This window comes from Duganella sp. CF517, from assembly GCF_900110275.1.
Taxonomy (GTDB): domain Bacteria; phylum Pseudomonadota; class Gammaproteobacteria; order Burkholderiales; family Burkholderiaceae_D; genus Rugamonas.
The window spans coordinates 746,945-858,601 of record NZ_FODC01000002.1 but is presented as its reverse complement, the minus strand read 5'-3'; the positions used below and the strand labels follow the sequence as shown (position 1 = coordinate 858,601).

Sequence of the window (111,657 nt, the reverse complement as noted above, 5' to 3'; positions counted from 1 at the left end):
GGAATTCGCGCACCGCGTCCAGGTGCGTCTTCAGGTCCGGGGCGTTCAGATCGCGGTAAACCTCGGGATGGGCGACGATCTGCTCCGGCTTGAGTTCGATCACGCCGTCGACGTAAACCGCGCCGGCGATCGCGCCGTCCCCGTACGCCGAAAGATAGTTCGAGATGACCGCGCCGCCCAGCGACCAGCCGACCAGCACCGGCCTGGCCGCCCGCGACGCGGTGATGACGGCGCGCAGATCGGCGGCCCAGCGTCGCCCGTCGCTGTACGCTTCGGCGCCGGCGGGCTTGCCGGACAGGCCGTGTCCGCGCATGTCGTAGCTGATCAGGCGGTAGCGCTGCAGCCGTGGATCGGCGACCTGCGCTTCCCAGTTGAGGGTGCTGCCCAGCAGGCCGTGGATGAAGATGAGCGGGGCGCCGTGCGGATCGCCCGCTTCCCGCACCGCCAGCGTGACGCCGTCCGGCGCGGTGACGGTGTAGGTTTTGCTGTCGGCCATGGCGGCCGGGGCGGCCAGCGCGCAGGCGAGCAGCATGGCGCGCAGCATGTGAAATATGGCCGGGAAGTGGGTCGATGGTGACATGGTGCGGCTCCAAAAGTTGATCGGGAGCGTGTAGTGTCAACCCTCACACCGGTGTCAGGGTCAAGCGAAAAGATGCTATGCTTTTCCGCATGACCAACGCAAACCATTCCGAGCCGCTGAGCATTGGCAAGCTGGCCAGCTCCACCGGCGCCAGCGTGCGCTCGATTCGCCACTACGACGAACAGGGGCTGCTCAAATCGCTGCGAGCCAGCAACGGCTATCGGGTTTTCCCGCCGGCGGCCGTCACGCAGGTCAAGCAGATCCAGCGCATGATCGCAAGCGGATTCAGCCTGGCTGAGATCCGTTCGTTTCCCGATTGTATGTTGATGATAGAAGGCGCCGCCGCGTGCAGCGAGACCACCGACGCCCAGCGCAAGCGGCTGGCGTCGATTGAAGAACAGATCGCGGAGCTGGAGCGGCGCCGCGCGCGCCTGCTTAAAACCTTGGCCGAGGGCACCATCCCGCCGGTCGATTAACCGGCGGGGCGGCTGGACGGCCCAGCCCGTGTCCGAATGACAGACTTGACCCCGGGGGGTCAGGACAGGTTGGGGGCCAGCCAGCGCTCCAGCTCGGCCTTGTCGACGTTGCGGCGCGCCGCCATGTCGGCCAGCTGGTCGTCGCCGATTTTGCCGACCACGAAGTACTTCGATTCGGGATGCGCGAAGTAGAAGCCGGAGACCGCCGCGCCGGGATACATGGCGAACGATTCGGTCAGCTCCATGCCGATTTCCTCAGCCTGCATGGTCTTGAACATGTCGCGCTTGACCGTGTGCTCAGGACAGGCCGGGTAGCCCGGCGCCGGACGGATGCCGGCGTACTTCTCGGCGATCATGTCGTCGTTGGTCAGCGCTTCGGCGGCCGCGTAGCCCCACAGGTCCTTGCGCACGCGCTCGTGCAGGTATTCGGCGAACGCTTCGGCCAGGCGGTCGGCCAGCGATTTGAGCATGATCGACGAGTAGTCGTCGTGCGCGTCCTCGAAGCGCTTCTCGTACTTTTCGATCCCCAGGCCGGCGGTGACGGCGAACATGCCGATGTAGTCCTTCACGCCCGACTCTTTGGTGGCGATGAAGTCGGACAGGCACTGGTTCGGCCGCTGCACGCCGTCGACCACCGGCTTGACGCCCTGCTGGCGCAGGCCGTAATACGTGAAGTCGACGGTGCCGCGGGTGTCGTCGGTGTAGATCTCGATGTCGTCGTCGTTGACGGTGTTCGCCGGCAGCAGCGAGATGACACCGTTGGCGGTCAGCCAGCGTCCGTCGATGACTTTCTTGAGCAGCGCCTGGCCTTCCTCGAACACCTTGGTGGCCGCTTCGCCCACCACTTCGTCGGTCAGGATGGCGGGGTACGGGCCGGCCAGGTCCCAGGTCTGGAAGAACGGGCCCCAGTCGATGTAGCGCGCGATGGTGGCCAGGTCGACGTTCTTGAACTCGCGGCGGCCGATGAACTTCGGCTTGACCGGCGCGCTCGCGCCGTCGAAGGCGAGCTTCATCTTGTTGGCGCGCGCGTCCTTGAGCGACAGCATCGGCAGCGCCTTCTTGTTGGCGTGCTGCTCGCGGATGCGCACGTAGTCCGAGGCGATGTCGTCGATGTACTGCTGGCGGCTTTCTGGCGTCAGCAGCGACTGCGCCACCGACACCGAACGCGATGCGTCCGGCACGTACACCACCGGGCCTTCGTAGTTGTGGGCGATCTTGACGGCGGTGTGGGCGCGGCTGGTGGTGGCGCCGCCGATCAGCAGCGGGATCTTGAGCATGCGGAAATGCTCGTCGCGCTGCATCTCCTTGGCGACGTAGGCCATCTCCTCGAGCGACGGCGTGATCAGGCCGGACAGGCCGATGATGTCGGCGTTTTCCAGCTTGGCGCGCGCCAGGATCTCGGAGCACGGCACCATCACGCCCATGTTCACGACCTCGAAGTTATTACATTGCAGGACCACCGAGACGATGTTCTTGCCGATGTCGTGGACGTCGCCCTTGACGGTGGCGATGACGATCTTGCCCTTCGGTTTGGCGACGATGCCGGTGCGTTTTTCCTCGGCCAGCTTTTCCTCTTCGATGTACGGGATCAGGTGGGCCACGGCCTGCTTCATCACGCGCGCCGATTTGACCACCTGCGGCAGGAACATCTTGCCCTGTCCGAACAGGTCGCCGACGATGTTCATGCCGTCCATCAGCGGGCCTTCGATCACGTGGATCGGACGGCCGTTGGCGGCCAATACCTGCTGGCGCATTTCCTCGGTGTCGTCGGTGATGAACTGGGTGATGCCGTGCACCAGCGCGTGCGCCAGGCGCTTCTCGACCGGGGCGTTGCGCCATTCGAGGTTCTGCGCGTCCTGCTTGCCGGCGCCGGCCTTCAGGGTGCCGGCGATGTCGATCATGCGTTCGGTGGCGTCGTCGCGGCGGTTCAGCACCACGTCCTCGACGCGCTCGCGCAGCTCGGCCGGCAGGTCGTCGTAGACGCCGACCATGCCGGCGTTGACGATACCCATCGTCATGCCGGCCTTGATGGCGTGGTACAGGAACACGGTGTGGATCGCTTCGCGCGCCGGGTCGTTGCCGCGGAACGAGAACGAGACGTTGGAGACGCCGCCCGAGATCTTTGCGTGCGGCAGGTTCTGCTTGATCCAGCGGGTGGCGTTGATGAAGTCCACCGCGTAGTTGTTGTGCTCTTCGATGCCGGTGGCGATGGCGAAGATGTTCGGGTCGAAGATGATGTCTTCCGGCGGGAAGCCGACGGTGTCGACCAGCAGCCGGTAGGCGCGTTCGCAGATTTCGGTCTTGCGCTCGAAGGTGTCGGCCTGGCCCTTTTCGTCGAAGGCCATGACGATGACGGCGGCGCCGTAGCTCAGGCACAGGCGCGCCTGGCGGATGAACTCCTCCTCGCCTTCCTTCATCGAGATCGAATTGACGATCGATTTGCCCTGCACGCATTTGAGGCCGGCCTCGATCACCGACCATTTCGACGAGTCGATCATGATCGGCACGCGCGAGATGTCCGGTTCCGACGCGATCAGGTTCAGGAAGCGCGTCATCGCCGCCTGCGAGTCGAGCATCGCCTCGTCCATGTTGATGTCGATGACCTGGGCGCCGTTTTCCACCTGCTGGCGGGCCACCGACAGCGCCTCGTCGTACTGCTCGTTGAGGATCATGCGCGCGAACGCCTTCGAGCCGGTGACGTTGGTGCGTTCGCCGACGTTGACGAACAGCGAGCTCTCGTCGATGGTGAACGGCTCGAGGCCCGACAGCCGCTGCGCCACCGGCACATCGGGCACCACGCGCGGCGCGGTTTTCGACAGCATCTCGCCGATGGCCTGGATGTGGTCCGGCGTGGTGCCGCAGCAGCCGCCGGCGATGTTGACGAAGCCGGCGTCGGCGAACTCGCGCAGCAGCGCCGAGGTGTCGGCCGGCAGTTCGTCGAAGCCGGTGTCGCTCATCGGGTTGGGCAGGCCGGCGTTCGGGTAGATGCAGACGAAGGTGTCGGCGATCTGCGACAGCTCCTGCGCGTAGGGGCGCATCAGCGCCGCGCCGAGCGCGCAATTGAGGCCGATCGTCAGCGGCTTGGCGTGGCGCACCGAGTTCCAGAAGGCCGGCACGGTCTGGCCGGACAGGATGCGGCCGGAGGCGTCGGTGACGGTGCCCGAGATCATCAGCGGCAGGCGCGGCAGGCCCGGGTTCCCGGCGTAGAATTTGTCGATCGCAAACAGCGCGGCCTTGCAGTTCAACGTGTCGAAGATGGTTTCGACCAGCAGCACATCGACGCCGCCTTCGACCAGCGCCGTGGTTTGCTGATGGTAGGCGTCGACCAGCTGGTCGAAGGTGATATTGCGCGCGGCCGGGTCGTTGACGTCCGGCGAGATCGACGCGGTTTTCGGCGTCGGCCCGAGCGCGCCGGCGACGAAGCGCGGCTTGTCGGCGCTGCTGTACTTGTCGCACGCCGCGCGCGCCAGTTTCGCCGCCTGCAGGTTCATCTCATAGGCCAGATGGGCCATGTGATAGTCGTCCTGCGCGATCGTGGTGGCGCCGAAGGTGTTGGTTTCGATCAGGTCGGCGCCGGCGGCCAGGTAGCGCTCGTGGATCTCCTGGATCACGTGCGGCTGCGTCAACGTCAGCAGCTCGTTGTTCCCTTTGACGAACAGCTCGCGCGCGCCGCTGTCGGCCGGGGCAGCGAAGTCGATGAAGCGTCCGGCCGGGCCGCCGCGGTAGGCCGTCTCGTCCAGTTTATATTGCTGGATGATCGTGCCCATCGCGCCATCGAGGATCATGATGCGGCGCGCCAGGATTTCGCGCAGCTGGGCATCGGTCTTGGACATGACGGTATGGGACACGGAGTTGTTCATTTAGCACTTTCTTTGAGCGGAGGGCGCGGCGGACGAGAGCGGTCGCCGGTCTAAAATTATACGGCATCCCTGAATAAGCTTCAGGCTACCGCTGCATCTCAGCAACAGAAATTCGGTTCGCCAGGCCGATCGGTCATCAAATACAGTACACAGCGGTTTGCCTTTGAAGATTTGGCTCTAAGCGTCGAAGGATGGATTTATACTTCCCGTTCGCAAAATAAAGGAATTCTGATGTCCATCTCCTTCGCATTTCGTTGCATCGCCGCCGCCGGCGCCTTGACCGTGGCGCTGGGCGCCAACGCCGAAAGCTTCGCCTCGTCGGCCTCCAGCGCCGGTTCGGCGTCGAGCGGCAGCGTGTCCGATTCGCTGTCCGGTTCCAGCGACAGCTCCAAGGGCGACCGCAAGGTGGCCGATGGCGACTACCGCATCATCCAGATCGCGCAGACGCCGGACCGCGCGGGCCGCACCCGCCTGACCCTGCAAGCCGACAATCCGGACGATCGCATCGTGCTGGATATGCCGCAGGCGACCTTCGAGCAGCAGCAACTGGCCGCCGGCGACAAGATGTACGCGCAAAACCGCGTCTACGGCATCGAGTTCGGTCGCGGCGACACGCGCCAGCCGTTCTATCTGGTGCTGGCCGACGAGTGGTACAGCGAACTGGCTTCGCGTCCGGTCACGCTTTAAATCGTTGTGAAGATTGTGCGGGCGCTGGCGCCGCTGCTGCTGGCGTGCGCCGTTTTAGGCGCGGCCTGCGCGCCCGGCGCGGCGCATGCCGGCGCTTCCGGCTCGTCGCGCTTTTGCGACCGCGCGCAGCCGCTGACGGCGGCCGAGCAGGATCGCCTGCTGCGCTTCGCCGGCGTGCTGCGCGAGGAACTGGCGGGCGGCGGCGACGGCGTGGCGCTGGTCAGCCGCTCCGGCCTGGACCTGTCGCGCTTCGGCATCCGCTACTCGCATGCCGCGCTGGCGTGGCGCTCGGAGGAGGGCATGTGGTCGGCGCGCCAGTTGTACTACGCCTGCGACGAAAGCCGGCCGCGTATTTTCGACCAGGGCCTGGCCGGTTTCGCGATGGGCACCGACGATCCCAAAGTGGGTTATCTGAGCATCGTGCGGCTGCCGCCGGAAGCGGTGCTGGCCTTGCGTCCCGCGTTGCTGGACCGGCCGCGCGTGCAGAATATGCTGGCCGCGCAGTACAGCGCCAATGCCTACGCTTACGGCACGCGCTATCAAAACTGTAACCAGTGGGTGATGGAGATGCTGGCCGCCGGCTGGGGCGATCTGCCCGACGGCGGCGATTTGCGCGAGCGTGCGCAGGATTGGCTGCGCGGTCAGGGGTATGCGCCGCGGCCGGTCGATGTCGATTCGCGGCTGCTGATGCTGGCGTCGTACTTCGTGCCGCTGGTGCATTTGAGCGATCATCCGCAGCAGGACGTGGCGCAGATGAAGCTGCGGGTCAGCCTGCCGTCGACGATAGAGACTTTTGTGCGGGCGCGCTTCCCTGCCAGCGAGCGCGTGGAGTTGTGCCATGACGCCCGGCGGATCGTGGTTCGGCGGGGCTGGACGCCGATCACCGATGGCTGCAAGCCGGAACAGGGCGATCGCGTGGTGCCGCTGGATTAGGCGGGCGCGTTGAATCGGGCGTGGGCGATGGCGTCGTCCAATCGGTCGTTGCCCCAGAACATCGCGTCGCCGACCATGAAGGTCGGGGCGCCGAAGATGTGCAGCGCCTTGGCCTGTTCGGTGCGCGCGCGCAGGAGGGCTTTGTTGCCGTCGGATTGGGCGTCGCGCACGAGGGCGTCGGCGTCCTGGCCGAGGGCCGACAGGATGCCGGCGATGCAGTCGGCGCTGGCGATGTCGCGGTCGTCGGCGAAGTTGGCCAGCATGACGCGTTCGCAAAAGTCCGTCATCCACGGCTGGTCTTCGCACAGGATGCCGACGCGGGCGGCGAGCAGCGAGTTGCGGGGGAATTCGGAGGGTTGGCGCCACGGCAGGCCGTATTTCGCGCATTGGCGCGGCATGTCCTGCCAGACGTAGGCGCCTTTGTCTTTTTGCAGGACGAAGGGGGAGTTGTTCCAGCCCGCTTGCTTGAATATCGGGCCGAGCAGGAAGGGGCGCCAGCGCACGCCGTTCGGCGCGAGCTGGCGCATGCGCATTACGCTCAGGTAGCTGTAATTGCTGGCGAAGTCGAACCAGAATTCGATCGGCATGCGATTTCTCCTTCTTGCTGCTGATGCGGCGACGCGTGCCTGGCGGATGACGGCGTTCCGCCTGATCCGCCATGAGCCAGCCGCCGGTGCCGCATGGATTTACAGCGTTGTCACCAGCTGCCCGCGCGGACGACGCACCTTCTTCAGGCCTTCCAGCCAGTCGCCTTCCGGTTCGCGGTGGCCGAGCGGCAGGATCACGACGCTGCGCAGGTTGCGCTCCTTGAGCGACAGGATGTTGTCGACGGCGGCCGGATCGAAGCCCTCCATCGGCGTGCTGTCGACACCCTCGAACGCGGCGGCGACCAGCGCCACGCCCAGCGCGATGTAGGCCTGGCGGGCGGCCGATTCGTAGTTGCCCTGCTGGCCGCGGGCGGCGACGATGGCTTTCAATTTCTGGCGGTAGGCTTCCCAGCCTTCGTTGACGGTGCCGCGCTGCTCGTTGGTCAGGTCGAACATCATGTCGATGCGCGCTTCGGTGATGTCGTCCCAGGCGGCGAACACCAGCAGGTGCGACGCTTCGGTCACCTGCGGCTGGCCCCAGGCCACTTCCCGGATCTTGGCGCGCAGTTCCGGATTTTCAACGACGAATACCTCGAACGGTTGCAGGCCGCTGGAGGTCGGCGCCAGGCGCACCGCTTCGAGGATGCGGTCGAGCTTCTCGGCATCCACTTTCTTGGCGGGATTGTATTTCTTGGTGGCGTAGCGCCAGTGCAGTTTGTCGATCAGATCGGTCATGTAGGGCTCCTGTCAAAAGTGCTTCCAGGCGATGCTGGAAGCGGGGAGCCATGATAACGTGCAATCCGGGAGCTTGCTTGAAGCCGCATGGAACTTACTCGAAAGTAAGATTCTCCAGCGGGAAACCCTTGATGAACTCGGCGGCCGGCAGGCGCTTGCCGCCTGGTTTTTGCAGTTCCGTCAGGCGCAGCGCGCCGCTGCCGCAGGCGACCACGATGCCGTGATGGGCGTCGGCCGCCAGCACCTGGCCGGCCGGGGAGTCGCTGCCGGCTTCCACCACGTCGGCGCCCCACAGCTTGACGTTGACGCCGTTGACGGTGGCGTGCGCGCCGGGGAAGGGATTGAAGGCGCGGATCTTGCGGCCGATCTCGACGGCGGATTGGCCGAAGTCCAGCGCCGCTTCTTCCTTGCTGATCTTGGCGGCGTAGGTAACGCCTTGCTCGGGCTGCGTGACCGCTTCGAGCTGGTTGTGCTCCATCTTGCGCAGCGCTTCGACGATCATCTTGCCGCCCAGCGCGGCCAGCTTGTCATGCAGCATGCCGGTGGTGTCGCGTTCGCCGATGGCGACGCGCTCGGTCAGCAGCATCGGGCCGGTGTCCAGGCCTTCCTCCATCTCCATGATGGTGATGCCGGTTTCGTCGTCGCCGGCCTCGATGGCGCGGTGGATCGGCGCGGCGCCGCGCCAGCGCGGCAGCAGCGAGCCGTGGATGTTGAGGCAGGGCTTGATGTCGAGCGTGCTGCGCGGCAGGATCAGGCCGTAGGCGGCCACCACCATGACATCGTACGGCGTCGACAGCAGGCGCGCGTGGGCGGCCAGCGCCTCCTCGGCGCGTTGCGGGTCCTTGCTGTCGGTGCGCAGCGACAGCGGCTGCAGCACCTCGATGCCGTGCGCGACCGCGTACTGCTTGACGGCCGACGGTTGCAGGTGCATGCCGCGGCCGGCGGGGCGGTCGGGCTGGGTCAGCACCAGCGGAATTTCAAAGCCGGCCTCGTGCAGGGCTTGCAATGCCACGGCGGCGAACTCCGGGGTGCCGGCGAAGATGACTTTCATGCTCAGTACCGGCGGCCCTGCGCGCGCAGTTGCGCTTCGCGCTCGAGGCCGCGTTCTTCCTTAATCATCTTGGTCTTGATGCGGTTGCGCTTGAGCGGCGACAGGTATTCGACGAAGACCTTGCCCAGCAGGTGGTCCATCTCGTGCTGGATGCAGACGGCCAGCAGGCCATCGGCTTCCACTTCGAACGGCTGGCCCTTGACGTCGAGCGCGCGCACCTTGATCTTGGCGTGGCGTTCGACGCCGTCGTAGACGCCGGGCACCGACAGGCAGCCTTCGTCGTAGACCTGCTTCTCGTCGCTGGCCCAGATGATTTCCGGGTTGATGTACGTGACCAGGTCGTCCTTGGTCTCGGTGATGTCGATGACCAGCAGTTGCTCGTGCACGTCGACCTGCGAGGCGGCCAGGCCGATGCCGGGCGCGTCGTACATGGTTTCGGCCATGTCGGCGACCAGTTTCTCCAGGCGCTCGTCGAAGACGGTGACTGGCTTGGCGACCTTGTGCAGGCGCGGATCGGGGTAACGCAGAATATTTAAGATGGCCATGTCTGTACTGTGTTGATAACTATGTGATTGCCGTGATAACGCGCGGCCCTCAACGAGGGTTGCCGCGGCGGTTTTCCCCACCAAAAATGCAACAGCCGCGCTGCTTGCCGTAGCGCGGTTTCGCTTGCTAGTTCAGGGTTTTATGGGCAGAATTTGATTCAAATTAGCAACCTTATCTCGGATAAGGGCACTGCTTGCTGTTGTGTGCCGGCGCTGGTTGCTAGCGCATCTACCGGACCTACTAATGAAAAATTTTAGCACAGTCGGCACCCGCTTAGTATGGACGGCGCTTTTTTGCGGCGTAGTGGGGGCGGTGCCGGCGGCCACGGCGGCGGCGCTCAAGTGCGAGTTCCGGGCCGACGCGCCCGACCAGCACACGGTGGTGCGGGGCGATACGCTATGGGATATCTCCGGGAAATTCCTGCAACAGCCGTGGTGCTGGCCCACCGTCTGGGGCATGAACCGCGATGAAATCGCCAATCCGCACTGGATCTATCCGGGCCAGATCATCTGGTTCGACCGCGCCGCCGGCCGCCTGCGCCTGGGCAACAGGATCGACGCCGACGGCGGCAACGATCCGGCCACCCAACGCCGCTCGCCCGGGGTCCGCGTCGAGGGCCTGGGCAAGGACGCGGTGCCGTCGATACCGGCCGGCGTCATCGAACCGTTCCTGAGCCAGCCGCTGATCATCGAAAACGACGAACTCGACGGCGCGCCGCGCATCGTCGCCACGCGGGACGACCATGTGTTCATCGGCAAGGACGACAAGGCCTACGTCCGTGGCGAGCTCAAGGGCAACACCTCGTTCCAGGTGTTTCGGCCGGGCAAACCGCTGCGCGACCCGGTCACCAAGGAGGTGATCGGCCACGAGGCCTTCTATTTAGGCACGCTCAAATTGCAGGCCGCCGCGCCGCCGGGCGGCGATGTGCACACCTTCGTCGTCGCCAGCGCCAAGGAAGAGATGGGCAAGGGCGACCAGCTGCGCGCGATTCCGCCGATGCCGATGCAGAACTACGTGCCGCATCCGCCCGGGCAAGACGTGCAATCGCGCGTGATGGCCATCTACGGCGGCGTCACGCACGCCGGCCAGAACCAGGTGGTCAGTATTAATCGCGGAAAGCTTGACGGACTCGATGTCGGCGCCGTGCTGCAGCTGTACCATGCCGGAAGAACTGTGAGCGATTCCACCGCGCCGAAAAGCTGGCTGGGGATGCGCGAGCAAAAGGTCAGGTTGCCGGACGAACAAGTGGGCAGCCTGTTTATCTTCCGCGTGTTCAAGCATATTTCCTACGGCTTGATCATGCAGGTGACGGCGCCGGTGGAAGTGGGCGACGTCGCCAAGTCGCCGGAGTGAACCCCGCCGTGCAAGCCACGGAAACCCCCACCCCTGCCACGGCGCCCGCGCTGATCGCCTGGCTGCGCCTGGAGCGCACCGAAGGCGTCGGCCTGCTGAGCGCGCACCGGTTGCTCGACAAGCTGGGCTCGCCGCAAGCGATCTTCGACGCCAGCCGCCAGCAACTGCTGGCGCTGGTCAAACCGGAACAGGCCGACGCCTTGCTGCGGCCGCCGTCGCCGGCCGAGGCCGACGCGCTGATCGCCCAGGCCGACGCCGTGCTGGCCTGGCGCGAACAGCCGGGCAACCTGTTTCTGACCCACGACCATCCCGGTTATCCGGCCCGGCTGCGCGAGATCGCCGCCGCCCCGCTGATGCTGTACGTCAAGGGCCGCGCCGAGCTGCTGGCGCGCCGGTCGGTGGCGGTGGTCGGCTCGCGCAACGCCAGCGTGCAGGGCATGCTCGACGCCGAGCGCATGGCGCACGCGCTGTCGGACGCCGGCTTGACCATCGTCTCCGGCCTGGCGCTGGGCATCGACGCGGCCGCGCACGCGGGCGGCCTGTGCGGCGCCGGCGGCACCCTGGCCGTGATCGGCACCGGCGCCGACCGCATCTACCCCGCCAGCAACGGCCATCTGGCGCGCCGGATCGCCGACGAGGGGTGTATCGTCAGCGAGTACGCGCTGGGCACACCGCCGCTGCGCGACAACTTTCCCCGCCGTAATCGCGTTATCAGCGGGCTGGTGTGCGGGGTGCTGGTGGTGGAGGCGGCCGCCAAGTCGGGCTCGCTGATCACGGCGCGGCTGGCCATCTCGCAGGGGCGAGACGTGTATGCGATGCCCGGTTCGGTCCACGCGGCGCTGGCCAAGGGGTGCCACCGCTTGATACGCGAGGGCGCCAAGCTGGTCGAGACCGCCGCCGACGTGCTGGAGGACCTGCAAATGGCCACCGATGGCATGGCCGGCGCCCGTCCCGCGGTCGACGACAGCTTCGTCGACCGGGTGCTCGACGCGATCGGCGAACATCCGGCCCGCGCCGACACCCTGGCGGTGATGCTGGGGCAATCGGCCGCCGAGCTGCAGGGGCAGTTGCTGGCGCTGGAATTGGCCGGTTTGCTGGAGCGTTTGCCGGGCGGAATGTTCCAACGGTTGCGTTCGTAATCGGACGGTGGCTGGCAAACCGCTAGGCAAGCTGTGCGGTACTTGTGCCCGATCTGTTTTAACTGATAGAGTAGAGCCATGTTCGACATCCTTGTTTATCTCTACGAGACTTATTACCGTCCCGACGCTTGCCCCGAACCGGCTGCGTTGGCCAAGAAGCTGTCGGCGGTCGGTTTTGACGATGTCGAGATTTCCGAGGCCTTGGTCTGGCTCAACGACCTGACCGCGATGGCCGGCGTCGAGCATTCGCTGACGGCCGCCTCGACCGGCACCCGCTTCTACGTCGAGGAAGAGCAGGACGTGCTGGGCACCGCCGCGATCGGCTTCATCCAGTTCCTCGAATCGGCCAAGGTCTTGTCTCCGCTGCAACGTGAAATCGTGATCGAGCGGGCGTTGGCGCTCGATGAGGCGCCGGTCACCCTGGGCAAGCTCAAGGTCATCGTGCTGATGTTGCTCTGGAGCCAAGGAAAAGAGCCGGACGCGCTGATGTTCGACGACCTGTTCGGCTCGGACGAAGACCAGGCGCCGCGCCTGCTGCACTAATAAGAACAGCCGGCGCGCCCGCCGGCGACCGTTCGCAGTTCCAAAAAGCAACAGCTTAGCCCTGTCTGGATGCGACGTTGGCGCGCGACGACATCGCGCCACCGCGCGGTTTGCTTGCAGTCCTGCCGACAACCCGCTTATCATTTGCGCTTTGACAAGACTGTCACACTCCGGCCTTGCCATCGGCGGCGCAAAAGTGCAGACTGCGGCGCGATCCATGTATGATGCGCATGCTGACCCCACCCCAAGTGTTAAAAACGAGATACGAAATATGACGAAAACCCTCATCATCGCCGAGAAGCCTTCTGTCGCGAACGACATCGCGAAGACGCTTGGCGGCTTCACCAAGCACGATGAGTACTTTGAATCCGACGAGTACGTGCTGTCCTCCGCCGTCGGCCACCTGCTGGAAATCGCCGTGCCCGAAGAGCACGACGTCAAACGCGGCAAATGGAGCTTCGCGCACCTGCCGATGATCCCGCCGTACTTCGCGCTCAATCCGATCGCCAAGACCGAGGCGCGCCTCAAGGTGCTCAACAAGCTGATCAAGCGTAAAGACGTCACCACCCTCATCAACGCATGCGACGCGGGCCGCGAAGGGGAGCTGATCTTCCGTTTGATCGCCCAGAACGCCAAGGCCAAGCAACCGGTCAAGCGCCTGTGGCTGCAATCGATGACGCCGGGCGCGATCCGCGAAGGCTTCACCCATCTGCGCACCGACGAGGAGATGCTGCCGCTGGCCGACGCCGCGCGCTGCCGCTCGGAAGCGGACTGGCTGATCGGCATCAACGGCACCCGCGCCATGACCGCGTTCAACTCGAAAGAGGGCGGCTTCTACCTGACCACCGTGGGCCGCGTGCAGACGCCGACCTTGTCGATCGTGGTCGAGCGCGAAGAAAAGATCAAGAAATTCGTCGCCCGCGACTTCTGGGAAGTGCGCGCCGAGTTCGTGTGCGCCGCCGGCGTCTACGAGGGCCGCTGGCTCGACACCAAGTTCAAGAAGGACGACACCGATCCGGAGAAGCGCGCCGAGCGCCTGTGGAGCAAGGCCGCCGCCGACTCGATCGCCACCGCGTGCCGCGGCAAGCAGGGCATCGTCACCGAGGAAGCCAAGCCGACCACGTCGATGGCGCCGGCGCTGTTCGACCTGACCAGCCTGCAGCGCGAAGCCAACTCGCGCTTCGGCTTCTCGGCCAAGAACACCTTGGGCCTGGCCCAGGCGCTGTACGAAAAGCACAAAGTGCTGACCTACCCGCGTACCGATTCGCGCCACCTGCCGGAAGACTACATGCCGACCGTGCAGCAGGCGCTGGAAACGGTCAAGGAGAACCCGAACTACCACCAGTTCGCCAAGCAGATCCTCGACAAGGGCTGGGTCAAGCCGAACAAGCGCATCTTCGACAACACCAAGATCTCGGATCACTTCGCGATCATCCCGACCACGATCGCGCCGAAGAACCTGTCCGAGCCGGAACAGAAGCTGTACGACCTGGTCACGCGCCGCTTCATGGCCGTGTTCTTCCCGCCGGCCGAGTTCCAGGTCACCACCCGCTACACGGAAGTGTCCGGCCATCAGTTCAAGACCGAAGGCAAGGTCATGACCAACCCCGGCTGGCTGGCGATCTACGGCAAGGAAGCGTCGACCGACGACGACAAGGAAGGCAACGCCAACGGCAATCTGGTGCCGGTCGCCAAGGGCGAGAAGGTGCTGACCGACAAGGTCAACGCCAACGGCCTGGTCACCAAGCCGCCGGCGCGCTACACCGAGGCGACGTTGCTGTCGGCCATGGAAGGCGCCGGCAAGCTGGTCGAGGACGACGAGTTGCGCGACGCCATGGCCGGCAAGGGCCTGGGCACGCCGGCGACGCGCGCCGCCACCATCGAAGGCTTGCTGACCGAGCGCTATCTGTTGCGCGAAGGCCGCGAGCTGATGCCGACCGCCAAGGCGTCGCAGCTGATGACGTTGCTGCGCGGCCTGGGCGTCAACGAACTGACCGCGCCGGAACTGACCGGCGAATGGGAATACAAGCTGTCGCAGATGGAAAAGGGCAAGATCTCGCGCGAGGAATTCATGCGCGAAATCGCCCAGATGACGCAGATCATCGTCAAGCGCGCCAAGGAATACAACAACGACACCATCCCCGGCGATTACGCGACGTTGACGACGCCGTGCCCGAACTGCGGCAGCGTGGTCAAAGAGAACTATCGCCGCTTCGCCTGCACCAAGTGCGATTTCTCGATGAGCAAAACGCCGGGCAGCCGCCAGTTCGAGATCGAGGAAGTGGAACAGTTGCTCAGGGAACGCACCATCGGTCCGCTGCAAGGTTTCCGCTCGAAGATGGGACGTCCGTTCGCGGCCATCCTGCGCATCGTGCGCGACGAGGAGATCAAGAACTTCAAGCTGGAGTTCGACTTCGGCCAGAACGACGATTCGGAAGACGCGGAAGCGGTCGACTTCACCGGCCAGACGCCGCTGGGGCCTTGTCCGAAGTGCGCCGCCGGCGTGTACGAAATGGGTCTGGCGTATGTGTGCGAAAACAGCGTCGCCAAGCCGAAGACGTGCGACTTCCGCAGCGGCCGCATCATCTTGCAGCAAGAGATCTTGCCCGAGCAGATGGCCAAGCTGATCAACGAAGGCAAGACCGATCTGTTGCCGGGCTTCGTTTCGCAGCGCACGCGCCGTCCGTTCAAGGCCTTCCTGGTCAAGGGCAAGGACAACAAGATCAGCTTCGAGTTCGAAGAGCGCAAGGCCAAGGCGCCCGCCAAGGGCAAGGCCGCGGCCGACAAAGCAGCGCTAGCGGACGAGGGCGCCGACGGCGCCGCCACGGAAACCGCACCGGCCAAGAAGGCGCCGGCCAAGAAGGCCGCCGCCGCCAAGGCCGCGCCAGCCAAGAAAGCTGCCGCGAAAAAGGCGCCGGCCAAAAAGGCCGCGCCGAAGAAAGCCGCCGCGACCGCCGAGTAAGCGCCGGTAGCCAGTGGTAAAAAGGACCGTTGAAGGCAACTTCGCGGTCCTTTTTTTATCGCGCGGTCGCGCGGTTCAATCGACGATAAACAGCCTGGCGCCGGATCTGGTCGATGAGCGGTGCGGTTCGGCGTAGTCGGCCACTTGGTAGCTCATGCCGGCGGTGAGCGTGAAGGTGCGGCCGTCTTCCAGTTCGGTGTGCAGCTCGCCTTCGATGCACAGCAGGATGTGGCCTTTGACGCACCAGTGGTCGGCCAGATAACCGGGGCCGTACTCCACCATGCGGACGCGGAGCGCGCCGAACTGCTGCGTGCGCCAGTAGGCGGTGCCCGTTTCGCCGGGATGCGTCGTCGCTTCAATCCGCTGCCAGTCGGTGGTGCCGAAGGCGATGTCCGAGATGTTCATATGTCTCCGTGGTGGGTTTTCAGCAAATCATAGCAGTTTGCTCACGTCGAATCGTCAGGGCCGGCTGCGCCGCTAGCGCGAGTGAAATTACTTTTCTGACACATTTGGCGACCTGTTATCACAATTCATTATTGCAGCGGAGAATTACTTGCTGTGCTAAACTATTGATTCTTTGGGGCAATTCTCTTCTTCTGCCCGATTCGCGGGTCTCAGACGTCGCACCGCTTACTAATTCCAGATACTGCCCTGACCGGCAATTTTTATCATGAAAAATTTGAAAATCGGCACGCGCCTCGCTGCGGGCTTTGGCTTGGTCCTCGCGATGATGACTTTGATGACGGTGATCGGCATCACGCACATGCAAGACGTGGCCGAGGCCACCCGCGACATGATGCAACAGCCTCTGGCCAAGGAACGCATGATCAGCGACTGGTATCGATTGATCCATACCAGCGTGCGCCGGACGTCGGCGATTTCGAAGAGTTCCGACCCTTCGCTCGGGCCGTTCTTCGCCGAGGAAACGGTGGCTTCCACCGCCGAGGTCAACAGCTTGCAAAAGAAGGTCGAGCCGCTGCTGGAAACCGAACAGGAAAAAGCCCTGTTCGAGCAGATGATGGCCAACCGCAAACGCTACCTGGCGTCGCGCGACGCTATCGTCAAGCTGAAGAAGGAAGGCCAGATCGAGCAGGCCGGCGAGGTGCTCGACCAGCGCTTCACGCCGGACGGCAAGGCCTACCTGGCTTCGCTGAGCGGCCTGCTGGACATGCAGCGTAAAAGCATCGATGCCAACGCCGCCGGGATCGAGGCGATCTATCAGAACAGCCGCCGTTTCATGATCGTCTTCGGTCTGGCGGTGCTGGCGCTGGGCGTCGTCTGCGCCTGGCGTTTGACGCGTGGCATCACCGTGCCGCTGAACCAGGCGGTCGATATCGCCGTGGCCGTGGCCAACAAGGATTTGACGTCGACCATCGTGGTCGGCAGCACCGACGAGACCGGCCGTCTGCTGCAAGCGCTGCGCTCGATGAACGACGGCTTGATCGGCATCGTCAACGACGTGCGGCATGGCACGGAGAGCATTTCGACGGCGTCGAGCGAGATCGCCGCCGGCAACATGGACTTGTCGGCCCGCACCGAGGAGCAGGCGTCCAGCCTGGAGGAGACGGCCGCGTCGATGGAAGAGTTGACCTCGACGGTCAAGCAGAACTCGGACAATGCGCGCCAGGCCAACCAGTTGGCGGTCAAGGCGTCGGAAGTGGCGCGTCGCGGCGGCACCGAGGTGGCCGACGTGGTCGACACGATGGAAGCGATCAACGGCTCGGCGCGCAAGATTGTCGACATCATCAGCGTAATCGACGGCATCGCCTTCCAGACCAACATCCTGGCCTTGAACGCGGCGGTGGAAGCGGCGCGCGCGGGCGAGCAGGGGCGGGGCTTCGCGGTGGTCGCCAGCGAAGTGCGCAGCCTGGCGCAGCGCAGCGCCACGGCCGCCAAGGAAATCAAGGCGCTGATCGACGACTCGTTAGAGAAGGTCGACGCCGGCAGCACGCTGGTCACGCAAGCGGGCATGACGATGAGCGACGTGGTCGACAGCATCCAGCGCGTCACCGACATCATGGGCGAGATCAGCTCGGCCAGCCACGAGCAAAGCGCCGGCATCGAGCAGGTCAACCAGGCGGTGATCCAGATGGACCAGGTCACGCAGCAGAACGCCGCGCTGGTGGAACAGGCCGCCGCCGCCGCCGCCTCGCTGAACGACCAAGCCGATGACTTGCGGGCCATCGTCAGCATCTTCAAAGTCGCCTAAACCCCGGGGGTCAAGTCTGTCATTCGGACACGACCTGAAGCGTATAAACCCCGGGGTCAAGTCTGTCATTCAGACACGACCTGAAGCGTAGATGCGATGTACGGACGGGCCCGTGTCCGAATGACAGACTTGACCCCCGCAGGGTTTATTGCGCTTGCAGTTCGACGTTGACCATGTTGTCGTCGGGCTTGCGGTCGATGAGCTTGTTGTCGGGGTCGATGCCGGCCCGGGCCGGACGGCCGCTGACGATGACCGTGTAGCGGTTGTCCTTGCGGTCGATGAGCTTGCGCTCGCGCAGCAGGCTGTTGCCGTCCTTATCGTCGACACCAATGTCGATGTAGTCCTTCAACGCCACGTCCCGCTCCTCGCCCTGGTCGTTGGCGCGCACCTTGGCCGCGCTGACGACGAAGCTGACCTCGTATTTGCCGTCGTTGAGCCTGCGCGCCGTCGCCGCGACGCCATGGTTTTCGTACAGCACGATGTAATTGAACAGGTCGTCGATCAGGTAGGCCTGCTCCGGCGGCGTGATGCCGCGCAGCGCCTCCACCAGCACCGATACGCTCGGATACGGCCCGCCGCTGCGGCCGTGCTTCACCAGCAGCTCCTTGAGCGCGCCGTTGATCCTTGCCTCGCCCAACATATCCTGCAACTGGTACATCGCCAGGCTGCCCTTGCGGTACTGGATGTAGTTCTGGTTTTCGTTGTCGGCCAGCGGCAATTCCTTCTTGCGCTCCAGCGCGCGCCCCAGCAGGTATTGGTCCAGGTCGTAGTGCAGGAAGCGGCGCATTTTGTTGGCGCCGAAATTCTTCTTCATCACCATCAGCGCCGAGTACTCGGCCAGCGTTTCGCTCAGCACGCTGCCGCCGCGCGTGTTGCCGGCGACCAGTTGATGGCCCCACCACTGGTGCGCCATTTCGTGCGCGGTGACGTAGAACGGGTAGTCGACGTCCTTCGGATTGCCGTCGTCGACCTTGGCGATGAAGCCCAGCGACTCCGCGTACGGGATGGTGTTCGGGAACGATTGCGCGAACGTGGCGTAGCGCGGGAATTCGACGATGCGCACCAGCTTGTGCTGGTACGGTCCGAAGTTGCGCGTGTAGTAGTCGAGCGATTCCTTGATGCCCTTGTTCATCCGCTCGAGGTTGTACTCGTGGCCCGGATGGTAGTAGATCTCGATGCCGACGTCCTGCCACCAGTCGCGCTTGACCAGGTAGCGCGCCGATTGCACGGCGTAGAAGTTCAGGATCGGCTGGTCCATCTTGTAGTGGTAGTAGTGCCGGCCCTTGCTGCTCCAGTCCTTGACCAGCGTGCCGGGCGCGATGGCGATCTGGTCGGCGCTGGTGCTGACGATGGCGTCGAAGGTGATCCAGTCGGCGTCGTTGCCGCTGAAGTTGTTGGCCAGGCCGCGCGCGTCGTCGCGCGGCAACATGCGTTCGCGCGCGGCCAGCCGGTGCTTCTTGCGGTCGCGCGCGTCGCTCAGTTCGTTCTCTTGCTGGTAGCCGACGTGCGGCAGCACGCCGTTGTTGAAGAAGGTGCCGTTGTGCACCACCGGCGTGTCCTGGCCCATGCCGAGGATGCCCTTCGGCACGTAATCGACTTCGAACTCGAACGCCATCCGCGCGCCCGGCGCCAGCGGCTGCACCAGCTTGTAGGTGTAGAAGCCGAGGCCGGTGTCGCGCAGGCCCGCGCGCACTTGCTGGCTGAAGCGCGCCTTGTAGCCGGTGGCGTCGGCGTCCTGCTGCACGATGATGTCGCTGACCGGTTGCGTCGTCTTGTTTTGCAGCACGTAGCGGCCCTTGACCTTGAGGCTGCGCTGCGCCGGCGTGATGGCGACGTCGAGCTTGACGTCGGTGATGCGCGGCTGCGGCAACGCGGCGTATTGCTTGTACTTGCGTTCGTAGGCGGCGCGCTCGGCGTCTTTTTCGTAGGTCGATGTGTAGTTGTTGACGATGTGCGTGTTGTAGAACAGTACCGCGCCGGCGCCGGCGAAGACCAGCGCGCCGGCCGCCATGGCCGTCAGCACCGGCCTGGTCAGCGCGTGGCGCGCCAGTTGCATGCGCTGGCGCCAGCCATCGTTGGTGCCGCGCGCCCAGAACAGCAGCGCGCCGACCACCAGCAGCAGCGCGGCGCCGCCCCAGTACGCTTCGAACCAGCGCTGGCGCGGCAGGAAGTGGCCGTAGCCGTTCATCGCGGAATAGATGAAGCGCGGCATGGTGCCGTAGGCCAGCAGCGGTTCCTCCACGCCCATCGAGCTCATGGTCAGCATCGCGGCGTAGTACATGATCATCGCGAAGTAGGCCAGGTAGCGCTGGTTGATCAGCACCTGCAGCGCGATGGCCAGCACCGCCGCCAGCGCGTAGCCGGGCAGCTCGATCAGGAACAAGTGATGCAGATACAGCCCCGGCTCCAGATTGAAATAGCCTTTGGAGATCTGGATCGCCATGCCGCACAGCATGACGATCAGCATCAGCAGGGCCTGCAGGCCGATCAGCGCGAACAGCTTGGCCAGCAGCGGCAGCCAGCTCGGGATCGGCAGCGCGTCGAGCATTTGCGCCATGCGCGCCTCGCGCTCGCGCCAGATCAGTTCGCCCGCGTAGAAGGTCGTGATCACCAGCATGAACAGCTCGAACGTTTCGGTGACCGAGTCCAGGATCAGGTAGGTGGCCGGGTAGGTGTTGGTGCCGAACATCGATCCCATGTCCAGTGCGCCGGCGAACATCATCAGCACGCCGGCCAGCACGATGACGACGAAATAAATATTCTTGGTCGTTTCGCGCAGGTTCAGCCAGCTCATCTTGACGAGCAGCGCGGCCAGGCTGCGTGACTTGAAGTCCGGCGTTTCCTCGGTGTTGGTCGAGACCGCCGACAGGTGCGGCGGCAGCTCGCCCTCGCCGCGGCTGGCGCTGCCGCTGGCGCCGCTGTCGACGGTGGCGATGAAGTGGAAGCGCCAGTAGCCCAGCAGCAGGCCGGCCAGCGCGAACGACGACCACAGCACGCGGTTGAGCAGGTACACGCCCTCCGGCCAGACCATGCGCGTGTTGCGCTCGATGATCGGCCAGTACTCGGTCAGGCGCAGCACGGCGGTGGTGCCGAACGGGTCGATCAGCGCGGCCAGGGTTTTGTAGTCGAGGTCGCGCGCCAGGCCGGGGGCGACGATGTAGCCGATCAACATGACCACGCTGCTGATGTAGACCGGCAGCATGCGCCGCGTCAGCGCGGCGAGGATGAAGAACACGGCGCCGAAGATGAAGATGTTGGGCAGGATGACGACGACATAGGGGATCAGGTAACCCAGCGGGCCCGGCAGGCCGAGCCGCTCCGGGTCGATGCCCGGCAGCATGCTGCCCAGCCAGGCGCCGAGGATGATGCTGGTGAAGATCACCGCCAGCGTGAAATAGGCGCCGAGGAAGCGGCCGAACATGTACTGGTGCTTCCTGATCGGCGCGCTGAAGAAGAAGTGCTGCATGTCGTATTCGAAATCCTGCTGCACCGAGCGCCCCATCATGGCCGCGATCACCACCACACCCAGCGAACCGAGCGCGCTGACGGTGAACATCAGCGAGCGCGGCGAATTGATCGCCAGGCTGCCGAAGGTGACCTGGGCCTCCTTGAAAAAGCCGCCGGCGGCGGCCATCCACAGCAGCGACAGCGCCAGGAACCCGGCGAAGTAGACCCAGGTCGACAGCAGCTTGAGGCGCTGGCGCGCTTCAAAAAAGGCGATGGCGAACATGCGGGCGCCCTAGTCGCAGGTGGCGGCGGCCTGGTGGCGGCCGGCGATGGTGGCGAAGTAGACATCCTCGAGGTCGCCGATGGCTTCCTCGAAGCCGTCGCCGGGGTCGTTTTCGCTGTAGACGTGGATCAGGGTGCGGCCCGACAGCAGGCGCGACGAAATGACCGGATGGCGCAGCTGGAACGATTGCAGGTCGCGCTTGTCGATGAAGCGGGCCCAGATCTTGTCGCTGACCTCGTGGATCAGTTCCTGGGTCGGGCCGCACAGCAGCAGGTGGCCCTTGTTGATGATCGCCATGTTGGCGCACAGGTCGGCGACGTCGCTGACGATGTGGGTCGACAGGATGACGGTCTTGTCCTCGCCGATGTCCGACAGCAGGTTGTGGAAGCGCACCCGCTCTTGCGGGTCGAGGCCGGCGGTGGGCTCGTCGACGATGATCAGCTTGGGGTCGCCCAGCAGCGCCTGGGCGATGCCGAAGCGCTGGCGCATGCCGCCGGAAAAGCCGCCCAGGCGCTGGTGGCGCACGTCGAACAGATTGGTTTGCTGCAGCAGGCCGTCGACCACCTCGCGCCGGCGGTTGCGGTTCGACAAGCCCTTGAGCTCGGCGAAATGGTCGAGCAGTTCGTAGGCCGTCACCTTCGGGTAGACGCCGAAGTCCTGCGGCAGATAGCCGAGCAGGCGCCGCACCTCGTCTTTTTCGTCGAGCACGTCGATGTCGTCGAGGAACACCGAACCGGAATCGCATTCCTGCAACGTCGCCAGCGTCCGCATCAAGGTCGACTTGCCGGCGCCGTTGGGGCCGAGCAAGCCGAACATCCCGGCAGGGATGGTGAGCGAAATATTGTCCAACGCCACGACGCCATTGCCGTAGGTCTTGGACAAGTTGCTGATGCGTAATTCCATGCTGACTCCTGAATGATTCTGCCGCTGCACAACCAGCATTTCTGCACGGCCATACACTTTTCACATGATGGCATTGTATTGAATTTGTTCTCTATATGGGGCCCCATTGCGATGGGCGGCGCAAACCGCGCGCCAGACTGCGCAAACCGCCTACCAGAACGCCGCTTCCGCACGGTCGGCTATGTGTTGCTTGAATAGACAACTTGCCCGATTCAATACCCTTATCGGCATCAATTCCTGAACAGCACCGCCTCGCGGTTGAACCACCAGCGGCACAGCGCCAGCAGGGCGCCGGCGGTCACCGTGGTCGACAACATGATCACCGACAGCATGCTGTAATCCATGGTGCCCTTGACCAGCTCCTTCATTGCCAGGGAGACATTGGTCAGCGGCACCATCGCCCACTTCCAGTTCATTTCCACGCCCGGCAGCAGTGCCGCCAGCGTCGGCAGGATGGTCACGATCATCAACGGCGAGATCAGGCCGGACGCTTCCTTGTAGCTTTTCGCGTACACCGAGATCGACAGCAGGATCGAGGCGAACATGGCCGCCGTCGGCACCAGCATCAGCGCCACCATGGCCAGGTCGAACGGCCCGATCGCGCGCGCCATCTGCGCCACGTCGCCGCTCATCAGCGATTCGCCGAACAGCAGCAGTGCGCCGAGGCTGGCGATCATCAGCAGCGCCGAGGTCAGGCCGACGGTGAACAGCATCAGGAACTTCGCCAGCACGATGCTGGTGCGCGAGACCGGCGCCAGCAGCAAGGTTTCCATGGTGCCGCGTTCCTTTTCGCCGGCGCCGGTGTCGATCGCCGGATACATCGCCGACACCAGGCACACCATCAACAAAATGTAGGGCACCAGGCCGCCGACCATGGCGCCGGTCTGCTCGCGCTTGTTGGCGGTGGAACGGTCCTCGAGCTTGATCGGATCGAGCGCGAAGCGCAGCTGGTCCTGGTTCAGGTTCAGCGTCGGCAGCGCCAGCGCGCGCACCGCGTTGTTGTGCGGGGCCAGCACCGCCGTCACGCGCTTGCGCGTCATGTCGACCGCCGCGGCGCTGTTGTAGTGCAGTTCGATGGCGCCTTGCCGGTGCTGCGCCAGGGTGCTTTCCAGGTCGGCCGGTATCACCAGCGCGAACTTGATGCGGTCGTCGCCGATGGCGCGCCTGATCTCGTCCGGACCGGAGAGCGCGACCTCGCGCATCCCTTTTTCCCGGGCGAAGCGGGCGGCCAGCTGCGGCGCATATTCTTTGCCGAAAATGGCGTAGGTCATCTGCGCCTGGCTGGCCTGCTTGAACATGTTGGTCGACAGCATGCCGAAGCCGATGAAAATGGCGGGCATCGCGATCACCGGCACGAAGATGGTGAAGAAGAACGTCTTGCGGTCGCGCACCAGTTCCAGCAATTCCTTCAGATAAATGGTCCACATGGCTCAGGCTTCCCGGTGGATGACGCCGACAAACGCGTCGTAGAGATCGGCGCTGCCGCCCAGCTGGCGCAAGGCGTCGACGGTGCCGTGGAAGGCGGTCTTGCCGTGGTTGATGATGCAGACCCGGTCGCACAGCTTTTCCACCTCGTGCAGATGGTGGGTGGAAAAGATCAGCGGCACCCGCAGCGCCTTGTAGCTGGCGATGAAGTCGAGCAGCACCTTGGCGGCCATCACGTCGAGGCCGGTGGTCGGCTCGTCGAGGATGACGATTTTCGGCTCGTGCACGACGGTGCGGGCGATCGCGCATTTCTGCTTCATGCCGGTGGAGAGCTGGTCGGCGCGCTTGTTGCCGTACTCGTGCATTTGCAGCAGGTCGAACAGCTCGTCGCAGCGGCGCTTCAAGTGCGCGGCGCGCATGCCGTGCAGGCGGCCGAAGTATTCGACGTTTTCGCGCGCGGTCAGGCGGCCGTACAGGCCGGTGCTGCCGGACAGGAAGCCGATGTGCTGGCGCGCCACGAGCGGATTGTGCAGCAGGTCGACGCCGTTGGCGCGGATGCTGCCGGCGTCGGGCTTGAGCGCGGTCGACAGCAGGCGCAAGGTGGTGGTCTTGCCGGCGCCGTTGGGACCGAGCAGGCCGAGCACCTCGCCGGGCGCGCAGCTGAAGCTGACGTCGCGCACCGCGTGGAACCAGCCGTCGCGGTCGCGCGGATCGAGCGCCGGCGCGGCCTTGCCGCCACGCGAGGGCAAGCGGAAGCGTTTGGCCAGGCCTGTTACCTCGATCATTTCGCTGTCCTTTGCTGTTCTTTTATTAAAGATTTCAAGAATAGCATGTAAAAATTCTGGCCTGCAAGCAAGAATGGCGGCCGATGTCTTGTTATAGTGATGATATGGAGACGCATATGAATGCTCAGCTGCAGCAAAAAATACTCGCGGTGGCGCAATGCGGCGTCGACCGCACCGAATGCACGGGCTTCTTCCGCGTGGCCCTGGGGCTATATTACCTGGCCGGTTTGATGACCAAGGAAACCCTCGATTTCAAGCTGCTGGACCGCGATTTCAACCGCTTCATCTACCACACGATCGGCAAGGGCCACAGCATCACCAGCATCCTGCAGTACATGAGCGGCGAGAAGGTGGTGCGGGTGGTCGAGTCCAAGCGCTTCCTCAAGGCCTTCGCCGAGCATTGTCCCGACGTGCCGGTCGAGAACATTCCCTTCCTGCTGGGGCTGAACCTGGGCGTGGCCAAGGATATCTCCAAGATCGACGTGCGCGGCCCCGTGGCCGACTACATCGAGCGCCAGCGCCAACTGCGCGAAGAGACGGACGCGAATTAAAGCGCGCCCCTATAATGGTGGTTTTGACGAACCAAGAACCGCCATGGCCGACTTCCACCACACCCCTCTGGACCGTTTTATCGCCGACGCCGACAAGGCGTTGCGCGTGATCGCCGGCGTCGCCTCGGCCTCGCGGCCGAATCCCGGCCTGCGCTCCGACGACGGCCAGCTGAGCGAGGCGGAACAGCGCCACAGCGCCGGCCTGATGCGGGTCAACCACGTGGGCGAGGTGTGCGCGCAGGCGCTGTACAACTCGCAGGGGCGCTTCGCCAAGACGGCGGCAATGCGCGCCCAGTTCGAGCAGGCCGGCAGGGAAGAGGAAGACCATCTGGCGTGGACCGCGCAGCGGTTGAACGAGCTGGGCTCGCACACCAGCGTGTTGAATCCGCTGTTCTACGCCGGCGCCTACGCGCTCGGCACGGTGGCGGCGGTGCTGGGCGACGCCCGCAGCCTCGGTTTCGTGGTCGAGACCGAGCGCCAGGTGGAGGCGCACCTGGCCAGCCATCTGGACAAGCTGCCGCCGCAGGACGCCAAGTCGCGCGCGATCGTCGAGCAGATGCGCATCGACGAGATCGAACACGGCGCCGCCGCGCAGGCGCTGGGCGCCGCGCAAACGCCGGCGCCGGTGCAAGCCGTGATGTCGGTGATGGGCAAGATCATGACCGGTACCGCGTATTATATTTAGGGGCGATTACGCGACGTCGACGATTTCGAACGAGTGCGTGATCTCGGCCATCTTGCCGAGCATGATGGACGCCGAGCAATACTTGTCATGCGACAGCGAAATCGCGCGCTCGACCGCCTCCGGCTTCAAGCCTTTGCCGGTGACGACGAAGTGGAAATTGATCTTGGTGAACACCTTCGGATCGACGTCGGCGCGGTCCGCCTTCAACGTGCATTCGCAGCCGCGGACATCGGCGCGGCCCTTCTTCAAAATCAGCACCACGTCATACGCCGTGCAACCGCCTGTGCCGAGCAACACCATTTCCATCGGGCGCGGCGCCAGGTTGTGGCCGCCACCCTCGGGCGCGCCGTCCATGTTGACCAGATGGCCGGAGCCGGTCTGGGCCAAAAAACTCATGCCCGACGGGCCGTTCCAGCTGACTTTGCATTCCATCATTCTCTCCGTTAAAGATCGTTGCCCATATTGTAAAGGAGTCCGGCGGCGAGTGGCTTGCATGAAGTTTTTTCGCTTGGACATCCACCGCACCCGCTTGATAATTTAATGCGCTTTGTTTGACTAAAATCAAGGAGCATTTAATGAGCCAAGCTATTGAGTACCTTTGTTCATATGGTGATCTGACCAAGCCGGGCAGTACGACGGTCGGCGAACTGGCCGACGATTTCACGCTCAATTCCCCGGTCGGCGTGCACGCCGACCGCTATGGCCGGCTGTGGGTGTGCGACACCGGCAACAGTCGCCTGCTGGTGTTCGCCCCCGATTTGTCCACCCTGTTGCACGTGATCGAAGGTCCCGGCGAGGCCACGCCGCAGGCGCCGCGCCTGCTGATGCCATTCCATGTCTGCCCCCATCCTTCCGACAAGCTCATGTACTGTACCGACATGGGCCATGGCAGGGTGGCCGCCTTCGGCTACGACGAGCACGAGGTGTGGTTCAGCTTTGCGTTCGGCGAGGGCCAGGGTGAGGGCGACTACCTGCCGCTGTCCGATCCCAACGGCATCACCACGGTGCGCGAACGCGACGGCGTCGACTACCTCTACATTTGCGACGAGTTCTTCCACACCGAGGACGATCTCGCCAGCCGCTGCGTCAAGTTCACGTTGGAAGGCAAGTTCGTCAGCCAGTTTCGTCGTGTCGGCGGCCCCGGCCCGGGGCATGAGTTGCTGTGGCCGCAAGGCATCGCCAGCGATGCCAAGGGCAATATTTACCTCGCCAACACCGGCCATTACGAAGTGCTCAAGATCAGCACCGACTGGCCCATCGTCGACGAATGCGTGCAGGCGCCGCACGAGACGGTGATGCTGCACCAGCACGGCAAGCCGACCGGCATCGGCAAGTTCAACGTGATGCGTTCGGTGTGCGTGGTCGGCGACCGCGTGTTCGTGCCGGGCCACATCGAAAACGCCATCGCCGTCTACAACCTCGAGGGCGAGCTGGTCACCATCGTCAACGGCCTGCAGCCGTTGTGGAACCACCGCATGGAGCCGGTCCATTCGCTGTCCGACCTGGTCTACGGCGTGCTCGAGGACGTGGTGTTCGTCGGCCCCTATCAGGTGTGCGCGGCGACCGAGCCGGACGTGTATTACGTCAGCGAACCGTTTGCGTCGAGCATTATCAAGGTGCGCATCCCGCGCATCAAGGGCGAGGAGGAGGCGCTGCTGATCGCATCGGTCGGCCACCGTCGCGACGACCAGGACCGCCTGCGCAAGACGTCGCAGTTCAACTGCATGACCGCCGTGCTCGGCATCGATCCGGACCGCCGCGCGCCGCCGCGGGAGCTCGCCGGCGGCAGCTGGATCGACCAGTGGGCCACCGCCACCACGCGCGTCTACCAGTATTGGTACGACCAGTTCCGCACCCATGCGGGCATCGATCCGCTGGCGCGCATCGGGCGCGGTTCGCTGAATATCGATTCCGGCAACTGGTGCATGAAAACCTTTAATACCGACAGCGACCCCTACCACCAGATGCAGGACATGATGCGCGGCTTCTTCGTGCCGGGCGACCTGGCGATGGATGTCTATTATCCGCACACGCCGCCGCTGGGACAGATTTGCCCGGGCACGCCGCTCATCTTCGTCACCAACTTCAACATGTGCACGGTGTCGATGTATCAGTTCAGTCCGTCGGGCTTCCTGATCAACTACGGCGTGCCGTTCGGCCGCGAGGGCATCGGCGGCGACGGCACCTTGAAGGCGCCGCAGGGCATCGCCGTCAACAGCCGGGGCGAGATCTATATCGCCGACTCGCTCAACAACCGTATTTCGATGTGGCAGATCCAGCCGACCGGCTACGTGGCGTTCCGCAAGAACTTCCGCTGGCACGCGGACGGCGACTTCACGCCGTGCGACATCGCCATCGACGCCAACGACCGCTTGTTCGTCTGCGACCAGTTCAACAACTGCCTGCGCGTGTTCGACCGCGAGGGCCGGAGCTTGTGGAGCTACGGCTACCTCGGCTACTGCGACGACGTCGATGTCGACTATGAGAAATTCATGCTGCCGGCCAGCGTCTGCATCGACGGCGACCGCTTGATGGTCAACGACCTGGTCAACCGCGCGCTGAAGGTGTTCCGCATCGGCGAGGACGGCCTGACCTACGAGACCGGCATTTCGGTGTTCAAGAAGTATCCGGACGCGGGCGGGGTGTGGATGCCGTACTTCATCCACGCCGCCAAGGGCCGCCTGTACGTGCCGGACACGACTTTCAATGTCGTCAATGTTTTCCGCTACGGCGAGCCGCAGCTGGCGGAAGACCAAATGGCGGCTTGACTCGGCTGGTGGTTGCCGCTTATACTTGTCGGCTTTCCGTTCGCTCAGGAAAGTAAATAAGAAGGCCGAGTCCGCTGAAGCAATGGCGGAACCACCATTTGAGCGTGTTTTATTATTTAGGAAGTCAACATGAAAACTTTTTCCGCTAAGGGCCATGAAGTCCAGCGCGATTGGTTCGTGATTGACGCGACGGACAAAGTCCTCGGACGTGTTGCCAGCGAAGTGGCACTCCGACTGCGCGGCAAACACAAGCCAGAATTTACTCCTCACGTCGATACCGGCGATTTCATCGTCATCATCAACGCAGGCAAACTGCGCGTGACCGGCACCAAAGCCACCGAGAAGACCTACTACCGTCACTCGGGCTACCCAGGCGGCATCTACGAGACCAACTTCCTGAAAATGCAACAGCGTTTCCCAGGCCGTGCTCTGGAAAAAGCCGTCAAGGGTATGTTGCCGAAGGGCCCACTGGGCTACGCAATGATCAAGAAGCTGAAAGTGTACGCTGAAGGTTCGCACCCGCACGCTGCCCAGCAACCTAAAGCACTCGAAATCTAAGGAACTGACATGATCGGTAACTACAATTACGGCACCGGCCGTCGCAAGAGTGCAGTAGCTCGTGTGTTTATCAAAGTTGGCACTGGCCAAATCATCGTTAACGGCAAGCCAGCGGCTGAGTACTTCTCCCGCGAAACCGGCCTGATGGTTATTCGTCAACCACTGGAACTGACCGGCAACGTCGAGCGTTTTGACATCAAAGTCAACGTGCACGGCGGCGGCGAGTCCGGCCAGGCAGGTGCTGTGCGTCACGGCATCACCCGCGCCCTGATCGACTACGATGCAGCGCTGAAGGGCGATCTGGCACGCGCCGGCTTCGTTACCCGCGATGCACGTGAAGTTGAACGTAAAAAAGTTGGTCTGCGCAAAGCACGTCGCGCAAAGCAATTCTCGAAGCGTTAATTTACGCTATGGCGCGCCGCTTGCGGCGTGCTGTCGAAAAAGCCGCCGGCCTCGTGTCGGGCGGCTTTTTTGCTTTTTTGCTATTCGGTACTGTCATGCGCTTGTCGCGCATGGCTGATAAAATGGCTGCCATTTCTCCACGCACTTATACCTCGAAGGAACGAACATGATCAAAGTTGGCATCGTCGGCGGCACCGGTTACACCGGAGTTGAATTGCTGCGACTGTTGGCCGTCCACCCTGATGTGCAGCTGACGGCCATCACGTCGCGCAAGGAAGATGGCTTGCCGGTTGCCGATATGTTCCCTTCGCTGCGCGGCCGCGTGGACATCGCGTTCTCGTCGCCGGACAAGGCCGACCTCAAGCAATGTGACGTGGTGTTTTTCGCCACCCCGCACGGCGTCGCCATGGCGCAGGCGCCGGAGTTGCTGGCGGCCGGCGTCAAGGTCATCGACCTGGCCGCCGATTTCCGCATCAAGGACCAGGCCGTCTTTGAAAAATGGTACAAGATCGAGCACACCTGCCCGGATCTGCTGGAAGAAGCCGCCTACGGCCTGGCCGAACTGAACCGCGACGCCATCAAGGGCGCGCGCCTGGTCGCCAATCCGGGCTGCTACCCGACCACGATGCAGCTGGGCTACTACCCGCTGCTCAAGGCCGGCGTGATCGACGCCGGCGCCCTGATCGCCGACTGCAAGTCCGGCGTCTCCGGCGCCGGCCGCAAGGCCGAGATCGGCACGTTGTTCTCCGAGTCGAGCGACAATTTCAAGGCGTATGGCGTGTCGGGTCACCGTCACACCCCGGAAACCGTCGCCCAACTGCAAAAGTTTGCTGGCGAAAAGGTCGGTCTGGTGTTCACGCCGCATCTGGTGCCGATGATCCGCGGCATGCACTCGACGTTGTACGGCCGCCTGACCAGGGAAGTGAGCAACGAGGAACTGCAAGCCTTGTTCGAAGAGCAATACAAGGACTCGCCGTTTGTCGACGTCATGCCGTTCGGCTCGCACCCCGAGACCCGCTCGACGCGCGGCGCCAACGTGCTGCGCCTGGCGCTGCACCGGCCCGACAATGGCAACACGGTCATCGTGCTGGTGGTGCAGGACAATCTGGTCAAAGGTGCGTCCGGCCAGGCCGTGCAGTGTATGAACCTGATGTTCGGCCTGGAAGAATCGACCGGCCTGACGCAAATCGCGTTGCTGCCGTAACGTTGCGCGCAGTCTGGCATTGATATTTGCCACACGATCCCCCATTTTCGAGGGGTCTGGAGCATAAACAACGCCAACGGTCTATAATGACCTAAATGTTTTCACGTAGGAGTCTGAAATGAATGCTGTCGCCGAATCACTAGTAGATGTAATCCCGTCGCCGATCATCTTCACCGATAGCGCGGCCGAAAAGGTCGCCCAACTGATCGAGGAAGAGGGTAATCCCGACCTGAAACTGCGTGTATTCGTGCAGGGTGGCGGCTGTTCCGGCTTCCAGTACGGCTTCACGTTCGACGAAATCGTCAACGAAGACGACACCACCATGGTCAAGAACGGCGTCCAGCTGTTGATCGACTCGATGAGCTACCAGTATCTGGTGGGCGCCGAAATCGACTACAAGGACGACCTGGAGGGCGCGCAATTCGTCATCAAGAACCCGACCGCGACGTCGACCTGCGGCTGCGGCTCCTCGTTCTCGGTATAAATCAGTTCTGGTTGCACAGCGCGGCGGACAACTTCGGTTGTCCGCCGTTGTCGTTTACACCCCCCCAAAAAAAACCGGGGGTCAGTGCCGACATTCGGACACGACCTCATGAAGCAAGCCGGGGTCAGTGCCGACATTCGGACACGACCTCATGCCAAAGGGCGGCGATAGGCTTGAGTTCGTGTCCGAATGTCGGCACTGACCCCCCCCGGGGGTTGGCTGCCCCCGGGGTTTGGGCCCCCGGGGTTAGCGGGGGTAGAGCGCGCCTAGCACGCGTTCGCCCTTGGCGCCCGTCACGCTCGGCAGATTGCCGGCCAGGCGTTCGCTGAAACGGTGGCCCAGCCAGGCGAACGCCAGCGCTTCGACCCCGTTCGGGGCCACGCCCAACGCTTGCGTCGATGCCACCAGGACGTGGTCGCCCAGCGCGGCGCCCAGTTCGCTCATCAGCACGCCGTTGTAGGCGCCGCCACCGCAGACATACACGGCGTCCGCGCCGCCGCCGTAGGCCTCGATGGCCCGCGCCAGCGAGACCGCCGTCAGCTTGGTCAGCGTGAACTGCACATCCTCGGGCGCGGCGTCGCCGTACACCGCCAGCCGCGCGTCGAGCCAGGCCAGGTGGAACAGGTCGCGGCCGGTGCTTTTCGGCGCCGGCAGCGCGAAATACGGTTCGTGCAGCAACTCCTGCAGCAATTCGGGAATTTCCTTGCCGGTCGCCGCCCAGGCGCCGTCGGCGTCGTATTCCTTGTCCAGCTGGCGGCCGATCCAGGCGTCCATCAGCACGTTGCCGGGGCCGGTGTCGAAGCCGATCACGCCGCCTTCGCCGTCCAGCACGCTGATATTGGCAATGCCGCCGATGTTGGCCACGATCCGGGCCTGGCCCGGCTTGCCGAACAGCGCCTGGTGGAAGGCCGGCACCAGCGGCGCGCCCTGGCCGCCGGCGGCGATGTCGCGGCCGCGGAAGTCGGCGATGACGTCGATGCCGCACAGCTCGGCCAGCAGGGCCGGGTTGTTGGTCTGGCGCGTGAAACCCAGCTCCGGGCGGTGGCGGATGGTCTGGCCGTGGACGGCGACGGCGCGCACCGTGTCGGCCGCGCGTCCGGCTTCGTCCAGCAGCTGTGTGACGCACTGCGCGTAACACTGCGCCAGCTGGTTGGCGGCCTGCGCCTCGCGTTCGATCTCGTTGTCGCCGGCCGCTTGCAGCGCCATCAGCTCGGCGCGCAGCGACGGTGGAAACGCGATGTAGGCCGCCGCCAGCGTGTCGATCGTGTCGCCGGAGAAATCGGCGAGCGCGCCGTCCACGCCGTCCAGGCTGGTGCCGGACATCAAACCGATGTAGTGGGTCATTGTTGTTTCCTCATGCTGAAAAAGCTATTTTGCCTGAGCTTGCGTGTGGTGTCGCACGGAACAAGCGTGCCGGCCGGCGCATTATGTGTGTAGGGCAAAACAAACAGACGAAAAAAAACAGGCCGGTGCGGCGGCCTGTTTCGGATGGAGCGGGAAAGCGTGGTGGCTTATTTCGCCGCGACGCGGGTGCCGGTCGAGCCGCCCGGTTGCAGCAGCGCGAAGCGGTGCGACATGTCGGCCGCGTAAAGCTTGAAGCGCGACAGTTCGGCCGCCGTCAACGGCGCCTGCGCCGTCACGTTGAGCTTGCTCGGGTCCTTGGCTTCGCCGCCGACGCGGAATTCGTAGTGCAGGTGGGCGCCGGTCGACCAGCCGGTGCTGCCGACATAGCCGATCACGTCGCCCTGGCTGACCTTCGTGCCTTTTTTGACGCCAGGCGCGAAGCGGCTCATGTGGGCGTAAGCGGTCGAGTAATTGTTCCAGTGCTTGATCGTGACGAAATTGCCGTAGCCGTTTTGCGTGCCGGCGAAATCGACGACGCCATCGCCCGAGGCGCGGATCGGCGTGCCGGTCGGCGCCGGGAAGTCGATGCCCTTGTGCGCTTTCCACTCGCCCGAGACCGGATGCACGCGCATCGAGAAGCCCGACGAAATCCGCGTGAATTCCACCGGCGACTTCAGGAAGGCCTTTTTCAGCGCCTTGCCGTCGAAGCTGTAATAACCGCCACCTTGCCGGGTTTGCGGATCTTCGAACCACACCGACTGATACGTCGTGCCGCGGTTGGTGAATTCGCCCGCCAGGATGCGGCCCGCGCGAACAAATTCCCCATCCTGCCAGAACGTCTCATACACCACGTTGAAATGGTCGCCGCGCTTCAGGTCGCCCCGGAAGTCGATGCTGGTCGAGAACATCTCGACGATTTGCTTGACGATCGTGTCCGGCAGTTTGGTGCCGTCCTCGTTCGAATCGGTGGCGGCGAACAAGGTCGAGTTGATGGTGCGGGCATGCATCTCGACCCGGCGTTCCAGCTTGGCCGGCTCTTCTTCCGCGACGAAGCGGTCGTTTTTGCGGGAAATCTTGATGTTCTTGACAGGGATGTCCTTGCCGTCGACCACGACCGCGCGCAGCCATTGCAGGTTGCCTTCGTCGTCGGTCTGCGCCTGCACGCGTTTGCCCGTCTTCAGCTGCATGACGCCTTTGGCGACCTTGTCTTTTTTGATGAAGGTTTCGGCGGCGTCGTCCTCCACACCCAGGCGGGTGAGCAGGGTGGCCAGGGTGTCGCCGGCGCGGATGCGTTCTTCGTGGACGAAGTGCTCGCTCGACGATTGCTGTTCCAGTGCGTCGATCTGCGGCGCAAGATCGGGCATCGTGACCGCTTCCTGCACGGATTTGACCGGCAGATCGGCAGGATCCGGAGCCAGCGGCGCGACGCCGGCGGCGCCGAACGCACAGACTGTGAGGAACAGTGCCGAGGCGCTGACAATGCGCGCTTTGCGCGTTGAAGCTATCAGACTGTACAAGCGTGAGCTCGTGAATTTATGTATTTGGTTCATGCAATCAGTTAAAATTTGCCGCTTGAACTATTCAGGAACCTTTTATTTCTTCTAATTATTGTCGGGTTTCGTTTTCGTACGGCAAGATTGATGGATCGAGGATTATAACAAACTCCTGAGGCTGACTACCTTTTTTTGAAAAAAACTCCCAAAATATATGACTACCCCTTCCTCCACAGCGCCGGCCCCCTCTAAGGTACTCCCCCTGACCGACCGTGTACAAGAGGCGCTCGCGATCACCAAACGGGGTGTCGACGAGTTGCTGATTGAAAGCGAGTTCGCGCAAAAGCTGGCGCGCTCCGAGCACAGCGGCGTGCCGCTGCGCATCAAGCTGGGCCTGGACCCGACCGCGCCGGATTTGCACCTGGGCCACACCGTCGTGCTCAACAAGATGCGTCAGTTGCAAGATCTGGGCCATCAAGTCATTTTCCTCATCGGCGACTTCACGTCGATGATCGGCGACCCGTCGGGCCGCAACATGACCCGTCCGCCGCTGACCAGGGAGCAGGTCGAGCAAAACGCCATGACCTACTTCAAGCAGGCGTCGCTGGTGCTGGACCCGTCCAAAACCGAAATCCGCTACAACTCCGAGTGGTGCGATCCGCTGGGCGCGCGCGGCCTGATCAAGCTGGCCTCGCATTACACCGTGGCGCGCATGATGGAGCGGGACGATTTTAGCAAGCGTTTCAAGGGTGGGACACCGATCGCGGTCCATGAGTTCCTCTATCCTTTGATGCAGGGCTATGATTCGGTCGCTTTGAAGTCCGATCTCGAGCTGGGCGGTACCGACCAGAAATTCAACCTGCTGGTCGGCCGCGAGCTGCAGAAGGACTACGACCAGGAACCGCAGTGCATTTTGACCATGCCGCTGCTGGAAGGGCTGGACGGCGTCGACAAGATGTCGAAGTCGAAGAACAACTATATCGGCATCACCGAGCCGGGCAACACCATGTTCGCCAAGATCATGAGCATTTCCGACGTGATGATGTGGAAATATTATGATTTGCTGTCGTTCCGCTCGATCGCCGACGTCGCCGCGCTCAAGGCCGCCATCGACGGCGGCGCCAACCCGCGCGACGCCAAGGTGGCGCTGGCGCAGGAAATCGTCGCCCGTTTCCATTCGCAGGCGGCGGCCGACGAGGCCCTCAACGACTTCGTCAACCGCTCCAAGGGCGGCATTCCGGACGACGTGCCGGAAGTGGCGCTGGCCGGCGCGCCGCTCGGCGTCCCGCAATTGCTGAAGATGGCCGGCCTGTGCCCGTCCACCTCGGAGGCGATGCGCATGATCGACCAGGGCGGCGTGCGCCTGGACGGCGCCGTCATCGGCGACAAGGCCGTCCAGATCGAGGCCGGCACCTTCGTGCTGCAAGTGGGCAAGCGCAAGTTCGCCCGCGTGACCCTGTCCGCATGATCGCGCTGCTGCAACGGGTCAGCGACGCCAGCGTGGTGGTCGACGGCGCCACCATCGGCGCCATCGGCGCCGGCCTGATGGTGCTGCTGTGCGCCGAGCGCCACGACACCGACAAGGACGCCGACACCTTGCTGACCAAAATGCTGGGCTACCGGGTGTTTTCGGACGACGCCGGCAAGATGAACCGCAGCGTGGCGGACGTGGCCGGCGGCTTGCTGCTGGTGCCGCAGTTCACCCTGGCGGCCGACACCAAGTCCGGCACCCGTCCGTCGTTCACGCCCGCCGCCGCGCCGGCCGACGGCTTGCGCCTGTTTAATTACTTCGTCGAGCAGGCGCGCTTGCGCCACCCGGTGGTGCAAACGGGCCAGTTTGGTGCGGACATGCAAGTCACCCTGACCAACGACGGACCCGTGACGTTTTGGCTGCAAACCGGCTCTAAATAAAAACAGCAGGGAGACCAGAGATGAAACTGTCGAGTGAGAGCTTTCGCGACGGCACGGCAATGCCGGCCGCCTGCGCCTTTGCCACCCTGGGCGCGGACGGCCAGGTGGCGCCGTCCGCCAACCGCCATCCGCAGCTGGGCTGGAGCGACGTGCCGGCCGGCACCGAATCGCTGGTGTTGCTGTGCATCGACGGCGACGTGCCGCGCGACGCCTGCGACGTCAACCGCGCCGGCGTCACCTTGCCGGCCAGCATGCCGCGCGACGATTTCTTCCACTGGAGCCTGATCGATATTCCGGTCGGCCTGCACCAGATCGCCGAGGGCGCGTTGTCCGACGGCGTCGTCGCGCGCGGCAAGCCGGGCCCGCAGGCCAGCCTGGACGGCGCCGCCGTGCGCCAGGGCGTCAACGACTACACCCGCTGGTTTTCCGGCGACCCGGCGATGGCCGGCGACTATTACGGGTATGATGGCCCCTGTCCGCCGTGGAACGATGAGCGCGTCCACCATTATATTTTTCGCCTGTATGCGCTCGATGTGCCGCGTCTGCCATTGGAAGGGCGCTTCACCTGCGTCGACGTGCTCAACGCCATCTACGGCCACATCGTCGATGAGGCGCAACTGATCGGCACCTACACCTTGAATCCGGCCCTGGCCGCCGAACCGGCCCGCAAGCCAAGAAAAAAGACCGCATGAACACTACCAATATTTTGCTGATCCGCCACGGCGAGACGGCCTGGAACGCCGTGCGCCGCCTGCAGGGCCATACCGACATCGCGCTCAACGCCGAAGGGGAACGCCAGGCCGGCGCGCTGGCCCGGGCGCTGGCGGCCGAATCGATCGACGTGATCGTCTCGAGCGACCTGCAACGCGCCCGCCAGACGGCGCAGGCCGTGGCCGACCAGTACGGCGGCGCCACCGTGCACACCGACGCCAACCTGCGCGAGCGCTGCTACGGCGTGTTCGAAGGCATGTTGTACGCGGACGTCGAGCGCCAATACCCGGCCGATTTCGCGCTGTGGCAGGCGCGCGATATCGACGCGGTGATGCCGCCCGGCGAGCGCGTGGCCGAGAGTTTCCGCCAGTTTTACGCCCGCGCCACGTCCGCCATCCGCGAGTGGGCCGAGCGTCATCCGGGCCAGACCATCGCCGTCGTCGCCCATGGCGGCGTGCTCGAATGCGCCTACCGCGAGGCGGTCGGCATGCAGCTCGACAGCCCGCGCGACTTCCAGGTCAAGAACGCCAGCATCAACCGGTTCACGTTCTCCGACGCGAAGTTAGCGCTAACTAGCTGGGGCGGGGTGGAGCACCTCGGTCTGGCCGCGATGGACGATGTGACCTGAGCGCTCATAACGTCCAGGCTGCACATTTGCCGATTTCATAAAAAATAGTGCTTATTATTTGAGCACCCCTTCGGTTAAAATAGAAGGTTCCTTCTTCCCCATCAGGTATCGCCAGTGCAAATCGGCCCTCATTTACTGCGCAACAACGTTTTCGTCGCTCCCATGGCAGGCGTGACGGATCGGCCTTTCCGCCAGCTGTGCAAACAGCTGGGGGCGGGCTACGCGGTGTCCGAGATGGCGGCGTCCAATCCGCGCCTGTGGGCGACGGAGAAGAGCTCGCGCCGCACCGACCACACCGGCGAAATGGAGCCGAAGGCGGTGCAGATCGCCGGCGCCGACCCCCGAGACCTGGCCGACTGCGCCCGCTTCAACGTCGAACGCGGCGCCCAGATCATCGATATCAATATGGGGTGCCCGGTCAAGAAGGTCTGCAACAGCTGGTGCGGCTCGGCCCTGTTGCAGAACGAGGCGCTGGTCAGGGACATCGTCGAGGCGGTCGTCGGCGCCGTCGACGTGCCGGTCACGTTGAAGTTCCGCACCGGCTGGAACCGCGACAACAAGAACGCGTTGAACATCGCGCGCATCGCCGAGGACGCCGGCATCGCCATGCTGACCTTGCATGGCCGCACGCGCGCCGACGGCTACACCGGCGACGCCGAATACGACACGATCGCGGCGGTCAAGCGGTCGGTGGCCATTCCGGTGGTGGCCAACGGCGACATCACGACGCCGGAAAAAGCCCGATTCGTGCTCGATTACACCGGCGCCGACGCCGTCATGATCGGCCGCGCGGCGCAGGGCCGGCCGTGGATCTTCCGCGAGATCGAGCATTTCCTGCGCACCGGCACCCATCTGCCGTCGCCGCACGTCGACGAGGTGCGCGCGCTGATGGACGAACACCTGCGCGCCCACTACGCGTTTTACGGCGAGTTCCTGGGCGTGCGCACCGCGCGCAAGCACATCGGCTGGTATGTGCGCGACCTCGAGGGCGGCGAGGCGTTCCGCCAGCAGATGAATCTGCTGGAGTCCACCGACGCGCAATTGATCGCCGTCGACCAGTTCTTCGAATCGCAGTGGAGGTTTGGCGAGCGGTTACAATACCGCCTCCCTGAAGTTTTGCAAGCCGCATGACACCAAGCTGGCCAGTACCAAAAAAGTCATATCAGAAGGGTAAGCACCGGGATCATGAGTCCCGCCGTGATTTACCAGCGTCAACAGATTATTGAGCGAACGACATCAAAATGAGCAAAGAAAGTATCCAGGAAGTAGTCCAGAAGAGCCTTGAAGATTACTTCAACGACCTGGGCGAGCAGCAGGCATCGAATATCTACGATATGGTCGTGCTGACCGTGGAAAAGCCGATACTGGAAGTGGTCATGACGCGCGCCGACGGCAACCAGTCGCACGCGGCGCAGATGCTGGGCATCAACCGCAACACCCTGCGCAAGAAACTGCAAGAACACGGCCTGCTGTAAACAGCGGCGTTTTTCCGGCATGGCGGCTGGGAACGGCCGCCGGCCGCAATCAGATATCAACCCACCTAGCCTTTCACAGCCATGATTAAACAAGCTCTCATCTCCGTCTCCGACAAAACCGGTGTGCTGGACTTCGCCCGCGCGTTGTCCACCCTGGGCGTCAAGATCCTGTCGACCGGCGGCACCGCCAAACTGCTGGCCGACAACGGCGTGGCCGTGACCGAGGTCGCCGACTACACCGGCTTCCCGGAGATGCTCGATGGCCGCGTCAAGACCCTGCATCCGAAAGTGCACGGCGGCATCCTGGCGCGCCGCGATTTCCCGGAGCACGTGGCCAAGCTGGAAGAGCACGCCATTCCGACCATCGACATGGTCGTCGTCAACCTGTATCCGTTCCAGGCCACCGTCGCCAAGGCCGATTGCTCGCTCGACGACGCCATCGAGAACATCGACATCGGCGGCCCGGCCATGCTGCGCTCGGCGGCCAAGAACCACAAGGACGTGGTCGTCATCTGCGACCCGGCCGACTACGGCGTGGTGCTGGCGGAAATGAAGACCACCGACAACGCCCCCGGCTACGTCAGCTACGACACCCGCTTCAAGCTGGCCAACAAGGTCTACGCGCACACCGCGCAGTACGACGGCGCCATCGCCAACTACCTGACCAGCCTGGGCGCGGACCGCCAGCACGCCGGCCGCAACGCCTACCCGAACACCTTGAACGTGGCGTTCGAAAAAGTGCAGGACATGCGCTACGGCGAGAACCCGCACCAGTCGGCCGCGTTCTACCGCGACGTCGCCGCCACCGCCGGCGCACTGGCCAACTATCGCCAGCTGCAGGGCAAGGAACTGTCGTTCAACAACATCGCCGACGCCGACGCCGCCTGGGAATGCGTCAAGAGCATGGGCAGCTTCCAGCAAAGCGCCGCCTGCGTCATCGTCAAGCACGCCAACCCGTGCGGCGTGGCGCTGGGCACCGACGCCGTCGACGCCTACAAGCGCGCGCTGCAGACCGATCCGACCTCGGCCTTCGGCGGCATCATCGCCTTCAACGTCGAGATCGACGCGGCCGCCGCCACCGAGCTGGCCAAGCTGTTCGTCGAGGTGCTGATCGCGCCGTCGTACTCGGCCGACGCCAAGCGGATCATGGCGGCCAAGCAGAATGTGCGGTTGCTGGAAATCCCGCTGGGCAACGGCGTCAACGCGATGGACTTCAAGCGCGTCGGCGGCGGCCTGCTGGTGCAGTCGGCCGACGCGAAAAACGTGCTGCTGACCGACTTGAAGGTGGTCAGCAAGCGGCAGCCGACGCCGCAGCAGTTGCAGGACATGATGTTCGCCTGGCGCGTGGCCAAGTATGTCAAGTCGAACGCCATCGTCTTCTGCGGCAATAACATGACCCTGGGCGTGGGCGCCGGCCAGATGAGCCGCATCGACTCGGCCCGCATCGCCTCGATCAAGGCGCAGAACGCCGGCCTGTCGCTGACCGGTTCGGTGGTGGCGTCGGACGCGTTCTTCCCGTTCCGCGACGGCCTGGACGTGGTGGTCGATGCCGGCGCGGCCTGCGTCATCCATCCGGGCGGCTCGATGCGCGACCAGGAAGTGATCGACGCGGCCAACGAGCGCGGCGTGGTCATGGTTTACACCGGTATCCGCCACTTCCGTCACTAAGCCGCCGCCGTGGGGCGGATGGCGGCGTCGCGCCGGATCCGCCCGCAACGGCCGGGGTCGTGTCCGAATGACAGACTTGACCCCGCGGAAAAGCGCCCGCTGCCTTGCGGGCGCTTTCTTTACTGCATACAATCCATCAATGATAATTCTCGGCATCGACCCCGGCTTGCGCACCACCGGCTTTGGCGTTATTCGCAAGCAGGGCGCGCAGCTGTACTATGTCGCCTCGGGCACCATCAAGAGCGGCGACGGCGGTTTGCCGGCGCGCTTGAAGGTGATCCTCGATGGCGTGGCCGAGGTCGCCCGCATCTACCAGCCCGAGTGCGCGGCCATCGAGCAGGTGTTTGTCAACGTCAATCCACAGTCGACTTTGCTGCTGGGCCAGGCGCGCGGCGCGGCCATCTGCGCGCTGGTGTCGGCCCAACTGAGCGTGGCCGAGTATTCGCCGACCCAGGTCAAGCAGGCCGTGGTCGGCACCGGCCGCGCCGTCAAGGCGCAGGTGCAGGACATGGTGGCGCGCTTGCTGTCCTTGCCCGGCCTGCCCGGCACCGACGCCGCCGACGCGCTCGGCATCGCCATCTGCCACGCCCACAGCCGCGAGACCTTGACCCTGATCGCCGGCGCCGGCAACGGCACCAGCGGCGCCCGCAGCGGCCCGCTGGCCGGCCTGCGCATGAAGAACGGCCGCCTGGTCGGCTAACTCCCCTTGATTAAAAAGGCTACACCACGATGATCGGTCGTCTCTCCGGTATTTTGCTTGAAAAAAATCCGCCGCAACTGCTGGTCGAGTGCGCCGGTGTCGGCTACGAGGTCGATGTGCCGATGAGCACGTTCTACAACCTGCCGCACGTCGGCGACAAGGTGGTGCTGTTTACGCACCAGGCGATCCGCGAGGACGCCCATTTGCTGTTCGGCTTCGGCAACGCCGAGGAGCGCGCCGTGTTCCGCCAGCTGATCAAGATCAGCGGCGTCGGCGCGCGCACCGCGCTGTCGATCTTGTCGGGCATGTCGATCCCCGACCTGGCGCAGGCGGTGACGTTGCAGGAGTCGGGGCGCCTGGTCAAGGTGCCGGGCATCGGCAAGAAGACCGCCGAGCGCCTGCTGCTGGAGTTGAAGGGCAAGCTGGGCGCGGACATCGGCGCCGGCGGCGCCCACGCGGTGCCCGATGCGCAGTCCGACATCCTCAACGCGCTGCTGGCGCTGGGCTACTCCGACAAGGAGGCGCTGCTGGCGCTCAAGACCGTGCCCGCCGGCAGCGGCGTGTCCGACGGCATCAAGCAAGCGTTGAAGGCGCTGTCGAAAGGCTGATGGCGACGGATCGACCCCGACGCCGCGCGCGTTCCAGCAGCGAGGCCGGAACTGGCCTACACTGTCGGCTGGGCGCATGTCAACGACGCCTGCCGACGCCACCTCCACCGAAGAACCAATGAGCATCCAGACCGACAGCTTCACCGAACAGCGCATCATCGACGCGGCGCCGTCGTCGCCCAACGAGGAGGCGATCGAGCGCGCCTTGCGCCCCAAGCATCTCGATGAGTATGTCGGGCAGGCCAAGATCCGCGACCAGCTGCAGATCTTCATCGCCGCCGCGCGCAACCGCAAGGAGGCGCTCGACCACACTTTGCTGTTCGGCCCGCCGGGCCTGGGTAAGACCACGCTGGCCAACATCATCGCGCGCGAGATGGGCGTGAACCTGCGCCAGACCTCCGGCCCGGTGCTCGAGCGTCCCGGCGACCTGGCCGCGATCCTGACCAACCTCGAGGCGAACGACGTGCTGTTCATCGACGAGATCCACCGCCTGTCGCCGGTGGTCGAGGAAATCCTGTATCCGGCGCTGGAAGACTACCAGATCGACATCATGATCGGCGAGGGCCCGGCCGCGCGCTCGGTCAAGCTCGACCTGCAACCGTTCACCTTGGTCGGCGCCACCACCCGCGCCGGCATGCTGACCAACCCGCTGCGCGACCGCTTCGGCATCGTCGCCCGCCTCGAGTTCTACAACACCGAGGAATTGACCAAGATCGTCACCCGCAGCGCCGCGCTGCTCAAGGCCACCATCGCGCCGGACGGCGCCGTCGAGATCGCCCGGCGCGCGCGCGGCACGCCGCGCATCGCCAACCGGCTGCTGCGCCGCGTGCGCGACTACGCCGAGGTCAAGGCCGACGGCGACATCACCAAGAGCGTGGCCGACGCCGCGCTGGTCATGCTCGACGTCGACACCGTCGGCTTCGACGTCATGGACCGCAAGCTGCTCGAGGCGGTGCTGTACAAATTCGGCGGCGGCCCGGTCGGCATCGGCAACCTGGCGGCGGCCATCGGCGAGGCCGCCGACACCATCGAGGACGTGCTCGAACCCTACCTGATCCAGCAGGGCTTCCTGCAGCGCACGCCGCGCGGGCGCGTGGCCACGCCGGCCGCGTACAAGCACTTCGGCGTGACGCCGCCGCGCACCAACCCCAACGGCGAATTGTGGGACCTGTGATGCGGATCTGGGTCGACGCCGACGCCTGTCCCGCCGTCATCAAGGACATCCTGTACCGCGTGGCCGAGCGCATGCAGATGCAGGTCACGCTGGTGGCCAACCAACTGCTGCGCGTGCCGCCGTCGCGCTTCGTGCGCGCGGTGCAGGTGCCGTCCGGCGCCGACGTGGCGGACCAGGAGATCGTGCGGCTGCTGGCGCCGGGCGACCTGGTCGTCACCGGCGACATCCCGCTGGCGTCGGACGTGTTGCAGAAGGGCGGCTATGCGCTCAACCCGCGCGGCGAGTTCTACACCAACGACAACATCGCGCAGATGCTCGGCATGCGCGCCTTCATGGACGAGCTGCGCGGCAGCGGCGTCGACACCGGCGGCCCGGCCGCCTTCAGCCAGGGTGACCGCCAAAGCTTCGCCAACAGCCTCGACCGTCACCTGCGCAAACACGCCGCCGCGCCGGGGGCCGCCCAGGGGCAGCAATAGCCGGGCGCGGCGCCGGCCCGCGCCGACGGCGGCTAGTCGGGTTGCCCGCCGGGCCGCGCGATCGGCATCGTCGGGACGAAGCGGGTCAGGTAGAGCGTGACGCAGCAGCCGATCAGCACGACCAGGACGCGCACGTACAGCAGGTCGGTGCGCCAGATCGAGTAGCCCATCGAGGCCCACATGAACAGCAGTATCCAGACCTTGCCGCGCAAGGGGATGCCTTTGCCGTTCTCGTAATCGCGCAAATATTTGCCGAACACGCGGTTGGTTTGCAGCCAGTGGTGCAGCCGCGACGAGCCGCGCGCGAAGCAGGCCGACGCCAGCAGCAGGAACGGCGTGGTCGGCAGCAAGGGCAGGAAGATGCCCAGCACGCCAAGCGCCACCGCCATGCAGCCGATCAGATTGAATACTGTTTTCATCGCGTTTCCGTCGCTTGCCGCGCTGCAAGCCTGACCAGCATCGTATCACCACCGGCGCGAATCCGTGTATAGTGGACGCGCCCCGATGATAGCGCTAACTTTGTGGAGACGTCGCATGAGAAAAATCCTATCGGCCTGCCTGGCCTTGGCTGCCTTGTTGCTGTGCGCGGCTGGCGCGCGCGCCGACGACCAATACAAAATCCTGGTGCTGGCCATGCCCGGCAAATACCACTACGAATATATCCCGATCGCCCGTGAAAGCCTGGAAAAGCAGGCCAAACTGCACGCCTTCGAGCTGGTGTACACGCACCGGCCGGAGGTGTTCGACGGCGACTTGAGCCAGTACGCGATGGTGATGTTCCTCAACACGCCGGGCGAGGAGCTCAGCGAGCCGCGCCGCAGAAAGTTCGAGCAATACATGCGCAATGGCGGCAACGCCATGCTGGTGCACCGGGCGCTGATCATTCCGCCCAATACCTGGCCGTGGTTCGAGAAGCTGATCGGGCGCCGGGTCGGCAACCATCCGATGCTGCAGACCGGCGTGGCCGAGGTGGTCGACAAGACCTTCCCGGCCACGTTCGGCCTGCCGGCGCGCTGGCTCTGGAGCGACGAGTGGTATGTGTTCGACAATCCGTACGACATCAAGATCACCCCGGTGCTCAACGTCGACGAAAGCACCTACGATCCGACCAAGATCTGGCCGGGCCAGGTGGCCAAGGGCATGGGCAAGGAGCACCCGGTGGCGTGGTACCACCAGGTGGAGAAGGGCCGCGTGTTCGTCACCGCGCTCGGGCACAACGGCGAAATGTACAAGGACCCGCAATACCTGTCGCACCTGATGGGCGGCATCTACTGGACCGCCACCGGCAGGGGCATCCAGCGATAAGCGGGGCTTATTCCTGGCGCACCCACACCTGCGAGCGGCCCAGCATCGGCATGCCGATGTAGCCGCGCACGTTGAGCTTCTTGCCGGCGTCGGTCATGTGCATCTTGGCCTTGTAGACCTTGCCGTTTTTCGGGTCGACGATCTCGCCGCCGTTGAACTCGTCGCCATCCTTCTTCAGGCCCGACAGGATGACCATGCCGACGATCGGCTGGTCCTTGCGCGCGCCCTCGCACTTGTCGCATTTTGGGTTCTGCTCTTCGTTCGGCTCGCGGTACAGCTTTTCGATCTGGCCCTGGAAGGCGCCGTCGTTTTCGGTGATGCGGATCAGCGCCTTCGGCTTGCCGGTCTCGTCGTCGATGTTCTTCCACAGGCCGACCGGGGTGTCGGCGGCGAAGGCGAAGGCGGGGGCGATGGACAGCAGCGCGGTGACGGCGAATGCGGCGAATTTCATGGTGGTCTCCAAGGGTGATTTTTGTCGGACGAGTGTAGCAAATAAATGACCGGTCGTACTATTTTCTATCGAATTACACAAATTATCTAAAACAAGATAATATATACAGATGGAAAAGACACCCGAACAACACAACCTGCTGGCGCAGATGCGGCAGGTCGCCGACGGCCTGGGGCAGACGCTGGCGCCGTTTTGCGAAGTCGTGCTGCACGACCTGCTCGACCCGGCGCACGCCATCGTCGCCATCCACAACAACCTGTCGGGCCGCGGCGTCGGCGCGCCGGCCACCGCGCTGGGACTGGCGCGCGCCGCCGACCCGGACTTCGCGCAGGTGATCGCCAACTACGCCAACACCTTCGCCGACGGCCGGCCGGCCAAGAGCACCTCGGTCGGCATCAAGGACAGCGAGGGGCGCTACATCGCCGCGCTGTGCCTGAACGTCGACCTGACCGTGTTCCGCAGCCTCAACAGCCTGCTGACCCAGTTCGGCAGCGTCGACAGCGCCGCCGGCGTCAGCGAGACCCTGGAGCCGGCCGGCGCCGACGCCATCCGCGCGCGCATCGACCGCTTCGCGGCGCGGCTGGCGACCACGCCGCGCGCGCTCAAGGCCGACGAGCGCAAGGCGCTGATGCGCGAACTGAAGGAGGCGGGGTTGGGCGATGTGCGGCGCGCGATGGAGATCGTCGCCGCGTATTTGAACGTCTCGCGCGCCACGGTGTACAACGATGCCCGCTGACGCCAGCCTGCTGCTGCTGGACCGCGACCAGGCCGGCGCGCTGCTGCGCCCCGATGACGTGCTGGCGGCCGTGCGCGACGCCTTCCTGCTGCACGCCAGCGGCGCCGGCAAGATCTTCCCGCTGGTGCGCGAGGGGCTGCCGGCCGGGGTGTTCGGCATCAAGTCCGGCGGCGTGGCGGAGCGGGAGCTGCTGGGCATGAAGGCGGCCGGTTTCTGGCCCGGCAACGGCGCGCGCGGCGCCGACGGCCACCAGGCGACGATCATGCTGTTCGATCCGGCCACGGGCAGGCCGCAGTGCGTGATCGACGGCAACGCCGTCACCACGGCGCGCACGGCGGCGGCGGGCGCGCTGGGCTTGCTGGCGCTGGCGCGGCCGGACAGCGAGGGCCTGTGCGTGTTCGGCACCGGCGTGCAGGGCGCGGCGCACACCGACTACGCGCTGCGCGTCATGCCCGGCCTGCGGCGCGTGCGTTACCTGACATCGGACGGCCGCCGCGATCCGCGCTTCGAGGCGCGGTTCGCCGCGCGCTGCGAGGTCGCCGCCGGCGCCGGCCCCGATGCCGCCGTCGCCGACAGCGACATCGTCATCACCGCCACGCGTGGCGCCGGGCCGTTGTTTTCCACGGCGGCGGTCAGGCCCGGCACGCACCTGAACTGCGTGGGCAGCGACACGCGCGGCAAGCGCGAGCTGCCGGAAGGGTTGCTGGCGCCGGCCGTCGTCTGGGCCGACGATCTGGCGCAGGCGCGCGCCGTCGGCGAGCTGCAATGGGCGGCGGGGAATATGGCGGGGAATATGGCGAGGGACGCGGCCGGGGAACTCGGCGCGCTGCTGGCCGCCGGGACGGCGGCGCGCGGCGGCATGGCCGCCGGCGCCATCACCATTTTCGACATGACGGGCATCGCCCTGCAGGATCTCACAGTGGCGCGCATGCTGTACCAGCGCGCTTTGGCAACCGGCACCGGGACCGGCATCGCCTGGCCCTGGTAATCACGAAGGAGCAAGATGAGCGAACAGACGATGACCCAACCACTTCCAACCTACGCCGACGTCGTCGCCGCGTCCGAGCGCATCGCCGGCCACGCGCACCGAACGCCGGTGCTGACCTCGCGCACGGCCGACGCCGAACTGGGCGCGCGGGTGTTTTTCAAGGCGGAGAATTTGCAGCGCATGGGCGCGTTCAAATTCCGCGGCAGCTACAACGCGCTGGCGAAGTTCGACGCGCAGCAGCGCCGCGCCGGCGTGGTGGCTTTCTCGTCGGGCAACCACGCGCAGGGGATCGCGCTGTCGGCGCAGTTGTTGGGCGTCCCGGCGACCATCGTCATGCCGCACGACGCGCCGCCGTCGAAGATCGCCGCCACGCGCGGCTACGGCGCGCAGGTGGTGCTGTACGACCGCTACACCGAGGACCGCGAGCAGATCGGCCGCGAGCTGGCGGCCAAACACGGCCTGACGTTGATCCCGCCCTACGACCACGCCGACGTGATCGCGGGGCAGGGCACGGCGGCCAAGGAATTGTTCGAGGAGGTCGGTGAGCTCGATTACCTGTTCGTCTGCCTGGGCGGCGGAGGTTTGCTCAGCGGCTCGGCGCTGGCGACGCGGGCGCTGTCGCCGGCGACCAAGCTGTATGGCGTCGAGCCGGAGGCCGGCAACGACGGCCAGCAATCGTTCCGCAGCGGCGCCATCGTGCACATCGACACGCCGAAGACGATCGCCGACGGCGCGCAGACGCAGCATCTGGGCAACCTGACGTTCCCGATTATCCAACGCGATGTGGACGATATTGTGACGGTGAGCGACGCGCAGCTGCGCGCCGAGATGCGTTTTTTCGCGGCGCGGATGAAGATCGTGGTGGAGCCGACCGGTTGCCTCGGCCTGGCGGCCGCGCGGGCGATGAAGGATCAGTTGCAGGGCAGGCGGGTGGGCGTGATCATCAGCGGCGGCAACGTCGATATCGAACGCTACGCGGCGCTGCTGGCGCAATAATTCAGGTGCTAACAGCGTTCATTCGCGGACTTGTTTTTTTTGGCGCGGCGCTTGCCGCGCCGTGCGCGTTTTCCCGCGACGTTCCCGCGCAGGGCCTGGTCGCCTTCGCCCGTCAGCAAGCGTGTGATGGACGCTTGCCGCGCGGTCCGGTACACATCGGCAAGCAGCCACGCATCGCTGCCCGGCAGGCGTAGCCAGACTGCTTTCCACGCGTTGCGGTTGCCGCTGCCGAACAGATTGGCAAAGCAGGACGGCGACAGGGCGCGCTCGCCGTACTTGATTTCCGCGCCCTGCACGATGGCGAAATAGGGCTCCTGGCCGAAATTGGCGCGCAGTTTGGTCCCGTCGGGCAGAAACACTTCTTTCCATTGGTAGCCCAGCTCGGATTGTGAGTCGGATTGTGAGTCGGATTGTGAGTCGGCTGGAGAGCAGGATGGGGAAACAGATGGGGAGACAGATGGGGAGGCAGATGGGGAGGCAGATGGCGCCGCCGGCTGCGGTTGGGTCGACCGTTTGGCAATATAGTTGCGGATCGCTTCGCAAATATGGGGTTCCAGCGCTAGCGAGTCCGACCAGAAATGACCCGTGAAAGCGCCCAATTCTTCGAGCAATTCGCTGGGCACGCGGATGGGGAAGTGGAGAGTCATGGTGGGGATCCCCCGAAAAGTCGGCTTTTACTAAACGCTACTAAGCGCAGCGGATTCGTTCTAAACGGCGCTAATGGTTACTAAAAATGCTGCGGTGAACGCTAAACGATACTATTTTTTAGTGTCTACCGACGATTAGAACCGGTTAGCACGGTTTAGTTTCAGATTAGTGCGGACTAGCGCGAACTAGCACGGAATATCGTGGATTAGTAAGGATTAGCGTGTTTTAGTAAAAAGCGAAAAAAACGAAGCATGCCGTCCCCGGGTACTGCCGGACAGTGCCGCTGGCACAATCCAAAGCGCATCCGCGGTCGGCAGCGTCTGGCAAGAAAAAAGCCGCGCGGCTTTGCACCGGGCGGCTTTCTTGATTGACGGCTTCGTTGAATAATCGTTTGATTTGCCAGGGTGGCCGGCCTGCCGCGGCAGCTACCCACGCTACCCGGCTACCCCGCTACCCCGCTAACCCGCTACCCCGCTACGCCGCCGGCAACTTGGCGAACTGCTCGCGCATCTTGTCCAAGGTGGCCGAGAAGTTGGCCACGCGTTCCTTCTCCTGCGCCACCACCTCGGCCGGCGCGCGGGCGACGAAGCTTTCGTTCGACAGCTTGCCGTTGGCTTTGTTGATCTCGCCTTCGACGCGCGCGATCTCCTTGGCCAGCCGCTCGCGCTCGGCCTTGACGTCGATCTCCACCTTCAGCATCAGCTTGGTGGTGCCGACGATCGACACGGCCGCCGGCGATTCCGGCAGCGCGTCGACGATCTGCACTTCCGACAGCTTGCCGAGCGACTGGATGTACGGCGCGAAGCCCTCCATCGCCGCCTTGTCGGCCGCATTGCCCGCTTCGACGATCAGCGGCACGCGCAGCGACGGCGCCAGCTGCATTTCGCCGCGCAGGTTGCGGGTGGCGTCGGTCAGCGTCTTGAGCTGCTGCATCCACGCCTCGGCCGCCTCGTCGATGTTGGCCGGGTTGGCGATCGGGTACGGCTGCGTCATGATGGACTGGTTGGCGTCGCCCGCGGTTTTGCCGGCCAGCGGCGCGACCGCCTGCCACAGCGCCTCGGTGACGAACGGAATCACCGGATGGGCCAGGCGCAGCACCACTTCGAGCACGCGCAGCAGGGTGTGGCGGGTGGCGCGCTGCTGGCCGTCGGTGCCGCTTTGCACCTGCACCTTGGCCACTTCCAGATACCAGTCGCAGTACTCGTCCCAGACGAACTTGTAGATCGTCGAGGCGATGTTGTCGAAGCGGTAGTCGGCGAAGCCCTTGGCCACGTCCTGCTCGGCCTTTTGCAGCAGCGAGATGATCCACTTGTCGGCGTTTGAGAGGTTCGATGCCAGGTCGGCCGGGCTGGCCGAGCAATCCTTCTCTTCCGTGTTCATCAGCACGAAGCGGGTGGCGTTCCACAGCTTGTTGCAGAAGTTGCGGTAGCCCTCGGCGCGGCCCAGGTCGAAGTTGATGTTGCGGCCCAGCGAGGCGTACGACGCCATCGTGAAGCGCACCGCGTCGGTGCCGTAGGCGGCGATGCCCTCCGGGAATTCCTTGCGCGTGGCCTTGGCGATCTTCTCGGCCGCCTTCGGATTCATCAGGCCGGTGGTGCGTTTTTCCACCAGCGCGTCGATGCCGATGCCGTCGATCAGGTCGATCGGGTCGAGCGTGTTGCCCTTCGATTTGGACATCTTCTGGCCCTGCGAGTCGCGCACCAGCCCGTGCACGTACACCGTCTCGAACGGCACCTTGCCGGTGAAGTGCAAGGTGAACATCACCATGCGCGCGACCCAGAAGAAGATGATGTCGAAGCCGGTCACCAGCACCGACGACGGCAGGAACGCCTTGATGTCCGGCGTCTCTGCGGGCCAGCCCAGGGTCGAGAACGGCACCAGCGCCGACGAGAACCACGTGTCGAGCACGTCGTTGTCGCGGCGCAGCGGACCGCTGCTGCCGGCCGCCCGCTGCTTGGCCTGCGCCTCGGCCTCGGTCTTGGCGACGAAGATGTTGCCGGCCTCGTCGTACCAGGCCGGGATCTGGTGGCCCCACCACAGCTGGCGCGAGATGCACCAGTCCTGGATGTTGTTGAGCCACTGGTTGTAGGTGGTGCTCCAGTTTTCCGGCACGAACTTGATGTCGCCGCTGGCGACCTTCTCCAGCGCGACCTCGGCGATCGATTTGCCCGGGAAGAAGGTGCCTTCCGGCGCCGGCTGGCTCATGGCGACGAACCACTGGTCGGTCAGCATCGGTTCGATGATGACGCCGGTGCGGTCGCCGCGCGGCACCATCAGCTTGTGCGGCTTGACTTGTTCGAGCAAGCCTTGCGCGTCGAGGTCGGCGACGATCTGCTTGCGGGCGACGAAGCGGTCCAGGCCGCGATACGCTTGCGGCGCCTCGTCGTTGATCTTCGCCTCCAGGGTCATGATCGACAGCAGCGGCAGCTTGTGGCGCTGGCCGACCGCGTAGTCGTTCAGGTCGTGCGCCGGCGTGATCTTGACGCAGCCGGTGCCGAAGGCCTTGTCGACGTATTCGTCGGCGATGATCGGGATTTCGCGGCCGACCAGCGGCAGCACCAGCATCTTGCCGACCAGCGCCTGGTAGCGCTCGTCGGTCGGATCGACCGCCACGGCGACGTCGCCGAGCATCGTCTCCGGACGGGTGGTGGCCACCGTCAGCGAACCGCTGCCGTCGGCCAGCGGGTACTTGATGTACCACATCGAGCCGTCCTCCTCCTCGGACACCACCTCAAGGTCGGAGACGGCCGTGCCCAGCACCGGGTCCCAGTTGACCAGGCGCTTGCCGCGGTAGATCAGGCCCTGCTCGTGCAGGCGCACGAAGACGTCGGTGACGACTTGCGAGCGCGTCTCGTCCATCGTGAAATATTCGCGCTGCCAGTCGGGCGAGGTGCCCAGGCGGCGCATCTGGCCGGTGATGGTCGAGCCGGATTTCTCCTTCCACTCCCACACCTTCTTGACGAAGGCCTCGCGGCCGAGGTCGTGGCGCGAGATCTTTTGCGCGTCGAGCTGGCGCTCGACGACGATCTGCGTGGCGATGCCGGCGTGGTCGGTGCCGGGGATCCAGGCGGTGTTATGGCCCAGCATGCGGTGGTAGCGGGTCAGCCCGTCCATGATGGTCTGGTTGAACGCATGGCCCATGTGCAGGGTGCCGGTCACGTTCGGCGGCGGCAGCTGGATGCTGAACGACGGTTTGCCGGCGTCGAGGGTGGCGGCGTAGTACCCGCGCGCCTCCCACTCGGTGCGCCAGAATTGTTCAATGTCGGCAGGCTCGAAAGACTTGGCTAATTCCATGATTTGGCTGATTCATTTATAAATGCGTTTGCGGAGGCGACCATTATAGATGACGCGGCCGGCGCCGCGCATTATTGCGGCACCGGCCGTCGCCGCCCTGTTATAATTGGCCCGCTGCCGCGAGGCGGCACACGCTAGGGGTCCTGCACATCACAGTGAATGCGATGCGCGGGTGAGAAATACCCTCCGAACCTGATCTGGATAATGCCAGCGAAGGGAAGCTTAGGACAACGCCGCCCTCCGATCGATACCACCGATTTTCCGGGGCGCGGCGCCGTCCAACCTCCTTTGCTGGCTCCTGTAGCCAACCAAGGAGCCAAATGAACGCCCATCCCCAATTCCTGTCCGCCACCGCCACCGTGGACGAGGCAGCGATCAAATCGTTGCCCAATTCCCGCAAGATCTACGTCGAAGGCAGCCGCCCCGACATCCGCGTGCCGATGCGCGAAATCACGCAGGCCGACACGCCGGCGTCGTTCGGCTTCGAGGCCAATCCGCCGGTCTACGTCTACGACACCTCCGGCCCGTACACCGATCCGGACGCGGTGATCGACATCCGCTCCGGCCTGGCCGCCACGCCGCGCCTGCCGTGGATCCTCGAGCGCGGCGACACCGAGGAGCTGGCCGGCCCGACCTCCGACTACGGCCGTGCGCGCCTGGCCGATCCGGCCTTGGCCGAACTGCGCTTCAACCTGCACCGCAAGCCGCGCCGCGCGCGCGCCGGCGCCAATGTCACGCAGATGCACTACGCGCGCCGGGGCATCGTCACGCCGGAGATGGAGTTCGTGGCGATCCGCGAAAACCTGCGCCGCAAGGAGTACCTGGACAACCTCGAGGGCTCCGGCCCGATGGGGCGGCGCCTGGCCGACCTGATGGGCCGCCAGCATCCGGGGCAATCGTTCGGCGCGGCCATCCCGGCCGAGATCACCGCCGAATTCGTGCGCGAGGAGATCGCCCGCGGCCGCGCCATCATCCCGGCCAACATCAACCACCCGGAGATCGAGCCGATGATCATCGGCCGCAATTTCCTGGTCAAGATCAACGCCAACATCGGCAATTCGGCCGTCACCTCGTCGATCGGCGAGGAGGTCGAAAAGATGACGTGGGCGATCCGCTGGGGCGGCGACAACGTCATGGACCTGTCGACCGGCAAGCATATCCACGAAACGCGCGAATGGATCATCCGTAACAGCCCGGTCCCGATCGGCACCGTGCCGATCTACCAGGCGCTCGAAAAGGTCAACGGCAAGGCCGAGGACCTGACCTGGGAAATCTACCGCGACACGCTGATCGAGCAGGCCGAACAGGGCGTCGACTACTTCACCATCCACGCCGGCGTGCTGCTGCGCTACGTGCCGATGACGGCCAGGCGCCTGACCGGCATCGTCTCGCGCGGCGGCTCGATCATGGCCAAGTGGTGCCTGGCGCACCACAAGGAATCGTTCCTGTACACGCACTTCGAAGACATCTGCGCCATCATGAAGGCCTACGACGTGTCGTTCTCGCTCGGGGATGGATTGCGTCCCGGCTCGATCTACGACGCCAACGACGAGGCCCAGCTGGGCGAACTCAAAACCCTGGGCGAACTGACGCAAATCGCCTGGAAGCACGACGTGCAGGTGATGATCGAAGGCCCGGGCCACGTGCCGATGCAGCTGATCAAGGAGAACATGGACCTGCAGCTGGAGCAGTGCCACGAGGCGCCGTTCTACACGCTGGGGCCGTTGACCACCGACATCGCGCCCGGCTACGACCACATCACCTCCGGCATCGGCGCCGCGCAGATCGGCTGGTACGGCACCGCGATGCTGTGCTACGTCACGCCCAAGGAGCACCTGGGCCTGCCGGACAAGAACGACGTCAAGGACGGCATCATCACGTACAAGATCGCCGCCCACGCCGCCGACCTGGCCAAGGGCCACCCGGGCGCGCAGATCCGCGACAACGCGCTGTCGAAGGCGCGCTTCGAATTCCGCTGGGACGACCAGTTCAACCTGGGGCTCGACCCGGACAAGGCGCGCGAATTCCACGACGAGACCTTGCCCAAGGACTCGGCCAAGGTGGCGCATTTCTGCTCGATGTGCGGCCCGCATTTCTGCTCGATGAAGATCACGCAGGAGGTGCGCGAGTACGCGGCCGCCCACGGCATGAGCGACGGCGTGGCGATCGCCCAGGGCATGCAGGTCAAGGCGGTCGAGTTCATCCAGAACGGCGCCGAACTGTATCGCAAGCTGTGAGGCCGGCATGAGCGACGCCAACATTGCGATCGAACTGAACGGCGCGCCGCACCGGGTGCCGCCGCACCAGACGCTGGCCCAGCTGGTCGACGCGCTGTCGCTGACCGGGCAGGCGCTGGCGCTGGCGGTCAACCGCGCGGTGGTGCCGCGCCAGCAATGGCCGCAGCGGGTGCTGCAGCCGCTCGACAAAGTGGATATCGTGCGCGCCATCGGCGGCGGCTAACACAGGAAAGGAACAGACATGAGCAATCAAGAAGCGAACCATCAAGACCTGCTGACCATCGCGGGCAAGCACTATACATCCCGGCTGCTGGTCGGCAGCGGCAAATACAAGGACCTGCGGCAAACCCGCGAGGCGACCGACGCCGCCGGGGCGCAGATCATCACCGTGGCGATCCGCCGCGTCAACATCGGCCAGGACCCGAAGGCGCCCAGCCTGCTCGACGTGCTGCCGCCGTCGCAGTACACCATCCTGCCCAACACCGCCGGCTGCTACACCGCCAGGGACGCGGTGTACACCTTGCAGATGGCGCGCGAACTGCTCGACGGCCACAAGCTGGTCAAGCTCGAAGTGCTGGGCGACGAAAAGACCTTGTTCCCGCACATGCCGGAGACGCTGGTCGCGGCCGAGCAACTGGTCAAGGACGGCTTCGACGTCATGGTCTACTGCAGCGACGATCCGATCCAGGCCAAAATCCTCGAGGACATCGGCTGCGTGGCGGTGATGCCGCTGGCGTCGCTGATCGGCTCCGGCATGGGCATCCTCAATCCGTGGAACCTGTCGCTGATCATCGACCAGGCCAAGGTGCCGGTGCTGGTCGACGCCGGCGTCGGCACCGCGTCCGACGCCGCCATCGCGATGGAGCTGGGCTGCGACGGCGTGCTGATGAACACCGCCATCGCCGGCGCGCGCGACCCGGTGCGCATGGCGCGCGCCATGAAACTGGGCGTGCGGGCCGGCCGCGAGGCCTACCTGGCCGGGCGCATCGCGCGCAAGTTCGCCGCCTCGCCGTCGTCGCCGATGGCGGGCCGGCTGGCATGACGGCGTACAGGCCCTCGGACGTGGCGCCGGACATGGCGACGGACATGGCGACGGACATGGCGCCGGACGTGGCGCCAGGCCCGGCCGCGCGGCCCTGCGTGCTGGTGTTCGCCGGGATGGACCCCTCCGGCGGCGCCGGCATCGTCGCCGACGCCCAGGCGGTGGCCGGGCAGGGCGCACACGCGCTGTGCGTCGTCACCGCGCTGACGGTGCAGGACAACGACCGCGCCTACGAAGTGCAGCCGGTCGAGCCGGCGCTGGTGCTGCGCCAGGCGCGCGCGCTGACCGACAAGATCGCGGTGGCCGCCGTCAAGATCGGCATTCCCGGCAGCGCCGCCAACGCGCTGGCGATCGCGCGGGTGATCCGCGCGCTGCGCGAGCGGCAACCGGAACTGCCGGTGGTGCTCGACCCGGTGCTGGCCAGCGGCCATGGCGACACGCTGTCGCGCGGCGACGCCGTGGCGGCGCTGGCGCCGCTGCTGCCGCTGGTGACGGTGCTCACGCCCAACGGCCCGGAGGCGCTGGCGCTGAGCGCGCACACCACGCCCAACGCGCAGGCGCGGGCGTTGCGCGCGCTCGGCTGCCGCCACGTGCTGATCACCGGCGGCCATGGCGACGGGGATGAAATCGTGAACCGCTGGTTCGGACCCGGCGCCGAGGCCGGCGCCGGGTCCGGGCGGCCGCCCGCCACGCAGCAATGGCGCTGGCAGCGCCTCGACGGCGGCTTTCACGGCAGCGGCTGCACGCTGGCCTCGGCCATCGCCGGCCAGCTGGCGCTCGGCATGCCGACCGGCTGCGCGCTCGACCAGGCGCAGTACTACTGCAACGCCGCGCTGCGCGACGCCTACGGCATCGCCGCCGGCCAGCGCATTCCGCTGCGCTAGACTTTATCGACCATCAGGAGAACACATCATGCAAGGACTTTATCTGGTCACGCCCAACTGGGACGACACCGCGCGGCTGCTGGCGGCCAGCGAAGAGGCGCTCGCCGCCGGCGCCGGCCGCGGCCTCGGCGGCGCGGGCAACCTCGTCGCGCTGCTGCAATACCGCCACAAGGAAGCGGCAAGCGATCTGCGCCTGGAGCAGGCCAGCGCGCTGCTGGCGCTATGCCGGCGCCACGGCGTGCCGTTCATCGTCAACGATTTCGTCGACCTGTGCCGGCAAACGGGCGCCGACGGCGTCCACCTCGGCGGCACCGACGCCGACGTCGCCCAGGTGCGCGGCCAGCTCGGCGCCGACAAGATCATCGGCGCCTCGTGCTACGGCGATATGCCGCGCGCGCTGGCGGCGCAGCGGGCCGGCGCCAGCTATGTCGCCTTCGGCGGCTTCTACCCGTCGCGGGTCAAACAATACGCGGTCACCACGCGCCCGGCGATCCTCGACCAGGCGCGCGCGGCGGTCACCGTGCCGACGGTCGTCATCGGCGGCATGACGCCGGACAACGCCGCGCCGCTGGTGGCGCGCGGCGCCGGCATGGTCGCCGCCATCAGCAGCGTCTATCAGGCTGCAAGCGTGCGCGGCGCGGTCGACGCCTTCACCGCGATGTTTGCCATACACAACACCCGCAAATCATTCTAGCGCCGCGCTCTTTCCGCTTTATAATTGGGCCGTTAGCAATAGCCCAAGGTTGCCGCCACATGCCAGTTTCCCCTAGCCCCAAGCGTCTGATCCTCATCGTCGACGACGACCAACTGCTGCTCGACTTCCTCGGCGAAGTACTCGGCCACGCCGGCTACGACATCCTGAAGGCCTCGTCGGCCGAACAGGCGCTGGCCGTCATCGCCCAGCGCGAGCCGGACCTGGCGCTGCTCGACATCCACATGCCCGGCATGACCGGCCTCGAACTGGCCAAGCAGCTGCACGCGACCAGTTCGGTGCCGTTCATGTTCCTGTCCGGGCGCGGCGACGCCGACGCCGGCAAGCAGGCCGCCTCGTACGGCGCGGTCGGCTTCCTGGTCAAGCCGGTCGACGAAAAACACCTGATGCCGGCCTTCGCCGCCGGCCTGGCGCGCGCCGACGAGATCCGCCAGCTGCGCCGCACCGAGCTCAATCTGAACGCCGCGCTGGCCGCCGGGCGCGAAACCAGCCTGGCCGTCGGCCTGCTGATGTGCAAATTCCAGACCGACCGCAACACCGCGTTCGAGGTGCTGCGCGACCACGCCCGCTCCAACCGGCGCAAGGTCAACGAGGTGGCCGACCAGCTGCTGGCGGCCGAGGAAACCTTGAACGGCCTGCACGCGGCCTTCAACCAGCGTCTGAAAAAGTAAACAGCGGCGTTGTTTGTTGGCCGTTTGTTGTACGTCAAGGCAGGAATATCCTGCCTTTTTCTATTTCCTTGCGGAATTTTTGTTGTACACTATAAACTAGCAACACCGGACATCAGTACCGCATTGCGCCGCCGCAGGGCCTCGTCGTCGCCTGCCGCCGCTCCGGCCGCCCTCTCCCCGCGTCCGTCCCAACCCCTCGGCCCAACTCCGCCGACCCGCTCGCCGACAGCGTCACCACCATGCCGCCGGCGTCGCATTGATTCCAGCCTTGTGCGGAGAACAGCATGACCAACGAATATTCCAATGACGCCCGGCGTCCGTTCGGCGACCACGAAGGCGCCGCGATCGGCTTTTCCATCTACGCCGCCGCCCCGCGCGTGCTGCACATCGACAGCGACGCCGACGCCGCGCTGGTGCTGGCCACGCTGCTGGTGCCGGAAACCCAGGTGACCCACGTGGCGACGATGGCCGCCGCCGAGGACCTGCTGCGCCGCGAGCAGTTCGCGCTGGTGGTGATCGATCCCGACCTGCAGGACGGCGACGGCGGCGCGCTGCTGCACGGCTTGCACCAGCACCAGCAGGACGCGCGCGTGCTGCTGTACTCGGCCCGCCATCCGGAACGCCACATGGCCGGCAGCAGCTTCCTGCCCAAGCCGTGGACCTCGCCGCGCCAGCTGTGGCGCACCGTGTCGGACCTGCTGGCGATCGGCCCGGCGATGCCGGTCGAGCCGCAGTAATCCGCCCCGGTCGCCGCCGCGATATCCCTGTTTGGCCCCCGGCTTGTTATGATGACGGGTCACAACCCAGCCAGAGGACACACAATGAAAACCAAAGCCGCCATTGCATGGCAAGCGGGCCAGCCGCTGACGATCGAGGAAGTGGAGCTGGGCGGACCGCGCGAGGGCGAGGTGCTGGTCGAGATCAAGGCCACCGGCATCTGCCACACCGATTACTACACCCTGTCCGGCGCCGACCCGGAAGGCATCTTCCCCGCCATCCTCGGCCATGAGGGCGCCGGCGTGGTGGTCGACGTCGGCCCCGGCGTCAAATCGCTCAAAAAGGACGACCACGTCATCCCGCTGTACACGCCGGAATGCCGCCAGTGCAAATTCTGCCTGTCGCAAAAGACCAACCTGTGCCAGTCGATCCGCTCGACCCAGGGACGCGGCCTGATGCCCGACGCCACCAGCCGCTTCTCGATCGACGGCAAGCCGATCTACCACTACATGGGCACGTCGACGTTCTCCAACTACATCGTGGTGCCGGAAATCGCGCTGGCCAGGATCCGCGAGGACGCGCCGTTCGATAAAGTCTGCTACATCGGTTGCGGCGTGACCACCGGCGTCGGCGCGGTGCTGTTCACCGCCAAGGTGGAGGCGGGCGCCAACGTCGTCGTGTTCGGCCTGGGCGGCATCGGCCTGAACGTGATCCAGGCGGCCAGGATGGTCGGCGCCGACAAGATCATCGGCGTCGACATCAACCCGGCCCGCCAGCAGATGGCGCGCCAGTTCGGCATGACCCATTTCATCAACCCGACCGAGGTCGAAAACGTCGTCGACACGATCGTCCAGCTGACCGACGGCGGCGCCGACTACAGCTTCGAGTGCATCGGCAACACCACCACGATGCGCCAGTCGCTCGAGTGCTGCCACAAGGGCTGGGGCCAGTCGATCATCATCGGCGTGGCGGCGGCCGGGCAGGAAATCTCCACCCGGCCGTTCCAGCTGGTGACGGGCCGCGTGTGGAAGGGGTCGGCCTTCGGCGGCGCCCGCGGCCGCACCGACGTGCCGAAGATCGTCGACTGGTACATGGAGGGCAAGCTCAACATCGACGACCTGATCACCCACCGCCTGCCGCTCGAGCGCATCAACGAAGGCTTCGACCTGATGAAAAGCGGCGAATCGATCCGTTCGGTCGTGATCTACTAGGACGGCGCGGGCCGCCCGGACGGATGTAGAAAAAAAGTTCTAGACACGGCGTTCTAGATAATTTATTCTACATCCATCAACCGGGGAGTGCGGCATGAAACAAACGCGCATCAACAACACTGTACGGCGGGCGGGCGCCCATGGATAGCATGCTGCCGGCCCTGGTGCCCGCGATCGGCTGGGCGCTGCTGCATTTCGTCTGGCAAGGCCTGCTGATCGGCTGGGGCGTGGCGCTGGCCCTGTATGTGCTGCGCAACGCCCGGCCGCAGGCCCGCTACGCGCTCGCCTGCGGCGGCATGCTGCTGTGCGCGGCGCTGCCGCTGGCCGCTGTGTTGGTCGACCTGGCCGGCGCCGCCGCCGTCCCCGGCTCGCCGCCGCAGCGGGGCGCTGCCGGCCCGCAGGTCGCCGCCGTCATCCAGGGCGCGGGCGCCATGGTCCTGCCCGCGCTGCTCGACGACGGCGCCGTGGCGGCGGCCGAAACCGCGCTGCGCCGCCAGCTGCCGTGGATCGTCGGCCTGTGGCTGGCCGGCGCCGCGCTGATGTCGCTGCGGCTGGCGATCGGCCTCACATGGGTCGCCGACCGCACCCGTCCCGACCACTACACCGTCAACCATTACTGGCAGCGCCGCTTGTCCGAGCTGGCGCGCCGCTTCGATATCGCCACCCCTGTGCGGCTCGGCGTGGCCGACCAGCTGGACAGCCCGATCACCGCCGGCTGCTGGAAGCCGGTCGTGCTGGTGCCGGCCTCGCTGGTCACCGGCATGCCGCCGGACTTGCTGGAAGCGCTGCTGGCGCACGAACTGGCGCATATCAAGCGCCACGACTACCTGGTCAACCTCATACAAAGCGCGATCGAGATCGTGCTGTTCTATCACCCTAGTGTTTGGGCCTTGTCGCGCAGGATACGGATCGAGCGGGAACAAATCGCCGACGACCTCGCCGTCGCCAAGCTGGGCCAGCCCAACAAGCTGGCGCACGCCCTGTCGGAACTGGACCGCTTCCAGTTCGCCACCACACAACTAGCCCATGCGGCTCATGGAGGAAATCTCATGTCTCGTATCAAACGCCTGCTGCGTCCCGATGTCGAACCGGCCAATTGGAAGATGGCCTTGCCGCTGCTCGGCCTGTGCGCCGCCGGCGCCGTGTTTTACGCGCACGCCGCGCCGCAGCCGCCCGAGCCGCCGGCCGCGCCGGCCATGACGGCGGTTGCCGCGCCGCCAGCCTTGCCGGCGCTGCCCACCGCGCCCGACGTGCCCGACCTGCCCGCGCCGCCCGCGTTACCCTCGTTACCCGCGCTCCCTGCTGCGTCCGCCTTGCCAGCCTTGCCAGCCTTGCCCGCCTTGCCCGCACCACCGGCGGCGCCGGCGATGGCCGAGGCGCCCGCGCCGGCCGCGCCCCCTGCGCCGTCAGCCGCCCCGCCGGCGCCGGCCGCGCCCGTCTCCACCCGGGAACGCGACGGTAGCGCCTACGCCATCGTCCGCAACGGCGACGACCGCATGACGGTCTCGGCCAACCGCAAGGACCTGGCCAATGTCGAGGCCTTGCGCCGTTCCGTCAGCGGCGACTTCATCTGGTTCCGCGACGGCGACAAGGCCTATCTGATCCAGGACCCGGCGCTGATCGCCAAGGTCCAGCAGGTGTGGGAGCCCGCCAACCGCATCGGTGCCCAAATGGACGAGCAGGGCAAGGAAATGGATCGGCACAGCAAGGTGATGGACGGCCTCAGCGCCAGGCTGGAGGCAGAAATGCGCGACACGGCCCGGGTGCCGGAGCGCGACATCGAGCGCCAGTACCGCGCCATGGAGCAGGTCGCGCGGCAGCAGGAAGCCATCGGCCGCCGCATGGAGCAGATCGCGCGCGAACTGGAGCGCGATCCGGACCGGGACAAGATCCGCAGCTTCCGCGCGCAGCAGGAGAAAATGCGTGCCGAGATGGCACCGCTGAGCAAGCAAATGGCGCAGTTCCAACGCGAGATCGCGGCCCAGACCGCCAAATTGCAGGTGGCCCAGGCCCCGATGCGCGAGCTGGACCGGAAAATGGCCGAAGCCAGCAGGCCGATGGCCGAACTGGGCGCGCGCATGGGCGTACTGGGCCGCCAGCAAGCCCAGGCCAGCCGCGAGGCCGAGCGCGCGATGCGGGCACTGGTCAGGGGCGCGGTGGCCAGCGGCGCGGCCACGCCGGTGCCGTCGGCCTAGCGCGCCGGCGCCGGATTGGACTGGAGTTTTATCCAGTGATTTTGCTGCTTGCCGTATAATCACTGGATGCAAAATCTTCTTCACAATCTGAACGACGAACAACTCGCGGCAGTGACCCTGCCGGCCCAAAGCGCCCTGATTCTGGCGGGCGCGGGCTCCGGCAAAACCCGCGTCCTGACGACCCGCATCGCCTGGCTGATCCAGACCGGGCAGGTGTCGCCGTCCGGCATCCTGGCCGTGACCTTCACCAACAAGGCCGCCAAGGAAATGACGGCGCGCCTGTCGGCGATGATGCCGATCAATACCCGCGGCATGTGGATCGGCACCTTCCACGGATTGTGCAACCGCCTGCTGCGCACGCATCACCGCGACGCCGCGCTGCCGCAAACGTTCCAGATCCTCGATTCGCAGGACCAGCTGTCGGCGATCAAGCGCCTGATCAAGGCCAACAACATCGACGACGAGAAGTTCCCGCCGAAAGAGGTGATGTACTTCATCAACGGCGCCAAGGACCAGGGCTTGCGCGCCGACAAGATCGACCCGTACAACGCCGACGAGCGCAAGAAGGTCGAGCTGTACCAGCTGTACGACGACCAGTGCCAGCGCGAGGGCGTGGTCGACTTCGCCGAGCTGTTGCTGCGCACCTATGAACTGCTCAGCCGGAACCAGCCGCTGCGCCAGCACTACCAGCAGCGCTTCCAGCACATCCTGGTCGACGAGTTCCAGGACACCAACGATCTGCAATACAAGTGGCTCAAGCTGCTGGCCGGCCATGGCGAGCAGGGCGGCGGCGCGCTGTTCGCCGTCGGCGACGACGACCAGAGCATCTACGCCTTCCGCGGCGCCAACGTCGGCAACATGAGCGCCTTCGAGCGCGAATTCCACGTCAAGAACCTGATCAAGCTGGAGCAGAACTACCGCTCGCACGGCCACATCCTCGACGCCGCCAACGTGCTCATCGCCAACAACAGCAAGCGCCTCGGCAAGAACCTGCGCACCGACGCCGGCCACGGCGAGCAGGTGCGCGTGTACGAGGCGAGCTCCGACCTGGCCGAGGCGCAATGGATCATCGAGGAAACCAAGAACCTGATCGCCGACGGCGCCTCGCGCAGCGAGATCGCGGTGCTGTACCGCTCCAACGCGCAATCGCGCGTGATCGAGCACGCGCTGTTCTCGGCCGGCATCCCGTACCACGTCTACGGCGGCCTGCGCTACTTCCAGCGCGCCGAGGTCAAGCACGCGATCGCGTATTTGCAACTGATGGACAACCCGCACAACGACTCGGCCTTCCTGCGCGTGGTCAACTTCCCGACGCGCGGCATCGGCCTGCGCTCGATCGAAGCGTTGCAGGCGGCGGCCGACCAGCACCGGGTGTCGCTGTACGCGGCGGTGCCGTATGTGATGGGCAAGGCCGGCTCGTCGCTGGGCGGCTTCGTCAAATTGATCGAGGGCGCGCGTTTCGAGACGCAGCAGATGGCGTTGCCGGAACTGGTGCGCGTGGTGCTCGAGGCCAGCGGCCTGCTGGCGCACTACCAGACCGAAAAGGAAGGCGCCGACCGCATCGAGAACCTGGAGCAGATGGTCAGCGCGGCGACGCAATTCGTCGCGGAAGAGGGCTTCGGCCAGGGCGCGCCGGCGCACCTGGGGCCGCGCGCGCAGGAGCAGTCGGGCCTGCCCGTGGTCAACGAGGACGGCTTCGAAATCCTCGACGCCGACGCGCCGCTGGCGACGGTGATGTCGCCGCTGTCGGCGTTCCTGTCGCACGCGTCGCTCGAGGCCGGCGACAACCAGGCCACGGCCGGGCAGGAAGCGGTGCAGATGATGACGGTGCACTCGGCCAAGGGGCTCGAGTTCAACAACGTCTTCATCACCGGGCTGGAGGAGGGCTTGTTCCCGCACGAAAGCAGCTCGCGCGAGGATGGCGGCGTGGAGGAGGAGCGGCGCCTGATGTACGTGGCGATCACGCGCGCGCGGCAACGCCTGTACATGTGCTTCGCGCAGACGCGCATGCTGCACGGCCAGACCCGCTACAACATGAAATCGCGCTTCTTCGACGAATTGCCGGAGGACGCGCTCAAATGGCTGTCGCCGAAGGTGCAATCGCACTGGTTCGCCAACAAGAAAACGCCGTGGGACGACGTCGTGCCGCTGGCCGGTTCCGACAACGCGATCGCGCAAAAGATCGCGCACAAGGCGCCGGGCGCCGGTTGGCGCATCGGCGAGTCGGTCGCGCACGGCAAGTTCGGCGAAGGGGTGATCGTCAACATCGAAGGCAGCGGCGCCAACGCCCGGGCGCAGATCAACTTCGGCAGCAACGGCATGAAGGTGCTCGACCTCAGCATCGCCAAGCTCGAGCGCTTAGCGCATTGACCCCAACCCCGGGGTCAGGTCTGTCAATGCGACACGCGCCCAACCGTAGACCGTTACCTGGTGCGGTTGGGCTGGCCGGAGTTAAAGCAGGGGTTCCGGGCGGTCGGCCTTGGCCGGGACGGCGAGGTCGGTGGGGCCGAAGATTTGCCGGTACGCGATGTACAACGTGCAATGCGTCAGCACGAGCGTGATCAACAACAGCGTGAAGACGACGGCGACCGCCAGTTGCGACGTGCCCAGGATCAGCACGACGATCTGGCAGGCGATGAAGTTCATCAGATACAAGGTCACCGCCGCCGTCAGGAAGGCTTTCCAGCCACGCAGCACCGCGACCACGCTGAAAAACAGCGCCTTGTTCACCTTCATCTGTTGCCAGTAGATCAGCGGCGCCGTCAGGCACGTCAGTATCCAGCCGACCGCGTACAGCGTCGACGCGATCAGCACCGCCACCAGCAAACCGTCGAGCTGGCTCTGCTCGATCTGCGGTGGACGCTTGCTCACCAGCATGACGGTGTCGCCGGCCATGGCGTACAGCACGCCCACCGCGATCGCGATCAGCAGCAGGTTGAGCGCGCCCATGACCAGCAGCGGACTGCGCACCGGCTTGCGGAAACCGCTCAGCAGCAGATTCGGCAGCGCGCGCTTGCCCTGGTCGACGTGGGCGCAACCCTCCAGCAGCGCGATCGAAAACAGCGGCGTGAGGATGAACGGCGCGATCTGCCCCAGCAGCGGCACGATCATCGAAAACAGCGAGACGAACATGCAGCAGAAGAACAGCGCCATCAGGCCGCCGGGCTGCTTGCGGAACAGCATCATGCCCTGCTTGACCCATTGCCATCCGGCGCGCGCGGGGAATTTATTCATCAGAAAAGTTTCGGCGCCAGCGTGGCGATGCGTTCGCGCAAGATGCGCTCAAAGTGGGTCGGATCGTGCGGGGTCAGCATTTCGGCTTCGCGCGGCAGGTAATAGTCGTACAGGCGCGACAGCCAGAAGCGCAGCGCCGCCGCCCGCAGCATCGGCTGCCAGGCGGTTTGTTCGGCCTCGGTGAACGGGCGCACGGCGTGGTAGGCGTCGAGCAGCGCGCGCACGCGGGCCGTGTCGAGCACGCCGGTGTCGAGGGCGATGCACCAGTCGTTGACGGTGACGGCGACGTCGAACAGCCAGGTGTCGCAGCCGGCGAAGTAAAAGTCGAAGAAGCCGGTCAGGCGCTCGCCGTCGAACATGACGTTGTTGCGGAACAGATCCGCGTGCACCGGGCCGCTTTGCAACTGGCGATAGGTCTGGCAACCGGCGAACGCTTCCTGGAAGTGCATCTCAGCCTTGAGCAGGTGGGCGTTGCTTTCCGACAAGAAGGGCAGCACTTGCGGCGTGGTGGCGTTCCACCAGTCCAGGCCGCGCAAATTGGGCTGGCGCAGCGGATAGTCGCGCCCGGCCAGATGCATGCGCGCCAGCATGGCGCCCACTTCGGCGCAGTGCGCCGGTCGCGGGTCCATCTGCGAGGCACCTTCGAGCTTGGTGACGATGGACGCCGGCTTGCCGTGCAGCGGCACGATCAGCTCGCCCGTGCCGGTGGCGATCGGCGCCGGCACGGCGACGCCGCGGTCGGCCAGGTGGCGCATCAGGTTCAGATAAAACGGAAGTTGTTCGAACGATAAGTTTTCAAAGATCGTCAGCACGAACTCGCCGCGCTCCGTGGTCAAGAAGAAATTGCTGTTCTCAATGCCGGAGGCGATGCCCTTGAGGGCCAACGGCTTGCCGAGGGGGAATTGCGTGATCCACTGGGTGACATCGTCCAGGGTGACCGGGGTAAACACTGCCATGTGCAAGCTTGATGAGGTTCGTTGTAGCGGCGCCCGCCGTGGCGGACGTCCGGAATGCCTGCCGAGGCAGGCGCGTCTTTAATAATAGTGCACGATACTACCGGGTTTACTTGGCGGCCGGCGCCGCCGGCGGCGGTGGCGGCGCGTCGGCCTCGGGCGCCGCGTCGTCTTCCGGATTTTTCTTCTTCTTGCCGCCGAAGGTCATCACGGTCCACTGCGGACCGCGCGCGGCGCCGGACATGGCGTCGCCCGGCAGCGAGCTGCCGACCGGATGGGTCGGTTTCAGCGTGTACGTGCTCGGACCGCTTTTGACGGTCGCCTCCACCACGTTGCCGCTGTTGTCGCGGCGCTCGGTGATCTGGCGCTCCGGCGCCGGCTTGGCCGTCACCGTGATCGGATCGTCGGCCACTTCTTCGAGTTTTTCCAGTTTCGGCGGCGCCTGGCTCGGCGTCGACTGCGCGTACGCGTTGGCGCCGAGCGCCAGGAGGAGTGCCGGCCAGAGGAGGGAGGTGCGCGTCATGATGGATCGCCTTAATAGGTAACTAGCCAGGTTAAAAGCCGGGGAATTTTTATGTATGATCCATTGTAACAAACAGACACGCTTCGCTGTGCGCCGCGGCCGATTTCCAGCCGATTTCGGACGCAATTCCCCACAGGGAATGTGGAATTTCCCGTCGATCCTGTCATCGTCTTGTCATCTTTGAAACGCGGGCGCGACAGCCGGACGCCGGCCAAAACCTGCGATAATGCGCCATTCGTGGCAAATCGCGCACTGTTGCCCTCACATTTCTTTCGTTCCTATGCAAAATACCCTGCTGTTAGTTGACGGTTCCAGTTACCTTTACCGCGCCTTCCACGCGCTGCCCGACCTGCGCAGCCCGGACGGCCACCCGACCGGCGCCATGCACGGCATGGTCAATATGCTGCGCCGGCTGCGCGCCGATTATCCGGCCGCCTACATCGCCTGCGTGTTCGACGCCAAGGGCAAGACCTTCCGCGACGACATGTATCCCGATTACAAGGCCACGCGCGCGCCGATGCCCGACGACCTGCGCCTGCAGATCGAACCCATCCATATCGCCGTCAAGGCCATGGGCTGGCCGATCCTGATGGTCGACGGCGTCGAGGCCGACGACGTCATCGGCACCTTGTCGGTGCAGGCGGCCAAGGCCGGCATGAACGTGGTGGTGTCGACCGGCGACAAGGACTTGGCGCAGCTGGTCAATCCGCAGGTCATGCTGATCAACACGATGACCAACGAGAAGATGGACGAGGCCGGCGTGCTGGGCAAGTTCGGCGTGCCGCCGAACCGCATCATCGACTACCTGACCTTGATCGGCGACACCGTCGACAACGTGCCCGGCGTGGCCAAGTGCGGACCGAAGACGGCGCTCAAGTGGCTGACGCAGTACGACAGCCTGGACGGCGTGATGGCCAACGCCGACAAGATCACCGGCGCCGTCGGCGAAAACCTGCGCAAGGCGCTCGCGTGGTTGCCGAAGGGCCGCGAACTGATCACCGTCAAGACCGACTGCAACCTGTCCGAGCACATGATGTCGATCAGCGAATCGCTGGTGGCGCGGCCCGAGGATTCGGAAACCCTGCTGACCTTCTTCGGCCAGTACGGCTTCAAGACTTTGCTGCGCGAACTGAACGCGCTGACCCCGGCCGCGCCGATCGGCGCGGCCGGCAAGGCGGCCGCCGCCGTCGCGGCCGGCGGCGCGGTGTCGTCCAACGGCGACCTGTTTGGCGACGTGCCGAAGGTCAACGTCAACTACGAGACCGTGTTCACCGACGAGCAGCTCGACAAATGGATCGCGCTGATCGGCGCCGCCGCGCTGACCGCCGTCGACACCGAAACCACGTCGCTGGAACCGATGACGGCGCAGCTGGTCGGCATTTCGCTGTCGGTGCAGCCGGGCGTGGCCTGCTACATCCCGGTCGCGCACGCCTATCCGGGCGTGCCGGCGCAACTGGCGCGCGAGCACGTGCTGGACAAACTCAAGCCCTGGCTGGAGGACGAGACCAAGCTCAAGCTCGGCCAGAACCTGAAGTACGACAGCCACATCTTCGCCAACCACGGCGTGCGCCTGCGCGGCATCCACCACGACACCCTGCTGCAATCGTATGTGTTCGAATCGCACCGCACGCACGACATGGACGGCCTGGCGCTGCGCCACCTGAACCACACGACGATCCCGTTCGTCGACGTCTGCGGCAAGGGCGCCAGCATGATCACCTTCGACAAGGTGGACATCGCGCGCGCGACCGAATACGCGGCCGAGGACGCCGACATCACCTTGCGCCTGCACCTGGCGATGATCGGCGAGGTCGAGAACGACGAGCGCCTGAGCTACATCTACCGCAACATCGAGCTGCCGACGGCGGTGGTGCTGCGAAAGATCGAGCGCAACGGCGTGCACATCGACGCCGCGCTGCTCGACACGCAATCGGCCGAGCTGGGCGCGCGCATCGTCGCGCTGGAGGCCAAGGCGCACGAGCTGGCCGAGCAGCCGTTCAACCTCGGTTCGCCGAAGCAGATCGGCGAAATCTTCTTCGAGAAGCTGAAGCTGCCGGTGGTGAAAAAAACCCCGAGCGGCGCGCCGTCGACCGACGAGGAAGTGCTGCAAAAGCTGGCCGAGGACTATCCGCTGCCGAAGGTGCTGCTGGAATACCGCAGCCTGTCGAAGCTGAAGTCGACCTACACCGACAAGCTGCCGAAGGGCATCAACAAGGAAACCGGCCGCGTGCACACCAACTACGCGCAGGCGGTGGCGGTGACCGGCCGTCTGGCGTCGAACGATCCGAACCTGCAGAACATTCCGATCCGCACCAAGGAAGGCCGCCGCATCCGCGAAGCGTTCATCGCGCCGCCGGGCAGCCACATCGTCTCGGCCGACTATTCGCAGATCGAGCTGCGCATCATGGCGCATATCTCGGGCGACGAAAACATGCTGCGCGCGTTCGCCGAGGGCGTCGACATCCACCGCGCCACCGCCGCCGAGATCTTCGGCGTGGCGCCGGACGAGGTGACGAGCGAGCAGCGCCGCTATGCCAAGGTCATCAACTTCGGCCTGATCTACGGCATGAGCGCGTTCGGCCTGGCCTCCAACCTGGGCATCGAGCGCGCCGCCGCGCAAAGCTACATCGACCGCTATTTCGCCCGCTTCTCCGGCGTCAAGCAGTACATGGACGACACGCGCTTGCAGGCCAAGGCGCGCGGCTATGTGGAGACGGTGTTCGGACGGCGCCTGTGGCTGCCGGAGATCAATTCGCCGAACGGTCCGCGCCGCCAGGGCGCCGAACGGGCCGCGATCAACGCGCCGATGCAGGGCACGGCGGCCGACCTGATCAAGCTGGCGATGGTGGCGGTGCAGAACTGGCTCGAGGCCGACAAGCTGCAAACCAAGATGATCATGCAGGTGCACGATGAACTGGTGCTGGAAGTGCCGGACGCCGAGCTGGAGCTGGTCAAGCGCAAGCTGCCGGAATTGATGGCCGGCGTGGCGCGGCTGAAAGTGCCGCTGACGGCCGAAGTCGGCGTCGGCAAGAACTGGGATGAAGCCCATTAATTGAAATAAACCAAGGAGGAGTCGCATGGATGATTTGAAGCGGGACGCGGAGAGTTTGCTGACGAAAACCAGTTTGTCGGACGGTGTCGACCGCCGCGACTTCCTCAAGGTGGCGCTGGGCAGCGGTTTCGCCGCCGCCGCGATGCCGGTGATGGCGCAAAACGTCATCAAGACCGACACCGCCGGCCTGACCGCCGGCACCGTCACGCTGACGGTCGACGGCCAAACCGTGCCCGTCTACCGCGCCCAGCCGGAAGGCAAGACCAACCTGCCGGTGGTGCTGGTGATCTCCGAAATCTTCGGCGTGCACGAACACATCGCCGACGTCGCCCGCCGCTTCGCTAAGCTCGGCTACCTGGCGCTGGCGCCGGACCTGTTCGTGCGCCAGGGCGATCCGCAAAAATCGGCCTCGATCGCCGACCTGCAACGCGACATCATTTCGAAAACCCCCGACACCCAGGTCATGGCCGACCTCGACGCGCTGGTCGCCTGGGCCAAGGCCAACGGCGGCAACCCCGACAAGATCGCCATCACCGGCTTCTGCTGGGGCGGGCGCGTGACCTGGATGTACGCCGCGCACAATCCGTCGATCAAGGCCGGCGTCGCCTGGTACGGCCGGCTGGTCGGCACCTCCAACGCCAACACGCCCAAAAATCCGATCGATATCGCGGCCACTTTGAACGTTCCCGTGCTGGGCTTGTATGGTGAAAAAGACACCGGCATCACCCAGGATTCGGTCAAGGCGATGCAAGCCATGCTGGCCAAGGGGCCGAACAAGTCGACCTTCGTCGTCTACCCCAATTCCGGCCACGCGTTCCACGCGGACTACCGTCCCAGCTACGTGGAGGCGGACGCCAAGGACGGCTGGGGACGCATGATCGCGTGGTTCCGGCAGAACGGGGTCGCCTGACCGGGACGGGGCCGATCACGCCGTTTTAACTGTTTTTAGCCAAAAATGAGCAGGAAAGCGTGCCGGGCGGTAAAATAACGCCCCCGGCCTGCGCAGCGGCACGGCTCCAGGTACAAGAGGCTATAACATCGATCCCATACTCATCTCCATATTACTGGCGACCACACTAGCCGGTGTCGTCAGCATTTCGGCCGCTGCCGTGTTCTCGTTTGCGTTGCTTTCGAAGGTGGTCGAGCCCATGGTCAGCCTGTCGGTCGGCATCATGCTGTCGACCTCGCTGCTGCACGCCTTGCCGGAAGCGTTCGAATCGCACGCCAGCGCGCGCAGCCTGTTCGCGACCCTGCTGGCCGGCCTGCTGGCGTTCTTCCTGCTGGAAAAACTGGCCATCATGCGCCATTCGCACCACCACGAGGGCGACGGCCACCACCACCATCACGGCCACGACAAGCACGAGGCCGGCAAGGCCGGCTGGATGATCCTGGTCGGCGACGGCATGCACAACTTCACCGACGGCATCCTGATCGCCGCCGCCTTCATGGCCAATCCGGAGCTGGGGCTGGTGACGGCGCTGGCCATCATCGCCCACGAAATCCCGCAGGAAATCGGCGATTTCATCGTGCTGCTCAACGCCGGTTTTTCGCGCACGCGGGCGTATGTCTACAATTTGCTGTGCAGTTTGCTGGCGATCGCCGGCGGCCTGCTGGGCTATTACACGCTGGACCGCGCCAGCGAGCTGATTCCGTATGTGCTGGTGTTCGCCTCGTCGGGCTTCATCTACATCGCCGTGAGCGACCTGATGCCGCAGATGCAGCGCCGCGCCACCTTGCGCGAGTCGGTGCCGCAAGTGCTGCTGATCGCCTCCGGCGTCGCCATCGTGCTGTTCCTGACCCGCAACCATTAATCCACACGTCCCGCTTGCGCCGAGGCGTTTGCAGCCGGCGCCGCCCGGCGTATCATGGCGGGACGAACTCCAGGGAAAAGAAGCAGGCGCAAGCGTTAGCGGCCCTGTCGGCCGCAGACCGCGCTCGCCTGGAGCGTTTGGCTGCGCGCGCGGGCGTCAGTCCAGCGGTCATATGGCCTGATGTGTGGCTTTACGGGTTCGAAGACACTGAAGAGAGCGTCGAAGCAGATTTAGCCGCTGACGCGGATATCGCGGCCGGTCGGACGGTACCCCACGAAGAAGTAATGGAGCGAGCATGGCGCATCTTGAATAGTGGTCCCAAGCCCAAGTAGGGTCCGCGCATTCGGTTGGCCGATTGCCAGGAGGAGATATGGATTTGAAATCGACGAAGCAGTTGGCGGCGCTTGCTGCGCTCTCTGATGCCGACCGTACACGTCTGGAGCGGTTGGCAGTGATGGCTAAGCTTAGCGCCGATGAGCTCTGGCTGGATGTCTGGCGCTACGGTTTCGACGACGTCGAAGAGGGCATTCTCGCAGACATGGAAGCCGACCAGTACTTTAAGTCCAACGCTGGCATCGACAACGCGGAAGTGATGGCGGATATCAAGAAAGTGATTGCCATTCATGGCAAGCCAAGGCGCTAAGCGGACTAATTACTCTGTGCGCTGGCTTCCCAGTGCGCGCAAGGCCTATATTCAATCAATAATTCAATCAATAAGCTATATTGCCGCCCAAGACCGGCAGGCCTCGATACTTGTAGACCAACGCGTAGAAAAGGCGCTCCTCTTAATTTCGTCTCAGCCGGAGATAGGAACTCCCACTCGTGCCGGCCGTCGCCGATATGCTGTGCCCAAAACAGGGCATATTCTGGAGTGCAACATCGCGAGCAATGAAGTCAGAATCACTCGTTGGGCGCGGCACAGTCGTAAGCCTTAGCCCCCAGTCGCGACCGGCCGCGCCGGATCCGAACACCACTCGCTCCACGATCCCGGGTACAGCGCCGCGCCGGGCAGGCCGGCGATCTCCAACGCCAGCAAATTGTGGCAGGCCGTCACGCCCGAACCGCACTGCATGATCGCCTGCGGCGCGGCCGCGAACAGCGGCGAAAATTCCCGCTTCAACTGCGCGGCGTCCTTGAAGCGCCCGTCCGGCGTCAGGTTGTCCTTGAAGAAGCGGTTCTTGGCGCCCGGGATGTGGCCGCCGACCGGATCGATGGTCTCGTTCTCGCCACGGAAGCGGTCCGCCGCGCGCGCGTCTACCACCACCCGCGTCTGCGTGACCAGGTTCGACTCGACGTCGTCGACCGTCACCGTGTGCGCCAGCGACGGCTTGTCGGCGATCGTGCCGGCCGAGCGCGCGACCACCGTTGTCACCAGCGGCAAGCCCTGCGACTGCCACGCGGCCAGGCCGCCGTCGAGCACCGCCACCGCCGCATGGCCGACCCAGCGCAGCAGCCACCACAGCCGCGCGGCGAACATGCCGCCGTGCGCGTCGTACGCCACCACTTGGGTGTCGTCGTCGATGCCCCAGCCGCGCAGCGTCGCGATCAGCGCGGCGCGCGCCGGCAGCGGATGGCGGCCGTGGAACCCGCCGTCCGCGCCCAGCTTGGGTCCGGACAGGTCGGTGTCGATATTGGCGAACTGCGCGTTCTGGATGTGGCCGATGGCGAAGCCGTCGCGGCCGGCGTTCGGATTCATCAGGTCGTGCCGGCAATCGAGGATGACCCATTTGCCATCGTTCAAATGCTGGGACAGGTCGGCGGCGCTGATCAACGTGGTGTGCATGGTCCGGACTCCTTAAACTTCGCTGGCGATCGGGTCGGTATTGGCGATGGCCTTACCGCGTTCGGTGTTGCGGGTATTGTAGAACGTCGCGGCCACGCCCGACGCCAGAATGATGGCGATGCCGGCCCAGCTGTGCCAGCTGAACACGTCGCCGAACACCAGCACGCCCCAGATGCTGGAGAACACGATGCCGGTATATTGCAGATTGGCGACGACCAGCGTCTGGCCGAGGCGGTAGGCGCGCGTCATGGCGATCTGGGCGCTGGTGGCGCATACGCCGATGCCCAGCAGCAGCAGGGCGCCGTGGGCCGTGTTGATCGGATGCCACACGGCCGGCTTGTCGCCCGCGAAAATGTAATTGCCGGCCACGCCGGCGACGATGTTCATCACCGCGAAGTAGAACACCACGCGGTTTTCCGGTTCGCCGGCCAGGCCCAGCTTGCGCACCTGCATGTAGGCCATCGCCGTCAGCACGCTCGAGAACAGCGCGATCAGCGCCGGCACCAGCTGGTTGGCGTGGAAGGCCGGTTGCAGCAGCAGCGTGACGCCGACGAAACTCATCGCCACGGCCACCAGCAGCGGCCATTTGACCTGGTTTTTGGCGTGCCACCAGCCCATCGCGAACAGCCAGACGGCGATCCAGATCGGCGACAGGTAGTTCAAGGTCATGGCGGTGGCCAGCGGCAGGTTGGCGATCGAGTAGTACCACAGCCACAGCGAGACGACGCCGATCAGGCAGCGCCAGAAGTGCGCCATCGGCATCGTCGTGCGGAAGCTGCCGCCCTGCATGCGGATGATCACCGCCAGCACGACGACGCCGACGATGCCCCGGTACATGACCATTTCAGATGTCGAGAATTCTTCGGAGGCCAGCTTCACGCACACCCCCATGATGGCGAACATGAAGCTTGCGAACAACATCCAAAGTGACTGCATCTGATTCCTGTTTCCGGTGAGCGGCGCTAGGCCGCCGATATGTTTATGTTGGCGCGATACCATTCGTGGAAGTGCTGCATGCCGTCTTCCATCGGCGACTGGTAGGGGCCGGCGTCGCTGGTGCCGCGCTCGAACAGGGCCTTGCGGCCGGCGTCCATGCGCAGCGCGATCTCGTCGTCCTCGGCCACGGTTTCCATGTAGGCGGCGCGCTCGGCCTCGATGAACTCGCGCTCGAACAGCACGATTTCCTCGGGGTAGTAGAACTCCACCACGTTGCGGGTGCGCTGCGGGCCGTCCGGCCACAGGGTCGAGACGATCAGCACGTGCGGATACCACTCGACCATGATGTTCGGGTACAGCGTCAGCCAGATGGCGCCGTACGGCGGCGGCTCGCCGCCGCGGAACTTGAGCACCTGCTCCTGCCAGCGCTTGTAGATCTCGGAACCGGACTTGAGCAAGCCCTTGTTGACGCCGACGGTCTGCACGCTGTAGTCGCGGCCGAATTCCCAGCGCAGGTCGTCGCAGCTGACAAAGCCGCCCAGGCCCGGGTGGAACGGCTCGACGTGGTAGTCCTCCAGGTAGACCTCGATGAAGGTCTTCCAGTTGTAGTTGCAGACCTGCACTTCGGCGTGGTCGAACATGTAGCCGGAAAAATCCAGGTCGCCCGTCACCGACAGGTTCTTGAGCTTGTCCATGACGTTGTAGCCGTTTTGCTCGAACAGCAGGCCGTTCCAGCTTTGCAGTTGCGTCTTGGGCAGGTTCAGGCACGGCGTCTCGGCGAAGTGCGGCGCGCCGATCAACTCGCCCTTGAGGTCGTAGGTCCAGCGGTGCAGCGGGCAGACGATGTTGTTGGCGTTGCCGCGGCCGTTGAACATCAGCGCCTGGCGGTGGCGGCAGACGTTGGACAGCAGTTCGAGGCCGTTTGCGTTGCGCACCAGCATACGCCCTTCGTTTTCGGAAACGAGGGTGGCAAAGTCGCCGACGTTCGGCACCATCAGTTCGTGTCCGACGTAGCGCGGACCGGCCTGGAATAATTGCTGCATTTCACGCTGCAACAGCGCTTCGTCGAAGTAGACGTTTACCGGCAGTTGCGCGTGTGGACGCGCCAGCTTGGCGTGGGTACCCAGATCGGACATCCCAACCCCCCTTAATATGTACATCAAACCAAAGAGAGACAGAATCCGTAAAGACCTGAATTCAAGTTCGTTGAAAATGGTATTTCGGACAGAACCGGCGATTATAGCGCCTTTCGTTCCCTGCCGACAGACTGCAGTGCTCGTTTTGTGTGCAAAAACTTGTAACAAATACATGCAGACACTGGATATGGGGTCGATTGCGATAAAATCCATAGTCCGCCGCCGGTGCGGCCGCTATAGTTCCACCGGAGAAGGTGGTTTGTTCTAAAATAACGGGCTACACTGCGCTGGCGGGTATTGTTAACCGCAAGTTAGCCTGGAATGAGCCCTGAAGTTTGCCCTTGAAGCCTGAGTGACTATGTCTAAGAAATTAACCGCCGACGCGACCGCCGCCGCCCCCGTCTCGTTCGAAGAAGCGATGGCGGAGCTGGCAACCCTGGTCGCGCAAATGGAAGCAGGGCAACTGCCGCTCGACGCGTCGGTGGCCGCCTATGCGCGCGGCTCGGAGCTGGTCAAGTTCTGCGCCGCCCAGCTCGAAAAAGTCGAATCCCAGGTCAAGGTGCTCGAGGGCGACATGCTCAAGCCGTTCGCGGAGACCGGCGAGGCGGAACAATGAGCGGCGCCTTCGACGACTGGATGAAGACCGTCCAAGCCGGGTCCGAGAACGATTTATCCGGTTTTCTGCCCGCCGCGGCGACGCTGCCGGCCAAGCTGCACGACGCCATGCGCTATGCGCTGCTCGGCGGCGGCAAGCGCGTGCGCCCGCTGCTGGTGTACGCGGCCGGCGCGCTGTTCGACGCCGACCCGGCAATGCTGGCGCGCGCGGCCGCCGCCGTCGAAATGATCCACGCCTATTCGCTGGTGCACGACGACATGCCGTGCATGGACGACGACGCGCTGCGCCGGGGCAAGCCGACGGTGCACGTCGCCTACGACGAAGCGACCGCGCTGCTGGTCGGCGACGCGCTGCAATCGCAGGCCTTCCTGGTGCTGTCGGAGGCGTCCGGGGTGCCGGCGTCGCGCCAGGTGGCGATGCTGCGCCTGCTGGCGCACGCCTCCGGCTCGGCCGGCATGTGCGGCGGCCAGGCGATCGATCTCGACAGCGTCGGCCTGAGCCTGACGCTGGCGCAGCTGGAGCGGATGCACCAGCTGAAAACCGGCGCGCTGCTGCGCGCCGCCGTGATCCTTGGCGCGCTGGCCGGCAAGGATCTTGACGAGGCCGAACTGGCCGCGCTGAACACCTACGCGCGCGCCATCGGCCTGGCGTTCCAGGTGGTCGACGACGTGCTCGACGCCACGGCCGATTCGGCCACCCTGGGCAAGACCGCCGGCAAGGACGCGGCCGACAACAAGCCGACCTACGTGTCGATACTGGGTCTGGAACCGTCGCGCGCGCTGGCGCAAACATTGCGGCTCGATGCGCACGCAGCGCTCGCGCCGTTCGGAGACAAAGCTCTGCGGTTACGCGAACTCGCGGATTTGATCGTGCAGCGGAAGGCATAAATGAACTTGCTACAAAATATAGATTCCCCGGCCGATGTGCGCAAACTGGCGTACACCCAACTGACGCCGCTGGCGCACGAACTGCGCGCCTACCTGCTCGATTCGGTCTCCAAGACCGGCGGCCACCTGTCGTCCAATCTCGGCACCGTCGAACTGACCGTGGCGCTGCACTACGTGTTCAACACGCCGCACGACCGCATCGTCTGGGACGTCGGCCATCAGACGTACTCGCACAAGATCCTCACCGGCCGGCGCGAGCGCATGCACACCCTGCGCCAGCTGAACGGCATCTCCGGCTTCCCCAAGCGCGACGAGAGCGAGTACGACACCTTCGGCACCGCGCACTCGTCGACGTCGATTTCGGCCGCGCTGGGCATGGCGCAGGCGGCCAAGATCAAGGGCGAACAGCGCCACGCGATCGCCGTCATCGGCGACGGCTCGATGACCGCCGGCATGGCGTTCGAAGCGCTCAACAACGCCGGCGTGCAGGACGACGTCAACCTGCTGGTCATCCTCAACGACAACGACATGTCGATCTCGCCGCCGGTCGGCGCCTTGAACCGCTACCTGGCGCGCCTGATGTCGGGGCAGTTCTACGCCGCCGCCAAGAACGTCGGCAAGTCGGTGCTGCCGGGCCCCGTGCTGGAACTGGCCAAGCGGCTGGAGGAACATGCCAAGGGCATGGTGGTGCCGGCCACGATGTTCGAGGAATTCGGCTTCAACTACATCGGCCCGATCGACGGCCACGATCTGGACTCGCTGATCCCGACGCTGCAAAACATCAAGCAGCTCAAGGGACCGCAGTTCCTGCACGTGGTGACCAAGAAGGGCCAGGGCTACAAGCTGGCCGAGGCCGAGCCGACCCTGTACCACGGTCCCGGCAAGTTCAATCCGGCCGAGGGCATCAAGCCGGCGGTCGCTCCCGGCAAAATGACCTACACCGACGTCTTCGGCAACTGGCTGTGCGACATGGCGGCCGCCGACAAGCGGCTGGTCGGCATCACGCCGGCCATGCGCGAAGGTTCCGGCATGGTGCGCTTCGAGCAGGAATACCCGGACCGCTACTTCGACGTCGGCATCGCCGAGCAGCACGCGGTGACCTTCGGCGCCGGCCTGGCGTGCGAGGACATGAAGCCGGTGGTGGCGATTTATTCGACCTTCCTGCAGCGCGCCTACGATCAGCTGATCCACGACGTCGCGCTGCAAAACCTGGACGTGACGTTCGCGCTGGACCGCGCGGGCCTGGTCGGCGCCGACGGCGCCACGCACGCGGGCAATTACGATCTCGCTTACCTGCGCTGCATTCCGAACATGGTCGTCATGGCCGCGTCGGACGAAAACGAATGCCGCCAGATGCTCACCACCGGCTACCAGTACAAGGGACCGGCGGCGATCCGCTATCCGCGCGGCGCCGGCATCGGCGCGGCCATCAAGCCGGAGCTGACGACGATCGAAATCGGCAAGGGCGAGATCAAGCGCAAAGGGCAGAAGATCGCGATCCTGGCGTTCGGTTCGATGGTGACGCCGTCGCTGGCGGCCGGCGAGACGCTCGACGCGACCGTCGCCAACATGCGCTTCGTCAAGCCGCTGGACGTGGAGCTGGTCAAGCAGCTGGCCGCCGACCACGATTACCTGGTGACGGTGGAAGAGGGCGCGATCATGGGCGGCGCCGGTTCGGCCGTGGCCGAGGCGCTGGCCGCCGAGGGCATCGTCAAGCCGGTGCTGATGCTTGGTTTGCCGGACAAGTTCATCGACCATGGCGATCCGGTCAAGCTGCTCGCCAGCGTGGGCCTGGATGGGGCGGGCATCACCGCGTCGATCAAGAAACGCTTCGACAGCGCCGGTGACGAGCCGCGTCTGGTGGTCAGCAACGGTTGATCCGATTACGGTAATACGTCCGCCGCCACTTCGTTGGCCATCGCCTCGTATCCCGCGTCGCCGGGATGCAGGTGGTCGCCACTGTCGTAGCGCGGCAGCATGCGCGCCGGCCGCGCCGGATCGCGCAGTGCCTTGTCAAAATCGACCACCGCGTCGAACTCCCCGCCGTCCCTTATCCATCGATTGACCTCGCGCCGCACCGCGTCCTTCGCCGGCGTGTAATAGCCCTTCAACGGCGTGCCATGCAGCGCCCCTTCGAACGGCAACAGCGTGGCGCCAACGATACGCACGCCGCGCACGCGCGCCTGCGCGATCAACTGCCGATACACGGCGATCATGCGCTCGGCCCGCATCGGCGGCTCGTCCGGCGCGAAGGCGCTTTGCGGCCAGCCGATGTCATTAATCCCCAACAGCACCACGACAGCCTTCACGCCTGGCTGACCCAATACATCCTGCTCGAAGCGCGCGGCGGCGTTGACGCCCATGCGGTCGCCCAGTAACCGCGCGCCGGAGATGCCGGCGTTGACCACGGCGACGCCGTCGGCGCTCAAACGGGCGGCCAGATAATCCGGCCAGCGCCGGTCGCCGTCCGGTGTCGAGCCGTTGCCGTCGGTGATGGAGTCTCCCAGCACCGCCACCGCGCCTTTGCCTCCGGACGCGTCGACCAGGATGGCGCTGAGCAGCGCGCGGCCATGCATCGCTTGCGCATCCTTCGGCGTCGCCGCTCGCACGGCGTTGCCGTCGACGATATCGGCGGTCTGCTGCGCGCCCCAATGGAAGGTGTTCAACGGCGTCGCCTGCGGCAGGTACACGCCGACCGTCAGCTTTTCGAGCGCGTCCACGCGCAGGTCGACCGGATCGCTGATCAGCGGCGACCCGGCAGGGATGACGGCGGCGGGCTTGCCGCCGAAGGACAGCGCCAGCGCGGCATCGGCCGGAGCACCGGCGCGGGCGACGCGCGCTTCTCCGATGACGATGGGCCGCTGGCCGTAGCGGTTCGACAGCACGATGCGCACGCGCGTTCCACCGGCGCTGATGCGCGCGGTTTCGCGGACCGTTTGCCGTTCCAGCGCGGCCGGAACACCGGTCGGCAGCGGGAAATCCGCTCCCCAGGCGGCTTGCGGGCTGGCGTACCAACTGGTGGTCCAGCCACCCGATGGGTCGGCGGCATACGACGGCGCGGTCAGTGTCAGCGCGGCCGTTAGTGCGAGATGGTTCAATGTTTTCATCGTGGCTCCTGTAAAGCTGCACGATAGGTCATTCCGAATCATGCGGGAAGGCGAGGAACCGGACTATACTTCATTCAAATATCGAATAAGCTCACCATGGACACCATCCGGTCATTACGTTGCTTCGTGCGCGCCGTCGAATTGGGCAGCCTGTCGGCCGTCGCGCGCGAAGAGCGCACCACCCAGCCCACCGTCAGCAAATTGATGGCGGCGCTGGAGCGCGAACTGGGCGTGCGCCTGCTGGAACGCAGCACCACCAGCCTGCAAGCGACGCCGCAGGGCGGCCGCTTCTACCAGCGCGCGCTGGGCGTGCTCGCGGAGTACCAGGAGGCGGTGGCCGAGGCGCGCGGCCAGACCGACACGCCGGCCGGCCTGATACGGGTCAACGCGCCGGCCGCCTTCGGCCAGTTCCGGTTGAACGCCATGCTGGCGTCCTTCCTCGACCAGTATCCGCAGGTCGATATCGAACTGATACTTGACGACCGCATGGTCGATCTGGTGAAGGAGGGCGTCGACATCGCGTTGCGGCAGGGCCGCGATTTGCCGCCGGACGCGGTGGCGCGCCGCGCCGGCGTCTCGCCCAGGCACCTGGTGGCGGCGCCGTCCTACCTGCGCCGTCGCGGCCGGCCGAGCCGACCGGGGGAACTGGCGGAGTTCGACTACATCCGCTTCGCCTGGCTGGCCGACGGCGACATGCTCACGCTGCACAATGGCGACAAGATTGAAAGCGTGGCCACGCGCGGGCGTTACCGCGTCAACCACGCGCTGGCGATCCGCGAAAGCCTGCCGGCCGGCGGCGGCATCGGATTGTGTCCGCTATGGCTGGTGCAGGATTTGCTGGACAGCGGCGCGCTGGTGCGCGTGCTGCCGGAATGGGAAGGGCAGCCGCAGGCGCTGCACCTGCTGTCGCCGTCGCGGCGCTACCAGCCGTTGCGCGCGCGCCTGCTGCTCGATCATCTGGCCATGCACATCGCGCGGCTGCCCGGTTATTCCGCCAGCGAATCCGCTTAACGATATAAATCGTTTATTTCGAGCGAACCCCGGGATCTTAGCCGCGCTTGCGCTCGTGCTGCCACAGCACGTCGCTGCCGCCGCCGAAACGGTTCAATACCCGCGACAGCACGAACATCAGGTCCGACAGGCGGTTCACATACTGGCGCGGATGTTCGTGGATGGTTTCCGTTTTGCCCAGGGTGACGATGGCGCGTTCGGCGCGGCGGCAGACGGTGCGGCAGATGTGCGCCTGCGATGCCGCGCGTGAACCTGCCGGCAGGATGAATTCCGTCAGCGCCGGCAGGGTGGCGTTGTACTTCGCCAGCAGGGTGTCGAGCCGCTCGACATGGGCCTCGGTGATCATCTGGTAGCCCGGGATGCACAACTCGCCACCCAGATCGAACAGGTCGTGCTGGATCGTCACCAGCTCCTCGCGCAGGTCGGCCGGCATGTCTTCGCACAGCAGCAGGCCGATATGCGAATTCAGTTCGTCGACCTCGCCGATGGCGTGGATGCGCACACTGTCCTTGTCGGTGCGGCTGCCGTCGCCAAGGCCGGTGGTGCCGCCGTCACCGGTGCGGGTGGCGATCTTTGAGAGTCGGTTGCCCATGTGTGTCTCCTGGTGTCGATTATTTTCCGGCGATGCTGGCGCGGGTTGGGTCGTAGGGGTGGAAGCCGGGCGTGTTCCAGAAAGCCTCGAGGCCCTTGGACTCGTACATGGCGATTTCCTCGTCATGCATCGGGAACAGGCCGGCCAGGTAGATGGTGCGGTCTTGCAGCTCGAACTTGACCTGCTCCTTGTCCATGAACTGCGGCCGGTGGACGAAGCAGGCGTTCATCGCGCTGTCGCCCGACATGGGCATATGCAGGGCGAAGCAAGACTGGTAGGAGAACGGGCGCTTGCCGAAGAATTCCTGCGCGAGGTAGGCGGCGCCCTTGCCCCAACCCCGGTCGGTGGTTTTCAGCGTAAAGCTCAGCTCCGGCTTGCCGTGCACCCAGTCGGGGTGGCTGGCGTTGGACAGGCCGCCGGTGACGGCCGTGAGCATGCCCTTGGCCGGGAAATCGGCGAAATAAAAGATCAGCATGCGCGGACGCCCGCTCAGCGTGATGTGCGCGATTTCCGTCGCCTGCATGTTGAAGCGCCGCTCCAGCGCCAGCAGCCATTCTTTTTCAAAATTGTAGTCCATACTATTCCAATGCGTTGATATAGCCACGGCGGGGAGATTATACGCCGCGCACCGGCCAAAGATATCGCATGGGCGGACGTTTGTGCTTACAATCGAGGCTCACTCGTGTTTTCAGGCGCCGGTCCCATGAACACTGTCCTTCCCGATCCCGGCCTTCCGGCCGAAATGGCCGCCGCCCTCGCGGCCCGCCGCGAGCAGGTCGCTGCTGCGCTGCGGCATGTGCTGCCGTCCGGCGCCATTTTGTCCGCGCCGGAGGATACCCGTCCTTACGAATGCGACGGCCTGGCCGCCTACCGCCAGTTGCCGATGATTGTCGTGCTGCCCGACAGCGAGGCGCAGATCGTCGCCGTGCTGGGCGTGTGCCGCGAGTTGAACGTGCCGGTCGTGCCGCGCGGCGCCGGCACCGGCCTGTCCGGCGGCGCGATGCCGATCGCCGATGGCGTGGTGCTGTCGACCGCGCGCCTGAACCGCATCGTGCGCATGGACGCGTATTCGCGCACGGCGGTGGTCCAGCCGGGCGTGCGCAATCTGGCCATCTCCGAGGCGGCGGCGCAGCACCGCTTGTACTACGCGCCCGATCCGTCGTCGCAGATCGCCTGCACCATCGGCGGCAATGTGGCGGAAAATTCCGGTGGCGTGCATTGCCTGAAGTACGGCCTCACGGTGCACAACGTGCTGCGCGTGCGGATGGTGACCATCGACGGCGACGTGGTGGAGCTGGGCGGCGACGCCCTGGACGCGCCGGGACTCGATCTGCTGTCGGTGTTCATCGGCTCCGAGGGCATGCTCGGCATCGTGACCGAGGTGACGGTCAAGCTGGTACCGAAACCGGCAACGGCGCGCGTGATCATGGCCTCGTTCGACGAAGTGGTGGCCGGCTGCGAGGCGGTGGCCGCGCTGATCGCCGCCGGCATCATCCCGGCGGGGCTGGAGATGATGGATCAAACCTCGTCGCGCATGGTCGAGCCGTTCGTCCAGGCGGGCTACGACACCGACGCCGCCGCGATTTTGCTGTGCGAGGCAGATGGCACCGCCGAGGAGGTGGAGGAGGAGATCGCCCGCATGTCGGCGGTGCTGCAAACGGCCGGCGCCAGCGCCATCGCCGTGTCGCAGTCGGAGGCGGAGCGCCTGAAGTTCTGGTCCGGCCGCAAGAACGCCTTTCCGGCCGCCGGCCGCATCTCGCCGGACTACTACTGCATGGACGGCACGATTCCGCGCAAGCGCCTGGGCGAGGTGCTGACCGGCATCGCGCGGATGGAAAGCAAATACGGCCTGCGCTGCGCCAACGTCTTCCACGCCGGCGACGGCAACCTGCATCCGCTGATCCTGTTCAACGCGAACATTCCCGACGAATTCGAGCGCGCCGAGGCCTTCGGCGCCGAGATCCTGGCGCTGTGCGTCGCGGTGGGCGGCACCATCACCGGCGAGCATGGCGTGGGCATCGAGAAGATCGATTCGATGTGCGTGCAGTTCGCGCCGTCCGAGCTGGCGGCGTTCTTCTCGGTCAAGCGCGCGTTCGACCCGGCCGGATTGCTCAATCCGGACAAGGCGATACCGACGCTGAACCGCTGCGCCGAATTCGGCAAGATGCGCGTCAGCGGCGGCGCGCTGCCGTTCGCCCATCTGCCGCGCTTTTGAACGGAACCACATGACCGACTCATTGAAGGATGCCACGACCGATTCATTGACCGGCGTCGCCGCGCGGCTGGGCGCCCGGATTCGCGCCGCCACGGCCGCCGGCAGCCCGCTGCGCCTGCGCGGCGGCGGCACCAAGGACTGGTACGGCCAGGGACTCGACGGCGATGTGCTGGACACGCGCCCGTATTCCGGCATCGTATCGTACGAGCCGACCGAATTGGTGATCACCGCGCGTTGCGGCACGCCGCTGGCCGAGATCGAAGCGCTGCTGGCGCGGCACAATCAGATGCTGGCGTTCGAGCCGCCGCGCTTCGGCGCCGAATCGACGATCGGCGGCGTGGTGGCCAGCGCCTTGTCCGGGCCGCGCCGCGCCAGCGCCGGCGCCGTGCGCGACTTCGTGCTGGGCGCGGTGTTGATGGATGGACGCGGCGAGGGACTGCGCTTCGGCGGCCAGGTCATGAAGAACGTCGCCGGCTACGACGTCTCGCGCCTGCTGGCGGGATCGCTCGGCACCTTGGGCCTGATACTCGAGGTGTCGCTCAAGGTGCTGCCGGTGCCGGTGAGCGAGACCAGCCTGCGGTTCGAGATGGGCGAGATCGACGCGTTGACCCGGCTGAACGAGTGGGCCGGCCAGCCGCTGCCGATATCGGCCAGCTGCTGGCACCAGGGCGCGCTGTCGCTGCGCCTGTCCGGCGCGCAAGCGGCGGTGGTCGCGGCGCGGCAACGGCTGGGCGGCGAAACGCTGGACAACGGCGCGGCCTTCTGGACGTCGCTGCGCGACCAGTCGCACGCCCACTTCGGCGGCGGCGCCCTGTGGCGCCTGTCGGTGCCGCCGGCGGCCAGCGCCATCATCCTGCGCGGCGCGCAGTTGATCGAGTGGGGCGGCGCCCAGCGCTGGCTCAAGGTGGACCAGTGCGACGCCGCCCAGGCGGCCAATATCCGCAGCGCGGTGGCGGCGGCGGGCGGGCATGCGACGCTGTTCCGCGGCGGCGACAAGCAGCTTGGCGTTTTTCATCCGCTGGCGCCGGCGGTGGCGAAGATACACGACCGGCTGAAGCAGTCCTTCGATCCGGCGGGGATCTTCAATCCCGGCCGCATGTATTGAAAAGAACCCCATGCAAACCAATCTCGCCGATTTCATCAAGAACACCCGCGAAGGCGACGAGGCCGACGCCATCCTGCGCTCCTGCGTCCATTGCGGCTTTTGCACCGCGACCTGTCCCACCTATCAACTGCTGGGCGATGAGCTGGACGGGCCGCGCGGACGCATTTATCTGATCAAGCAGGTGCTGGAGGGCGCGCCGGTCACCACCAAGACGCAAACCCACCTGGACCGCTGCCTGACCTGCCGCAACTGCGAAACCACCTGTCCGTCCGGCGTGCAGTACGGGCGCTTGATCGACATCGGCCGCAAGGTGGTGGAGCAGCGCGTCGAGCGTCCGCTGCTGGAACGCCTCAAGCGCAAGGTGTTGAAGGAGGGCTTGCCGCGCAAGTCGGTGTTTACGGCGGCCTTGCGCGCCGGGCAGCTTTTTCGTCCGCTGTTGTCGCCCGCCATGCAGGACAAGATCCCCGCCCTGCAAAGCGCGGGCGCCTGGCCGACGCGCGAGCATGGGCGCAAGATGCTGGTGCTCGAAGGCTGCGCGCAGCCGGCCATGGCGCCCAATATCAACGCCGCCACCGCGCGGGTGCTCGACGCGGTGGGCGTGCAGCTGATCGTCGCTCCCAAGGCCGGCTGCTGCGGCGCGGTGCGGCACCACCTGAACGACCACGAGGCGGCGCTGGACGACATGCGCCGCAATATCGACGCCTGGTGGCCGTATGTCGAAAGCCGCGCGGTGGAGGTGATCGTCATGACGGCGTCCGGCTGCGGCTCCACCGTCAAGGATTACGGGCATCTGCTGGCGCACGACAGCGCGTACGTCGGCAAGGCTGCGCGCATCTCGATGATGACGCGCGATCTGAGCGAGGTGATGCCGGAGTTCGAGGAGGGGCTGGCGCGCCTTGGCGCCGTCATCACGGAGCGTGTCGCTTATCATCCGCCGTGCACCTTGCAGCATGGGCAGCAGATACGCGGCAAGGTGGAGGGCGTGCTGCGCGCGGTCGGTGTCGATGTGGTGCTGTGCGGCGAGAGCCATTTGTGTTGCGGCTCGGCGGGCACGTATTCGCTGCTGCAGCCGGAGCTGTCGCTGCAGCTGCGCGACCGCAAGCTGGCCAATCTGGCCGAAACGGGGGCGACCACGATCGTCTCGGCGAATGTCGGCTGCACCGCGCATTTGCAATCGGGGACGCAAACGCCGGTGCTGCATTGGATCGAGTTGATCGACCGCGCGCTGGCCGCGCGCAAGCGGCGCTGAGCCGCCCCCGGCGCTCGCCTACCCCGCGAACAACGGAATTTGCGCGGTGCCGCCGGCCGGCTCCTGGCCGTGCAGGTTGACGATGGGCGGCAGCCCGGCGGCGGCCTGCCACGTCGGCGCCATGTCGAACGCCGCGACCCACGCCAGCACCTCGTCGGCCGGCATCGGCCGCGCGATGCCGTAGCCCTGCACCAGGTCGCAGCCCAGCCGCATCAGCATCGCCCCGTGTTCGACCGTTTCGACGCCCTCGGCGATCACGCCCAGGCCGAACGACCTGGCCAGGCCGATGACGGCGCTGACCAGGTGCAGGTCGTCGCGGTCGACCAGCATGTTGCGCACGAAGCTTTGATCGATCTTCAGCAAGTCGGCCGGCAACCGCTTGAGGTAGGACATCGATGAATAGCCGGTGCCGAAATCGTCGAGCGCGAAGCTGATGCCCAGCGCCTGGCAGTCGAGCATGATGGCGCGCACGTGGTTGATATCGCTCAGCGCCGACGATTCCAGGATCTCCAGTTCCAGCATGTGCGGCGGCACGTCCGGGAACTCGGACAGGATCGCGGTGAGCCGCTCGACGAAATCGCCGCGCTGGAAATGGCGCGCGGCGATGTTGACGCTGATGACCCAGGCCGGATCGAAGGCGCGCCATTGCTGCAATTGGCGCAGGGCCTCGCGCAGCACCCACTCGCCGATGTCGACGATCACCTCGCTGTGTTCGACGATGGGCAGGAACTCCATCGGGCCGACGACGCCGCGCGACGGATGCTGCCACCGCAGCAGCGCCTCCATGCCGATGATGCGTCCCTTGCGCATGTCGAGCTTCGGTTGATAGTACAGCCGCAGCTCGCCGTCGAGCAGTGCCGAGCGCACCTCGGTGCGGCGGTTGTGGTGCGTGCGCACCTGCTCGTCGAGGTCCGCGTCGAAGAAGTGAAAACGGTTGCGGCCCATGATCTTGGCCTGGTACAGCGCCTGGTCGGCGTGGCGCAGCAGGCTGTCGGCGCTGATCTCGTTGCCGGAGTAGACGGCGATGCCGACGCTGGCCGACATCGCCACCGCCTGGCCTTCGGCCAGGTAGTCGTGCGATAGCGTCGACATCAGCCGCTCCATCGCCACCTCCACGGCCGCGCGCGAGTGCATCTCCGGCAGCAGCAGCACGAATTCGTCGCCGCCCAGGCGCGCGACGTAGTGGCGCTGGCCGGCGAAGTCGTGCAGGCGGCTGGCGACCTGCTTGAGCACCTCGTCGCCGATGGCGTGGCCCAGCGTGTCGTTGACCTGCTGGAAGTGGTCCAGGTCGAACAGGCACACGGCCAGCAGGTAATCCTGCTCGCGCGCGCGCGCGACCTCGCTTTCGAAGCGGGCCGCCAGCGCCGCGCGGTTGGGCAGGCCGGTGAGGACATCGTGGTTGCTTTGCCAGGAGATCTGCTGCATCAACTGGCGGCGTTCGGTGACGTCGCGGAACACCAGCACCGAGCCCTGCACCTCGCCGTGGGCGGCGCGGATGCCGTTGGCCGTGTACTCCACGGTGACGGTCTGGCCGGCGCGGTGGCGCAGGCTCTGGTTGCCGACCTTGACCACTTCGCCGCCGTCGTAGATCGCCGACATCGCCTTGAGCAGCGAATGCTGGCCGAAGTTATTCGCCAGCACGAACACCTGGTGCAGTTCCATGCCGCGCGCGAGCGGCTCGGGCCAGCCGGTGAGGCGCTGGGCGACCTCGTTGATCGATTCGATCCTGCCCGTCAGGTCGGTGGTGATGACGGCGTCGCCGATCGACGCCAGCGTCACTTCGATGCGCTCCTTTTGCGCCTGCAGCTGGTCTTGCGCGGCCAGCGTGCGTTTGAGCTGGTCGCTCAACTCCTTCTCGCTGGTTTGCAGCTTGCCGACCAGCGCCTGCACGCGCTGCGCCATGTTGTTGAAGGTGACCGCCAGCATGCGCGCCTCGAGCGTGCCGCCGACCGGCAGGCGCGCGTCATGCTCGCCGCCCTGGAAGCGCCGGGTGACGTCGTTGAGGCGCCTGAGCATGCGCTTGTTGGCGAAGATGATAATGCCCAGCAGCGTGTAGATCACGGTGACGTTGAGGGCGGTGATGACCATTTGCTTCCAGACCGAATCCCACACCCCCGCCACCGGCAAGGCCGGATCGAATTCCAGCACCAGGCTGGCGGTGCCGATGTAGATGTGGCGGCGGATCGGTTCCAGCGGATGCAGCCTGGCGAACCACGCCGGCACGTCCGAGCGTGGCGGCGGCTGGCGCAGCGCCTCCAGGTGGCCGCCGGCGAAATCGAGGCGGGCGGCCGCCAGGTCGGGACTGAGCAGCAGGGCGTCGGCCAGCGCGCTGTCGATGGCGGCGCGGTCGGGCGCGGCCACCGCCGGCAGCAGCGTCTTGTGCAGATAGATGCCGATGTCGCTGGCGTCCTTTTGATAGCGCGCGTTGGCGCTGGCGGTCTCCGCCTGGAACAGCAAAGTGTAGCGCACGCCCACCACCATGGCGATGATGATGAAGATGGGCACGAACAACCGGGAATACATTCCCATCCGCAGCCACGGCGACAGTAATTTTCCAAACACGGACATAGGTACTTGATTCGATGGGGCCAAGGCCCATTATTACCGAAAAGTTAACCTAAAGCACGTTTTTCGGACAACGATTGCAGAATTTGCGTGATGTACTAGACAACATTCATTCGGCCAGCAGTTTCTCGATGTCGGCGATCAGCTCTTCGGGCTTGGTGGCGGGGGCGTAGCGGTTGAAAACGGTGCCGTCCTTGCGGATCAGGAACTTGGTGAAGTTCCACTTGATCGCCTCGGTGCCGAGGATGCCGGGGGCGTCCTTTTTCAGTTTGGCGAACAGCGGGTGGGCGCGCTCGCCGTTGACATCGATCTTGGCGAACAGCGGGAACGTGACGCCGTAGTTCTTCTCGCAGAACGCGCCGATCTCGTCGGCCTGTCCCGGCTCCTGGGAACCGAACTGGTTGCACGGGAAGCCGAGCACCGTCACGCCCTTGTCCTTGAACTGCTGGTAGACCTGCTCGAGCCCCTTGTATTGCGGCGTGAAGCCGCATTTGCTGGCGGTGTTGACGATCAGCAGGACCTGGCCCTGGTATTGGCGCAGGTCGACGGGCGCGCCCGTCAGGCTGTCGGCGGAGATGTCGAAGATGGTGCTCATTGATGTGCCTTGGTTAGATGATGCCCAGATGTTCGGTGCCGGCGGAAAGATCCCGGTGCTTGGCGGCCTTGCCTTCGAGCTTGATGGCCAGCCGCAGGTCGTTGACGGAATCGGCGTTGCGCAGCGCGTCCTCGTACGTGATGATATCGGCTTCGTGCAGATCGAACAGCGACTGGTCGAACGTCTGCATGCCCAGCTCGCGCGACTTCTTCATCAGCTCCTTGATCTCGTGGACCTGGCCCTTGAAGATCAGGTCCGAGATCAGCGGCGAATTGAGCAGGATCTCGATCGCCACCGCGCGGCCCTTGGCCTCCTTGCGCGGGATCAGGCGCTGCGAAATCATGCCCTTGAGGTTGAGCGAGAGGTCCATCAGCAGCTGCTGGCGGCGCTCCTCGGGGAAGAAGTTGATGATGCGGTCGAGCGCCTGGTTGGCGCTGTTGGCGTGCAGGGTGGCCAGGCACAGGTGGCCGGTCTCGGCGAAGGCGATCGCGTGGTCCATGGTTTCGCGGTCGCGGATCTCGCCGATCTGGATCACGTCGGGCGCCTGGCGCAAGGTGTTTTTCAGCGCCACGGCCCAGTCGTCGGTGTCGACGCCGACCTCGCGCTGGGTCATGATGCAGTTCTTGTGCGGATGGACGTACTCGACCGGGTCCTCGATGGTGATGATGTGGCCGTAGCTGTGCTCGTTGCGGTGGTTGACCATCGCCGCCAGCGTGGTCGACTTGCCGGAACCGGTGGCGCCGACCATGATCACCAGGCCGCGCTTGGCCATGACGACCTCCTTGAGCACCGCGGGCAGGCCGAGGTCGTCGAGTTGGGGGATCTCGCTGGTGATGGTCCGCAGCACCATGCCGACCGAACTCATCTGCACGAACGCCGACACCCGGAAGCGGCCCAGGTCGCCGGGGCTGATGGCGAAGTTGGCCTCCTTGGTCAGCTCGAACGACGCGGTCTGCTTATCGTTCATGATGGAGCGGGCCAGGTCGACGGTATGGGCGGCGGTCAGCACCTGGGACGACACCGGCGTCATCTTGCCGTCGATCTTGATCGCCGGCGGAAAGCCGGCGGTGATGAACAGGTCCGAGCCTTTCTTGCTGGTCATCAAGCGCAGCAGATCGAACATGAATTTGGAGGCCTGGTCGCGTTCCATAACATTCCTTTCAAACCGGGGTCAGTGCCGACATTCGGACACAAGCTCGGCCACTAATAGTCGTTTCAAACCGGTGGGGCGGTCGGGCTCGTGTCCGAATGACAGACTTGACCCCGGGGTTTCGGTGGCTTAGCCGGGGAAGTTGTCCGGGGTTTTGGCGGCGCTGCGGGCGGCGGCGGCGGAGATGACGTTGCGCCGCACCAGGTCCGTGAGGTTCTGGTCCAAGGTTTGCATGCCGACGTTGCTGCCGGTCTGGATCGCCGAGTACATCTGCGCGATCTTCGATTCGCGGATCAGGTTGCGGATCGCCGGCGTGGCGACCATGATCTCGTGCGCGGCCACCCGGCCCGCGCCGTCCTTGGTCTTGAGCAGCGTTTGCGAGATCACCGCCTGCAACGATTCCGACAGCATCGCCCGCACCATTTCCTTTTCGTCGGCCGGGAAGACGTCGACGATGCGGTCGATCGTCTTGGCCGCCGACGACGTGTGCAGGGTGCCGAACACCAGGTGGCCGGTCTCGGCCGCCGATAGCGCCAGCCGGATCGTTTCCAGGTCGCGCAGTTCGCCCACCAGGATCGCGTCCGGGTCTTCCCGCAGCGCCGAGCGCAGCGCGTTGTTGAACGACAGCGTGTGCGGTCCGACCTCGCGCTGGTTGATCAGGCATTTCTTCGATTCGTGCACGAATTCGATCGGGTCCTCGATCGTGAGGATGTGGCCGTATTCGTTTTCGTTGAGGTGGTTGACCATCGCCGCCAGCGTCGTCGATTTGCCCGAGCCGGTCGGGCCCGTCACCAGCACCAGCCCGCGCGGCTTGAGCGCGAACTCGGCGAAGATCTTGGGCGCGTTCAGTTCCTCGAGGCTGAGGATCTTCGACGGAATCGTGCGCAGCACCGCCGAGGCGCCGCGCTCCTGGTTGTAGGCGTTGACGCGAAAGCGCGCCAGGCCGGGAATCGCGAACGAGAAGTCGACCTCCAGCATCTCTTCATACGCCTTGCGCTGGCCATCGTTCATGATGTCATAGATCATGCCGTGCACTTCCTTGTGCTCGAGCGGCGGCAGATTGATGCGCCGTACGTCGCCGTGCACCCGTATCATCGGCGGCAATCCGGCCGACAGGTGCAAGTCCGACGCCTTGTTCTTGACGGAGAATGCGAGAAGTTCGGATATGTCCATTTATAATCCCTGCCTGGCGTTGGTGTGATGACGCTTACCGCTGTCTTTACTCGATGATTATGTCCCCGATCCCCCAAAACTTGCAAGCAATCACCGCGACTATCGTTGCCGCCGCTCAAGAATCCGGCCGCGCGCCGGACACGGTGCAACTGCTGGCCGTGTCCAAGACTTTCGGTCCGGAAGCCGTGCTCGAGGCGGTGCGGGCCGGCCAGCGGGCGTTCGGCGAGAATTATCTGCAGGAGGCGCTCGACAAGATCGCGGCCTTAAGCGCGCAGCCCGAACCGCTTGAGTGGCATTTCATCGGTCCGATCCAGAGCAACAAGACGCGGCCCATCGCCGAGCATTTCGATTGGGTGCACACGGTCGAGCGCGAGAAGGTCGCGCAGCGCCTGTCCGAGCAGCGGCCGGCCGGCATGGCGCCGCTGCAAATCTGTTTGCAAGTCAATATCAGCGGCGAGGCCAGCAAGAGCGGCGTCGCCCCGGAGGAGGTGGCGGCGCTGGCCCACAAGGTCGCGGCGCTGCCGAACCTGACGTTGCGCGGCCTGATGGCGATCCCCGAGCCGGCCGTGGACTTCGACCGGCAGCGCGCCGCGTTCGCGCGGCTGCGCACGCTGTACCAGCAGCTGCGCGCCGACGGCCTGGCGCTCGATACGCTGTCGATGGGCATGTCGGCCGACATGCGCGCGGCGATCTTCGAGGGCGCGACCATCGTGCGCGTCGGCAGTGCCATTTTTGGAGCACGAACTTACCACAAGGTGTGATATGAAGATTGCATTTATTGGCGGCGGCAACATGGCCTCCGCGTTGATCGCCGGCCTGGCCGGCAAACTGACCGCCGGCGCGGACATCCATGTGGTCGATCCGAATCCGGCGTCGCTGGCGAAACTGACCGAGCAATACGGCGTGACCACCGCCACCGCCGCCGACGCCGCCGTCGGCGCGGCCGACGTGATCGTGCTGGCGATCAAGCCGCAGAGCATGCGCGAAGTGGCGGCGCAATTGCTGCCGCTGCTGGACCGGGCGAAGCAGACCTTGATCGTGTCGGTGGCGGCCGGCATCCGCAGCGCCGACCTGTCGCGCTGGCTGGGCGGCTACGGCGCCGTGGTGCGCTGCATGCCGAACACGCCGGCGCTGATCGGCATGGGCATCACCGGCATGTTCGCGGCCGCCGGCGTGAGCGCCGCGCAGCGGCAGGCCGCCGACGATATCCTGCGCGCGGTCGGCCCCACCGTGTGGCTGGACGACGAAACCAAGATCGACGCCGTGACGGCCGTGTCGGGCAGCGGCCCGGCCTATGTGTTTTACTTTATCGAGGCGATGCAGCAGGCGGCGCAGGAAATGGGCCTGAGCGCGGAGCAGGGCACGCAGCTGGCGCTGGCGACCTTCGCCGGCGCGGCGCAGCTGGCCAACCAGGCGAGCGAGCCGGTGTCGGTGCTGCGCGAGCGGGTGACGTCCAAGGGCGGCACCACCTACGCGGCGCTGACCAGCATGGAGCACGGCGGCGTGAAGGCGGCGATCGTCAAGGCGATCAAGGCCGCCGCCGCGCGCGGCAAGGAAATGGGCGACGAGATGGGCGCGGCCAGTTAAACGACAATCAAGGCAATTAATGCAATCAAGGTCCGCGCCCGGAGCAGCGTGCCGCGTTTAGCGGCGCGACACCAGAATGCCGAGCAGCACGCCGACCGCCGCGCCCACGCCGACCGCCTTCCACGGGTTGTCGCGCACGTAGACGTCGGCGATTTCCGCCACTTCGTGGCTGCGGGCGATGACGCTGTCCTCGAGCTTGCGCAAGTCGGTCTTGGCGGTGCGCAAGGTGTCCTCGAAGCGCGCGCGCACCTCGGAAGCCTTGTCGCTGACTTGCTCGCCTGCATCGCTGAGATAGTGTTCCGCTTCGCCGATGGCGGTCTTCAAGCCTTCCATCAACTTGTCGCGCGCCGCGCCGCTGGCGGCCTGGCCGTTGGAGACGCCGTTGCCGTTCTGATGAGTTTGATCCATGGTGATGACCTCCTGTCTGTCGCTCGTTGAATGGGATAGCCGGTGCAGGCGCTATCGTTTCAGCGCAGCGCGTAATCGACGGCAATACCCGCGAATACCGCTGCACCCAGCCAGTTATTATGGCGGAAAGCGTAAAAACACGCGTCGCGCTCCCGTGCGCGGATCAACGTGTAGTGGTACAGCGCGATGCCGGTGGCCACCGCCAGGCCGGCGAGGAACCAGACACCCAAGCCCAGCTGCAGCCCGCACACCAGCCACAGCGCCAGATGCACGCCGTAGCACAGCATGATGGCGGCGACGTCGTAGCGGCCGAAGGTGATGGCCGAGGTCTTGATGCCGATCTTTAAGTCGTCGTCGCGGTCGACCATCGCGTATTCGGTGTCGTAGGCCAGCGCCCAGAACACGTTGCCCAGCAGCAGTACCCAGGCCACCGGCGGCACGCCGTCCCGGACCGCGGCGAACGCCATCGGGATGCCGAAGCCGAAGGCGATGCCCAGGTAGGCTTGCGGGATGGCGAAGAAGCGCTTGAAGTAGGGATAGGTGCCGGCGATGACGACGGCCGCCACCGACAGCTGCTTGGTCAGCGTGTTGAGCGGCAGGATCAGGCAGAACGAGGCGAGCGCCAGCCCGGCGGCGATGGCCAGCGCTTCCTTGCCGCTGATGCGGCCGCTGGTGATGGGACGCTGCGCGGTGCGCTTGACGTGCTTGTCGAAATCCTGGTCGGCGTAGTCGTTGATCGCGCAGCCGGCCGAGCGCATCAGCAGGGTGCCGAGCGAGAAGATCGCCACCAGCATCCAGCCGGGCTTGCCGTCGGAGGCCAGCCACAGCGCCGATAGCGTCGGCCACAGCAGCAGCACGGTGCCGATGGGTTTGTCCAGTCTGACCAGGCGGAAATACAGCTGCAGCTTGTTCATCGATTGCGTCGCTTGTAGGGAAAGATGGGCATTATCGCAAATCTTTCCCCGGCGGGCGCGGCAAGGCGGGCCGGCGCGGCTTATTCCTCGTTGCAGAGGGTGGTGATGCCGGGCAGGTTGCACGAGGCGACGACCTCGCAGACGGCGTCGATGGCGGCCTTGCGGGTGAAACTCTTGCGCCAGACGATGACGACGCGGCGCGATGGCTGCGGCGCATCGAAGTTGCGGAACTGCAGCATGCCTTCGGTGGTGTTCATGTCCGGCACCGAGGCGCGCGGCAGCACGGTCAGGCCGATGCCGCTGGCGACCATGTGGCGGATGGTTTCCAGCGACGAACCTTCGAACGTGCGCTGCATGCCGTTGCCGGGCGCCGAAAAGCGCGCCATTTCCGGGCATACTTCCAGCACCTGGTCGCGGAAGCAATGGCCGTTACCGAGCAACAGCATGTTTTCGGTCTTGAGGTCGTCGGCGGGGATGGTCTTGCGTTTGGTCCACGGGTGCTGGGCCGGCATGGCGACCACGAACGGTTCGTCGTACAGCGCTTGCATCGCCATGCCGTGGTCGGGCAGCGGCAGCGCCATGATGGCCGCGTCGAGTTCGCCCTGGCGCAGCATCTCCAGCAGCCGCACGGTGAAATTCTCCTGCAAAATCAACGGCATCTGCGGCACTTTGTCGATCATGCCCTTGACCAGCGGCGGCAGCAGGTAGGGGCCGATGGTGTAGATCACGCCCAGGCGCAGCGGGCCGGCCAGTGGATCTTTATTTTGTTTGGCCAGCTCCTTGATCGCGGCGGTCTGTTCCAGCACGCGCTCGGCCTGGGCGACGATTTGCGCGCCCAGCGGGGTGACCGAGATCTCGGCGCCGCCGCGTTCGAACAACACCACGCCCAGCTCGTCTTCGAGTTTCTTGATGGCGACCGAAAGCGTCGGCTGCGCGACGTAGCAGGCTTCGGCGGCGTGCCCGAAATGTTTCGCTCGCGCAACGGCAACTATGTATTTCAGTTCGGTCAGAGTCATGAATCTATTTGAACACAGGCAATGTACAGATGCAATAATTGTGGGTCAACAAAGGCCATTGTAGCGGAATGGTGTCGATATAATGCACCTTGGCGGCGCAAACCTGAGAAAGTAGGGGTGTATGTCCACGACATTCGGACCGGAGGAGGCGCAAGCCTACCTGCACAAGCTGTTGAAGGTGATGCACCATACGGGCGGCTCGGATTTGTTCATCTCGGCCGATTTTCCGCCCAGCATCAAGGCGCAGGGCGCGATGAAGCCGCTGAGCCAGCAGAAGCTGACCGGCAGCGTCACGCGCGCGCTGGCCTTGTCGATCATGAACGACAAGCAACGGCGCGAGTTCGAGGCCGAGCTCGAATGTAATTTCGCCATCGCGCTGCCGGAGGTGTGCCGGTTCCGCGTCAACGTCTTCGTGCAGCAGCAGAACGTGGCGATGGTGATCCGCACCATCGCCTCGGAGATTCCGACGTTCGAAAAGCTCGACCTGCCCGAGGTGTTGAAGGACGTCATCATGACCAAGCGCGGGCTGGTGCTGGTGGTCGGCGGCACCGGTTCCGGCAAGTCGACCACCTTGGCGGCGATGATCGATTACCGCAACGCCAATTCGGCCGGCCACATCATCACGGTGGAGGACCCGGTCGAGTACGTGCACAAGAACAAGAACTGCCTGGTCACGCACCGGGAGGTCGGCGTCGACACCTTGTCGTGGCACAACGCGCTGAAGAACACGCTGCGCCAGGCGCCGGACGTGATCCTGATCGGCGAAATCCGCGACACCGAGACCATGGAGCACGCGATCGCGTTCGCCGAGACCGGCCACCTGTGCCTGGGCACCTTGCACGCGAACAATTCGAACCAGACCATGGACCGCATCATCAACTTCTTCCCGGAGGAGCGGCGCAATCAGCTGCTGATGGATTTGTCGTCCAACCTGCGGGCCATCGTCTCGCAGCGGCTGGTGCGCACCGAGGACGGGCAGGGGCGCAAGGCGGCGATTGAAATCCTGCTCAACACGCCGACGATCGCCGAGATGATCTTCAAGGGCAATTTCCAATCGATCAAGGAAATCATGCACAAATCGCGCGAGCTGGGCATGTGCACGTTCGACCAGGCGCTGTACGAACTTTATAATAAGGGCTACATCGGCTATGAAGAGGCGATCCGCAACGCCGATTCGGCCAATGGCCTGCGGCTGCAGATCAAGCTGCGCGGCGAGCGCAAGGAGCCGGGCCAGGCCGCCGGCGCCGGCGCGCTCAGCATGCAGATCGAAGCGGAAGCGCCGGACCAAGAACCCAAGTAATCACATCGAAAAGACCCACATGCCCCAATTTGAAGACAAGCTTTGCACCCGTGAACAACTGGCCGCGCGCGTGGCCGCGCTGCCCAAGCCGGTGGTGCTGACCAACGGCGTATTCGACATCCTGCACCGGGGCCACGTCACCTATCTGGCGCAGGCGCGTGCATTGGGGGCATCGCTGGTGGTGGCCGCCAACACCGACGCCTCGGTCAAGCGGCTGGGCAAGGGCGACGACCGGCCGCTGAACAACTGCGCCGACCGCATGGCGGTGCTGGCGGCGCTGGAGTCGGTCAGCCTGGTGGTCGACTTCGACGAGGACACGGCGCTACAGGTGGTGCAGCAGGCGCGGCCCGAGATCTACGCCAAGGGCGGCGATTATCAGATGGATGCGATTCCGGAAGGTAAGGCGGTGCTGGCCTACGGCGGGCAAGCGATCGCCATCGATTTCGAGCATGACCGCTCGACGACCAAGTTGTTGACCAAGGTGCGCGCGCAGCGTCCGGCATGAGGCTGCTGCTGATCGCCGTGGCGGTGCTGGCCTTCATTGGCGTGCTGTGGGGGCCGGTAACGTACGTGGCGTGGCGGCTGTGGCAGCGTGGCGACGCGGTCGCGTTCCGGCAGCTGCGCTTCATGCTGCCGGCGCAGCTGATGGCGGCGGTGGCGCTGGCGTTCACGGCCGACGTGCTGGGCATGCGCAATCCGCCGGCGCTGTTTGCCGCCTCGACGGTCATCGTCAGCGCCGTCGGCACCGGCGCGCTGGCGCTGGCGCGCTACGTTGCCAGACGGCGCAGACGCTGAATGCCCCGACGCGCCCCCCCCCACGGGGTCAGTGCCGACATTCGGACACGAGCTCCGCCTTTTTCCGTTACGTCAAAAACATGGGGGTCAGTGCCGACATTCGGACACTAGCTCAGCCTTAAACCGTCTACTTCGGATCAGTTCGTGTCCGAATGTCGGCACTGACCCCGTGGTGGGTTAGCGGCGTGAGAAGATCAACACGATGAATGTGGCGATGACGAGCAGCGGCAACAGGCTGAGCGTCAGGCCGATCCAGTTGGTCCACGACTTGCCGCCGCCGCGCCGCAATCCTTGCCACGCGAAACCCAACCCTATGATGCCGCCGATGAAACCAACGGCTACCGCGCGAAAGAAATTGTCGGCGTCGCGGACCGCGTGGTAACTGGCGTCTTCGTTGAACACCCCCAGGTTCAGCATTGTCGCCAGCACTATCGATAGCGTGGCGATCGCGATGCTGATGCGCCCGGGCAGATGCGAGGCGGCGGCCATCGCTCAGGCGCCGCCGGCGTAGCCGTTCTGGCGCCACGCTTCGAACACGACCACCGCCACCGTGTTCGACAGGTTCAGGCTGCGGTTGTCGGGACGCATCGGCAAGCGGATGCGCTGGGCCGGCGGGAAATTGTCGCGCAGCGCCGGCGGCAGGCCGCTGGTTTCGGAGCCGAACACGAACACATCGCCCGGCCGGAAGCTGGCCTGCGCGAACGGCGACGAACCGTGCGTGGTCATGGCGAACATGCGCGACGGGTCCGGCTGCAGGTCCGTCAAAAACGCTGGCCAGTCGGCGTGCACCTTCATCCTGGCGTATTCGTGGTAATCCAGCCCGGCACGCTTCAGCTTGGAATCCTCCAGCGGGAAGCCCAGCGGTTCGATCAGGTGCAGCTGCGCGCCGGTGTTGGCGCACAAACGGATGACGTTGCCGGTGTTCGGCGGAATTTCGGGGTGGACCAGCACTACGTGAAACAAAATGTTCTCCTCAATTCAATTCAAAGCGCGATTCAACGCGGCGGCGTGCGGGCGAACACCAGGTTGCTGACGCGCGCGGCGCCGTGGCGCTTCAGTGTCGCCGCCAGTTCGTCCAGCGTGCCGCCGCTGGTCATGACGTCGTCGACGATGCCGATATGCCTGCCGCGCACCAGCGCGGCGTCCGGCACGGCGAACGCGCCGGCGATGTTGCGCCGGCGCTGCTCCGGCGCGACGCTGCTTTGCGCCGTCGTCTCGCGCACCCGCGCCGTCAGACGCGGATGCAGCGCGACGCCGAGGCCGCGCGCCAGCGGCCTGGCGATTTCCAGCGCCTGGTTGTAGCCGCGTTCGGCCAGCCTGCGCGGCCCCAACGGCACCGGGCAGATCAGCGCCGGCAGCGCGAAGCCGGGTTGCCGCGACACGGCGTCGCGCAGCAGGCGCGCGAACAGCGCGGCCAGCGCCAGCCGGTGGCCGAACTTCAGCTGCAACACCAGTTGGTCGACCGGCGTCGCGTAGTCCGCCGCCGTCAATGTGGCGTCGAAGGCCGGCGGATGCGCGGCGCACAGGCCGCACAGCCGGCGCGCGGGCGGGCCGTGTTGCTGCTTGCAGGCACAAAATTGCTCACCGTGTTGCGCCGGCGCCAGCGCGCCGGGCAGCGGATTGGCGCAGCAGACGCAACGCGCGGCGGCGACGGCGGCGCCGAAAAATTGTGCGGCGCAATCGGCGCACAGCGTGTCATCGCCGCCTTGTCCGCACAGCGCGCAGCAGGTCGGCAGCAGCGTCCGCAAGACGCTGGCGCTGGTGCGCCGCAGCAGGCCGCCTACCGGGCCGGTCAAGGCGCCGCCCGTGTCCGTTGTTTCTTCGATCAGCTTGCCACGCATGCCACGCTCCCGGCAAATAACGCGGGCGCCAGGCGTCGCATTCGCGTTCAACCATGTACACTGCCGACATTATCGCATTACAGACTATCCCACGATGCATGTGCCCGCAAATCCACCCAAACTGAGTGCGCCTATCGATCTGGAGCGTGTGCGCGCGCTGTTTTCCCGCCCCGAACGCATTTCCCCGGCCGATTTCCTGCGCCGCGAAGTGTCGTCGCGCATGTTCGACCGGTTGGAACTGATTAAAATCGCGCCGCAGCGCGTGCTCGACGCCGGCTGCGGCGCCGGCGCCGACCTGCCGCTGTTGCAGAAATCCTACCCGGCCGCCCAGATCCTCGGCCTCGATGCCGCCGCAGCGCAGTTGCGCGCCGCGCAAGGCCAGTCGAGCAAGCAGTCGTCGCTGAATCAGCTGCTGAGCAAACTGTTGCCGTCCAAGACGGGCGTCGACCTGCTGTGCGGGGATTTCGCCGAATTGCCGCTGGGACCGAACTCCATCGACCTGGTGTGGTCCAATCTAGCCCTGCATTGGCACCCCCAGCCGGACCGCGTGTTCGCCGAATGGCGCCGCGTGCTGCGCGTCAACAGCCTGCTGATGTTTTCCTGCTTCGGGCCCGATACCTTCCGCGAGCTGCGCGCCGCGTTCGCCGAGGCCGACCTGGCCCAGCACGCGCTGCCGTTCGTCGACATGCACGACTTCGGCGACCAGCTGGTCGAGGTCGGTTTTTCGACGCCGGTGCTGGATATGGAAGTGATCACCGTGACCTACGACACGCCGACGGCGCTGCTGGCCGATGTGCGCGCGCTGGGCGGCAATCCGCTGCATACCGTGGGCCGGGGACTGATGGGCAAACACGCCTGGCGACGCATGCTGGACGCGCTGGAAAAGACCCGCCGGCCGGACGGCAAGCTGGGCCTGACGTTCGAGGTCATCTACGGCCACGCCTTCCGGCCGGCGCCGAAAGTGACTTCCAAAGGTGAAGCCATCATTCGCTTCGATCTGCCCCGCAAGCCGCGCCAGTAGCGGGTTTGCGGCGTTTCACCGGCCGTTCCGCATTTCGCACTGTGGTAAAGCTGAGTGCGCTATAAGGGATGGAAGAGTTGCAAAATGGATTATTTGTTGATGTGCGTCGTTGTTGTTATATATAATCATTGACTAATTTTGCCAGCAAGTCACGTCGTCAGCTATAACCCACCGACGCGAGGCGAAAGCAGTCAGAACGAACAAGAACAAGCAGTTGAATTAAGCAGAATCAGGCTTTTATGTTGTCCGTAGGCAGTATGTAGCGACGACCATAAAAGTCTCAAGGTCCCGCCGGGGTCGCGTTGAAGAAGTTGTTCAAACGTGGCTGGCATGGGGCCTGAAGTTGTTTAAGGAGCGGCGCCGGTTCAGTTCACCGAAATCCGGAGTCGTTAAAAAAATATTTTTAATTTCTTGGGTGGTTGGGGAAAACATGACACATGCGAAGCGACTTCAATCGTTGATGCTCGGGCTGACGATGACGGCAGCCAGTATCCCAGCGTGGGCGGCGGAGACGGCGGCAGGCACCTATGGCGCGGCGACCGGCGGCACCGGCGGCCCCGTCCCCGGGCAGATGAATCTGCAGCCCCCCGCGACCCAGATCGCTTCCCAAATCTACGACCTGCACACCTGGATGATGGTGGTCTGCCTGGTCATCTTCGTCGCCGTGTTCGGCGTGATGTTCTATTCGATCTTCAAGCACCGCAAGTCGGTCGGCCACAAGCCGGCCACGTTCCACGAATCGACCGCCGTTGAAATCGCCTGGACCGTGGTGCCGTTCCTGATCGTCATCGGCATGGCGCTGCCCGCCACCCGCACCGTGGTCGGCATGAAGGACACCTCCAACCCCGACATCACCATCAAGGCCACCGGCATGCAGTGGAAGTGGGGCTACGACTACCTCGCCGGCGACGGCCAAGGCATTTCCTTCCTGTCGAACCTGAAAACCCCGCGCGCGCAAGTGGGCGCGCCGGGCTTCGCGCCGACCGAGGCGCGCGGCGACAACTACCTGATGGAAGTCGACAACGAAGTGGTGGTGCCGGTCAACAAGAAGATCCGCATCGTCACCACCGCCAACGACGTCATCCACGCATGGTCGATCCCGGCCTTCGGCGTCAAGCAGGACGCCATCCCCGGCTTCGTGCGCGACACCTGGTTCAAGGCCGAGCACACCGGCACCTACCGCGGCTATTGCTCCGAGCTGTGCGGCAAGGAGCACGCGTTCATGCCGATCGTCGTCAAGGTCGTCACCGACGCCGAGTACAAAACCTGGGTCGACGGCAAGAAGAAGGAAATGGCGGCATTGGCCGACGATCCGACCAAGACCTGGACCATCGACGAACTGAAAACCCGTGGCGAAAAAGTCTACACCGCCAACTGCGTGGTCTGCCACCAGGCCACCGGCAAGGGCGTGCCGAACGCGTTCGCGCCGCTGGACGGCTCGGCCGTCGTCAACGGTCCGAGGGCCGACCAGATCCATGTGCTGTTGAACGGCCAGAAGAGCGGCAAATACCCGGCCGAGATGCCGGCCTGGAAGCAGCTGTCGGACACCGACATCGCCGCCGTCATCACCTATACCCGGAACAGCTGGTCGAACAAGGCCGCCGAAAACATCGTTCAACCGGCCGAAGTCATGGCTGCACGTAAGTAATCAGGAGCGTTACAAATGAGCACAAGCACCTTGGATCACGCACACGATCACGCCCACGATCACGCTCACGACCACCCGCACGGGCTGTCGCGCTGGTTGTTCGCCACCAACCATAAAGACATCGGCACGCTGTACCTGTGGTTCTCGTTCGTCATGCTGCTGTCGGGCGGCGTGCTGGCGCTGATGATACGCAGCGAGCTGTTCAAGCCCGGCCTGCAATTCTTCCAGCCCGAGTTCTTCAACCAGCTGACCACCATGCACGGCCTGGTGATGGTGTTCGGCGCCATCATGCCGGCCTTCGTCGGCTTCGCCAACTGGATGATCCCGCTGCAGATCGGCGCCTCCGACATGGCGTTCGCGCGCATGAACAACTTCTCGTTCTGGCTGCTGCCGCCGGCCGCGCTGCTGCTGGCGACCTCGTTCCTGGTCCCGGGCGGCGCCACCGCCGCCGGCTGGACCCTGTACGCGCCGCTGTCGACCCAGATGGGACCGGGCATGGACATGGCCATCTTCGCGATGCACCTGATGGGCGCGTCGTCGATCATGGGCTCGATCAACATCATCGTCACCATCCTCAACATGCGCGCGCCCGGCATGACCCTGATGAAAATGCCGATGTTCTGCTGGACCTGGCTGATCACCGCCTACCTGCTGATCGCCGTCATGCCGGTGCTGGCCGGCGCCATCACGATGACCCTGACCGACCGCCACTTCGGCACCACCTTCTTCAACGCGGCCGCCGGCGGCGACCCGGTCATGTACCAGCACATCTTCTGGTTCTTCGGCCACCCCGAGGTGTACATCATGATTTTGCCGGCGTTCGGCATCGTCTCGCAGATCCTGCCGGCGTTCGCCCGCAAGCAGCTGTTCGGCTACGCGTCGATGGTGTACGCCACCGCGTCGATCGCGATCCTGTCGTTCATCGTCTGGGCCCACCACATGTTCACCACCGGCATGCCGGTGACGTCGCAACTGTTCTTCATGTACGCGACGATGCTGATCGCGGTGCCGACCGGCGTCAAAGTGTTCAACTGGATCGCCACCATGTGGAAGGGTTCGATGACGTTCGAGACGCCGATGCTGTTCGCGGTCGGCTTCATCTTCGTGTTCACCATCGGCGGCTTCACCGGCCTGATCCTGGCCGTGACGCCGATCGACATCCAGCTGCAGGACACCTACTACGTGGTGGCCCACTTCCACTACGTGCTGGTGGCCGGCTCGCTGTTCGCGCTGTTCGCCGGCTTCTACTACTGGTCGCCGAAGTGGACCGGCCACATGTACAACGAGACGATGGGCAAGGCGCACTTCTGGCTGTCGCTGATCACCTTCAACGTCACCTTCTTCCCGATGCACTTCCTGGGGCTGGCCGGCATGCCGCGCCGCTATGTCGACTACTCGGCGCAGTTCACCGACTACAACATGATCGCCACCATCGGCGCCTTCGGTTTCGGCCTGTCGCAGGTGTTCTTCCTGTTCGGCGTGATCATCCCGACCATTCGCGGCGGCAAGCAAGCCGAAGCGAAGCCATGGGATGGCGCCGAGGGCCTGGAGTGGACCGTGCCGTCGCCGGCGCCGTTCCACACCTTTGAAACCCCGCCGCAGTTCAAGTGACGCGGTTGGATTAAGATCATGTCAGAACATAAGAAGCCGAACAACGCGCGCACCGGCTGGATCCTGGCCGGGCTGGCGCTGTTCTTTTTCCTGTCCGTGTTTGTCAAACGCATCTGGCTGAGCTGACTTGAGCCGAGACAACGAAACCAGCGGCTTGAACCGCACCCTGTTGGGCAAGCTGATCGTCATCGCGGTGGTGATGTTCGGCTTCGCCTACGCGCTCAATCCGTTCTACCGCCAGATCTGCGAAGCGCTGGGGCTGAACGTGCTGACGCAAAAGGATGGCACGGTCGAGTTCGACAAGAACACGCAGGTCGACAAGACCCGCAACGTCGTCATCGAGTTCGACGCCAACGCGCAGGGGCCGTACCGCTTCCGCCCGACGGTGTCGAACATGACGGTGCACCCGGGCGAGCTGGCCACGGTGATGTACGAAGTGGTCAACACGCAAAACCGCGATGTCGCGGCGCAGGCGATACCAAGCTACGCGCCGCAAAACGCGATGCAGCATTTTAAAAAGGTCGAATGTTTCTGCTTCAAGCAGCAGGCGCTGAAGCCGAACGAGGCGCGGCAGATGCCGGTGGTGTTCTTCATCGACCCGGCGCTGCCGAAGGACGTGAAGACGATCACCCTGTCGTACACCTTCTTCGAGGTGGGCGGCATGGACAAGACCGCGACCAAGACCGCCGCGGTGAACGGGGGCGCCGGCCATGCCATCCGATAAAAAGGAAAGCGCCTCGTTCCTGTACTCGCTGCGGGCGGTGTTCTGGTCGTTTTTCGGCCTGCGCAGGAAGAGCGATTTCGATACCGATTCGGCCAAGCTGAATCCGTTGCACATCGTCATCGCCGCCCTGATCGGCGTGGCCGTTTTCATCGGCTTGCTGATCACGATCGTCAAATTAGTAGTGGCACAATAAAAGTAGCATCCTCGAATAAATGATTTAGGGAGATGAAGATGAGTTCACAGGTCGGTTCACACGTCGGTTCGCACAAGGCCACGGCGCCGTACTACTTCGTGCCGGGTCCGTCCAGATGGCCGCTGTTCGCCGGCATGTCGCTGCTGGTCACGATGATCGGCGCCTCGGCGTGGGTGAACGACGTGTCGTGGGGCATGCCGGTCAACTTTGTCGGCCTGGCGGCGATCATCACCGTGCTGTATTTCTGGTTCGGCGACGCCATCAAGGAATCCGAAGCGGGCCAATACAGCCAGCGCATCGACTACTCGTACCGCTGGTCGATGGCCTGGTTCATCTTCTCGGAGGTGATGTTCTTCGCCGCCTTCTTCGGCGCGCTGTTTTACGCGCGCACCATCTCGATGCCGTGGCTGGGCGACCTCGATCACAAGTTCATCTGGCCCGACTTCGCCGCGCACTGGGGCAACACCGGCCCGGCCGGCACGGTGGAAACGTTCAAGACGATGGGGCCGTTCCCGATTCCGACGATTAACACCGCGTTGCTGCTGACCTCGGGCCTGACGTTGACGATTTCGCACCATGCGCTGCGCGCCGGCCACCGCGCGCAGACGGCGATCTGGCTGTTCGCCACCGTCTTGCTGGGCGCCATCTTCATGGGCTTCCAGGCCTACGAATACATGCACGCGTACTCGGAACTGAACCTGAAATTGACTTCGGGCATCTACGGCTCGACCTTCTTCATGCTGACCGGCTTCCACGGCTTCCACGTCACGATGGGCGCGATCATGCTGTCGGTGGTGTTGTACCGCGTGCTGAAGGGGCACTTTACGCCGGACAACCACTTCGCGTTCGAAGGCGCGGCCTGGTACTGGCACTTTGTCGACGTGGTCTGGCTCGGGTTGTACGTTGTCGTGTACTGGCTGTAAGGGCGCAGCGTTATAATGCCGCGACGGGGTCGTCGCGGCGAAACAGCCGCAGACGGGAGCGCCCGCTGCGGCTATTTTTTTGGCGCTTCAGGTGCGGATGCCGGTGGGGTGGATGTAGCCGAGCTTGTAAAAGAGCAGGATCAGCAGGAACAGGGCGATCGACAGGCCCACCCGCAGCGCCAGCGCGTTGACGGTGTTGTTGCTTTTGCCTTTGTCGCGCATCAGGAAGAACAAGGCCGATCCCAGGCTGCCCAGTATCAGGATGAACGCGATGGCGACAGCAATTTTCATGACAGGACCGGGCGGTGAAATGATTGAGACTCCATTGTAATGCCTATCAGCTTCCGTTTTAAACTGATCCCGTTCGTGGCGACCGTGCTGCTGGTGACGCTCGGCATCCAGCTGGGCAACTGGCAGGAACGCCGCGCCGCGCAAAAAATCTCCGCACAGGATAAACTTGCCCAAGGTAACCTCGCCGGGCCGCTGGTGCTCGACGGCAAACCGCTCGACGCCGGCGCCGTCGAATTCCGCCGCGTGACCGCCACCGGCCGGTTCGTCGCCGGCTGGCCGCTGTATCTGGATAACCGCCCGTACCAGGGCCGCTCCGGCTTTTACGTGCTGATGCCGTTTAGAATCGCCGGATCGGGCATGCATGTGCTGGTGCAGCGCGGCTGGCTGCCGCGCGATTCGGCGCAGCACGACAAGCTGCCGGCCTATGCCACGCCGACGGGCGAGGTCACGCTGGAAGGCGTGGCGCGGCTGAACCCGGGCCGCGTCATGCAGCTGGGCACGGCGCCGCCGCTGGCGCCGAACGCGATCGTGCAGAACGCCGATCCGTTGCAGGTGGCCGAGCAGAGCGGGCTGACGATGCAGCCGTTCGTGCTGCAGCAGACCGCGCCGGCCAGGCCGGGCGGCGACGACGCCGGCATGGCGCGCGATTGGGCGCTGCCGGCGATGAGCGTCGAAAAACATCAGGGCTATGCCTTCCAGTGGTACGCGCTGGCGGCGATGGCCGTTGTCTTCTTTGTTGTGAACGGATTCAGACGTGCAAAACCCGCCAAATAACCAAACCTCCCGTGGCCGCTGGAAGCTGATGGCCGTGCTGGCCGTGTGCGCCGCGCCGCTGATCGCTTCGTATTTCATGTATTACGTGGTCAAGCCCAAGGGCGGCGTGACCAACTACGGCACGCTGATCGATCCGCGCCTGCATCCGATCCCGCCGATGGCCAGCACCACCTTGGACGGCAAACCGGCCACCTTGGACAACTACAAGGGCAAATGGATCATGCTCAAGGTCGGCCCGTCCGAATGCCTGCAGCAATGCCAGGACCAGCTGTTCGCGATGCGCCAGCTGCGCACCATGCAAGGCAAGGAAATGGAACGCATCGAACGCGTGTGGATGATCACCGACGGCGAGCCGCTCGATACGGTGCTGATGCGCGTCAACGACGGCACCCGCATGCTGCGCGCGCCGGCCGCCGTCATCGACAAGTGGCTGCCGCTGGATAAAGCGGCGCCGGCGGACAACGTCGCCGACCACGTCTACCTGATCGACCCGCTGGGCAACCTGATGATGCGCTTCCCGAAAGGCGCCGTCTCCAGCGACACCGAGAAGGTGCGCAAGGTCCACAAGGACCTCTACAAACTGCTTAAAGCCTCGGCGATCGGATAGCCATCATGCACATGACCCTGATCCAAATGGCGGTCACGGCGTTGCTGGTCGCGCTGCTGCCGCTGTCCTTGGTCTACACCTCGTCCGACGCCAGCAAGTACCGCAAGCTGGTGTGGGTCAGCGTGTTCCTGACGTTCGACCTGATCGTGTTCGGCGCCTTCACGCGCCTGACCGATTCCGGCCTGGGCTGCCCGGACTGGCCCGGCTGCTACGGCGCCGCCAATCCCTTCCTGGCGCACGCCCAGATCGTCGCCGAAGAAGCCTTGCGCCCGACCGGCCCGGTCACCGTGGTCAAGGCCTGGATCGAGATGATCCACCGCTACCTGGCGATGGCGATCGGCGTGCTGATCGTGGCGATGATGGCGCAGGCGTGGTACCGCTGGATTAAGTCCGGGCGCACCCGCATCGAATACGCGCCGGGCATGCCGACCTTCCTGTTCTTCTTCGTCTGCCTGCAGGGCGCGTTCGGCGCCTGGACCGTGACGTTGAAGCTGCAACCGGTGATCGTCACCATCCACCTGCTGCTGGGCATGGGACTGCTGGCGCTGCTGGTGTGGTACGGCGGCCGCCAGAACCAGCTGATTTCGCCGGTGCGCACGGTGACGGCGTCGCCGCCGGCGATGCGCAACATCCGTCTGCTGGCCGGCGCCTCGGCGCTGATCCTGCTGGTGCAGATCGCGCTGGGCGGCTGGGTCAGCACCAATTACGCGACCCTGGCCTGCACCGATTTCCCGCTGTGCGGCGGCAAGCTGGTGCCGGAGATGGACTTCGCGCACGGCTTCACCCTTTGGCGCGAGCTGGGCAAGACCGCCGCCGGCCACTATTTGCCGTTCTCGGCGCTCACGGCGATCCACTGGGTGCACCGTAACATGGGCTTCATCGTCGCGCTGGTGGCCGGCTATACGGCCTGGCGCGCCTGGGACCACCCGGCGCTGCACAAGGTGGCGCGCGGCATCGCCATCATGCTGGCGGTGCAGATCGCCAGCGGCGTCGCCACCATTTACCTGAGCTTCCCGCTGACCATCGCCGTGCTGCACAACGCCGGCGCGGCCATGCTGGTCCTGCTGCTTACCATGTTAAACTACAAGGCTAAGTACCAGTACGATCTTGCCAAAAAAGCAGCTTCAGGCTCGGCTTTCCCGCAGATCTTGCCGGCACGGCAACGCTAAGCACACCTGATGACCACTCACACCGCCATTTCCAAACCACCCAGCCGCGCCTCGCAATATTGGGCGCTGACCAAGCCGCGCGTCACCCAGATGGCGGTGTTCTGCGCCGTCATCGGCATGTTCCTCGCCACCGAGGGGCTGCCGGACTGGCGCGTGGTGGTCGCCGCCACGATCGGCATCTGGCTGCTGACCGGCGCCGCCTTCGCCGTCAACTGCCTGGCCGAGCGCGAGATCGACGCCCGCATGGCGCGCACCGCGCGCCGTCCGATGGCGCTGGGCGACATCACCGTCATGCAGACGGTGGTGTTCGCCGCCGTGATCGGCGGCGCCGGCATGTGGATCCTGTACACCATGGTCAACCCGCTGACGATGTGGCTGACCTTTGTCACCTTCATCGGCTACGCCATCATCTACACGATGATCCTGAAGCCGTCGACGCCGCAAAACATCGTCATCGGCGGGCTGTCGGGCGCGATGCCGCCGGCGCTGGGCTGGGCCGCCATCGCCAACGAGGTGCCGATGGAAGCGTGGCTGCTGGTGCTGATCATCTTCGTCTGGACGCCGCCGCATTTCTGGGCGCTGGCGCTGTACCGCCGCGACGACTACGCCAAATCCGGCCTGCCGATGCTGCCCGTCACGCACGGCATGCAGTTCACGCAGTTCCACGTCTGGCTGTATTCGATCGCGCTGGCCGCCACCACCTTGCTGCCGTTCGCGGTGCAGATGAGCGGACTGATTTACCTGGTGTCGGCCGTCATCCTCAACGCCGTGTTCCTGCACCACGCGTGGAAAATCTACCGTCACTACACCGACTTGATCGCCCGCAAGGCGTTCACCTGGTCGATCATTTATCTGTCGCTGCTGTTCGCGGCGCTGCTGGTGGACCACTACTACAAAATATGAAAAAACTTCTCGCCCTGGGCCTGCTGGCCGTCTGCGTGATGCTGGCCGGCTGCGGCGAGAAAACCGCGGCGGCGCCGACGTTCAAGAACGTCGACATCACCGGCGCCGCGTTCGCGCGCGACTTCGCGCTGACCGACCACACCGGCAAGGCGCGCACCATGGCCGACTACAAGGGCAAGGTGGTGGTGATGTTCTTCGGATTCACCCAGTGCCCGGACGTGTGTCCGACCACGATGGCGGAGATGTCGGCCGTGATGAAGGAATTGGGTCCGCAGGCCGGGCAGGTGCAGGTGCTGTTCGTCACCGTCGATCCCGAGCGCGACACCAGGGAATTGCTGTCGCAGTACGTGCCGGCGTTCGACCAGCGCTTCGTCGGCCTGTACGGCACGCCCGAGCAGACCGCCGCCACCGCCAAGGAATTCAAGGTGTTCTACGCCAAGGTGGAGGGCAAGACCCCGGGCAGCTATTCGATCGACCACACCGCCGCCAGCTACATCTTCGACCGCAACGGCAAGGTGCGCCTGCTGGTGCGCCATAACCAGGGGCCGGCGCCGATCGTCCACGATATCAAACAACTGTTGTTATGAGCGGAGAACCCGTGGGCCAGCGCTTCCAGCCTTTCACCCGGCTCGCCGCCGTCATCCTGCTGGTGATCGGCTGCCTGTTCGTGCTGCGGCCGTTCCTGGCCGCGATCCTGTTCGCCTGCGCCATCGCCATCTCCAGCTGGCCGCTGTATCTGCGCCTGCTCGAGCGCGTCAAGGGGCGGCGCTGGCTGGCCGCCATCATCATGAGCGTCGGCCTGACCCTGCTGATCGTCGTGCCGCTGACCCTGGTCACGTGGAACATCGCCGACAACGCCTCCGAATTCTACGACCACTTCAAGGGCGACCTCGACACGGGCGTTTTGTCGCCGCCGGCATGGCTCAAGGATATCCCGATCGTCGGCGATATCATCGACACTTATCTGCGCAAGTTGCTGGGCAGCCGCGAAGAGTTGCTCAACACCGCCAAGGGCATGCTGGAGCCGGCGCGCCATTTCCTGCTGGGCAGCGGCATGGTGCTGGGCAGCGGCGTGGCGCAGGTCAGCCTGGCCGTGTTCGTCAGCTTCTTCCTGTACCGCGACGGCCAGTACATCGTCGTCTCGCTGTCGAACGCGATGAGCAAACTGATCGGCGCCGAGCAGAGCCTGTCGGTGTCCGACACCGTCAGCCGCACCGTGCGCGGCGTCATGTACGGCCTGCTGGGCACGGCCCTGGCGCAGTCGGTGGTGGCGGCGATCGGCTTTTTGATCGCCGGCGTGCCGGCCGTGGCGCTGCTGTCGGTGGCGACCTTCCTGTTCTCGCTGATCCCGGTCGGCCCGCCGTTGATCTGGGGCGGGGCGGCGCTGTGGCTGTTCAACGAGGGCAGCGTCGCCTGGGGCGTGTTCATGCTGGTCTGGGGCGTGTTCCTGATCAGCGGCGTCGACAACGTCGTCAAGCCGTTGCTGATCAGCCGGGGCAGCAGCCTGCCGTTCATCCTGGTGCTGCTGGGCGTGATGGGCGGGGTGCTGGCGTTCGGCTTCGTCGGCCTGTTCATCGGGCCGACGTTGCTGGCGGTGGGGCTGGGCTTGCTGCGCAACTGGACCGGCCAGCCGGTGTGATCCAGGCTGGCCTGCGCGGCCTCGCTACAGGTGCCGCACTTCGTCCGGCGGCGTTTCCCAATTGTCGTTGCGGCCGTCCAGATAGGTGATCGGCGCGTCGATCAGTTCTGCGGCGGTGACGTCGTCGAGGCACGTCACATTGACCGCGTAGAACTCGCCCCAGCGCGGCGAACTGCCGATGCCGAACGAGCGCACGCCGCAATGGCGGCAAAACAGATGCTTGTCCCGTTTGGTCAGGAATTGATAGATGGTGAGGTCCGCTTCGCCGGAGACGAGCCGGAACGCCGAAGGCTGGACGATGGCCGGCCAGAACCGCACCTTGGTGCAGATCGAGCAGTTGCAGCGCAGGGTGCCCTGGCTCAAATCGATGTCCGCTTCGAAGCGCACGGCGCCGCAATGGCAGCTTCCATGGTAGGTTTTCAAGGTCTCTCCGACGGGTTCGGTAACGCCAAGGCTAACAGTAGATTGGCTCGCCGGCAAACTGAACGCTAACCGCCGGGCCGGCCGACCCGGCGATTACGCCCACCCCGATCCCTAGTCCAGATCGGCGTTGTCCTCGGTGTCATCCTTCGGAATGACCTTCACCAGCAGGATGCGCGGGCCGTTCATCTTCTTGGCCACGATGTCGAAGTGGCGGAAGCTGATGCGCTGACCCTGTTTCGGAATGTCGCCCAGCTTCAGCATGATCAGGCCGCCGACCGACTCGACCTCGTCCATGCCCAATTCCTCGTTCTCGATGTCGATGCCCAAGGTGCGTTCGAGCGAGAAGATCGGCAGGCTGGCCTTGCCGATCAACGTGCCGTCGGGCTGCTTGAGCCAGTCGTTCTCGTTGAGGCGGAACTCGTCGTGGATCTCGCCGACCATCGCGCCGAGCAGGTTGTCGAGCGTGATGAAGCCGAGCGGCCGCTTGCCCTTTTCACCGATCAACGCAAAGTGCGGGGCGCCGTCGCGGAAGCGGCGGAATTGCTCGAGCGCCGGCGTGCGCGCCGAAATCGTCTCCACCGGCCGCAGGAACGGCGTCAGGTCGGTGATCGGCTTGCCCGATTGCTGGGCGAAGAACAAATCCTTCAGGTGCACCACGCCCAGCACCGTCTCGCCGTCCTTGTCGTAGTACGGATAACGGCTGAAGCGGTTGCGCAGCATGGTTTGCAGGTTGTCGGCCAGTGCGC

General features: G+C 65.0%; 109 protein-coding genes and 1 riboswitch (2 of these 110 only partly in view). Of the genes, 69 read left to right on the top strand and 40 right to left on the bottom strand.

What is annotated here, in order from left to right; genetic code table 11:
- Positions 1-544: the 5' portion of an alpha/beta fold hydrolase gene (locus tag BMX85_RS10820; RefSeq protein WP_229210412.1), read on the bottom strand. Its footprint begins 332 nt before the window's first position; only the first 544 of its 876 coding nucleotides appear in the window; its start codon is at positions 542-544; the stop codon falls past the left edge of the window.
- 125 nt (positions 545-669) lie between these two features.
- Between BMX85_RS10820 and BMX85_RS10815 the strand changes: the two genes are divergently transcribed.
- Complete coding sequence (locus BMX85_RS10815; RefSeq protein ID WP_090316962.1) at positions 670-1,056, top strand: MerR family transcriptional regulator; 387 nt, start codon at positions 670-672, stop codon at positions 1,054-1,056.
- 59 nt (positions 1,057-1,115) lie between these two features.
- Here BMX85_RS10815 and metH read toward each other — a convergent pair whose 3' ends face one another.
- Positions 1,116-4,889 carry a methionine synthase gene (gene metH, locus BMX85_RS10810; RefSeq protein WP_090316959.1) on the bottom strand — a complete coding sequence of 1,258 codons (3,774 nt, stop codon included), beginning with the start codon at positions 4,887-4,889 and terminating at the stop codon, positions 1,116-1,118.
- Between the two features lie 258 nt (positions 4,890-5,147).
- Here metH and BMX85_RS10805 point away from each other — a divergent pair, with 258 nt between their 5' ends.
- Positions 5,148-5,603 (top strand): hypothetical protein, encoded by a 456-nt coding sequence (locus BMX85_RS10805; protein ID WP_090316957.1) that lies wholly within the window; start codon positions 5,148-5,150, stop codon positions 5,601-5,603.
- 6 nt (positions 5,604-5,609) lie between these two features.
- Complete coding sequence (locus BMX85_RS10800) at positions 5,610-6,536, top strand: DUF2145 domain-containing protein (RefSeq protein WP_090316954.1); 927 nt, start codon at positions 5,610-5,612, stop codon at positions 6,534-6,536.
- On the opposite strand, the gene BMX85_RS10795 is transcribed toward BMX85_RS10800, so the two are convergent.
- The 4 genes from BMX85_RS10795 to def all read right to left on the bottom strand — a co-directional run bounded on the left by BMX85_RS10795 (position 6,533) and on the right by def (position 9,454).
- Complete coding sequence (locus BMX85_RS10795; RefSeq protein WP_090316951.1) at positions 6,533-7,123, bottom strand: 2-hydroxychromene-2-carboxylate isomerase; 591 nt, start codon at positions 7,121-7,123, stop codon at positions 6,533-6,535. The genes BMX85_RS10800 and BMX85_RS10795 overlap by 4 nt on opposite strands.
- 99 nt (positions 7,124-7,222) lie before the next feature.
- A complete protein-coding gene (locus BMX85_RS10790) occupies positions 7,223-7,858 on the bottom strand; it encodes an NAD(P)H-dependent oxidoreductase (RefSeq protein ID WP_090316948.1) in 636 nt (211 codons plus the stop codon).
- Positions 7,859-7,952: 94 nt separating this feature from the next.
- The gene (gene fmt, locus BMX85_RS10785; protein WP_090316945.1) at positions 7,953-8,909 is read right to left on the bottom strand and encodes a methionyl-tRNA formyltransferase; all 957 of its coding nucleotides are present in this window, start codon (positions 8,907-8,909) and stop codon (positions 7,953-7,955) included.
- 2 nt (positions 8,910-8,911) lie between these two features.
- Positions 8,912-9,454 (bottom strand): peptide deformylase, encoded by a 543-nt coding sequence (gene def, locus BMX85_RS10780; protein WP_090316942.1) that lies wholly within the window; start codon positions 9,452-9,454, stop codon positions 8,912-8,914.
- A 244-nt stretch (positions 9,455-9,698) separates the two neighbouring features.
- Between def and BMX85_RS10775 the strand changes: the two genes are divergently transcribed.
- From BMX85_RS10775 to BMX85_RS10760, 4 genes are all read left to right on the top strand, one after another.
- Positions 9,699-10,808, top strand: a complete 1,110-nt coding sequence (locus BMX85_RS10775) for a LysM peptidoglycan-binding domain-containing protein (RefSeq protein WP_090316939.1) — start codon at positions 9,699-9,701, stop codon at positions 10,806-10,808.
- 8 nt (positions 10,809-10,816) lie between these two features.
- Positions 10,817-11,947, top strand: a complete 1,131-nt coding sequence (gene dprA, locus BMX85_RS10770; protein WP_229210383.1) for a DNA-processing protein DprA — start codon at positions 10,817-10,819, stop codon at positions 11,945-11,947.
- A gap of 78 nt (positions 11,948-12,025) precedes the next feature.
- Positions 12,026-12,490, top strand: a complete 465-nt coding sequence (locus BMX85_RS10765; RefSeq protein WP_090316933.1) for a Smg family protein — start codon at positions 12,026-12,028, stop codon at positions 12,488-12,490.
- 271 nt (positions 12,491-12,761) lie between these two features.
- Complete coding sequence (locus tag BMX85_RS10760; protein ID WP_090316930.1) at positions 12,762-15,452, top strand: DNA topoisomerase III; 2,691 nt, start codon at positions 12,762-12,764, stop codon at positions 15,450-15,452.
- A gap of 75 nt (positions 15,453-15,527) precedes the next feature.
- Here the strand turns inward: BMX85_RS10760 and BMX85_RS10755 are convergent, their stop codons facing one another.
- Positions 15,528-15,857, bottom strand: a complete 330-nt coding sequence (locus BMX85_RS10755) for a DHCW motif cupin fold protein (protein WP_090316928.1) — start codon at positions 15,855-15,857, stop codon at positions 15,528-15,530.
- Positions 15,858-16,122: 265 nt separating this feature from the next.
- On the opposite strand from BMX85_RS10755, the gene BMX85_RS10750 reads away from it, so the two are divergent.
- The gene (locus tag BMX85_RS10750; protein WP_090316926.1) at positions 16,123-17,661 is read left to right on the top strand and encodes a methyl-accepting chemotaxis protein; all 1,539 of its coding nucleotides are present in this window, start codon (positions 16,123-16,125) and stop codon (positions 17,659-17,661) included.
- Between the two features lie 145 nt (positions 17,662-17,806).
- Here BMX85_RS10750 and BMX85_RS10745 read toward each other — a convergent pair whose 3' ends face one another.
- From BMX85_RS10745 to BMX85_RS10730, 4 genes are all read right to left on the bottom strand, one after another.
- Positions 17,807-21,391, bottom strand: coding sequence for an ABC transporter permease/M1 family aminopeptidase (locus BMX85_RS10745; RefSeq protein ID WP_090316923.1), 3,585 nt, complete (start codon positions 21,389-21,391; stop codon positions 17,807-17,809).
- 9 nt (positions 21,392-21,400) lie between these two features.
- Positions 21,401-22,294, bottom strand: coding sequence for an ABC transporter ATP-binding protein (locus BMX85_RS10740; RefSeq protein ID WP_090316921.1), 894 nt, complete (start codon positions 22,292-22,294; stop codon positions 21,401-21,403).
- Positions 22,295-22,524: 230 nt separating this feature from the next.
- Positions 22,525-23,721 carry an ABC transporter permease gene (locus BMX85_RS10735; protein ID WP_090316918.1) on the bottom strand — a complete coding sequence of 399 codons (1,197 nt, stop codon included), beginning with the start codon at positions 23,719-23,721 and terminating at the stop codon, positions 22,525-22,527.
- Positions 23,722-23,724: 3 nt separating this feature from the next.
- Positions 23,725-24,504, bottom strand: a complete 780-nt coding sequence (locus tag BMX85_RS10730; protein ID WP_090316915.1) for an ABC transporter ATP-binding protein — start codon at positions 24,502-24,504, stop codon at positions 23,725-23,727.
- 116 nt (positions 24,505-24,620) lie between these two features.
- On the opposite strand from BMX85_RS10730, the gene BMX85_RS10725 reads away from it, so the two are divergent.
- Positions 24,621-25,055 carry a hypothetical protein gene (locus BMX85_RS10725; RefSeq protein ID WP_090317710.1) on the top strand — a complete coding sequence of 145 codons (435 nt, stop codon included), beginning with the start codon at positions 24,621-24,623 and terminating at the stop codon, positions 25,053-25,055.
- 43 nt (positions 25,056-25,098) lie between these two features.
- Entirely contained in the window at positions 25,099-25,740 is a 642-nt protein-coding gene (coq7, locus tag BMX85_RS10720) for a 2-polyprenyl-3-methyl-6-methoxy-1,4-benzoquinone monooxygenase (RefSeq protein WP_090316914.1), read from the top strand.
- A gap of 6 nt (positions 25,741-25,746) precedes the next feature.
- On the opposite strand, the gene BMX85_RS10715 is transcribed toward coq7, so the two are convergent.
- Complete coding sequence (locus BMX85_RS10715) at positions 25,747-26,172, bottom strand: OsmC family protein (protein WP_090317707.1); 426 nt, start codon at positions 26,170-26,172, stop codon at positions 25,747-25,749.
- Positions 26,173-26,315: 143 nt separating this feature from the next.
- Between BMX85_RS10715 and BMX85_RS10710 the strand changes: the two genes are divergently transcribed.
- From BMX85_RS10710 to erpA, 5 genes are all read left to right on the top strand, one after another.
- The gene (locus BMX85_RS10710) at positions 26,316-28,508 is read left to right on the top strand and encodes an NHL repeat-containing protein (RefSeq protein ID WP_090316912.1); all 2,193 of its coding nucleotides are present in this window, start codon (positions 26,316-26,318) and stop codon (positions 28,506-28,508) included.
- Positions 28,509-28,637: 129 nt separating this feature from the next.
- Positions 28,638-29,066, top strand: coding sequence for a 50S ribosomal protein L13 (gene rplM / locus BMX85_RS10705; RefSeq protein ID WP_056157909.1), 429 nt, complete (start codon positions 28,638-28,640; stop codon positions 29,064-29,066).
- A 9-nt stretch (positions 29,067-29,075) separates the two neighbouring features.
- Positions 29,076-29,468 carry a 30S ribosomal protein S9 gene (rpsI, locus tag BMX85_RS10700; protein WP_008445137.1) on the top strand — a complete coding sequence of 131 codons (393 nt, stop codon included), beginning with the start codon at positions 29,076-29,078 and terminating at the stop codon, positions 29,466-29,468.
- Between the two features lie 166 nt (positions 29,469-29,634).
- Positions 29,635-30,672, top strand: a complete 1,038-nt coding sequence (gene argC / locus BMX85_RS10695) for an N-acetyl-gamma-glutamyl-phosphate reductase (RefSeq protein ID WP_090316910.1) — start codon at positions 29,635-29,637, stop codon at positions 30,670-30,672.
- Between the two features lie 118 nt (positions 30,673-30,790).
- Positions 30,791-31,156, top strand: coding sequence for an iron-sulfur cluster insertion protein ErpA (gene erpA, locus BMX85_RS10690; protein ID WP_090316908.1), 366 nt, complete (start codon positions 30,791-30,793; stop codon positions 31,154-31,156).
- Between the two features lie 246 nt (positions 31,157-31,402).
- On the opposite strand, the gene BMX85_RS10685 is transcribed toward erpA, so the two are convergent.
- Positions 31,403-32,500: an anhydro-N-acetylmuramic acid kinase gene (locus tag BMX85_RS10685; protein WP_090316906.1), complete on the bottom strand. Its 1,098-nt coding sequence runs from the start codon at positions 32,498-32,500 to the stop codon at positions 31,403-31,405.
- A gap of 167 nt (positions 32,501-32,667) precedes the next feature.
- Positions 32,668-34,050 carry a M23 family metallopeptidase gene (locus BMX85_RS10680; protein WP_090316904.1) on the bottom strand — a complete coding sequence of 461 codons (1,383 nt, stop codon included), beginning with the start codon at positions 34,048-34,050 and terminating at the stop codon, positions 32,668-32,670.
- A 157-nt stretch (positions 34,051-34,207) separates the two neighbouring features.
- On the opposite strand from BMX85_RS10680, the gene tyrS reads away from it, so the two are divergent.
- From tyrS to BMX85_RS10625, 11 genes are all read left to right on the top strand, one after another.
- Entirely contained in the window at positions 34,208-35,461 is a 1,254-nt protein-coding gene (gene tyrS / locus BMX85_RS10675) for a tyrosine--tRNA ligase (RefSeq protein WP_090316902.1), read from the top strand.
- Positions 35,458-35,904, top strand: a complete 447-nt coding sequence (dtd, locus tag BMX85_RS10670) for a D-aminoacyl-tRNA deacylase (protein ID WP_090316900.1) — start codon at positions 35,458-35,460, stop codon at positions 35,902-35,904. The genes tyrS and dtd overlap by 4 nt, the downstream gene beginning before the upstream one ends.
- A 20-nt stretch (positions 35,905-35,924) precedes the next feature.
- Positions 35,925-36,596 (top strand): YbhB/YbcL family Raf kinase inhibitor-like protein, encoded by a 672-nt coding sequence (locus BMX85_RS10665; RefSeq protein ID WP_090316898.1) that lies wholly within the window; start codon positions 35,925-35,927, stop codon positions 36,594-36,596.
- On the top strand, positions 36,593-37,243 hold the full coding sequence (locus BMX85_RS10660; RefSeq protein ID WP_090316896.1) for a histidine phosphatase family protein: 651 nt from the start codon (positions 36,593-36,595) through the stop codon (positions 37,241-37,243). The genes BMX85_RS10665 and BMX85_RS10660 overlap by 4 nt, the downstream gene beginning before the upstream one ends.
- Positions 37,244-37,357: 114 nt before the next feature.
- Positions 37,358-38,374, top strand: coding sequence for a tRNA dihydrouridine synthase DusB (dusB, locus tag BMX85_RS10655; protein WP_090316894.1), 1,017 nt, complete (start codon positions 37,358-37,360; stop codon positions 38,372-38,374).
- Between the two features lie 110 nt (positions 38,375-38,484).
- The gene (locus BMX85_RS10650) at positions 38,485-38,718 is read left to right on the top strand and encodes a helix-turn-helix domain-containing protein (protein WP_008445162.1); all 234 of its coding nucleotides are present in this window, start codon (positions 38,485-38,487) and stop codon (positions 38,716-38,718) included.
- Between the two features lie 81 nt (positions 38,719-38,799).
- Positions 38,800-40,386 (top strand): bifunctional phosphoribosylaminoimidazolecarboxamide formyltransferase/IMP cyclohydrolase, encoded by a 1,587-nt coding sequence (purH, locus tag BMX85_RS10645; RefSeq protein ID WP_090316891.1) that lies wholly within the window; start codon positions 38,800-38,802, stop codon positions 40,384-40,386.
- 139 nt (positions 40,387-40,525) lie between these two features.
- Positions 40,526-41,086: a crossover junction endodeoxyribonuclease RuvC gene (ruvC, locus tag BMX85_RS10640; RefSeq protein ID WP_090316887.1), complete on the top strand. Its 561-nt coding sequence runs from the start codon at positions 40,526-40,528 to the stop codon at positions 41,084-41,086.
- A gap of 29 nt (positions 41,087-41,115) precedes the next feature.
- Entirely contained in the window at positions 41,116-41,694 is a 579-nt protein-coding gene (ruvA, locus tag BMX85_RS10635) for a Holliday junction branch migration protein RuvA (protein WP_090316884.1), read from the top strand.
- Between the two features lie 118 nt (positions 41,695-41,812).
- Complete coding sequence (ruvB, locus tag BMX85_RS10630; RefSeq protein ID WP_090316880.1) at positions 41,813-42,868, top strand: Holliday junction branch migration DNA helicase RuvB; 1,056 nt, start codon at positions 41,813-41,815, stop codon at positions 42,866-42,868.
- Positions 42,868-43,344, top strand: coding sequence for a YaiI/YqxD family protein (locus tag BMX85_RS10625; RefSeq protein ID WP_090316877.1), 477 nt, complete (start codon positions 42,868-42,870; stop codon positions 43,342-43,344). The genes ruvB and BMX85_RS10625 overlap by 1 nt, the downstream gene beginning before the upstream one ends.
- A gap of 32 nt (positions 43,345-43,376) precedes the next feature.
- Here the strand turns inward: BMX85_RS10625 and BMX85_RS10620 are convergent, their stop codons facing one another.
- Positions 43,377-43,763, bottom strand: coding sequence for a YbaN family protein (locus tag BMX85_RS10620; protein ID WP_090316874.1), 387 nt, complete (start codon positions 43,761-43,763; stop codon positions 43,377-43,379).
- A 115-nt stretch (positions 43,764-43,878) separates the two neighbouring features.
- On the opposite strand from BMX85_RS10620, the gene BMX85_RS10615 reads away from it, so the two are divergent.
- A complete protein-coding gene (locus tag BMX85_RS10615; protein ID WP_090316872.1) occupies positions 43,879-44,649 on the top strand; it encodes a ThuA domain-containing protein in 771 nt (256 codons plus the stop codon).
- Positions 44,650-44,656: 7 nt separating this feature from the next.
- Here BMX85_RS10615 and BMX85_RS10610 read toward each other — a convergent pair whose 3' ends face one another.
- The gene (locus tag BMX85_RS10610; RefSeq protein WP_090317704.1) at positions 44,657-45,100 is read right to left on the bottom strand and encodes a DUF2147 domain-containing protein; all 444 of its coding nucleotides are present in this window, start codon (positions 45,098-45,100) and stop codon (positions 44,657-44,659) included.
- 109 nt (positions 45,101-45,209) lie between these two features.
- Between BMX85_RS10610 and BMX85_RS10605 the strand changes: the two genes are divergently transcribed.
- From BMX85_RS10605 to BMX85_RS10595, 3 genes are read left to right on the top strand one after another with little or no spacing between them, the layout of a single operon-like run.
- The gene (locus BMX85_RS10605; RefSeq protein WP_090316870.1) at positions 45,210-45,836 is read left to right on the top strand and encodes a helix-turn-helix transcriptional regulator; all 627 of its coding nucleotides are present in this window, start codon (positions 45,210-45,212) and stop codon (positions 45,834-45,836) included.
- Positions 45,826-46,824 (top strand): ornithine cyclodeaminase family protein, encoded by a 999-nt coding sequence (locus BMX85_RS10600; RefSeq protein WP_090316866.1) that lies wholly within the window; start codon positions 45,826-45,828, stop codon positions 46,822-46,824. Before BMX85_RS10605 ends, BMX85_RS10600 begins: the two co-directional genes overlap by 11 nt.
- Positions 46,825-46,839: 15 nt before the next feature.
- Positions 46,840-47,820 carry a threo-3-hydroxy-L-aspartate ammonia-lyase gene (locus BMX85_RS10595; RefSeq protein ID WP_373923485.1) on the top strand — a complete coding sequence of 327 codons (981 nt, stop codon included), beginning with the start codon at positions 46,840-46,842 and terminating at the stop codon, positions 47,818-47,820.
- An 8-nt stretch (positions 47,821-47,828) separates the two neighbouring features.
- On the opposite strand, the gene BMX85_RS10590 is transcribed toward BMX85_RS10595, so the two are convergent.
- The gene (locus BMX85_RS10590; protein ID WP_229210381.1) at positions 47,829-48,467 is read right to left on the bottom strand and encodes a hypothetical protein; all 639 of its coding nucleotides are present in this window, start codon (positions 48,465-48,467) and stop codon (positions 47,829-47,831) included.
- Positions 48,468-48,942: 475 nt separating this feature from the next.
- Entirely contained in the window at positions 48,943-51,762 is a 2,820-nt protein-coding gene (locus tag BMX85_RS10585) for a valine--tRNA ligase (RefSeq protein WP_090316860.1), read from the bottom strand.
- 126 nt (positions 51,763-51,888) lie between these two features.
- Positions 51,889-51,998: riboswitch (TPP riboswitch) on the top strand.
- Positions 51,999-52,082: 84 nt separating this feature from the next.
- On the opposite strand from BMX85_RS10585, the gene thiC reads away from it, so the two are divergent.
- From thiC to BMX85_RS10535, 10 genes are all read left to right on the top strand, one after another.
- A complete protein-coding gene (gene thiC / locus BMX85_RS10580) occupies positions 52,083-53,999 on the top strand; it encodes a phosphomethylpyrimidine synthase ThiC (protein ID WP_090316857.1) in 1,917 nt (638 codons plus the stop codon).
- 7 nt (positions 54,000-54,006) lie between these two features.
- Positions 54,007-54,222: a sulfur carrier protein ThiS gene (thiS, locus tag BMX85_RS10575; protein WP_090316855.1), complete on the top strand. Its 216-nt coding sequence runs from the start codon at positions 54,007-54,009 to the stop codon at positions 54,220-54,222.
- Positions 54,223-54,240: 18 nt separating this feature from the next.
- The gene (locus tag BMX85_RS10570) at positions 54,241-55,041 is read left to right on the top strand and encodes a thiazole synthase (protein WP_090316852.1); all 801 of its coding nucleotides are present in this window, start codon (positions 54,241-54,243) and stop codon (positions 55,039-55,041) included.
- Between the two features lie 56 nt (positions 55,042-55,097).
- Positions 55,098-55,925, top strand: a complete 828-nt coding sequence (locus BMX85_RS10565) for a bifunctional hydroxymethylpyrimidine kinase/phosphomethylpyrimidine kinase (RefSeq protein ID WP_229210411.1) — start codon at positions 55,098-55,100, stop codon at positions 55,923-55,925.
- A 28-nt stretch (positions 55,926-55,953) separates the two neighbouring features.
- Positions 55,954-56,619 carry a thiamine phosphate synthase gene (gene thiE, locus BMX85_RS10560; RefSeq protein WP_090316849.1) on the top strand — a complete coding sequence of 222 codons (666 nt, stop codon included), beginning with the start codon at positions 55,954-55,956 and terminating at the stop codon, positions 56,617-56,619.
- 59 nt (positions 56,620-56,678) lie between these two features.
- Entirely contained in the window at positions 56,679-57,308 is a 630-nt protein-coding gene (locus BMX85_RS10555; RefSeq protein WP_090316846.1) for an ANTAR domain-containing response regulator, read from the top strand.
- Positions 57,309-57,592: 284 nt separating this feature from the next.
- Positions 57,593-58,045, top strand: coding sequence for a DNA-binding transcriptional response regulator (locus BMX85_RS10550; protein ID WP_090316843.1), 453 nt, complete (start codon positions 57,593-57,595; stop codon positions 58,043-58,045).
- 84 nt (positions 58,046-58,129) lie between these two features.
- Positions 58,130-59,236, top strand: coding sequence for an S-(hydroxymethyl)glutathione dehydrogenase/class III alcohol dehydrogenase (locus tag BMX85_RS10545; RefSeq protein WP_090316840.1), 1,107 nt, complete (start codon positions 58,130-58,132; stop codon positions 59,234-59,236).
- 140 nt (positions 59,237-59,376) lie between these two features.
- Positions 59,377-61,431 (top strand): M56 family metallopeptidase, encoded by a 2,055-nt coding sequence (locus tag BMX85_RS10540; RefSeq protein ID WP_090316838.1) that lies wholly within the window; start codon positions 59,377-59,379, stop codon positions 61,429-61,431.
- Between the two features lie 66 nt (positions 61,432-61,497).
- Positions 61,498-63,801, top strand: coding sequence for a UvrD-helicase domain-containing protein (locus tag BMX85_RS10535; protein ID WP_090316836.1), 2,304 nt, complete (start codon positions 61,498-61,500; stop codon positions 63,799-63,801).
- Between the two features lie 81 nt (positions 63,802-63,882).
- On the opposite strand, the gene BMX85_RS10530 is transcribed toward BMX85_RS10535, so the two are convergent.
- From BMX85_RS10530 to BMX85_RS10520, 3 genes are all read right to left on the bottom strand, one after another.
- The gene (locus BMX85_RS10530) at positions 63,883-64,665 is read right to left on the bottom strand and encodes a BPSS1780 family membrane protein (protein WP_090316833.1); all 783 of its coding nucleotides are present in this window, start codon (positions 64,663-64,665) and stop codon (positions 63,883-63,885) included.
- Positions 64,665-65,621 (bottom strand): homoserine kinase, encoded by a 957-nt coding sequence (locus tag BMX85_RS10525; RefSeq protein ID WP_090316831.1) that lies wholly within the window; start codon positions 65,619-65,621, stop codon positions 64,665-64,667. The genes BMX85_RS10530 and BMX85_RS10525 overlap by 1 nt, the downstream gene beginning before the upstream one ends.
- Positions 65,622-65,727: 106 nt before the next feature.
- Positions 65,728-66,141 carry a hypothetical protein gene (locus tag BMX85_RS10520; RefSeq protein WP_090316828.1) on the bottom strand — a complete coding sequence of 138 codons (414 nt, stop codon included), beginning with the start codon at positions 66,139-66,141 and terminating at the stop codon, positions 65,728-65,730.
- A gap of 280 nt (positions 66,142-66,421) precedes the next feature.
- On the opposite strand from BMX85_RS10520, the gene polA reads away from it, so the two are divergent.
- The 4 genes from polA (at position 66,422) to BMX85_RS10495 (ending at position 71,647) form a co-directional block, all read left to right on the top strand.
- Positions 66,422-69,193: a DNA polymerase I gene (gene polA, locus BMX85_RS10515; protein ID WP_090316825.1), complete on the top strand. Its 2,772-nt coding sequence runs from the start codon at positions 66,422-66,424 to the stop codon at positions 69,191-69,193.
- Between the two features lie 25 nt (positions 69,194-69,218).
- The gene (locus BMX85_RS10510) at positions 69,219-70,103 is read left to right on the top strand and encodes a dienelactone hydrolase family protein (protein WP_090316822.1); all 885 of its coding nucleotides are present in this window, start codon (positions 69,219-69,221) and stop codon (positions 70,101-70,103) included.
- A gap of 199 nt (positions 70,104-70,302) precedes the next feature.
- A complete protein-coding gene (locus tag BMX85_RS10505) occupies positions 70,303-71,004 on the top strand; it encodes a ZIP family metal transporter (protein ID WP_090316818.1) in 702 nt (233 codons plus the stop codon).
- 370 nt (positions 71,005-71,374) lie between these two features.
- Positions 71,375-71,647: a hypothetical protein gene (locus BMX85_RS10495; RefSeq protein ID WP_090316816.1), complete on the top strand. Its 273-nt coding sequence runs from the start codon at positions 71,375-71,377 to the stop codon at positions 71,645-71,647.
- Between the two features lie 288 nt (positions 71,648-71,935).
- Here BMX85_RS10495 and BMX85_RS10490 read toward each other — a convergent pair whose 3' ends face one another.
- From BMX85_RS10490 to BMX85_RS10480, 3 genes are read right to left on the bottom strand one after another with little or no spacing between them, the layout of a single operon-like run.
- Positions 71,936-72,787, bottom strand: a complete 852-nt coding sequence (locus BMX85_RS10490; RefSeq protein WP_090316814.1) for a sulfurtransferase — start codon at positions 72,785-72,787, stop codon at positions 71,936-71,938.
- Between the two features lie 12 nt (positions 72,788-72,799).
- Positions 72,800-73,723 carry a DMT family transporter gene (locus tag BMX85_RS10485; protein WP_090316811.1) on the bottom strand — a complete coding sequence of 308 codons (924 nt, stop codon included), beginning with the start codon at positions 73,721-73,723 and terminating at the stop codon, positions 72,800-72,802.
- Positions 73,724-73,749: 26 nt separating this feature from the next.
- Positions 73,750-74,859 carry an aromatic ring-hydroxylating oxygenase subunit alpha gene (locus BMX85_RS10480; protein ID WP_090316809.1) on the bottom strand — a complete coding sequence of 370 codons (1,110 nt, stop codon included), beginning with the start codon at positions 74,857-74,859 and terminating at the stop codon, positions 73,750-73,752.
- Positions 74,860-75,217: 358 nt separating this feature from the next.
- Here BMX85_RS10480 and BMX85_RS10475 point away from each other — a divergent pair, with 358 nt between their 5' ends.
- The 3 genes from BMX85_RS10475 to dxs are packed head-to-tail and all read left to right on the top strand — an operon-like array spanning position 75,218 to position 78,240.
- On the top strand, positions 75,218-75,475 hold the full coding sequence (locus BMX85_RS10475) for an exodeoxyribonuclease VII small subunit (RefSeq protein WP_090316806.1): 258 nt from the start codon (positions 75,218-75,220) through the stop codon (positions 75,473-75,475).
- Positions 75,472-76,362: a polyprenyl synthetase family protein gene (locus tag BMX85_RS10470; RefSeq protein ID WP_090316803.1), complete on the top strand. Its 891-nt coding sequence runs from the start codon at positions 75,472-75,474 to the stop codon at positions 76,360-76,362. Before BMX85_RS10475 ends, BMX85_RS10470 begins: the two co-directional genes overlap by 4 nt.
- Positions 76,363-78,240, top strand: coding sequence for a 1-deoxy-D-xylulose-5-phosphate synthase (dxs, locus tag BMX85_RS10465; RefSeq protein ID WP_090316800.1), 1,878 nt, complete (start codon positions 76,363-76,365; stop codon positions 78,238-78,240). It abuts the gene before it with no gap.
- 5 nt (positions 78,241-78,245) lie between these two features.
- Here dxs and BMX85_RS10460 read toward each other — a convergent pair whose 3' ends face one another.
- Positions 78,246-79,469, bottom strand: a complete 1,224-nt coding sequence (locus BMX85_RS10460) for an SGNH/GDSL hydrolase family protein (protein WP_177196705.1) — start codon at positions 79,467-79,469, stop codon at positions 78,246-78,248.
- Positions 79,470-79,565: 96 nt separating this feature from the next.
- Here BMX85_RS10460 and BMX85_RS10455 point away from each other — a divergent pair, with 96 nt between their 5' ends.
- Positions 79,566-80,480, top strand: a complete 915-nt coding sequence (locus BMX85_RS10455) for a LysR family transcriptional regulator (RefSeq protein WP_090316793.1) — start codon at positions 79,566-79,568, stop codon at positions 80,478-80,480.
- Positions 80,481-80,517: 37 nt separating this feature from the next.
- Here BMX85_RS10455 and BMX85_RS10450 read toward each other — a convergent pair whose 3' ends face one another.
- Positions 80,518-81,072 (bottom strand): cob(I)yrinic acid a,c-diamide adenosyltransferase, encoded by a 555-nt coding sequence (locus BMX85_RS10450; protein WP_090316790.1) that lies wholly within the window; start codon positions 81,070-81,072, stop codon positions 80,518-80,520.
- Positions 81,073-81,091: 19 nt separating this feature from the next.
- A complete protein-coding gene (locus tag BMX85_RS10445; protein WP_090316787.1) occupies positions 81,092-81,649 on the bottom strand; it encodes a suppressor of fused domain protein in 558 nt (185 codons plus the stop codon).
- A 126-nt stretch (positions 81,650-81,775) separates the two neighbouring features.
- Here BMX85_RS10445 and BMX85_RS10440 point away from each other — a divergent pair, with 126 nt between their 5' ends.
- The 3 genes from BMX85_RS10440 to glcF are packed head-to-tail and all read left to right on the top strand — an operon-like array spanning position 81,776 to position 85,641.
- Complete coding sequence (locus BMX85_RS10440) at positions 81,776-83,287, top strand: FAD-linked oxidase C-terminal domain-containing protein (RefSeq protein ID WP_090316784.1); 1,512 nt, start codon at positions 81,776-81,778, stop codon at positions 83,285-83,287.
- Positions 83,288-83,297: 10 nt separating this feature from the next.
- Positions 83,298-84,392 carry a glycolate oxidase subunit GlcE gene (gene glcE, locus BMX85_RS10435; protein ID WP_090316781.1) on the top strand — a complete coding sequence of 365 codons (1,095 nt, stop codon included), beginning with the start codon at positions 83,298-83,300 and terminating at the stop codon, positions 84,390-84,392.
- 10 nt (positions 84,393-84,402) lie between these two features.
- Entirely contained in the window at positions 84,403-85,641 is a 1,239-nt protein-coding gene (gene glcF, locus BMX85_RS10430) for a glycolate oxidase subunit GlcF (RefSeq protein ID WP_090316777.1), read from the top strand.
- A gap of 18 nt (positions 85,642-85,659) precedes the next feature.
- On the opposite strand, the gene BMX85_RS10425 is transcribed toward glcF, so the two are convergent.
- The 4 genes from BMX85_RS10425 to BMX85_RS10410 form a co-directional block, all read right to left on the bottom strand.
- Entirely contained in the window at positions 85,660-88,164 is a 2,505-nt protein-coding gene (locus BMX85_RS10425; protein WP_229210380.1) for a putative bifunctional diguanylate cyclase/phosphodiesterase, read from the bottom strand.
- A gap of 151 nt (positions 88,165-88,315) precedes the next feature.
- Complete coding sequence (locus BMX85_RS10420; RefSeq protein WP_090316772.1) at positions 88,316-88,801, bottom strand: glutathione peroxidase; 486 nt, start codon at positions 88,799-88,801, stop codon at positions 88,316-88,318.
- Between the two features lie 13 nt (positions 88,802-88,814).
- Positions 88,815-89,951, bottom strand: coding sequence for a PilT/PilU family type 4a pilus ATPase (locus BMX85_RS10415; RefSeq protein ID WP_090316769.1), 1,137 nt, complete (start codon positions 89,949-89,951; stop codon positions 88,815-88,817).
- A gap of 129 nt (positions 89,952-90,080) precedes the next feature.
- A complete protein-coding gene (locus BMX85_RS10410; protein WP_090316767.1) occupies positions 90,081-91,124 on the bottom strand; it encodes a type IV pilus twitching motility protein PilT in 1,044 nt (347 codons plus the stop codon).
- 59 nt (positions 91,125-91,183) lie between these two features.
- Between BMX85_RS10410 and BMX85_RS10405 the strand changes: the two genes are divergently transcribed.
- Positions 91,184-91,885, top strand: a complete 702-nt coding sequence (locus BMX85_RS10405; protein WP_090317691.1) for a YggS family pyridoxal phosphate-dependent enzyme — start codon at positions 91,184-91,186, stop codon at positions 91,883-91,885.
- Position 91,886: 1 nt separating this feature from the next.
- Positions 91,887-92,711, top strand: coding sequence for a pyrroline-5-carboxylate reductase (gene proC / locus BMX85_RS10400; RefSeq protein ID WP_090316764.1), 825 nt, complete (start codon positions 91,887-91,889; stop codon positions 92,709-92,711).
- A 57-nt stretch (positions 92,712-92,768) separates the two neighbouring features.
- On the opposite strand, the gene BMX85_RS10395 is transcribed toward proC, so the two are convergent.
- From BMX85_RS10395 to BMX85_RS10385, 3 genes are all read right to left on the bottom strand, one after another.
- Positions 92,769-93,119, bottom strand: a complete 351-nt coding sequence (locus tag BMX85_RS10395; RefSeq protein WP_090316761.1) for an ElaB/YgaM/YqjD family protein — start codon at positions 93,117-93,119, stop codon at positions 92,769-92,771.
- 59 nt (positions 93,120-93,178) lie between these two features.
- Positions 93,179-94,033 carry a 4-hydroxybenzoate octaprenyltransferase gene (gene ubiA, locus BMX85_RS10390; protein ID WP_090316759.1) on the bottom strand — a complete coding sequence of 285 codons (855 nt, stop codon included), beginning with the start codon at positions 94,031-94,033 and terminating at the stop codon, positions 93,179-93,181.
- Between the two features lie 80 nt (positions 94,034-94,113).
- Positions 94,114-95,049 carry a hydrogen peroxide-inducible genes activator gene (locus BMX85_RS10385; RefSeq protein ID WP_090316756.1) on the bottom strand — a complete coding sequence of 312 codons (936 nt, stop codon included), beginning with the start codon at positions 95,047-95,049 and terminating at the stop codon, positions 94,114-94,116.
- Positions 95,050-95,170: 121 nt separating this feature from the next.
- On the opposite strand from BMX85_RS10385, the gene BMX85_RS10380 reads away from it, so the two are divergent.
- The 3 genes from BMX85_RS10380 to BMX85_RS10370 are packed head-to-tail and all read left to right on the top strand — an operon-like array spanning position 95,171 to position 97,144.
- Positions 95,171-96,349, top strand: coding sequence for a PilT/PilU family type 4a pilus ATPase (locus BMX85_RS10380; RefSeq protein ID WP_090316753.1), 1,179 nt, complete (start codon positions 95,171-95,173; stop codon positions 96,347-96,349).
- Between the two features lie 19 nt (positions 96,350-96,368).
- Positions 96,369-96,854 carry a D-glycero-beta-D-manno-heptose 1-phosphate adenylyltransferase gene (gene rfaE2 / locus BMX85_RS10375; RefSeq protein WP_090316750.1) on the top strand — a complete coding sequence of 162 codons (486 nt, stop codon included), beginning with the start codon at positions 96,369-96,371 and terminating at the stop codon, positions 96,852-96,854.
- Positions 96,851-97,144: a hypothetical protein gene (locus BMX85_RS10370; protein ID WP_090316745.1), complete on the top strand. Its 294-nt coding sequence runs from the start codon at positions 96,851-96,853 to the stop codon at positions 97,142-97,144. The genes rfaE2 and BMX85_RS10370 overlap by 4 nt, the downstream gene beginning before the upstream one ends.
- Positions 97,145-97,321: 177 nt before the next feature.
- On the opposite strand, the gene BMX85_RS10365 is transcribed toward BMX85_RS10370, so the two are convergent.
- Genes BMX85_RS10365 through BMX85_RS10355 form a run of 3 tightly spaced genes read right to left on the bottom strand, consistent with a single transcriptional unit; the run spans position 97,322 to position 98,985 of the window.
- Positions 97,322-97,633, bottom strand: a complete 312-nt coding sequence (locus BMX85_RS10365) for a hypothetical protein (protein ID WP_090316742.1) — start codon at positions 97,631-97,633, stop codon at positions 97,322-97,324.
- Positions 97,634-97,636: 3 nt separating this feature from the next.
- On the bottom strand, positions 97,637-98,107 hold the full coding sequence (gene trmL, locus BMX85_RS10360; RefSeq protein WP_090316739.1) for a tRNA (uridine(34)/cytosine(34)/5-carboxymethylaminomethyluridine(34)-2'-O)-methyltransferase TrmL: 471 nt from the start codon (positions 98,105-98,107) through the stop codon (positions 97,637-97,639).
- A gap of 32 nt (positions 98,108-98,139) precedes the next feature.
- Positions 98,140-98,985, bottom strand: a complete 846-nt coding sequence (locus tag BMX85_RS10355) for a ComF family protein (RefSeq protein WP_090316736.1) — start codon at positions 98,983-98,985, stop codon at positions 98,140-98,142.
- A 94-nt stretch (positions 98,986-99,079) separates the two neighbouring features.
- On the opposite strand from BMX85_RS10355, the gene BMX85_RS10350 reads away from it, so the two are divergent.
- From BMX85_RS10350 to BMX85_RS10325, 7 genes are all read left to right on the top strand, one after another.
- Positions 99,080-100,006 carry a methyltransferase domain-containing protein gene (locus BMX85_RS10350; protein WP_090316733.1) on the top strand — a complete coding sequence of 309 codons (927 nt, stop codon included), beginning with the start codon at positions 99,080-99,082 and terminating at the stop codon, positions 100,004-100,006.
- Between the two features lie 430 nt (positions 100,007-100,436).
- Positions 100,437-101,654: a cytochrome c oxidase subunit II gene (gene coxB, locus BMX85_RS10345; protein ID WP_090316730.1), complete on the top strand. Its 1,218-nt coding sequence runs from the start codon at positions 100,437-100,439 to the stop codon at positions 101,652-101,654.
- A 15-nt stretch (positions 101,655-101,669) separates the two neighbouring features.
- Complete coding sequence (ctaD, locus tag BMX85_RS10340; protein WP_090316727.1) at positions 101,670-103,265, top strand: cytochrome c oxidase subunit I; 1,596 nt, start codon at positions 101,670-101,672, stop codon at positions 103,263-103,265.
- A gap of 18 nt (positions 103,266-103,283) precedes the next feature.
- Positions 103,284-103,391 (top strand): cytochrome oxidase small assembly protein, encoded by a 108-nt coding sequence (locus BMX85_RS30750; RefSeq protein ID WP_218147319.1) that lies wholly within the window; start codon positions 103,284-103,286, stop codon positions 103,389-103,391.
- Between the two features lies 1 nt (position 103,392).
- A complete protein-coding gene (locus tag BMX85_RS10335) occupies positions 103,393-103,989 on the top strand; it encodes a cytochrome c oxidase assembly protein (protein ID WP_090316721.1) in 597 nt (198 codons plus the stop codon).
- Positions 103,976-104,182 carry a DUF2970 domain-containing protein gene (locus BMX85_RS10330; RefSeq protein ID WP_090316718.1) on the top strand — a complete coding sequence of 69 codons (207 nt, stop codon included), beginning with the start codon at positions 103,976-103,978 and terminating at the stop codon, positions 104,180-104,182. Before BMX85_RS10335 ends, BMX85_RS10330 begins: the two co-directional genes overlap by 14 nt.
- Positions 104,183-104,220: 38 nt before the next feature.
- Positions 104,221-105,105 (top strand): cytochrome c oxidase subunit 3, encoded by an 885-nt coding sequence (locus BMX85_RS10325; protein WP_090317688.1) that lies wholly within the window; start codon positions 104,221-104,223, stop codon positions 105,103-105,105.
- Between the two features lie 87 nt (positions 105,106-105,192).
- On the opposite strand, the gene BMX85_RS10320 is transcribed toward BMX85_RS10325, so the two are convergent.
- Positions 105,193-105,396, bottom strand: coding sequence for a twin transmembrane helix small protein (locus BMX85_RS10320; RefSeq protein ID WP_090316716.1), 204 nt, complete (start codon positions 105,394-105,396; stop codon positions 105,193-105,195).
- Between the two features lie 39 nt (positions 105,397-105,435).
- On the opposite strand from BMX85_RS10320, the gene BMX85_RS10315 reads away from it, so the two are divergent.
- The 6 genes from BMX85_RS10315 to BMX85_RS10290 are packed head-to-tail and all read left to right on the top strand — an operon-like array spanning position 105,436 to position 110,488.
- Positions 105,436-106,170, top strand: a complete 735-nt coding sequence (locus BMX85_RS10315) for an SURF1 family protein (RefSeq protein WP_090316715.1) — start codon at positions 105,436-105,438, stop codon at positions 106,168-106,170.
- A 28-nt stretch (positions 106,171-106,198) separates the two neighbouring features.
- A complete protein-coding gene (locus tag BMX85_RS10310) occupies positions 106,199-106,777 on the top strand; it encodes an SCO family protein (protein ID WP_090316713.1) in 579 nt (192 codons plus the stop codon).
- A gap of 5 nt (positions 106,778-106,782) precedes the next feature.
- Complete coding sequence (locus tag BMX85_RS10305) at positions 106,783-107,946, top strand: COX15/CtaA family protein (protein WP_229210379.1); 1,164 nt, start codon at positions 106,783-106,785, stop codon at positions 107,944-107,946.
- 9 nt (positions 107,947-107,955) lie between these two features.
- The gene (gene cyoE, locus BMX85_RS10300; protein ID WP_090316711.1) at positions 107,956-108,849 is read left to right on the top strand and encodes a heme o synthase; all 894 of its coding nucleotides are present in this window, start codon (positions 107,956-107,958) and stop codon (positions 108,847-108,849) included.
- Positions 108,846-109,436, top strand: coding sequence for an SCO family protein (locus BMX85_RS10295; RefSeq protein WP_090316709.1), 591 nt, complete (start codon positions 108,846-108,848; stop codon positions 109,434-109,436). The genes cyoE and BMX85_RS10295 overlap by 4 nt, the downstream gene beginning before the upstream one ends.
- Complete coding sequence (locus BMX85_RS10290; protein ID WP_229210378.1) at positions 109,433-110,488, top strand: AI-2E family transporter; 1,056 nt, start codon at positions 109,433-109,435, stop codon at positions 110,486-110,488. Before BMX85_RS10295 ends, BMX85_RS10290 begins: the two co-directional genes overlap by 4 nt.
- Positions 110,489-110,512: 24 nt before the next feature.
- Here the strand turns inward: BMX85_RS10290 and BMX85_RS10285 are convergent, their stop codons facing one another.
- Both BMX85_RS10285 and BMX85_RS10280 read right to left on the bottom strand, forming a co-directional pair.
- The gene (locus BMX85_RS10285; protein WP_090316705.1) at positions 110,513-110,911 is read right to left on the bottom strand and encodes a GFA family protein; all 399 of its coding nucleotides are present in this window, start codon (positions 110,909-110,911) and stop codon (positions 110,513-110,515) included.
- 111 nt (positions 110,912-111,022) lie between these two features.
- Positions 111,023-111,657 carry the 3' portion of a hemolysin family protein gene (locus tag BMX85_RS10280; RefSeq protein WP_090316703.1) on the bottom strand. The gene runs 703 nt beyond the window's last position, so the window shows 635 of its 1,338 coding nt (coding positions 704-1,338); the start codon falls outside the window, past its right edge; its stop codon occupies positions 111,023-111,025.

Bases quoted from the DNA above. Each gene is read 5' to 3' on its own strand.
- BMX85_RS10815 (WP_090316962.1), top strand. From the start codon at position 670: ATGACCAACGCAAACCATTCCGAGCCGCTGAGCATTGGCAAGCTGGCC.
- metH (WP_090316959.1), bottom strand. From the start codon at position 4,889: ATGTCCAAGACCGATGCCCAGCTGCGCGAAATCCTGGCGCGCCGCATC.
- BMX85_RS10805 (WP_090316957.1), top strand. From the start codon at position 5,148: ATGTCCATCTCCTTCGCATTTCGTTGCATCGCCGCCGCCGGCGCCTTG.
- BMX85_RS10795 (WP_090316951.1), bottom strand. From the start codon at position 7,123: ATGCCGATCGAATTCTGGTTCGACTTCGCCAGCAATTACAGCTACCTG.
- BMX85_RS10790 (WP_090316948.1), bottom strand. From the start codon at position 7,858: ATGACCGATCTGATCGACAAACTGCACTGGCGCTACGCCACCAAGAAA.
- fmt (WP_090316945.1), bottom strand. From the start codon at position 8,909: ATGAAAGTCATCTTCGCCGGCACCCCGGAGTTCGCCGCCGTGGCATTG.
- def (WP_090316942.1), bottom strand. From the start codon at position 9,454: ATGGCCATCTTAAATATTCTGCGTTACCCCGATCCGCGCCTGCACAAG.
- BMX85_RS10775 (WP_090316939.1), top strand. From the start codon at position 9,699: ATGAAAAATTTTAGCACAGTCGGCACCCGCTTAGTATGGACGGCGCTT.
- BMX85_RS10765 (WP_090316933.1), top strand. From the start codon at position 12,026: ATGTTCGACATCCTTGTTTATCTCTACGAGACTTATTACCGTCCCGAC.
- BMX85_RS10760 (WP_090316930.1), top strand. From the start codon at position 12,762: ATGACGAAAACCCTCATCATCGCCGAGAAGCCTTCTGTCGCGAACGAC.
- BMX85_RS10755 (WP_090316928.1), bottom strand. From the start codon at position 15,857: ATGAACATCTCGGACATCGCCTTCGGCACCACCGACTGGCAGCGGATT.
- BMX85_RS10750 (WP_090316926.1), top strand. From the start codon at position 16,123: ATGAAAAATTTGAAAATCGGCACGCGCCTCGCTGCGGGCTTTGGCTTG.
- BMX85_RS10745 (WP_090316923.1), bottom strand. From the start codon at position 21,391: ATGTTCGCCATCGCCTTTTTTGAAGCGCGCCAGCGCCTCAAGCTGCTG.
- BMX85_RS10740 (WP_090316921.1), bottom strand. From the start codon at position 22,294: ATGGAATTACGCATCAGCAACTTGTCCAAGACCTACGGCAATGGCGTC.
- BMX85_RS10735 (WP_090316918.1), bottom strand. From the start codon at position 23,721: ATGTGGACCATTTATCTGAAGGAATTGCTGGAACTGGTGCGCGACCGC.
- BMX85_RS10730 (WP_090316915.1), bottom strand. From the start codon at position 24,504: ATGATCGAGGTAACAGGCCTGGCCAAACGCTTCCGCTTGCCCTCGCGT.
- BMX85_RS10725 (WP_090317710.1), top strand. From the start codon at position 24,621: ATGAATGCTCAGCTGCAGCAAAAAATACTCGCGGTGGCGCAATGCGGC.
- coq7 (WP_090316914.1), top strand. From the start codon at position 25,099: ATGGCCGACTTCCACCACACCCCTCTGGACCGTTTTATCGCCGACGCC.
- BMX85_RS10715 (WP_090317707.1), bottom strand. From the start codon at position 26,172: ATGGAATGCAAAGTCAGCTGGAACGGCCCGTCGGGCATGAGTTTTTTG.
- BMX85_RS10710 (WP_090316912.1), top strand. From the start codon at position 26,316: ATGAGCCAAGCTATTGAGTACCTTTGTTCATATGGTGATCTGACCAAG.
- rplM (WP_056157909.1), top strand. From the start codon at position 28,638: ATGAAAACTTTTTCCGCTAAGGGCCATGAAGTCCAGCGCGATTGGTTC.
- rpsI (WP_008445137.1), top strand. From the start codon at position 29,076: ATGATCGGTAACTACAATTACGGCACCGGCCGTCGCAAGAGTGCAGTA.
- argC (WP_090316910.1), top strand. From the start codon at position 29,635: ATGATCAAAGTTGGCATCGTCGGCGGCACCGGTTACACCGGAGTTGAA.
- erpA (WP_090316908.1), top strand. From the start codon at position 30,791: ATGAATGCTGTCGCCGAATCACTAGTAGATGTAATCCCGTCGCCGATC.
- BMX85_RS10685 (WP_090316906.1), bottom strand. From the start codon at position 32,500: ATGACCCACTACATCGGTTTGATGTCCGGCACCAGCCTGGACGGCGTG.
- BMX85_RS10680 (WP_090316904.1), bottom strand. From the start codon at position 34,050: ATGAACCAAATACATAAATTCACGAGCTCACGCTTGTACAGTCTGATA.
- tyrS (WP_090316902.1), top strand. From the start codon at position 34,208: ATGACTACCCCTTCCTCCACAGCGCCGGCCCCCTCTAAGGTACTCCCC.
- dtd (WP_090316900.1), top strand. From the start codon at position 35,458: ATGATCGCGCTGCTGCAACGGGTCAGCGACGCCAGCGTGGTGGTCGAC.
- BMX85_RS10665 (WP_090316898.1), top strand. From the start codon at position 35,925: ATGAAACTGTCGAGTGAGAGCTTTCGCGACGGCACGGCAATGCCGGCC.
- BMX85_RS10660 (WP_090316896.1), top strand. From the start codon at position 36,593: ATGAACACTACCAATATTTTGCTGATCCGCCACGGCGAGACGGCCTGG.
- BMX85_RS10650 (WP_008445162.1), top strand. From the start codon at position 38,485: ATGAGCAAAGAAAGTATCCAGGAAGTAGTCCAGAAGAGCCTTGAAGAT.
- purH (WP_090316891.1), top strand. From the start codon at position 38,800: ATGATTAAACAAGCTCTCATCTCCGTCTCCGACAAAACCGGTGTGCTG.
- ruvC (WP_090316887.1), top strand. From the start codon at position 40,526: ATGATAATTCTCGGCATCGACCCCGGCTTGCGCACCACCGGCTTTGGC.
- ruvA (WP_090316884.1), top strand. From the start codon at position 41,116: ATGATCGGTCGTCTCTCCGGTATTTTGCTTGAAAAAAATCCGCCGCAA.
- ruvB (WP_090316880.1), top strand. From the start codon at position 41,813: ATGAGCATCCAGACCGACAGCTTCACCGAACAGCGCATCATCGACGCG.
- BMX85_RS10625 (WP_090316877.1), top strand. From the start codon at position 42,868: ATGCGGATCTGGGTCGACGCCGACGCCTGTCCCGCCGTCATCAAGGAC.
- BMX85_RS10620 (WP_090316874.1), bottom strand. From the start codon at position 43,763: ATGAAAACAGTATTCAATCTGATCGGCTGCATGGCGGTGGCGCTTGGC.
- BMX85_RS10615 (WP_090316872.1), top strand. From the start codon at position 43,879: ATGAGAAAAATCCTATCGGCCTGCCTGGCCTTGGCTGCCTTGTTGCTG.
- BMX85_RS10610 (WP_090317704.1), bottom strand. From the start codon at position 45,100: ATGAAATTCGCCGCATTCGCCGTCACCGCGCTGCTGTCCATCGCCCCC.
- BMX85_RS10605 (WP_090316870.1), top strand. From the start codon at position 45,210: ATGGAAAAGACACCCGAACAACACAACCTGCTGGCGCAGATGCGGCAG.
- BMX85_RS10600 (WP_090316866.1), top strand. From the start codon at position 45,826: ATGCCCGCTGACGCCAGCCTGCTGCTGCTGGACCGCGACCAGGCCGGC.
- BMX85_RS10595 (WP_373923485.1), top strand. From the start codon at position 46,840: ATGAGCGAACAGACGATGACCCAACCACTTCCAACCTACGCCGACGTC.
- BMX85_RS10590 (WP_229210381.1), bottom strand. From the start codon at position 48,467: ATGACTCTCCACTTCCCCATCCGCGTGCCCAGCGAATTGCTCGAAGAA.
- BMX85_RS10585 (WP_090316860.1), bottom strand. From the start codon at position 51,762: ATGGAATTAGCCAAGTCTTTCGAGCCTGCCGACATTGAACAATTCTGG.
- thiC (WP_090316857.1), top strand. From the start codon at position 52,083: ATGAACGCCCATCCCCAATTCCTGTCCGCCACCGCCACCGTGGACGAG.
- thiS (WP_090316855.1), top strand. From the start codon at position 54,007: ATGAGCGACGCCAACATTGCGATCGAACTGAACGGCGCGCCGCACCGG.
- BMX85_RS10570 (WP_090316852.1), top strand. From the start codon at position 54,241: ATGAGCAATCAAGAAGCGAACCATCAAGACCTGCTGACCATCGCGGGC.
- BMX85_RS10565 (WP_229210411.1), top strand. From the start codon at position 55,098: ATGGCGCCGGACGTGGCGCCAGGCCCGGCCGCGCGGCCCTGCGTGCTG.
- thiE (WP_090316849.1), top strand. From the start codon at position 55,954: ATGCAAGGACTTTATCTGGTCACGCCCAACTGGGACGACACCGCGCGG.
- BMX85_RS10555 (WP_090316846.1), top strand. From the start codon at position 56,679: ATGCCAGTTTCCCCTAGCCCCAAGCGTCTGATCCTCATCGTCGACGAC.
- BMX85_RS10550 (WP_090316843.1), top strand. From the start codon at position 57,593: ATGACCAACGAATATTCCAATGACGCCCGGCGTCCGTTCGGCGACCAC.
- BMX85_RS10545 (WP_090316840.1), top strand. From the start codon at position 58,130: ATGAAAACCAAAGCCGCCATTGCATGGCAAGCGGGCCAGCCGCTGACG.
- BMX85_RS10540 (WP_090316838.1), top strand. From the start codon at position 59,377: ATGGATAGCATGCTGCCGGCCCTGGTGCCCGCGATCGGCTGGGCGCTG.
- BMX85_RS10535 (WP_090316836.1), top strand. From the start codon at position 61,498: ATGCAAAATCTTCTTCACAATCTGAACGACGAACAACTCGCGGCAGTG.
- BMX85_RS10530 (WP_090316833.1), bottom strand. From the start codon at position 64,665: ATGAATAAATTCCCCGCGCGCGCCGGATGGCAATGGGTCAAGCAGGGC.
- BMX85_RS10525 (WP_090316831.1), bottom strand. From the start codon at position 65,621: ATGGCAGTGTTTACCCCGGTCACCCTGGACGATGTCACCCAGTGGATC.
- BMX85_RS10520 (WP_090316828.1), bottom strand. From the start codon at position 66,141: ATGACGCGCACCTCCCTCCTCTGGCCGGCACTCCTCCTGGCGCTCGGC.
- polA (WP_090316825.1), top strand. From the start codon at position 66,422: ATGCAAAATACCCTGCTGTTAGTTGACGGTTCCAGTTACCTTTACCGC.
- BMX85_RS10510 (WP_090316822.1), top strand. From the start codon at position 69,219: ATGGATGATTTGAAGCGGGACGCGGAGAGTTTGCTGACGAAAACCAGT.
- BMX85_RS10495 (WP_090316816.1), top strand. From the start codon at position 71,375: ATGGATTTGAAATCGACGAAGCAGTTGGCGGCGCTTGCTGCGCTCTCT.
- BMX85_RS10490 (WP_090316814.1), bottom strand. From the start codon at position 72,787: ATGCACACCACGTTGATCAGCGCCGCCGACCTGTCCCAGCATTTGAAC.
- BMX85_RS10485 (WP_090316811.1), bottom strand. From the start codon at position 73,723: ATGCAGTCACTTTGGATGTTGTTCGCAAGCTTCATGTTCGCCATCATG.
- BMX85_RS10480 (WP_090316809.1), bottom strand. From the start codon at position 74,859: ATGTCCGATCTGGGTACCCACGCCAAGCTGGCGCGTCCACACGCGCAA.
- BMX85_RS10475 (WP_090316806.1), top strand. From the start codon at position 75,218: ATGTCTAAGAAATTAACCGCCGACGCGACCGCCGCCGCCCCCGTCTCG.
- BMX85_RS10470 (WP_090316803.1), top strand. From the start codon at position 75,472: ATGAGCGGCGCCTTCGACGACTGGATGAAGACCGTCCAAGCCGGGTCC.
- dxs (WP_090316800.1), top strand. From the start codon at position 76,363: ATGAACTTGCTACAAAATATAGATTCCCCGGCCGATGTGCGCAAACTG.
- BMX85_RS10460 (WP_177196705.1), bottom strand. From the start codon at position 79,469: ATGAAAACATTGAACCATCTCGCACTAACGGCCGCGCTGACACTGACC.
- BMX85_RS10455 (WP_090316793.1), top strand. From the start codon at position 79,566: ATGGACACCATCCGGTCATTACGTTGCTTCGTGCGCGCCGTCGAATTG.
- BMX85_RS10450 (WP_090316790.1), bottom strand. From the start codon at position 81,072: ATGGGCAACCGACTCTCAAAGATCGCCACCCGCACCGGTGACGGCGGC.
- BMX85_RS10445 (WP_090316787.1), bottom strand. From the start codon at position 81,649: ATGGACTACAATTTTGAAAAAGAATGGCTGCTGGCGCTGGAGCGGCGC.
- BMX85_RS10440 (WP_090316784.1), top strand. From the start codon at position 81,776: ATGAACACTGTCCTTCCCGATCCCGGCCTTCCGGCCGAAATGGCCGCC.
- glcE (WP_090316781.1), top strand. From the start codon at position 83,298: ATGACCGACTCATTGAAGGATGCCACGACCGATTCATTGACCGGCGTC.
- glcF (WP_090316777.1), top strand. From the start codon at position 84,403: ATGCAAACCAATCTCGCCGATTTCATCAAGAACACCCGCGAAGGCGAC.
- BMX85_RS10425 (WP_229210380.1), bottom strand. From the start codon at position 88,164: ATGTATTCCCGGTTGTTCGTGCCCATCTTCATCATCATCGCCATGGTG.
- BMX85_RS10420 (WP_090316772.1), bottom strand. From the start codon at position 88,801: ATGAGCACCATCTTCGACATCTCCGCCGACAGCCTGACGGGCGCGCCC.
- BMX85_RS10415 (WP_090316769.1), bottom strand. From the start codon at position 89,951: ATGGAACGCGACCAGGCCTCCAAATTCATGTTCGATCTGCTGCGCTTG.
- BMX85_RS10410 (WP_090316767.1), bottom strand. From the start codon at position 91,124: ATGGACATATCCGAACTTCTCGCATTCTCCGTCAAGAACAAGGCGTCG.
- BMX85_RS10405 (WP_090317691.1), top strand. From the start codon at position 91,184: ATGTCCCCGATCCCCCAAAACTTGCAAGCAATCACCGCGACTATCGTT.
- proC (WP_090316764.1), top strand. From the start codon at position 91,887: ATGAAGATTGCATTTATTGGCGGCGGCAACATGGCCTCCGCGTTGATC.
- BMX85_RS10395 (WP_090316761.1), bottom strand. From the start codon at position 93,119: ATGGATCAAACTCATCAGAACGGCAACGGCGTCTCCAACGGCCAGGCC.
- ubiA (WP_090316759.1), bottom strand. From the start codon at position 94,033: ATGAACAAGCTGCAGCTGTATTTCCGCCTGGTCAGACTGGACAAACCC.
- BMX85_RS10385 (WP_090316756.1), bottom strand. From the start codon at position 95,049: ATGACTCTGACCGAACTGAAATACATAGTTGCCGTTGCGCGAGCGAAA.
- BMX85_RS10380 (WP_090316753.1), top strand. From the start codon at position 95,171: ATGTCCACGACATTCGGACCGGAGGAGGCGCAAGCCTACCTGCACAAG.
- rfaE2 (WP_090316750.1), top strand. From the start codon at position 96,369: ATGCCCCAATTTGAAGACAAGCTTTGCACCCGTGAACAACTGGCCGCG.
- BMX85_RS10370 (WP_090316745.1), top strand. From the start codon at position 96,851: ATGAGGCTGCTGCTGATCGCCGTGGCGGTGCTGGCCTTCATTGGCGTG.
- BMX85_RS10365 (WP_090316742.1), bottom strand. From the start codon at position 97,633: ATGGCCGCCGCCTCGCATCTGCCCGGGCGCATCAGCATCGCGATCGCC.
- BMX85_RS10355 (WP_090316736.1), bottom strand. From the start codon at position 98,985: ATGCGTGGCAAGCTGATCGAAGAAACAACGGACACGGGCGGCGCCTTG.
- BMX85_RS10350 (WP_090316733.1), top strand. From the start codon at position 99,080: ATGCATGTGCCCGCAAATCCACCCAAACTGAGTGCGCCTATCGATCTG.
- coxB (WP_090316730.1), top strand. From the start codon at position 100,437: ATGACACATGCGAAGCGACTTCAATCGTTGATGCTCGGGCTGACGATG.
- ctaD (WP_090316727.1), top strand. From the start codon at position 101,670: ATGAGCACAAGCACCTTGGATCACGCACACGATCACGCCCACGATCAC.
- BMX85_RS30750 (WP_218147319.1), top strand. From the start codon at position 103,284: ATGTCAGAACATAAGAAGCCGAACAACGCGCGCACCGGCTGGATCCTG.
- BMX85_RS10330 (WP_090316718.1), top strand. From the start codon at position 103,976: ATGCCATCCGATAAAAAGGAAAGCGCCTCGTTCCTGTACTCGCTGCGG.
- BMX85_RS10325 (WP_090317688.1), top strand. From the start codon at position 104,221: ATGAGTTCACAGGTCGGTTCACACGTCGGTTCGCACAAGGCCACGGCG.
- BMX85_RS10320 (WP_090316716.1), bottom strand. From the start codon at position 105,396: ATGAAAATTGCTGTCGCCATCGCGTTCATCCTGATACTGGGCAGCCTG.
- BMX85_RS10315 (WP_090316715.1), top strand. From the start codon at position 105,436: ATGCCTATCAGCTTCCGTTTTAAACTGATCCCGTTCGTGGCGACCGTG.
- BMX85_RS10310 (WP_090316713.1), top strand. From the start codon at position 106,199: ATGGCCGTGCTGGCCGTGTGCGCCGCGCCGCTGATCGCTTCGTATTTC.
- BMX85_RS10305 (WP_229210379.1), top strand. From the start codon at position 106,783: ATGCACATGACCCTGATCCAAATGGCGGTCACGGCGTTGCTGGTCGCG.
- cyoE (WP_090316711.1), top strand. From the start codon at position 107,956: ATGACCACTCACACCGCCATTTCCAAACCACCCAGCCGCGCCTCGCAA.
- BMX85_RS10295 (WP_090316709.1), top strand. From the start codon at position 108,846: ATGAAAAAACTTCTCGCCCTGGGCCTGCTGGCCGTCTGCGTGATGCTG.
- BMX85_RS10290 (WP_229210378.1), top strand. From the start codon at position 109,433: ATGAGCGGAGAACCCGTGGGCCAGCGCTTCCAGCCTTTCACCCGGCTC.